The sequence below is a fragment of the Micromonospora sp. NPDC048835 genome, assembly GCF_040649995.1.
Taxonomy (GTDB): Bacteria; Actinomycetota; Actinomycetes; order Mycobacteriales; family Micromonosporaceae; genus Micromonospora.
The window spans coordinates 168,539-280,553 of the sequence record NZ_JBEZGM010000006.1 but is presented as its reverse complement, the minus strand read 5'-3'; the positions used below and the strand labels follow the sequence as shown (position 1 = coordinate 280,553).

At 73.3% G+C, this 112,015-nt stretch carries 101 protein-coding genes, 1 pseudogene and 1 riboswitch (1 of these 103 only partly in view); of the genes and pseudogenes, 55 read left to right on the top strand and 47 right to left on the bottom strand.

Annotation, left to right across the window (positions count from 1 at the left end):
• The first annotated feature begins 441 nt into the window (after nucleotides 1-441).
• The gene (locus tag AB0C15_RS10575) at nucleotides 442-2,667 is read left to right on the top strand and encodes a discoidin domain-containing protein (protein WP_357350828.1); all 2,226 of its coding nucleotides are present in this window, start codon (nucleotides 442-444) and stop codon (nucleotides 2,665-2,667) included.
• Between the two features lie 112 nt (nucleotides 2,668-2,779).
• On the opposite strand, the gene AB0C15_RS10570 is transcribed toward AB0C15_RS10575, so the two are convergent.
• Entirely contained in the window at nucleotides 2,780-4,102 is a 1,323-nt protein-coding gene (locus AB0C15_RS10570) for an FAD-dependent oxidoreductase (protein ID WP_357350826.1), read from the bottom strand.
• Between the two features lie 221 nt (nucleotides 4,103-4,323).
• Between AB0C15_RS10570 and AB0C15_RS10565 the strand changes: the two genes are divergently transcribed.
• The 3 genes from AB0C15_RS10565 (at nucleotide 4,324) to AB0C15_RS10555 (ending at nucleotide 7,093) form a co-directional block, all read left to right on the top strand.
• Nucleotides 4,324-4,680, top strand: a complete 357-nt coding sequence (locus AB0C15_RS10565; protein ID WP_357350824.1) for a YciI family protein — start codon at nucleotides 4,324-4,326, stop codon at nucleotides 4,678-4,680.
• A gap of 2 nt (nucleotides 4,681-4,682) precedes the next feature.
• Nucleotides 4,683-5,891 (top strand): RNA polymerase sigma factor, encoded by a 1,209-nt coding sequence (locus AB0C15_RS10560; RefSeq protein WP_357350822.1) that lies wholly within the window; start codon nucleotides 4,683-4,685, stop codon nucleotides 5,889-5,891.
• 68 nt (nucleotides 5,892-5,959) lie between these two features.
• Nucleotides 5,960-7,093: a glutamate--cysteine ligase gene (locus AB0C15_RS10555; RefSeq protein ID WP_357350820.1), complete on the top strand. Its 1,134-nt coding sequence runs from the start codon at nucleotides 5,960-5,962 to the stop codon at nucleotides 7,091-7,093.
• A 29-nt stretch (nucleotides 7,094-7,122) separates the two neighbouring features.
• On the opposite strand, the gene AB0C15_RS10550 is transcribed toward AB0C15_RS10555, so the two are convergent.
• Entirely contained in the window at nucleotides 7,123-8,907 is a 1,785-nt protein-coding gene (locus AB0C15_RS10550) for an N-acetylglutaminylglutamine amidotransferase (protein ID WP_357350818.1), read from the bottom strand.
• Nucleotides 8,908-9,037: 130 nt separating this feature from the next.
• A complete protein-coding gene (locus AB0C15_RS10545; protein WP_357350816.1) occupies nucleotides 9,038-9,469 on the bottom strand; it encodes a MarR family winged helix-turn-helix transcriptional regulator in 432 nt (143 codons plus the stop codon).
• Between the two features lie 96 nt (nucleotides 9,470-9,565).
• On the opposite strand from AB0C15_RS10545, the gene AB0C15_RS10540 reads away from it, so the two are divergent.
• The gene (locus tag AB0C15_RS10540; protein WP_357350815.1) at nucleotides 9,566-11,344 is read left to right on the top strand and encodes an ABC transporter ATP-binding protein; all 1,779 of its coding nucleotides are present in this window, start codon (nucleotides 9,566-9,568) and stop codon (nucleotides 11,342-11,344) included.
• A gap of 45 nt (nucleotides 11,345-11,389) precedes the next feature.
• Here AB0C15_RS10540 and AB0C15_RS10535 read toward each other — a convergent pair whose 3' ends face one another.
• Complete coding sequence (locus AB0C15_RS10535; protein WP_357350813.1) at nucleotides 11,390-12,391, bottom strand: TetR family transcriptional regulator; 1,002 nt, start codon at nucleotides 12,389-12,391, stop codon at nucleotides 11,390-11,392.
• A gap of 109 nt (nucleotides 12,392-12,500) precedes the next feature.
• Between AB0C15_RS10535 and AB0C15_RS10530 the strand changes: the two are divergent.
• From AB0C15_RS10530 to AB0C15_RS10515, 4 genes and pseudogenes are all read left to right on the top strand, one after another.
• A pseudogene (locus AB0C15_RS10530) lies at nucleotides 12,501-13,370 on the top strand (ABC transporter ATP-binding protein); the annotation flags it as partial.
• Nucleotides 13,371-13,582: 212 nt separating this feature from the next.
• Nucleotides 13,583-15,208 carry an anibiotic ABC transporter gene (locus AB0C15_RS10525; RefSeq protein ID WP_357350811.1) on the top strand — a complete coding sequence of 542 codons (1,626 nt, stop codon included), beginning with the start codon at nucleotides 13,583-13,585 and terminating at the stop codon, nucleotides 15,206-15,208.
• Nucleotides 15,209-15,409: 201 nt separating this feature from the next.
• The gene (locus tag AB0C15_RS10520) at nucleotides 15,410-16,351 is read left to right on the top strand and encodes a DUF559 domain-containing protein (RefSeq protein ID WP_357350809.1); all 942 of its coding nucleotides are present in this window, start codon (nucleotides 15,410-15,412) and stop codon (nucleotides 16,349-16,351) included.
• 291 nt (nucleotides 16,352-16,642) lie between these two features.
• Entirely contained in the window at nucleotides 16,643-17,374 is a 732-nt protein-coding gene (locus AB0C15_RS10515; protein ID WP_357350807.1) for a restriction endonuclease, read from the top strand.
• A gap of 50 nt (nucleotides 17,375-17,424) precedes the next feature.
• Here the strand turns inward: AB0C15_RS10515 and AB0C15_RS10510 are convergent, their stop codons facing one another.
• Entirely contained in the window at nucleotides 17,425-18,228 is an 804-nt protein-coding gene (locus AB0C15_RS10510) for a hypothetical protein (RefSeq protein WP_357350805.1), read from the bottom strand.
• Between the two features lie 211 nt (nucleotides 18,229-18,439).
• Between AB0C15_RS10510 and AB0C15_RS10505 the strand changes: the two genes are divergently transcribed.
• From AB0C15_RS10505 to AB0C15_RS10425, 17 genes are all read left to right on the top strand, one after another.
• Nucleotides 18,440-18,889, top strand: coding sequence for a ribonuclease domain-containing protein (locus AB0C15_RS10505; protein WP_357350803.1), 450 nt, complete (start codon nucleotides 18,440-18,442; stop codon nucleotides 18,887-18,889).
• A gap of 97 nt (nucleotides 18,890-18,986) precedes the next feature.
• Nucleotides 18,987-19,352 (top strand): barstar family protein, encoded by a 366-nt coding sequence (locus AB0C15_RS10500; RefSeq protein ID WP_357350801.1) that lies wholly within the window; start codon nucleotides 18,987-18,989, stop codon nucleotides 19,350-19,352.
• Between the two features lie 226 nt (nucleotides 19,353-19,578).
• The gene (locus AB0C15_RS10495) at nucleotides 19,579-20,520 is read left to right on the top strand and encodes a hypothetical protein (protein WP_357350799.1); all 942 of its coding nucleotides are present in this window, start codon (nucleotides 19,579-19,581) and stop codon (nucleotides 20,518-20,520) included.
• A 113-nt stretch (nucleotides 20,521-20,633) separates the two neighbouring features.
• Nucleotides 20,634-21,803, top strand: coding sequence for a hypothetical protein (locus AB0C15_RS10490; RefSeq protein ID WP_357350797.1), 1,170 nt, complete (start codon nucleotides 20,634-20,636; stop codon nucleotides 21,801-21,803).
• Between the two features lie 17 nt (nucleotides 21,804-21,820).
• A complete protein-coding gene (locus tag AB0C15_RS10485; RefSeq protein ID WP_357350795.1) occupies nucleotides 21,821-22,249 on the top strand; it encodes a hypothetical protein in 429 nt (142 codons plus the stop codon).
• Between the two features lie 60 nt (nucleotides 22,250-22,309).
• Nucleotides 22,310-22,564 carry a hypothetical protein gene (locus tag AB0C15_RS10480; RefSeq protein ID WP_354994239.1) on the top strand — a complete coding sequence of 85 codons (255 nt, stop codon included), beginning with the start codon at nucleotides 22,310-22,312 and terminating at the stop codon, nucleotides 22,562-22,564.
• 2 nt (nucleotides 22,565-22,566) lie between these two features.
• On the top strand, nucleotides 22,567-25,821 hold the full coding sequence (locus AB0C15_RS10475) for a hypothetical protein (RefSeq protein ID WP_357350793.1): 3,255 nt from the start codon (nucleotides 22,567-22,569) through the stop codon (nucleotides 25,819-25,821).
• The gene (locus tag AB0C15_RS10470; RefSeq protein WP_357350791.1) at nucleotides 25,818-27,296 is read left to right on the top strand and encodes a hypothetical protein; all 1,479 of its coding nucleotides are present in this window, start codon (nucleotides 25,818-25,820) and stop codon (nucleotides 27,294-27,296) included. The genes AB0C15_RS10475 and AB0C15_RS10470 overlap by 4 nt, the downstream gene beginning before the upstream one ends.
• Before the next feature lie 2 nt (nucleotides 27,297-27,298).
• Nucleotides 27,299-27,799, top strand: coding sequence for a hypothetical protein (locus AB0C15_RS10465; protein ID WP_053659787.1), 501 nt, complete (start codon nucleotides 27,299-27,301; stop codon nucleotides 27,797-27,799).
• Nucleotides 27,799-28,446 carry a hypothetical protein gene (locus AB0C15_RS10460; protein WP_357350790.1) on the top strand — a complete coding sequence of 216 codons (648 nt, stop codon included), beginning with the start codon at nucleotides 27,799-27,801 and terminating at the stop codon, nucleotides 28,444-28,446. The genes AB0C15_RS10465 and AB0C15_RS10460 overlap by 1 nt, the downstream gene beginning before the upstream one ends.
• Complete coding sequence (locus tag AB0C15_RS10455; protein ID WP_357350788.1) at nucleotides 28,443-30,470, top strand: hypothetical protein; 2,028 nt, start codon at nucleotides 28,443-28,445, stop codon at nucleotides 30,468-30,470. Before AB0C15_RS10460 ends, AB0C15_RS10455 begins: the two co-directional genes overlap by 4 nt.
• 10 nt (nucleotides 30,471-30,480) lie before the next feature.
• Complete coding sequence (locus AB0C15_RS10450) at nucleotides 30,481-30,804, top strand: hypothetical protein (protein WP_357350786.1); 324 nt, start codon at nucleotides 30,481-30,483, stop codon at nucleotides 30,802-30,804.
• 1 nt (nucleotide 30,805) lies between these two features.
• Nucleotides 30,806-31,309 carry a hypothetical protein gene (locus tag AB0C15_RS10445; protein WP_357350785.1) on the top strand — a complete coding sequence of 168 codons (504 nt, stop codon included), beginning with the start codon at nucleotides 30,806-30,808 and terminating at the stop codon, nucleotides 31,307-31,309.
• Nucleotides 31,302-32,738 (top strand): baseplate J/gp47 family protein, encoded by a 1,437-nt coding sequence (locus AB0C15_RS10440; RefSeq protein ID WP_357350783.1) that lies wholly within the window; start codon nucleotides 31,302-31,304, stop codon nucleotides 32,736-32,738. Before AB0C15_RS10445 ends, AB0C15_RS10440 begins: the two co-directional genes overlap by 8 nt.
• An 11-nt stretch (nucleotides 32,739-32,749) precedes the next feature.
• Complete coding sequence (locus tag AB0C15_RS10435) at nucleotides 32,750-35,095, top strand: hypothetical protein (protein ID WP_357350781.1); 2,346 nt, start codon at nucleotides 32,750-32,752, stop codon at nucleotides 35,093-35,095.
• Between the two features lie 13 nt (nucleotides 35,096-35,108).
• A complete protein-coding gene (locus tag AB0C15_RS10430) occupies nucleotides 35,109-36,236 on the top strand; it encodes a hypothetical protein (RefSeq protein ID WP_357350779.1) in 1,128 nt (375 codons plus the stop codon).
• Nucleotides 36,237-36,373: 137 nt separating this feature from the next.
• Complete coding sequence (locus AB0C15_RS10425) at nucleotides 36,374-37,153, top strand: BTAD domain-containing putative transcriptional regulator (protein ID WP_357350777.1); 780 nt, start codon at nucleotides 36,374-36,376, stop codon at nucleotides 37,151-37,153.
• 270 nt (nucleotides 37,154-37,423) lie between these two features.
• Here the strand turns inward: AB0C15_RS10425 and AB0C15_RS10420 are convergent, their stop codons facing one another.
• The 7 genes from AB0C15_RS10420 to AB0C15_RS10390 form a co-directional block, all read right to left on the bottom strand.
• Nucleotides 37,424-38,146 (bottom strand): HD domain-containing protein, encoded by a 723-nt coding sequence (locus AB0C15_RS10420; protein ID WP_357350776.1) that lies wholly within the window; start codon nucleotides 38,144-38,146, stop codon nucleotides 37,424-37,426.
• A gap of 82 nt (nucleotides 38,147-38,228) precedes the next feature.
• The gene (locus AB0C15_RS10415) at nucleotides 38,229-39,581 is read right to left on the bottom strand and encodes a polysaccharide lyase family 1 protein (RefSeq protein WP_357350774.1); all 1,353 of its coding nucleotides are present in this window, start codon (nucleotides 39,579-39,581) and stop codon (nucleotides 38,229-38,231) included.
• A 43-nt stretch (nucleotides 39,582-39,624) separates the two neighbouring features.
• The gene (locus tag AB0C15_RS10410; protein ID WP_357350773.1) at nucleotides 39,625-40,839 is read right to left on the bottom strand and encodes a Gfo/Idh/MocA family oxidoreductase; all 1,215 of its coding nucleotides are present in this window, start codon (nucleotides 40,837-40,839) and stop codon (nucleotides 39,625-39,627) included.
• The gene (locus tag AB0C15_RS10405) at nucleotides 40,829-42,322 is read right to left on the bottom strand and encodes a mannitol dehydrogenase family protein (RefSeq protein ID WP_357350771.1); all 1,494 of its coding nucleotides are present in this window, start codon (nucleotides 42,320-42,322) and stop codon (nucleotides 40,829-40,831) included. The genes AB0C15_RS10410 and AB0C15_RS10405 overlap by 11 nt, the downstream gene beginning before the upstream one ends.
• Entirely contained in the window at nucleotides 42,313-43,617 is a 1,305-nt protein-coding gene (locus AB0C15_RS10400; protein WP_357350769.1) for an enolase C-terminal domain-like protein, read from the bottom strand. Before AB0C15_RS10400 ends, AB0C15_RS10405 begins: the two co-directional genes overlap by 10 nt.
• Complete coding sequence (uxaC, locus tag AB0C15_RS10395; protein ID WP_357350767.1) at nucleotides 43,614-45,050, bottom strand: glucuronate isomerase; 1,437 nt, start codon at nucleotides 45,048-45,050, stop codon at nucleotides 43,614-43,616. Before uxaC ends, AB0C15_RS10400 begins: the two co-directional genes overlap by 4 nt.
• A 25-nt stretch (nucleotides 45,051-45,075) precedes the next feature.
• Entirely contained in the window at nucleotides 45,076-46,404 is a 1,329-nt protein-coding gene (locus tag AB0C15_RS10390; protein WP_357350765.1) for a Gfo/Idh/MocA family oxidoreductase, read from the bottom strand.
• Nucleotides 46,405-46,639: 235 nt separating this feature from the next.
• Between AB0C15_RS10390 and AB0C15_RS10385 the strand changes: the two genes are divergently transcribed.
• From AB0C15_RS10385 to AB0C15_RS10360, 6 genes are read left to right on the top strand one after another with little or no spacing between them, the layout of a single operon-like run.
• Nucleotides 46,640-47,770 carry a LacI family DNA-binding transcriptional regulator gene (locus AB0C15_RS10385; protein ID WP_357350763.1) on the top strand — a complete coding sequence of 377 codons (1,131 nt, stop codon included), beginning with the start codon at nucleotides 46,640-46,642 and terminating at the stop codon, nucleotides 47,768-47,770.
• 19 nt (nucleotides 47,771-47,789) lie between these two features.
• Nucleotides 47,790-49,136: an extracellular solute-binding protein gene (locus tag AB0C15_RS10380; RefSeq protein WP_357350761.1), complete on the top strand. Its 1,347-nt coding sequence runs from the start codon at nucleotides 47,790-47,792 to the stop codon at nucleotides 49,134-49,136.
• A gap of 31 nt (nucleotides 49,137-49,167) precedes the next feature.
• Nucleotides 49,168-50,151 carry a sugar ABC transporter permease gene (locus tag AB0C15_RS10375; RefSeq protein WP_357350759.1) on the top strand — a complete coding sequence of 328 codons (984 nt, stop codon included), beginning with the start codon at nucleotides 49,168-49,170 and terminating at the stop codon, nucleotides 50,149-50,151.
• Complete coding sequence (locus tag AB0C15_RS10370) at nucleotides 50,151-51,050, top strand: carbohydrate ABC transporter permease (RefSeq protein ID WP_357350757.1); 900 nt, start codon at nucleotides 50,151-50,153, stop codon at nucleotides 51,048-51,050. The genes AB0C15_RS10375 and AB0C15_RS10370 overlap by 1 nt, the downstream gene beginning before the upstream one ends.
• Complete coding sequence (locus tag AB0C15_RS10365; RefSeq protein ID WP_357350755.1) at nucleotides 51,034-51,753, top strand: hypothetical protein; 720 nt, start codon at nucleotides 51,034-51,036, stop codon at nucleotides 51,751-51,753. The genes AB0C15_RS10370 and AB0C15_RS10365 overlap by 17 nt, the downstream gene beginning before the upstream one ends.
• Complete coding sequence (locus AB0C15_RS10360; RefSeq protein WP_357350753.1) at nucleotides 51,750-52,601, top strand: PmoA family protein; 852 nt, start codon at nucleotides 51,750-51,752, stop codon at nucleotides 52,599-52,601. The genes AB0C15_RS10365 and AB0C15_RS10360 overlap by 4 nt, the downstream gene beginning before the upstream one ends.
• A 20-nt stretch (nucleotides 52,602-52,621) precedes the next feature.
• Here AB0C15_RS10360 and AB0C15_RS10355 read toward each other — a convergent pair whose 3' ends face one another.
• From AB0C15_RS10355 to AB0C15_RS10275, 17 genes are all read right to left on the bottom strand, one after another.
• Complete coding sequence (locus tag AB0C15_RS10355; RefSeq protein WP_357350751.1) at nucleotides 52,622-53,098, bottom strand: hypothetical protein; 477 nt, start codon at nucleotides 53,096-53,098, stop codon at nucleotides 52,622-52,624.
• Nucleotides 53,099-53,191: 93 nt separating this feature from the next.
• Nucleotides 53,192-53,947 carry a hypothetical protein gene (locus tag AB0C15_RS10350; RefSeq protein ID WP_357350749.1) on the bottom strand — a complete coding sequence of 252 codons (756 nt, stop codon included), beginning with the start codon at nucleotides 53,945-53,947 and terminating at the stop codon, nucleotides 53,192-53,194.
• Nucleotides 53,948-53,977: 30 nt separating this feature from the next.
• Entirely contained in the window at nucleotides 53,978-54,439 is a 462-nt protein-coding gene (locus AB0C15_RS10345; protein ID WP_357350748.1) for a hypothetical protein, read from the bottom strand.
• Nucleotides 54,436-55,365, bottom strand: coding sequence for a hypothetical protein (locus AB0C15_RS10340; RefSeq protein ID WP_357350746.1), 930 nt, complete (start codon nucleotides 55,363-55,365; stop codon nucleotides 54,436-54,438). Before AB0C15_RS10340 ends, AB0C15_RS10345 begins: the two co-directional genes overlap by 4 nt.
• Nucleotides 55,362-55,877: a phage tail protein gene (locus AB0C15_RS10335; protein ID WP_357350744.1), complete on the bottom strand. Its 516-nt coding sequence runs from the start codon at nucleotides 55,875-55,877 to the stop codon at nucleotides 55,362-55,364. The genes AB0C15_RS10340 and AB0C15_RS10335 overlap by 4 nt, the downstream gene beginning before the upstream one ends.
• Nucleotides 55,858-58,545 (bottom strand): putative baseplate assembly protein, encoded by a 2,688-nt coding sequence (locus AB0C15_RS10330; protein WP_357350742.1) that lies wholly within the window; start codon nucleotides 58,543-58,545, stop codon nucleotides 55,858-55,860. The genes AB0C15_RS10335 and AB0C15_RS10330 overlap by 20 nt, the downstream gene beginning before the upstream one ends.
• Nucleotides 58,542-58,976: a GPW/gp25 family protein gene (locus AB0C15_RS10325; RefSeq protein ID WP_357350740.1), complete on the bottom strand. Its 435-nt coding sequence runs from the start codon at nucleotides 58,974-58,976 to the stop codon at nucleotides 58,542-58,544. Before AB0C15_RS10325 ends, AB0C15_RS10330 begins: the two co-directional genes overlap by 4 nt.
• Nucleotides 58,973-59,311: a hypothetical protein gene (locus AB0C15_RS10320; protein WP_357350738.1), complete on the bottom strand. Its 339-nt coding sequence runs from the start codon at nucleotides 59,309-59,311 to the stop codon at nucleotides 58,973-58,975. The genes AB0C15_RS10325 and AB0C15_RS10320 overlap by 4 nt, the downstream gene beginning before the upstream one ends.
• Nucleotides 59,311-60,903, bottom strand: a complete 1,593-nt coding sequence (locus AB0C15_RS10315; RefSeq protein WP_357350736.1) for a contractile injection system protein, VgrG/Pvc8 family — start codon at nucleotides 60,901-60,903, stop codon at nucleotides 59,311-59,313. The genes AB0C15_RS10320 and AB0C15_RS10315 overlap by 1 nt, the downstream gene beginning before the upstream one ends.
• Nucleotides 60,900-61,775: a hypothetical protein gene (locus AB0C15_RS10310; protein WP_357350734.1), complete on the bottom strand. Its 876-nt coding sequence runs from the start codon at nucleotides 61,773-61,775 to the stop codon at nucleotides 60,900-60,902. The genes AB0C15_RS10315 and AB0C15_RS10310 overlap by 4 nt, the downstream gene beginning before the upstream one ends.
• Nucleotides 61,775-63,220, bottom strand: a complete 1,446-nt coding sequence (locus AB0C15_RS10305; protein ID WP_357350732.1) for a hypothetical protein — start codon at nucleotides 63,218-63,220, stop codon at nucleotides 61,775-61,777. The genes AB0C15_RS10310 and AB0C15_RS10305 overlap by 1 nt, the downstream gene beginning before the upstream one ends.
• A complete protein-coding gene (locus tag AB0C15_RS10300; protein WP_357350730.1) occupies nucleotides 63,195-63,677 on the bottom strand; it encodes a phage tail protein in 483 nt (160 codons plus the stop codon). The genes AB0C15_RS10305 and AB0C15_RS10300 overlap by 26 nt, the downstream gene beginning before the upstream one ends.
• A gap of 1 nt (nucleotide 63,678) precedes the next feature.
• Complete coding sequence (locus AB0C15_RS10295; RefSeq protein ID WP_357350728.1) at nucleotides 63,679-64,941, bottom strand: phage tail sheath subtilisin-like domain-containing protein; 1,263 nt, start codon at nucleotides 64,939-64,941, stop codon at nucleotides 63,679-63,681.
• A 22-nt stretch (nucleotides 64,942-64,963) separates the two neighbouring features.
• Nucleotides 64,964-65,662 carry a carboxypeptidase-like regulatory domain-containing protein gene (locus AB0C15_RS10290; protein WP_357350726.1) on the bottom strand — a complete coding sequence of 233 codons (699 nt, stop codon included), beginning with the start codon at nucleotides 65,660-65,662 and terminating at the stop codon, nucleotides 64,964-64,966.
• Nucleotides 65,659-66,267 carry a glycine zipper family protein gene (locus tag AB0C15_RS10285; RefSeq protein WP_357350724.1) on the bottom strand — a complete coding sequence of 203 codons (609 nt, stop codon included), beginning with the start codon at nucleotides 66,265-66,267 and terminating at the stop codon, nucleotides 65,659-65,661. Before AB0C15_RS10285 ends, AB0C15_RS10290 begins: the two co-directional genes overlap by 4 nt.
• An 11-nt stretch (nucleotides 66,268-66,278) precedes the next feature.
• Nucleotides 66,279-66,623: a hypothetical protein gene (locus tag AB0C15_RS10280; RefSeq protein ID WP_357350722.1), complete on the bottom strand. Its 345-nt coding sequence runs from the start codon at nucleotides 66,621-66,623 to the stop codon at nucleotides 66,279-66,281.
• Nucleotides 66,624-66,766: 143 nt separating this feature from the next.
• Complete coding sequence (locus tag AB0C15_RS10275) at nucleotides 66,767-67,549, bottom strand: DUF3153 domain-containing protein (protein ID WP_357188164.1); 783 nt, start codon at nucleotides 67,547-67,549, stop codon at nucleotides 66,767-66,769.
• Nucleotides 67,550-67,719: 170 nt separating this feature from the next.
• On the opposite strand from AB0C15_RS10275, the gene AB0C15_RS10270 reads away from it, so the two are divergent.
• Nucleotides 67,720-68,184, top strand: a complete 465-nt coding sequence (locus tag AB0C15_RS10270; protein WP_357350720.1) for an NUDIX domain-containing protein — start codon at nucleotides 67,720-67,722, stop codon at nucleotides 68,182-68,184.
• Here the strand turns inward: AB0C15_RS10270 and AB0C15_RS10265 are convergent.
• Nucleotides 68,154-69,317: an FAD-dependent oxidoreductase gene (locus AB0C15_RS10265; protein ID WP_357350718.1), complete on the bottom strand. Its 1,164-nt coding sequence runs from the start codon at nucleotides 69,315-69,317 to the stop codon at nucleotides 68,154-68,156. The genes AB0C15_RS10270 and AB0C15_RS10265 overlap by 31 nt on opposite strands.
• Nucleotides 69,318-69,383: 66 nt before the next feature.
• Between AB0C15_RS10265 and AB0C15_RS10260 the strand changes: the two genes are divergently transcribed.
• Nucleotides 69,384-70,013 (top strand): TetR family transcriptional regulator, encoded by a 630-nt coding sequence (locus AB0C15_RS10260; RefSeq protein WP_357350716.1) that lies wholly within the window; start codon nucleotides 69,384-69,386, stop codon nucleotides 70,011-70,013.
• A gap of 31 nt (nucleotides 70,014-70,044) precedes the next feature.
• Nucleotides 70,045-71,169, top strand: coding sequence for an FUSC family protein (locus tag AB0C15_RS10255; protein ID WP_357350714.1), 1,125 nt, complete (start codon nucleotides 70,045-70,047; stop codon nucleotides 71,167-71,169).
• 157 nt (nucleotides 71,170-71,326) lie between these two features.
• Here AB0C15_RS10255 and AB0C15_RS10250 read toward each other — a convergent pair whose 3' ends face one another.
• Together AB0C15_RS10250 and AB0C15_RS10245 are read right to left on the bottom strand one after the other, a co-directional pair.
• A complete protein-coding gene (locus AB0C15_RS10250) occupies nucleotides 71,327-72,028 on the bottom strand; it encodes a phospholipase (protein WP_357350713.1) in 702 nt (233 codons plus the stop codon).
• A 91-nt stretch (nucleotides 72,029-72,119) separates the two neighbouring features.
• Nucleotides 72,120-73,109 (bottom strand): LacI family DNA-binding transcriptional regulator, encoded by a 990-nt coding sequence (locus AB0C15_RS10245; RefSeq protein ID WP_357350711.1) that lies wholly within the window; start codon nucleotides 73,107-73,109, stop codon nucleotides 72,120-72,122.
• A 160-nt stretch (nucleotides 73,110-73,269) separates the two neighbouring features.
• On the opposite strand from AB0C15_RS10245, the gene AB0C15_RS10240 reads away from it, so the two are divergent.
• Both AB0C15_RS10240 and AB0C15_RS10235 read left to right on the top strand, forming a co-directional pair.
• Nucleotides 73,270-74,523 carry an MFS transporter gene (locus tag AB0C15_RS10240; protein ID WP_357350709.1) on the top strand — a complete coding sequence of 418 codons (1,254 nt, stop codon included), beginning with the start codon at nucleotides 73,270-73,272 and terminating at the stop codon, nucleotides 74,521-74,523.
• Nucleotides 74,524-74,596: 73 nt separating this feature from the next.
• The gene (locus AB0C15_RS10235) at nucleotides 74,597-75,499 is read left to right on the top strand and encodes an aldo/keto reductase (RefSeq protein WP_357350707.1); all 903 of its coding nucleotides are present in this window, start codon (nucleotides 74,597-74,599) and stop codon (nucleotides 75,497-75,499) included.
• On the opposite strand, the gene ileS is transcribed toward AB0C15_RS10235, so the two are convergent.
• The 5 genes from ileS to AB0C15_RS10210 all read right to left on the bottom strand — a co-directional run bounded on the left by ileS (nucleotide 75,496) and on the right by AB0C15_RS10210 (nucleotide 81,468).
• A complete protein-coding gene (ileS, locus tag AB0C15_RS10230; RefSeq protein ID WP_357350705.1) occupies nucleotides 75,496-78,642 on the bottom strand; it encodes an isoleucine--tRNA ligase in 3,147 nt (1,048 codons plus the stop codon). The genes AB0C15_RS10235 and ileS overlap by 4 nt on opposite strands.
• A 278-nt stretch (nucleotides 78,643-78,920) precedes the next feature.
• The gene (locus AB0C15_RS10225; protein ID WP_357350703.1) at nucleotides 78,921-79,589 is read right to left on the bottom strand and encodes a hypothetical protein; all 669 of its coding nucleotides are present in this window, start codon (nucleotides 79,587-79,589) and stop codon (nucleotides 78,921-78,923) included.
• A 26-nt stretch (nucleotides 79,590-79,615) separates the two neighbouring features.
• A complete protein-coding gene (locus AB0C15_RS10220; protein ID WP_357350701.1) occupies nucleotides 79,616-80,119 on the bottom strand; it encodes a hypothetical protein in 504 nt (167 codons plus the stop codon).
• 64 nt (nucleotides 80,120-80,183) lie between these two features.
• Nucleotides 80,184-80,894 (bottom strand): hypothetical protein, encoded by a 711-nt coding sequence (locus AB0C15_RS10215; RefSeq protein ID WP_357350699.1) that lies wholly within the window; start codon nucleotides 80,892-80,894, stop codon nucleotides 80,184-80,186.
• Nucleotides 80,887-81,468, bottom strand: a complete 582-nt coding sequence (locus tag AB0C15_RS10210; RefSeq protein ID WP_357350697.1) for an RNA polymerase sigma factor — start codon at nucleotides 81,466-81,468, stop codon at nucleotides 80,887-80,889. The genes AB0C15_RS10215 and AB0C15_RS10210 overlap by 8 nt, the downstream gene beginning before the upstream one ends.
• A 120-nt stretch (nucleotides 81,469-81,588) precedes the next feature.
• On the opposite strand from AB0C15_RS10210, the gene AB0C15_RS10205 reads away from it, so the two are divergent.
• Nucleotides 81,589-81,924 (top strand): hypothetical protein, encoded by a 336-nt coding sequence (locus AB0C15_RS10205; RefSeq protein ID WP_357350695.1) that lies wholly within the window; start codon nucleotides 81,589-81,591, stop codon nucleotides 81,922-81,924.
• 11 nt (nucleotides 81,925-81,935) lie between these two features.
• On the opposite strand, the gene AB0C15_RS10200 is transcribed toward AB0C15_RS10205, so the two are convergent.
• Nucleotides 81,936-82,652 (bottom strand): MBL fold metallo-hydrolase, encoded by a 717-nt coding sequence (locus tag AB0C15_RS10200; protein ID WP_357350693.1) that lies wholly within the window; start codon nucleotides 82,650-82,652, stop codon nucleotides 81,936-81,938.
• Nucleotides 82,653-82,993: 341 nt separating this feature from the next.
• Nucleotides 82,994-83,123: riboswitch (cobalamin riboswitch) on the top strand.
• Between the two features lie 54 nt (nucleotides 83,124-83,177).
• Here AB0C15_RS10200 and AB0C15_RS10195 point away from each other — a divergent pair.
• From AB0C15_RS10195 to cobA, 13 genes are all read left to right on the top strand, one after another.
• A complete protein-coding gene (locus AB0C15_RS10195; RefSeq protein ID WP_357350691.1) occupies nucleotides 83,178-83,363 on the top strand; it encodes a hypothetical protein in 186 nt (61 codons plus the stop codon).
• A 95-nt stretch (nucleotides 83,364-83,458) separates the two neighbouring features.
• On the top strand, nucleotides 83,459-87,127 hold the full coding sequence (gene cobN, locus AB0C15_RS10190; RefSeq protein ID WP_357350689.1) for a cobaltochelatase subunit CobN: 3,669 nt from the start codon (nucleotides 83,459-83,461) through the stop codon (nucleotides 87,125-87,127).
• Nucleotides 87,124-89,271 (top strand): putative cobaltochelatase, encoded by a 2,148-nt coding sequence (locus tag AB0C15_RS10185; RefSeq protein WP_357350687.1) that lies wholly within the window; start codon nucleotides 87,124-87,126, stop codon nucleotides 89,269-89,271. The genes cobN and AB0C15_RS10185 overlap by 4 nt, the downstream gene beginning before the upstream one ends.
• Before the next feature lie 90 nt (nucleotides 89,272-89,361).
• Complete coding sequence (gene cobO / locus AB0C15_RS10180) at nucleotides 89,362-89,973, top strand: cob(I)yrinic acid a,c-diamide adenosyltransferase (protein WP_357350685.1); 612 nt, start codon at nucleotides 89,362-89,364, stop codon at nucleotides 89,971-89,973.
• Nucleotides 89,967-91,322 (top strand): cobyrinate a,c-diamide synthase, encoded by a 1,356-nt coding sequence (locus tag AB0C15_RS10175; protein ID WP_357350683.1) that lies wholly within the window; start codon nucleotides 89,967-89,969, stop codon nucleotides 91,320-91,322. Before cobO ends, AB0C15_RS10175 begins: the two co-directional genes overlap by 7 nt.
• Nucleotides 91,319-92,098, top strand: coding sequence for a precorrin-2 C(20)-methyltransferase (gene cobI / locus AB0C15_RS10170; protein WP_357350681.1), 780 nt, complete (start codon nucleotides 91,319-91,321; stop codon nucleotides 92,096-92,098). Before AB0C15_RS10175 ends, cobI begins: the two co-directional genes overlap by 4 nt.
• Nucleotides 92,095-92,940, top strand: coding sequence for a precorrin-4 C(11)-methyltransferase (cobM, locus tag AB0C15_RS10165; protein WP_357350679.1), 846 nt, complete (start codon nucleotides 92,095-92,097; stop codon nucleotides 92,938-92,940). Before cobI ends, cobM begins: the two co-directional genes overlap by 4 nt.
• Nucleotides 92,937-94,088, top strand: a complete 1,152-nt coding sequence (locus AB0C15_RS10160) for a cobalt-precorrin-5B (C(1))-methyltransferase (RefSeq protein ID WP_357350677.1) — start codon at nucleotides 92,937-92,939, stop codon at nucleotides 94,086-94,088. Before cobM ends, AB0C15_RS10160 begins: the two co-directional genes overlap by 4 nt.
• Nucleotides 94,085-95,377 (top strand): precorrin-6y C5,15-methyltransferase (decarboxylating) subunit CbiE, encoded by a 1,293-nt coding sequence (gene cbiE, locus AB0C15_RS10155; protein ID WP_357350675.1) that lies wholly within the window; start codon nucleotides 94,085-94,087, stop codon nucleotides 95,375-95,377. Before AB0C15_RS10160 ends, cbiE begins: the two co-directional genes overlap by 4 nt.
• Complete coding sequence (gene cobJ, locus AB0C15_RS10150) at nucleotides 95,374-97,101, top strand: precorrin-3B C(17)-methyltransferase (RefSeq protein WP_357350673.1); 1,728 nt, start codon at nucleotides 95,374-95,376, stop codon at nucleotides 97,099-97,101. Before cbiE ends, cobJ begins: the two co-directional genes overlap by 4 nt.
• Nucleotides 97,089-97,286 carry a 4Fe-4S binding protein gene (locus tag AB0C15_RS10145; protein WP_357350671.1) on the top strand — a complete coding sequence of 66 codons (198 nt, stop codon included), beginning with the start codon at nucleotides 97,089-97,091 and terminating at the stop codon, nucleotides 97,284-97,286. Before cobJ ends, AB0C15_RS10145 begins: the two co-directional genes overlap by 13 nt.
• A complete protein-coding gene (locus AB0C15_RS10140; RefSeq protein WP_357350669.1) occupies nucleotides 97,283-97,879 on the top strand; it encodes a precorrin-8X methylmutase in 597 nt (198 codons plus the stop codon). The genes AB0C15_RS10145 and AB0C15_RS10140 overlap by 4 nt, the downstream gene beginning before the upstream one ends.
• Nucleotides 97,876-99,576, top strand: coding sequence for a uroporphyrinogen-III C-methyltransferase (gene cobA, locus AB0C15_RS10135; protein WP_357350667.1), 1,701 nt, complete (start codon nucleotides 97,876-97,878; stop codon nucleotides 99,574-99,576). Before AB0C15_RS10140 ends, cobA begins: the two co-directional genes overlap by 4 nt.
• A 3-nt stretch (nucleotides 99,577-99,579) precedes the next feature.
• Here cobA and AB0C15_RS10130 read toward each other — a convergent pair whose 3' ends face one another.
• From AB0C15_RS10130 to AB0C15_RS10100, 7 genes are all read right to left on the bottom strand, one after another.
• A complete protein-coding gene (locus tag AB0C15_RS10130; protein ID WP_357350665.1) occupies nucleotides 99,580-101,733 on the bottom strand; it encodes an FtsX-like permease family protein in 2,154 nt (717 codons plus the stop codon).
• Nucleotides 101,730-102,410: an ABC transporter ATP-binding protein gene (locus AB0C15_RS10125; RefSeq protein ID WP_357350663.1), complete on the bottom strand. Its 681-nt coding sequence runs from the start codon at nucleotides 102,408-102,410 to the stop codon at nucleotides 101,730-101,732. Before AB0C15_RS10125 ends, AB0C15_RS10130 begins: the two co-directional genes overlap by 4 nt.
• A complete protein-coding gene (locus tag AB0C15_RS10120; RefSeq protein WP_124853978.1) occupies nucleotides 102,407-102,931 on the bottom strand; it encodes a PadR family transcriptional regulator in 525 nt (174 codons plus the stop codon). Before AB0C15_RS10120 ends, AB0C15_RS10125 begins: the two co-directional genes overlap by 4 nt.
• 167 nt (nucleotides 102,932-103,098) lie before the next feature.
• Entirely contained in the window at nucleotides 103,099-103,461 is a 363-nt protein-coding gene (gene crcB / locus AB0C15_RS10115) for a fluoride efflux transporter CrcB (protein ID WP_357350661.1), read from the bottom strand.
• On the bottom strand, nucleotides 103,458-103,931 hold the full coding sequence (locus AB0C15_RS10110; RefSeq protein ID WP_357350659.1) for a CrcB family protein: 474 nt from the start codon (nucleotides 103,929-103,931) through the stop codon (nucleotides 103,458-103,460). Before AB0C15_RS10110 ends, crcB begins: the two co-directional genes overlap by 4 nt.
• 123 nt (nucleotides 103,932-104,054) lie before the next feature.
• The gene (locus AB0C15_RS10105) at nucleotides 104,055-104,813 is read right to left on the bottom strand and encodes a class I SAM-dependent methyltransferase (protein ID WP_357350657.1); all 759 of its coding nucleotides are present in this window, start codon (nucleotides 104,811-104,813) and stop codon (nucleotides 104,055-104,057) included.
• A 141-nt stretch (nucleotides 104,814-104,954) separates the two neighbouring features.
• A complete protein-coding gene (locus tag AB0C15_RS10100; RefSeq protein ID WP_357350655.1) occupies nucleotides 104,955-106,175 on the bottom strand; it encodes an MFS transporter in 1,221 nt (406 codons plus the stop codon).
• Between the two features lie 137 nt (nucleotides 106,176-106,312).
• Between AB0C15_RS10100 and AB0C15_RS10095 the strand changes: the two genes are divergently transcribed.
• The 4 genes from AB0C15_RS10095 to AB0C15_RS10080 all read left to right on the top strand — a co-directional run bounded on the left by AB0C15_RS10095 (nucleotide 106,313) and on the right by AB0C15_RS10080 (nucleotide 109,597).
• Nucleotides 106,313-106,762, top strand: a complete 450-nt coding sequence (locus AB0C15_RS10095) for a MarR family transcriptional regulator (RefSeq protein WP_357350653.1) — start codon at nucleotides 106,313-106,315, stop codon at nucleotides 106,760-106,762.
• A 77-nt stretch (nucleotides 106,763-106,839) separates the two neighbouring features.
• On the top strand, nucleotides 106,840-108,147 hold the full coding sequence (gene paaK, locus AB0C15_RS10090) for a phenylacetate--CoA ligase PaaK (protein ID WP_357350651.1): 1,308 nt from the start codon (nucleotides 106,840-106,842) through the stop codon (nucleotides 108,145-108,147).
• A 194-nt stretch (nucleotides 108,148-108,341) separates the two neighbouring features.
• Nucleotides 108,342-108,908 (top strand): dienelactone hydrolase family protein, encoded by a 567-nt coding sequence (locus tag AB0C15_RS10085; protein WP_357350649.1) that lies wholly within the window; start codon nucleotides 108,342-108,344, stop codon nucleotides 108,906-108,908.
• 80 nt (nucleotides 108,909-108,988) lie between these two features.
• On the top strand, nucleotides 108,989-109,597 hold the full coding sequence (locus AB0C15_RS10080) for a hypothetical protein (RefSeq protein WP_357350647.1): 609 nt from the start codon (nucleotides 108,989-108,991) through the stop codon (nucleotides 109,595-109,597).
• 148 nt (nucleotides 109,598-109,745) lie between these two features.
• On the opposite strand, the gene AB0C15_RS10075 is transcribed toward AB0C15_RS10080, so the two are convergent.
• On the bottom strand, nucleotides 109,746-110,414 hold the full coding sequence (locus AB0C15_RS10075) for a hemerythrin domain-containing protein (protein WP_357350645.1): 669 nt from the start codon (nucleotides 110,412-110,414) through the stop codon (nucleotides 109,746-109,748).
• Between the two features lie 114 nt (nucleotides 110,415-110,528).
• Nucleotides 110,529-112,015: the end of a BTAD domain-containing putative transcriptional regulator gene (locus AB0C15_RS10070; RefSeq protein ID WP_357350643.1), read on the bottom strand. It continues 1,786 nt past the right edge of the window; the window shows 1,487 of its 3,273 coding nt (coding positions 1,787-3,273); the start codon falls outside the window, past its right edge; it ends in the stop codon at nucleotides 110,529-110,531.

Here is a 112,015-nt window from a genome sequence, read left to right as displayed (position 1 = left end):
GAACTCAACGCACGGCCACGCCAAACCCTCGACTGGCAGAATCCAGCCGAGGTACTCCACAAACACCTGGTTGCAACCGCCGCTTGAAACCGCCCGGGTTGAGGCAGCAACATCACCGAAACTGTGTCGATCTTGGGGTGATCGACCCGGTTCCGGATTGGCGGACGGGAGGGGTCGGCCCCGCGGGAGGTCGACTGGCGCTTGGTCGGGGCGGCGGGGTGACCGGCGTGGAGGATCGGGAATTACACAAAACCCGGCTCTCGGGATAAATAACGAAGTTATAGATCGATGTCTTGACGCCGCCGCAATCTCGCCGCAACACTCCTACGAGAGCGCTCTCCTCCCCGCGGCGTCGCCTCGGCGGCACCATCCACGGCGCTACGGGCGAGCCGATCCCCCATCCGTGCGGCAACCCGTAACCCCCTATCGACAGGCGATGTCATGACATCTCGTGCTAGATCCGTACGCCCGCGTCCCCGGGCCGTGCGGCACCTGCTCGTCGGGCTCACCATGGCCCTGGTCGCGGTGCTCACCCCGGCCGGAGCCACCGCACCCGCGCAGGCCGCCCCCGTCCTGCTGTCCCAGGGTCGTACGGCCACCGCTTCATCCACCGAGAACGGCGGAACCCCCGCCGCCGCCGCTGTCGACGGCAACACCGGCACCCGCTGGTCCAGCGCGTTCAGCGACCCGCAGTGGCTCCAGGTCGACCTCGGCGCACGCGCCACCATCAGCCAGGTCAACCTGCTCTGGGAGGGCGCCTACGGCAGGTCCTTCCAGCTCCAGACGTCCGACAACGGGTCCACCTGGACCACGATCTACTCCACCACCACCGGCACCGGCGGCACCCAGAACCTCACCGTCTCCGGCGCCGGCCGCTACGTCCGCATGTACGGCACCGCCCGGGGCACCGGCTACGGCTACTCGCTCTGGGAGTTCCAGGTCTACGGCGAGACCGGCGGCGGCACCAACGAACCCCCGGTGACGCCCACCGACCCGTACAACCCCAACCTCGGGTCGAACACGTTCGTCTTCGACCCGAGCACGCCGACGTCGACCATCCAGAGTCGACTCAACACCCTCTTCACCCAGCAGGAGACCAACCAGTTCGGCCCGCAGCGCTACGCGGTGCTGTTCAAGCCCGGCAGCTACACCGCCGACGTCAACCTCGGCTTCTTCACCCAGGTCGCCGGCCTCGGCATGAGCCCGGACGACGTCAACCTCAACGGCCACGTCCGCGCCGAGGCGTTCTGGATGGGCGGCAACGCCACCCAGAACTTCTGGCGGGCCGCCGAGAACCTCTCCGTCACCCTGCCCGCCGGGCAGACCGTGGAACGCTGGGCGGTGTCCCAGGCCGCGCCGTACCGGCGGATGCACCTGCGCGGCGCGCAGAACCAGATCCAGCTCTGGAACGGCGGCGACGGTTGGTCCAGCGGCGGCCTGCTGGCCGACACCCGCATCGACGGCCTGGTCGTCTCCGGCTCGCAGCAGCAGTGGTACTCCCGCAACAGCGAGTTCGGCAACGGCTGGACCGGCTCGGTGTGGAACATGGTCTTCCAGGGCGTCAACGGCGCTCCCGCGCCGAGCTTCCCCAACCCGTCGCACACGGTCATCCCGCAGACCCCGCAGGTCCGGGAGAAGCCGTTCCTGTACGTGACCGGCAGCGGTGAGTACCGGGTGTTCGTGCCCGCGCTGCGCACCAACTCCACCGGCACCAGCTGGTACAACAAGACCCCGGCCGGCTCGTCCATCTCGCTGTCGCAGTTCTTCGTGGTCCAACCCGGCACCAGCGCCGCCACCATCAACGCGGCCCTCGCCCAGGGGCGGCACCTGCTGTTCACCCCGGGCGTGCACCACGTCACCGAGCCGATCCAGGTCAACCGGGCCGACACGGTCATCCTCGGTCTCGGCCTGGCCACCATCCAGGCCGACAACGGCGCGGTGGGGATGCGGGTGGCTGATGTGGACGGCGTCAAGGTGGCCGGCCTCATGTTCGAGGCCGGCACGACGAACTCGCCAGTGCTGATGGAGGTCGGGCCGTCCGGCTCGTCCGCCAGCCACGCCAGCAACCCGACCTCGCTGCACGACGTGTTCTTCCGCATCGGCGGGCCGCACGTCGGCAGGGCCACCAACACGTTGACCGTCAACAGCGACAACGTGATCGGTGACCACATGTGGCTGTGGCGTGCCGACCACGCCGCCAGCGGCGTACCGACTGGATGGACGCTGAACACCGCCGACACCGGGCTCACCGTCAACGGCGACAACGTCACCATGTACGGCCTCTTCGTCGAGCACTACCAGAAGTACCAGACCATCTGGAACGGCAACGGTGGGCGGACGTACTTCTACCAGAACGAGCTGCCGTACGACGTCCCGAACCAGGCGGCCTGGATGAACGGGTCGACCCGGGGCTACGCCGCGTACAAGGTGGCCGACTCGGTGACCAGCCACCAGGCGTTCGGGCTGGGCAGCTACAGCTACTTCAACGTCAACCCCTCGGTCGTCGAGGAGCGCTCCTTCGAGGTGCCCGTCAACTCGAACGTGCGCTTCACCAACATGGTCACCGTCTCGCTCGGTGGCGTCGGCACCATCAACCGGGTGATCAACAACGCCGGTGGCACCGCGAACGCGGCCAACCAGACGGTGTACCTGACCACCTACCCCTGACCGGGGTACCCGCGTCGGCCCGGTCGTCTCATCGGACCGGGCCGGCCGGGTAGCACCCAGGGCCGAGGCCGGCCCGGTCCCGCCGAGACCGGGCCGGCCACGGTCGTGCCGCTCAACCGGCAAGGACCTCGGCCGCGGCGCGCTCACCGGCGCGCACCGCGCCCTCCAGATAGCCACTCCACCGGGTGGCCGTCTCGGTGCCCGCCCAGTGCACCCGCCCCACCGGCGCCCGCAGGTACGGCCCGTACGTCCGCCACGCGCCCGGGGTCAGCGCACCGGAGAAGCAACCCCGGGTCCACTCCTGGGCCGACCAGTCGTACTCGATGAAGTCCACCGGGTCCTCGGCGCGCGGCCCGACCACGCCGGCGAACGCCTCCAGCAGACATTGCCGACGTCGTGCGGGGGACATGCCGCGCAGCGTGGCCGCGTCGGTGGAGTAGCTGAACCCGGTCAGCACCCCGAGCGGCGAGGTGGGGGTGGAGTTGTCGACCGTCTCGGTGAGCGGCCCGGCGTTGCTGGTGGACACCCCGGAACGCCCGTCGGCACACCAGAACGGCTCCGGGTAGACGGCGTGCACCTTCAGCGCCGAACCCATCGGCATCCGTTGGGTCAACCCGTCCCGTAGCGAAGGCAGCGGCGGGTCGTACCGGATCCGGCCGGCCAGCGCCGGGGCCAGCGCGACCACCACGGCATCGCCGTCGACGCGCCCGGTGTCGGTCCACGCGGTCGCGCCGTCGACGCCCTGTTCGATGGCCCGTACCGGCGCGACAAGCGTCAGCGCGCCCGGTGGCAGGGCGGTGGCCATCCGCTCGGCCAGCGCCGACGGCCCACCCACGATCCGGTCCTGCTGCGCGCCGCCCGCCATCCCCAACAGCGGCCCGGTCCCGCCGGCGCTGCGCAAATAGAACAGCAGGTGCAACAGGGACAACTCGTCCGCGCCGGTGGCCAGCAGCCCACCGGCGAGCAGCCGCCCCAGGTAGGCGGCGGTGTCGTCGTCCCCGGCCGTGGTGGCGAGCCAACCGCCGAGGGTCGTCCGGTCCCACCGTCCGGCCTCCGGCGCGGCCCAGGGCGCTGCCGGGTCCAGCCGTGCGGCGTACTCGTCGAGCAGGCCGAGCACCCGGCCGACCTGCGCCGGCGGCTCGGTGCGGCGCTCAGCGGCCCAGAGCAGGGTGGGCGCGCCGACCGACGCCGAGGCGAAGGTGGCCAGCCCGTGCTCGGCGAGCAGCGCGTACATCCGGTCCTGGGTCGGGCCGATCCACTGCGCCCCCAGGTCGAGCTGCGTGAGCTCGGGCAGCCACCGGGTCAGCACCCGACCGCCCACCCGGTCGCGGGCCTCCAGCACCCGCACCTGGGCGCCGGCGCGGTTGAGCGCCAGCGCCGCCGCGAGACCGGAGAAGCCGGCACCCACCACGACCACCCGCAAGCCGTCGACCACACCGGGGTCTACCCACAACCGTCGCCGGCATGACAACCGGCGTCGACCGCGACGGTGGTAGCTGCTGCGGCGGTGACTGGCGGTGGTGGCGGTGGTAGCGACACCACCGGGGGCTGGGTCGACCGCCGAGAAACACTCTGCCGACCTGTCGATCGGGGCGGTGGCCGATCGTGTGGAGGATGAGAGGTCGGTGAAGGACCGACCGCGCGCGAGGAGGAACCATGACGTTGTACCTGCTCAGCCTCCACCAACCACAGGGTGAGCTGCCACCGGAGCCGGAGTTCCTGGCCGGGGTGATGCGCCAGATCGGCGAGCTGCGCGCCGAGTTGGCGTCCACCGGGTCGTGGGTCTTCGGGCAGGGCCTGCATGGGCCGGAGACCGCCACCGTGCTGCGCGCCCGGGACGGCGAGGTGCTGATCACCGACGGGCCGTTCGTCGAGGGGAAGGAGTATCTGGGCGGTATCACCATCATCGACGTGCCGGACCTGGACGCCGCCCTGGACTGGGGTCGCCGCTACGCGGTGGCGACCACCCTGCCGATCGAGGTGCGCCCCTTCCAGGGCGGGGCCGGCGACTGACCGTGTCCGACGTGGAGGCGGTGTTCCGCGCGGAGTACGGCCGAGCGGTCGCCGTCCTGGTCCGCCTCCTCGGCGACATCGAGCTTGCCGAGGAGGCCGTCCAGGAGGCCTTCGCCGTCGCTGTGGCGCGGTGGCCGACCACCGGCCCGCCGCCCAGTCCGGCCGGTTGGATCATCACCACCGCCCGGCACCGGGCCATCGACCGCCTGCGGCGCGAGGCGTCCCGGCCCGGTCGGCAGGCCCAGGCGGCGCTGCTGTTCGCCGCCGCCGAACCCGTCGAGGAGGGACCGGTGCGCGACGACCGGCTACGGCTGATCTTCACCTGCTGCCATCCGGCGCTCGCCCCGGCCGCCCGGGTCGCCCTCACCCTGCGGCTGCTCGGCGGCCTGAGCACCGCCGAGATCGCCCGAGCGTTCCTGGTGCCGGAGCCGACGATGGCGCAGCGCCTGGTCCGGGCCAAGTCGAAGATCCGCAACGCGGGGATCCCGTACCGGGTGCCCCGCGACGCCGACCTGCCCGACCGGCTGCACGGTGTCCTGGCGGTGCTCTACCTGATCTTCAACGAGGGGTACACGGCGAGCGCCGGCCCGCACCTGGTCCGCACCGAGCTGTGCGTCGAGGCGATCCGGTTGACCCGTCTGCTGGTGGACCTGATGCCGGACGAGCCGGAGGCCGTCGGCCTGCTCGCGCTGATGCTGCTCACCGAGTCCCGTCGTGCCGCGCGGACCACCGCCGACGGCACCCTCGTTCCGTTGCCGGAACAGGACCGAGGCCGCTGGGACGCCGAGCTGATCACCGAGGGGCAGGCGCTGGTCCGCCGCTGCCTGCGCCGCGACCGGCCCGGCCCGTACCAGATCCAGGCCGCGATCGCCGCCGTGCACAGCGTCGCGCGGCGCACCGCCGACACCGACTGGGCGCAGATCCTTGCGCTGTACGACCAGCTGACGGTGGTCGCCCCCAGCCCGGTGGTGGCACTGAACCGGGCGGTCGCGCTCGCCGAGGTGTCCGGTGCGGCCGTGGCGCTGACCGAGGTGGACCGCCTCGACCTGGGCGCCTTCCACGTCCACCACGTGGTCCGGGCCGACCTGCTGGCCCGGCTCGGCCGGCGGGTGGAGGCCGTCGAGGCGTACCGGACGGCCGTCGCCCTGACGGACAACGCGGCCGAACGGGCCTTCCTCACCGCGCGCGCGACGGCCCTCGCGACGCCCTGAACCCGCGTTTGCCGCAGGGGCGGTCGGGAACCCGAGGCACCGCCGCCGCAGGGGATGGGGGAGGGGCCATGGCGTACCGTCCGACCGCTGTCGACACCGCGCCCGACCTCTCCGTTCTCACGCTCGGGGTGGAGGAGGAGTACCTGCTGCTCGACCCGGACAGCGGCCGGAACCTGCCGGTCGCCGACCAGGTGCTCGCCGCGCTGCGCGGTTCGGCCCGGGACCAAAGCCGCCAGGAGTTCCGGCACAGCATGGTCGAGATGGTCACCCCGGTCTGCGGCGACCTCACCGAACTGCGCGCACACCTGGTGTCGCTGCGTCGCTCCGCCGCCGAGGCCGCCACGGCGGCCGGGGCCCGACTGGTGGCGGTCGGCGCCACCCCGGTGGCCGAACCGCACCGGACGGTTCCGGACGAGCCGCGCTACCACGCCATGTCCCGCAGGTACGGGCCGGTGGCGCACGACCCGGCGGTGTGCGGCTGCCACGTGCACGTCGGACTGCCCGACCGGGAGTTGGCGGTGCAGGTCTGCAACCACCTGCGGGTGTGGCTGCCGGTGGTGCAGGCGATCACCACCAACTCGCCGCTGCACGACGGGTACGACACCGGGCACGCCAGTTGGCGGTCCATGCAGTTGGAGCGTTGGCCGAGCATCGGACCGACGCCGTACTTCGAGTCCGCCGCCGACTACGACCGCACCGTCGACGAGCTGATCGCCGCCGGCATCATGCTCGACGCGGCGATGGTCTACTGGTACGCCCGGCCGTCGTCGGCGTACCCGACGGTGGAGGTGCGGGTCGGTGACGTCTGCACCGAGGTGGACGACGCGGTGCTCGTCGCCGCGCTGGTCCGGTCCCTGGTGGCCACCCTCGCCGACGACGTACGCGCCGGGGTGACCGCCCCGCACGTCCGGGACTGCCTGGTCGCGGCGGCGCACTGGCGGGCCGCCCACGACGGTCTCGACGGCGAGCTGATCGACCTGCGGGCCGGTGGCACCCGGCCCGCCTGGGCGCTGGTCGACGAGCTGATGGCGGTGATCGCGCCGGCCCTGCTGCGCCACGGCGACCTCGGGTACGTGTTGGCGCAGCTCGCCCGGCTGCGCCGCGACGGCACCGGCGCGACCCGGCAGCGGCGGGTGCTGGAGCACGCCGGTGACCTGGGCGCGGTCCTCGACGACCTGATCGCCCGTACGGCGGCGGTCTGACCGGGCATGCCGCACTGACCGGGCGCGCTTCAGCGCACGTCGTGGGTCTGCAGCCACAACTCCAGCAGGCCGAGCTGCCACAGCTTGTTGCTGCCGGCCGCCGCCTCCGCCCGGTCCGGCTCGGCGAGCAGGTGAGCCACGTACTCCGGGCGGAACAGCCCCCGCTCGCGCGCGGCCGGCGCCTGCAACGCCTCGGCGACCAGCTCGCGCACCGGGCCGTCCACGTTGCGCAGCGCCGGCACCGGGAAGTAGCCCTTGGGCCGGTCGATCACCTCGGCGGGCAGCACCTCCCGGGCGACCTCCTTGAGGACGCCCTTGCCGCCATGGGCGACCTTGTGTTCCGGCGGACAGTGCGCGGCCAGGGTGACCAGGTCCTGGTCGAGGAAGGGCGTGCGCACCTCCAGACCCCACGCCATGCTCATGCTGTCCACCCGCTTGACCGGGTCGTCGGGGAGCATCAGGTGGGTGTCCAGACGCAGCACGGCGTCGAGCGCGGTCTGCGCCCCGGGCGCGGCGAGGTGCCCGGCGAGCAGGTCCCGGCTGGCGTCGTGCTCCAACGCGTACGCCGGGCCGACGATGCGGCGCAGCTCGTCGTGGTCACGGTCGAAGAACGCGGCGGCGAACGTCTCGGCGGCGCCGTGCCGGGGCGCCTCGACGAGCGGCTGGTGGTAGCCGTAGCCGGCGAACACCTCGTCCGCGCCCTGCCCCGACTGCGCCACCTTCACATGCTGTGCCACCTGCTGGGAGAGCAGGTGGAAGGCGACCACGTCGTGGCTGCCCATCGGCTCGGTCATCGCCAGTACGGCCTGCCGGACGGCGGGCACCAGGTCGTCGTCGGCCAGCCGGATCCGCTGGTGGTCGGTGTCGTACGCCCGGGCCACCAGGTCGGAGTAGCGGAACTCGTCGCCGGCCTCGCCACCACGGCTGTCGAAGCCGATGCTGAACGTCCGCAGATGGTCCTGGCCCGCCTCGGCGAGCAGCGCCACGATGAGGCTGGAGTCCAGCCCACCGGAGAGCAGCACCCCCACCGGCACGTCCGCGACCAGCCGTCGGCGTACCGCGGCACGCAGCGCGTCACCGATCGCGGCCCGCCAGTCGGCGGCGTCCATCCCCGCGTCGGTGGGCTCCCGCACGTAGTCGGGCCGCCAGTAGACCTCCTCGCGGCTGCGCCCGTCCGCCTCGATCACCCGCAGGGTGGCCGGCGGCAGCTTGCGTACGCCCCGCAGCACGGTGCGTGGCGCGGGCACGATGGAGTGCCAGGACAGGTAGTGGTGCAGCGCCACCGGGTCGATGCCGGTGTCCACGTCCCCGGCGGCCAGCAGCGCGGGCAGGGTGGAGGCGAACCGGAGCCGCCCCGGCGTCTCGGCGAGGTAGAGCGGTTTGATGCCGAGCCGGTCGCGGGCCAGGACCAGCCGCCGCCGGGCCCGGTCGACGAGCCCGATCGCGAACATGCCGACGAGGTGGTCGACGAACCGCTCACCCCAGTGGGCGTACGCCACCAGGATCACCTCGGTGTCGCTTGAGGAGTGGAAGTCGTACCCGGCGCGGCGCAGCTCCTCGCGCAGCTCCGGATAGTTGTAGATGCAGCCGTTGAAGACCAGGGCCAGGCCCAGGTCGTCGCGGACCATCGGTTGCCCACCCGCGTCGGACAGGTCGATGATGGTCAGCCGGCGGTGCCCGAGGGTCACCCAGCCGTCGGCGAACAGGCCCTCGTCGTCCGGGCCGCGTGAGCGCATCGCCTCGGTCATCCGGGTGACCGCCGCCGCGTCGGGCGAGCGGCCGTCGAATCGCGCCTCCCCGCTGATTCCGCACATCAGCCGGGGCGGAGCTGGTCCAGGGCAGGCATGGCCCCTCCTGTCAGGTCTCCCCGACTGGTGGTGGCGGGGCCCGCGGTGAAACGGGGCCGCTGGCTACCCGGGCGCGGCGCGGGCAAACCCGCAGGTCTCAGGTACGCAGAGTGCGCAGGATGCGGGCCAGTTCGGCGCGGTCGGTGTCGTCGAGGTGGCCGAAGAAGCGGTCCGCCTCGGCCCGGCGCGCGGCCCGGATGGCGGTGCTGACACGGTCGCCTTCCTCGGTGAGCGCGACCAGGGTCGCCCGCCGGTCCGCCGGGTCGGGTCGGCGCTCGACCAACCCTCGGGTCTGCAGGTCGTCGATCACCTCGGTCGCCGAGCGGGGGGCGATGTGCAGGTGCTCGGCGAGGGTGCCGGGGCGTACCTCGCCGTGCCGGGCCAGCACGCCGAGGGCGCGGGACTGGCTGGGGGTGACGTCCCAGGGCACCAGCGAGTCCCTGCTCTGCCGGCGCAGCCGGGACGCCACTGCCCAGAACGTCTCCGCCAGGCTCTCGTCGTCGGTGTTCTCGACGGTGTGCTCGGTCACCGGAATACGGTAGCAGGAGATGTGGTTGTTCCCTCATGATGAGGTAACCTCAGCAATGTCGCCGACGAGAGGCAGTCCCCCTTGGAACCCACCCCGATGGGCCGCGACCGCGGCCACCGCACCCTCAGCGCCGAAGAGAAGACGCAGGCCCGCGAGGTGTCTCTGCGTCGCATCGGCCGCCTGTTCACCCCGCACCGGCCCGCGCTGGCCGCCGTCACCGCGATCATCGTGGTCTCCTCGGTCATCGCGATGGCCAGTCCGTTCCTGCTGCGCGCCGTGATCGACCGGGCCCTGCCCCAGGGCGACGTGCCGCTGCTGGTCTGGCTGGTCCTCGGCATGGTCGCCGTCGCGGCGGTGACCTCCGCGCTCGGCGTCGTGCAGACCTGGATCTCCACCCAGGTCGGCCAGCGGGTCATGCACCGGCTGCGCACCGACGTCTTCAGCCACCTCCAGCGCCAGTCGCTGGGCTTCTTCACCCGCACCCGCACCGGCGAGGTGCAGTCCCGGATCACCAACGACATCGGCGGCATGCAGTCGGTGGTCACCTCCACCGCCACCGCCGTCGCGGCCAACCTCACCACCGTGATCGCCACGGCGGTCGCCATGGTCGCGCTCTCCTGGCAGCTCTCCCTCGTCTCGCTCGTGGTGCTGCCGCCGGCCATCTGGCTGACCCGTCGGGTCGCCCGGATGCGCCGCGAGATCACCGCCCAGCGGCAACGCGAACTCGCCGACCTCAACGTCACCGTCGAGGAAGGGCTTTCGATCAGCGGCGTCCAGTTGGCCAAGACCCTCGGCACCGGCCCCGCGCTGATCGAACGGTTCAGCGCCTCCTCGGCCCGCCTGGTCGACCTGGAGCTGCGCAGCGAGCTGGCCGGCCGCTGGCGGATGGCCTCGATGAGCATCATCTTCGCCGCCGTACCGGCGGTCATCTACCTCGCCGCCGGGCTGCCCGGCACCGCCGGCACCCTGAGCATCGGCACCCTGGTCGCCTTCACCGCCCTGCAGGGCGGCCTGTTCCGGCCCCTGATGGGGCTGCTCAACGTGGGTGTCTCCCTCACCGCGTCGCTGGCGCTCTTCGCCCGGATCTTCGAATACCTCGACCTACCCGTCGACGTGGCCGACCCCGCCGAACCGGTCCACCTCGACCCCGCCCGGGTCCGTGGTCACCTGCGCCTGGAGGACGTCACCTTCGGCTACCCGGGCAGCGACACCGCCGCCCTCGCCGGGATCACCCTCGACGTGCCCGCCGGCACCAGCCTCGCCCTGGTCGGCGAGACCGGCTCCGGCAAGAGCACCCTCGCCGGCCTGGTCAGCCGGCTGCACGACCCGAGCGCCGGCCGGATCACCGTCGACGGCGTCGACCTGCGTGACCTGCGCCTGGCCGACCTGGCCGCGATCGTCGGCGTGGTCAGCCAGGAGACGTACCTGCTGCACACCACAGTGCGGGAGAACCTGCGCTACGCCCGCCCGGACGCCACCGACGCCGAGATCGAGGACGCCGCGCGCGCCGCCCAGATCCACGACCTGATCGCCGGGTTGCCCGACGGGTACGACACCATGGTCGGCTCGCGCGGCCACCGGTTCTCCGGCGGCGAGAAGCAGCGCCTGGCCATCGCCCGCACGCTGCTGCGCGACCCGCGCGTCCTGGTCCTCGACGAGGCCACCAGCGCACTGGACACCGAGACCGAACGCGCCGTACAGCGGGCCTTCGACGTGCTCGCCAAGGGGCGTACCACGATCACCATCGCGCACCGGCTCTCCACCGTGCGCGACGCCGACCAGATCGCGGTGCTCGACCACGGCCGGATCGTCGAGGCCGGCACCCACGACAGCCTGCTGGACCGCAACGGCCGCTACGCCACGCTGGCGGCCTGAGCCGTCGGCTCACTTCTGTCTCAAAACAATATGAGAACTGTCTCGTTATGGAGCCGTCAGGTACCGGTAGACGGTGGCCCGCGAGACCCCCAGCGCGGCGGCGATGGCGTCCACCGAGTGGGTGCCCGCCGCGTACATCCGTCGGGCCGCCTCGACCTGCTCGCGGCTCAACGCGGGCGGCCGTCCCGGCCGTCGCCGCCGGCTGGCTACCTCCGTGCTGCCGGCTACCCCCGCGCTGCTGTTCACCCCCGCGCTGCTGGTCACCCCCGTGCTGCTGGTCACCCCCGTGCCGTTGGCCGCGCCCGTGCCGTTGACTACGCCCGATGGCGTCGCTGGGCTCCCGCTCGGCGGGCCGGCGCCCGTCGCGCCCGTCGCGGTCGCGCCCGTCGCGGTCGCGCCCGTCGCGGTCGCGTGCGTCGGGGTTGCGTGGGTCGGGGCTGCGCGACTGGGGGTCTGGTGCGTCGACGGCAGGGTCGTCGGTAGCGCGGCCGTGGGGTCCGTGGGCAGCGGGGCCAGCAGTCGGCGTACGCCGTCGAGCATGTCGGCGCGCAGCACCTCGTCGGACACGTCGGTGAAGAAGACGATCGGGTCGCTGCACGCGCCCAACGCCTGCACCGCGTAGACGCGCTCGCGCCGGCCCGCGTTCGGCCCGGCGATGAGGTCGTTGGCCCGCATCGCGACCTCCATGAGCCGGTGGTACGTGTCGCCCCGGCCGATCAGCGCGATGTCGTGGAAGAGCATGCCCAGCGGGCGGCGATGGGCGAGCATGATGTCCACCCAGCCCTCCACGACCGTCCACCGGGCCTGCTCGGTGGGCTGGTTCTGAGCCGAGTCGAGCAGTGCCTCCAGATCTGCGACCAACGGCTCGACCAGGGCGGTGAGCAGGTGCTCCTTGGCCGGGAAGTGGTACAGGACGGCGGTCTTGGTGACCCGCAGCCGCTCGCCGATCTGACGCAGCGAGGTGCGCTGGTAGCCGTGTTCGGCGAACAGGTCGAGCGCGGCGCGCAGGATCCGGGTGCGGGTGTCGTCCGCGGGATCGGCGGTCATGACGGCCAGCCTAGTGGCGTCCTGACCAGTGGGCACGGTCACGGTTGATTCGCCTGACCGATGGTCAGTACAGTGGTGGTTGTCGACGCATTCAACCGCAGGAGGGGCGATGCCCGTCATCTCGATCGGCAACCTGGTCAAGTCGTTCGGAGCCGTCCGGGCCCTCGACGGGCTGGACCTGCGCGTCGAGCAGGGGGAAGTGCACGGCTTCCTCGGGCCCAACGGCTCCGGAAAGTCCACCACCATCCGCATCCTGCTCGGGCTGCTCCGCCGCGACTCCGGTGACGCCGAGGTGCTCGGCGGCGACCCGTGGCGCGACGCGGTACGCCTGCACCGGCGACTCGCGTACGTGCCGGGCGACGTCAACCTCTGGCCCAACCTCACCGGTGGGGAAGCGATCGACCTGCTCGGTCGGCTACGCGGCGGCCTCGACCGACACCGCCGCGACGAACTGCTGCACCGCTTCGACCTGGACCCGACCCGCCGCTGCCGCACGTACTCCAAGGGCAACCGGCAGAAGGTCGCCATCGTCGCCGCCTTCGCCAGCGCGGTGGAGCTGTACGTGCTCGACGAGCCGACCTCCGGCCTCGACCCCCTGATGGAGGCGGTGTTCCAGGACGAGGTCCGGCGGATCAAGCAGGCCGGCGCCACGGTGCTGCTCTCCAGCCACGTGCTCGCCGAGGTCGAGGCGCTCTGCGACCGGGTCAGCATCATCCGCGAGGGCCGTACCGTCGAGTCCGGCACCCTCGCCGAGCTGCGGCACCTCACCCGCACGGCGGTGACCGTCGAGACGGCCCGCCCGCTCACCGGCCTGGCCGCGCTGCCCGGCGTGCACGACGTGCACGAGGTCGACGGCCGCACCCACCTCGAGGTCGAACCGGCGCACCTCGACGAGCTGCTCGGCCAGCTCATCCGCTCCGGCGTCCGCGCGCTGACCAGCACACCACCCACCCTGGAGCAGCTCTTCCTGCGCCACTACGGCGACGACCCCGCCGTGGGTGCCGGGCCGGCCGATGGCGCTGCCGTCCGTGTCGGGTCGGCTGGTGCTCCTGCCGCTGGTGCGGCGTCGGACGATGGTCCTGCGGTCCGTGTCGGGTCGGCTGGTGCTCCTGGCACGGGTGCTGGGTCGGCCGATGGCGCTGCTCAGGCCGCCAAGGGCTCGGACGCCGACGTACCGCAGGCGGGTGCCCGATGAGCGCCCTCACCGGCACCGCACTGCTGGCCCGGCTCGTGCTGCGCCGCGACCGGATCCGCCTCGCGATCTGGGTCCTCGGCACGCCCCTGCTCGGCTATGCCCTCGCCGGCAGCGTCACCGGCATCTACCCGGACCAGGAGACCCGGCTGGGCTACGCCACCACCTCCGCGTCCAGCCTGGTGGCCCGCGCCTTCAACGGCCCCATCCACGGCACCGACCTCGGAGCCGTGGTGGTCGCCGAGACGTACGTGACGCTGGCCCTGATCGTCGCCCTGCTGAGCACCTTCGCGGTGACCCGGCACACCCGCCAGAACGAAGAGACCGGCCGGGCCGAACTGCTCGGCGCCAACGTGGTCGGCAGGTACGCGCCGCTCACCGCCGCGCTGCTCGTCGTCGTCGCGGCGAACACCCTGGCCGCCGCGCTGCTCGCGGTCGCGCTGCTCGGCGCCGGCCTACCGCTCGCCGGCTCCGTCGCGGCAGCCGGAGCGATCGGCGGCGTCGGGGTCGCCTTCACCGCGATCGCCGCGGTCACCGCCCAGCTCTCCGTCACCGCGCGCGGCGCCAACGCGCTCGCCGCCGCCACCGTCGGGCTGTCCTTCGTGCTGCGCGCCGCCGGAGACGTGCTCGGTGAACAGAGCGCCGACGGCACCCGGGTCCGGAGCGCCTGGCCGTCCTGGATCTCCCCGCTCGGCTGGGGCAACCAGGTGCGGGCCTTCGACGGCGAACGCTGGTTGGTGCTCGCCCTGCCCGTCGCACTGCTGCTCGCCGGGGTGGCACTGGCGTACGCCCTCGCCGAACGACGCGACCAGGGCGCCGGGTTGATCGCCCCCCGACGCGGCCCGGCCACCGGTGCGCCACGGCTGCTCAGCCCCGCCGGCCTGGCCTGGCGGATGCAGCGCGGCACGCTGCTCGGCTGGTCGGTCGGGGTGGCCGTGCTCGGCCTCTCCATGGGCGTCGCCGCCGACGAGTTCAACGACATGATCGACGCGAACCCGGCCGCCGCCGAGGCCATCAACGCGATGGGCGGCGGAGCCGACCTGATCGACGCGTACCTGGCCGCGATGCTCGCCCTCTTCGCCCTGACCCTCGGCGCGTACGTCGTGCAGGCCCTGCTCCGGATACGCGGTGACGAAGCCGACGGAGTGCTGGAGGCCGCCCTCGCCACCTCGGTCAGCCGCACCCGCTGGCTCGGCACCCAGGTGCTCGCCGCGACGCTCGGCGCGGTTGCCCTGCTGCTGCTCGCCGGCGTGACCACCGGCCTCGGCTACGGCATCGTCAGCGGCGACCCGCTCGGCCAGGCCGTCGAGCTGGGCGGCGCCGCACTGCTGCGCCTGCCCGCCCTGCTGGTGGTGGCCGGGGTGGTGACCGCGCTCTTTGGGCTGCTGCCCCGCCTGTCGGTGGTGCTGTCCTGGACGGTGCTCCTGGTCTTCCTGCTCCTCGGGCAGCTCGGCGCGGTGCTGAAGCTGCCACAGGCCGCGCTCGACGTTTCGCCGTACACCCATCTGCCGGCCGTGCCCGCGGCCGACCCGGCGGTGCTTCCCCTGGTGGTGCTGGCGGCGGTGGCCGCGGCCCTGATCGCCGTCGGTGTGGCCGCCTTCCGCCACCGCGACGTCCCGTCCTGAGCCGCGTCATTCGATCGTTTCGGTGATCGTTGGCAGTGGAGCGATTCGACACGCCGAGGTGAGCCCTGCTGAGCTGCCACCGATCACCTGGCTTAGCACACCTGGTTCGGTGATTGGACGTCGTACACATGTCGGCGGTTGTCCACAGAGGGCCCGCCGGTGTGGTTGCTGCGGGCTGGGTGGGGCTTCACGGTTTTACGCGTGAACTCGGTGCTTCGGGAACTGGTGGAGCTTGGCGGTGGGCTGGTGACGCTCGGGGTGGCCGGGCAGGTGGTGCCGTCGTGGACGCTTCAGCAGGCGTGCCGTAACGGCGAGTTGGTGCGGGTGCTGCCCGAGGTGTTCGTGGCGGCGCACCTCGTCGATAAGCGACCAGGCGCTCCGGTTCTCAGCCGACTCGACCCTGCCATAAGTCAGCGGGCGGCCCTGGCCTGGGCCGGCGGCTACGGCGCGCTCAGTCATCTCAGCGCGCTCGCCGTGTGGGGGGTGCGCCCCGAGGTGGCGGGTGACCTCGTGCACCTGAGCGCGCCGGCGAGCGTGAGCCTTCGCACCCGGCCAGGGGTGATCGTGCACCGACGCCGTGGCCTGAGCATCGAGCCACCACAGGTGGTGGTCCGGCGAGGGCTGACGGTCACCCGCCTCGAACAGGCCCTCGTCGACTCGTGGCCGGCGCTGCCGCCCGCCGGCCGGCGCGCGCCGGTGATCCGAGCGGTCAACGACTGGCTGACCACACCCGAACGCCTGTCGGAAGCCCTCGAGCGGGCGCCCAAGCTGAACGATCGGGCGGCGTTCCGGCTTCTGTTGACGAAGCTTGCCGACGGCTGCCGTAGCCCGCTGGAGATCTGGGGACACGAGCACGTCTTCACGGGGCCCGGGATGCCGGCGTTCCGCCGCCAGGTGCCGGTTCGCGTCGGGCGGCACGTGGTGTACCTCGACATGTTTGCCGAGCGGGAACGGGTCAACATCGAACTCGACGGGGCCACCACCCACGGCAGCCCAGGCCAGCGTGAGATCGACCTGCGCCGTGATGCCCTCCTGGCGGCCGCCGGGATCCTGGTGGTGCGCTTCGCCCGCCGTCGCCTCGTCCAGAACATCGACGAGGTGCGCCGGGAAACCCTCGCCATCCTGGCGACCCGCCGAACCTGAGCCGCTGCGGTGATCGTTGGCAGCGGAGCGATTCGACACGCCGACGCCAACCCTGCTGAGCTGCCACCGATCACCTGAACCGGAAACGGGTTGCCCGGGGCTGGCAGCCTCGACCGCGTGCGCGGTGGGTCGGTGGAGCAGTCCGCGACGCTGCGGCAGGCACTTGTCGACAGGTCCACCGCGACGCCGTAGGCGCGGCGGGCTGACGGTTACCCGACACCGTCGGCGGGCGCGCAGACGGATTGTTGAATGCTGCCGCCACACTGGAGCCTCCCTACCGGGAGGTGCCTCGTGCCGTATGTCAGGTCACACACCAGGAAGGGCGGCGCGCGGGTACGGGCGCACTACCGGAGACGACGCACCGGCAGCGTTCGGCGCAGGTCGACGGTACGCCGTCTGACCGGTGGCGGCAGATCGGCAGACGGCTGGGTTCTGGTGCTGGGTGCCGTCGTCGGCTTCGTTCTCCTCCGCATGGTCGTCGATTTCGTGCAACGGCATCCCTACTGGTCCGCCCTCGTCGTGAGCGTTGTCGTCGCGGTGGCGACGGCGCTGCTTCTCGGCGTGTCCCGGCAGCGGGCCCGCGAGCGGGTCGAGCAGGCCCAACGGGACAGGCTGGTCGCGGTGACCGACGCGATGAGCGGGGCCGAGTTCGAGCAGTGGTTCGCCCGGATCCTGGTCGCGTCCGGCTTTCGGAACGTGACGGTGTGCGGCGGCCCCGGCGACCGGGGAGCGGACGTCCTGGCGATCGCCCCCGACGGCCGGCGCGTCGTGGTGCAGTGCAAGCGGCAGAGCCCCAGCAACCGGGTGGGCAGCGCCGCCATCCAGCGCTTCGCCGGCACCTGCCGGGACATCCACGGTGGCGAGATCTGCCTGCTCGTCACGAACGGCTTCTTCACCGCGGGCGACGGCATCCAGCTGGCCCGGCAGCTCGACATCACGCTCGTCGACCGGAGCGCACTGGAGATGTGGGCGTGGACGGGACGACCTGTGGCGGGGTCCATCGAGGGAGGCGGTTCGTGCTGACGCGGAAGGGCGACTCTCACCATCCTCGCCAACCGCCGCGGTCCTCTTGGTCAGACGGGTGGGGTGGGGGTGGGCGGGGGTGGTTCGGGTGCGGGATTGGCGTGGCGGTGCAGGAGTTCGGCGATCCATCTCGCGGCCTCCCTGTTCGCCGTGAGCATGTGGTCGCGGGCGTCGGCCAGGTCCGCGTCCTCGTCGGCGTGGACGCTAAGGATCGTCGCCCACTGGCGACTCAACTGTTCGGCGTAGCGAGCCCTTCGCATCTGCTCCTCGAACTGGTACTCCAGCTTGACCAGCCGGTCGACGTGCGGCTGGAGCGCCGGCATGATCCGTTCGTCGAGTCGTACGGCGGCGTCGGGGCGGCAGGTGAGCGTGATGTCGCCCCGCTGGTAGTGCCACAGGGGATCCTCGGCCAGCGCCCTCTGCAACGCCACCTCCAGGTCGCCGGCCCGGTGCGGGGGCAGGTCACGGGCGGCGTCGGCGGCGAGCCGGGTCAGCCGCTGGATCGCGTTGGCCTGGAAGTACTGCACGTACCAGCTGAGCACCTCGGAGCGCAGGCTCGCCGGTGACGACCAGGCGAACGTGGCGCGGACGTAGAACGAGTACACGTAGCCGCGGGCCGGGACCGCGATGAGCCGGGGTGCGTCGCGTTGTTCGACGAGCGGACCGGGCGGCGACGGCGCGGCGGCGGAACCGACGGGCGCCTCGTCCTGGAGCGCGGCGACCAGTCGGTCCCAGTTGCGTGCCCACCACCGCCAGCCGCGTACGCCGGCGTCGCGGGCGATGGCCACCCCTCGTACGCCGCGGTGACGCCACTGCTGCGCGGGCCTCGGTCTCCCGTCGGGGGCGTCCGTCATGGCACCCCTCCACGGTCACGGATCAGCGTTTCACGCTAACAACGAGTGCCCGATATGCCCGTAGCCACGCCGTTGTGGGAGGCGGGCGGATCACCCGGGGTTCACCGAGCATTGAGGTGCCGAGGGGTGTCGGTGCCGGCCGCCAGGGGCGAGACTGGGCCCGATCCGACAATCACGCGGATCGATGCACTGGATGGTCTGGAGGCAGCCTGTGTCCACCCCCGTGTCCCCGCTGGCCACGCTCGGCGCGATCCGTCGGCGTACCACCACTCTCGCCCTGCTCCTCGCCATGGTCGCCGCCGCGCTGGTCGGCCCGTCCGTGGTGTCCCCCCGGTTGACCGACTCCGCCTCGGCGGCGGTCTACAGCTCCTGCACCATGAGCCGCTGCGCCGACGCCCGCACCGCCCGCTCGGGCTGGTCCGCCAAGGGCTTCCCGACCAGCCGCGGCTGGTACTCCTGGAGCGGTGGGAAGTCCAACTTCGCCGGAGGTCAGTTCTACAACTACGAGGGTCAACTGCCCACGAACGCCACCTACCACGAGTACGACGTCTACCCGCGCACCCAGGGCGCCGCCCGGGACGCGTACCGCATCGTGGTGAACCGCAGCACCGGCGTGACCTGGTTCTCGCCCAACCACTACACCGACTTCTACCGGCTCTGACCGCCCTCGGGGCCGGCCGCTCGGGTTCGGCCGGCCCCGCTGCGGCGTCGTCGTCCCGCCGGTCGGATGTCGGCCGGCACAGATCAGGAGGTACGTGATGGTCGACGAGGACGCGGGCCGGACGCCCGACTGGCTGATCGTCCGCCACGACGGTGCCCCCGACGCGCCCGACGCGGTGGTGTTGGCCGGCGCGACGACCCGGACCAGGGGCGGGTTGTTCGCGGCGCTCGCGGCTGCGCTCGCCCTTCCGGCGTATCTGGGGGACACCTGGGACGCCCTCTCCGACGTGCTCCGCGACCGGCTCGACAGCGGCCCGCTCACCCTGCTGATCACCGACGCCGGGCAGTTGCTCGCCGACGAGCCGGACGATCAGTACGGTCTGCTGCTCACCGTGCTCGGTGACCTCGCCACCAGCGCTGCGCACCCGCTACGCGTCGTCTTCACCGAGGCCCCGCCCGTCTGAGCGGCGATGGGGCCGCCGTCGACGCCGGTGCGGACGGAATCGCACCGTGGGCATCGGGCATTCGACCGGGGGTCGGCCGTGGGCTGGGTGGGTGCTCGGTTCCCGACAGTCCGGCCTGCGTGCGGGCACGGTGACGGTGGTGGTGACGCTCGGGTGACGGGTCTTTCGCGATCCTCGTGCCGAGCCGGGCAGGGTGCACCGGCGCGGGCAGCGGGGAGGCCGTGCGGTGGACTTCGTCGACGGGGTGCTGGTGCGGTTGGCCGATCCGGGCACCCGCGCCGCGCTCTTCGATGACGCGTCGCTGGCGCACCTGGTCGAGGCCGCGTACGACACGGAGGCGATGCCTGTCGCGCCGCCGTACGCGGCGGTCTTCGACGAGCTGACCCTCGGCTTCGCGGCCGCGCCCGTCACGGTGGCCGAGGGGGAGTGGCTGGGCTCCGGCGGCACCGCCCGCACCGAACTGCGCGTACGCCTGCACGGCCTGGGCGGTTCGGCGCTGCGCATCGACGCCCTGTGGCGGGGCAGCCTGGTGGTGCGGACCAGCACCGCCCGGGACCGGGTCGAGGACCTCGACGTGGCGGTACCCGCCTTCGACGTCGACCCGCAGATCGTGGCGGACCTGGGCGCGTTGCCGGCCGACCCGGCCCAACTGGAGGCCGAACGGCGCAATCGGCTGGTGACCCGGCTGCGGGCCGGGCTGCACCAGCCGGCCGCGTTCACGGACGCCCACCTGGATCGGCTGCTCGCCGGTGTCGGCGCCGCGAACGCCGGCGATCTGGTGACCCGGATGCGCGGGCAGGCCGCCGGGGCCACCGTGAAGCTGCGCTACGCCGAGCCGTCGGCGGCCCCGCCGACCCCACGCCCGCTCCCGTTCGCCGCCGCCGTGCTGATCCGCGACAAGGGTTTCTCCCTGGCCGACCTGCTGGTCGAGACCCGCCTGGTGCGGGCCCGCGCGGAGGAACTCGGTCTGGACGTGCCCGCCCCGGACGACGTACGACGGCGGCACCGGGTGGTCGCCGTCTGGGTGGTCCCCATCGAGACGTTCGACGACGACGGTTGGCCCGGCGGTGAGACCGGCACCGATGCGCAGAAGCGGGCCGCCCGGTTCGCCCGCGCCGGCCAGTGGCTCGCCCGCAGCGGCATCGGGTTGGCCGCCCTGCCGACCTGAGCCGCCCCAACGACCGCAGCCGCCAACGACCGCAGCGGCCGGCAGCCGCCCAACGACCGCAGCGGCTGAGCGCCGCACAACGACCGCAGCAGCATCTTCGTCCGGGAGGATCCGTGGCACCGACAGCAGCATTCCCGTACATCGAGGTCCGGATCGTGCCGCCACCGGCGCCGCTGGCCCAGCGCTCGCCGGGTGTCATCGCGGTCGTGGGCAAGGCGCCGTCCACCGCCGACGGTGGTTCCGCGCCGGCGAACACGCCGGTGCGGATCGAGACCCTCGACGACGCGGTCACCAACTTCGCCCGCCGGCAGAGCGGGAACGTGGTCCGCAACGCCCTCTACAACTCGTTGGAGTTGGCGTTCCTGCAGGACCCGCGCCCGGCGAAGGTGTACGGGGTGAAGGTCGCCGGCGACGACTACGCCGCCGCGCTGAGCGGCCTGGAGGCGGCCGACGACGTGACGATGGTGTCGCTGGCCAACGAGTCGAGCGTCGGCAACCCGGCCGGGGCGAGCCCGCCCACCGGGCTGCACGCGCTCAAGGCGCACGTCGAGACGATGTCCGCGGCCGGTCAGCGGCGGATCGGCTTCGCCATGGTCAACCCGGCCACCGAGAAGGGCCCCAGCTACGTCGGGGACATCACCACCGCCGCGAACCCGCTCAAGAGCAGCACCAGCCGGATGGTGATGATCGCCGCTCGGGGCGCGGACGGTGACGCGGCCACCGCCGCGATGGCCGCCGTGGCCGGGCTGCCGGTGCACCACAGCATCGTGCTGAAGAAGATCCGCGGCGTCGCCATCCCGGTGGCCAAGCAGTACAGCCCGGCCGAGATCAAGGGCCTCTCCGAGGCCAACCTGACGCCGATCATCGACCCGACGCTGATCACCGGGGAGAGCCTGCATTTCGCCGACGGGCGGCTGTTCACCTCCGACGCCAGCCTGCTGCACGTCGACCTGGTGCGCACCCTCGACCAGATCGAGTTCATGCTGCGCGCCGGCCTGATCGGCCTGGTCGGCGACGCACGGATCACCAAGCCGGGCATGACGCTGCTCAAGACCCAGGTGGACGGCATCCTCGGCCCGCTCAAGCGGCAGGCGGTGATCGATGACTACCGCGTCGAGATCCCGGTGCTGGACATCCTCGCCATCCCCGAGGTCGCGCGTACCGCCACCGACACCTCGATCGTCACCGCCGCCCGGGCCGACCGCACCGTCGACCTGGTCGTCACCGTCACCTACGGCCCGGCCGTGAGCCGCCTGCTGGTCACGCTCGTGGCCAAGTTCTGACCCGGAGGAACCAGACCATGGAGTGGAAGACCCGCCTCGCGGTGCAGTACACCAAGGGCACCGAGACGGTGTTGATCAGCCCGATCGACTCGTTCAGCCCGTCCTTCTCGCTCAACATCGAGGCGCTGCACTCGTGCGAGGTGACCCACCTGGGCGCCATCCACGCGCCGGTCTCGATGAACTTCACCATGACCGTCAAGGCGATCGGGGACGTCGCCGGCCGGCTCACCAAGCTGGCTCTGGACGGCGAGCTGTTCGACATCGCGTTGCTGGAGCACACCGGCGACGACTGGTCGTTCTCGTCGTTCGTGCTGCGGGACTGCCTGATCACCAGCGCCACGCCGACCACCGCCACCATCTCCGGTGCGCCGGCGGCGACGTTCAGTGGCTTCAGTCTGGCCGCCTCGGTCGACCCGAAGACCGGCGACGCGTCCGCGCTGCCCTGACCGGCCGCCGACGAGCACACCGACGACAACCCGCCGACGACGACTGACCGGAGGTAGCAGATGGCGACCGGTGCTGGCCGTGCCGCCCGGGTCACCCGTACCGGGCTGGCCCTGGTGCACGCGGGTGAGCTGGTGCTGCCGGCGGCCGGCAGCGAGGCCGAGGCCGAGCAGGTGGCCGAGGACGACCGGGCGGTCATCGCGTACCACTTCCCGGTGGAGATCGAGGTGGTCGCGGCCGGCGGTGCGGTGGACGCCGACGCGCTCGCCGACCTCGCGCTGGCCCGTCTCGCCGAGCACCTGGACGGGCGGTTCTGACGGTGGCCATCTCGGTGCACGTTCCGGTGCGGATCCGGGTGGACGCCCGGTCGCTTGTCGAGCGCCCGGAGGCGGTGGCCGACGCCCTCGGCGCGGCGGTGGGCCGCGCCCTGGAACGCTCTCGCCGCGAGGTGGTCGCGCCCCGTGGCGGCTACCTGGAGGTACGCCCCGAAGCGCCGACGTTCCGGTGGACCGGCGCGGACGGCGAACGGGTGCACCCGGACGACCGGCGGGCGTTCGAGGCCCGGCTGCGCCGGCGCGTCGACGAGGTGGTGACCGCCGCGCGGCTGGACCCGGGGCTGCCACCCGGGGTGGTCGTGCCGTTGAGCGAGCCGGCGGAGGAGCTGTTCGACCCGCAGCGGATGCGTCACCTCCTGGCGGTGTACCGGGTGCCGTCCTACGACGACGGTGGGGACGCCGCCGAGGTGCCGGTGGACGGCGACGGACCGCCCCCGGTCACCCACCAGTGGCTGTTGCGGCCGGTCACGTACCTCGTCGGGCACTTCGCCGAGCTGGCCCGCGAGGCGGTACGCCAGCACGGTGGCCTGCCGTCGGGCACCCCGCAGGGCGTCATCGCCCGGGTGATCGACCCCAGCGGCCGGCAGGTGTGGTTGGTCATGGTGACCACCACGCCGTTGTCGTATCTGACCTTCGACTCGTTCGGTGAGACGGTGTTCAAGGCCACCCCCCAGCCGCACTTCGAGGTGGAGGCGCGGGTGCCCAGCGCGCAGCCCGGCACGGTGGAACGTCGGCCGGTCACCGACCGGGCCGGGCTGGTGGCCATGGTGGACGACGAGATCGGCGGCGACATCCGGCAGCGGCTGCGGATCGCCCAACCACGCGGCGAGACGACAAGCGTCGAGGAGTACCGGGCGCAGGTTGAGCGGGCCGTCGACGTGGAGGTGACCCGGCGGGTGAACGCGATCCTCGCGTCGGTGGGTGGGGCGCTGCCGACGAGCCTGGTGGTGGTTCGCGTCGGCGGGATGTCGCTGCTGCTGGTGGGCACCGAGGAGACCGACGCCACGCTGCACTGGACGGGTGTGGCGAACCTGCTGCCGATCAGCGTCGAGCAGCGTCCGGCGACCCCACCGGACCCGAACGCGCCGGCCGGCGGCAGCATCGGCGACGGGACAGGCACCGGCCCGGCCGGCGGTTCCGGCCCTGGCGGCGGGGCAGGCGGCGGCACCGGACCAGGCGGCAGCGGCACCGGACCGGGCGGCACGGGCACCGGGCCGGGCGGCACCGGCACGGGTGGTCTTGGCACCGGGCCCGGTGGGGGCGCCGGAGGTAGCGGGGACGGAACCGGCAGGCCCCGGCGGGGCGGCTTCGTCTTCGACCCGAGCAGCCCCAGCGCCCCACCCGGCACCGACGGTCGACGGTTTCCCGCCGTCACCGGTGCGCACGCCGAACCGCGGGCCTGCGCACCCTTCAACGGCGAGCCGGAGTTGGCCGCGCTCGGCCCGGACGGCGACGAGCTGCGCCGGCTGATGGACGACATCGCGTTCCGCCTGCAGATGGGCGACCCGTGCCGCTACCCGGCGAACTTCTGCCTCCAGGCCGCCGCCATGCTGCGCGGGCGGTCCGCGGCGATCAGTGTGCTTGTCGGCTCGACCGAGCGGGAGGCGTTCACCCGACCCGTGCCGGAGGGCAGCGGCCGACTCGGCCCGCTGGACTTCCGGCCGGTCGCCTCACCGGCCGTGCAGTTCCTGCGTCACCTGGCCGGGGTGGTGCCCCGACTGGACCGGCTCGCCCAACTGGTGATGGGCTGCTACAGCCAGCCCGAGCACTTCGCCCGGATCCAGGGCGGCTGGATCGACACGTCGGCGTCCTGGAACCTGCACTTCGTCCAGGCGTTCAGCACGGCCGTCAAGGGCGCCGTCGGGCAGCTCTTCGTCGTCGGCAGCCAGGCCATGCTCGTGCAGTTGCTGCTCAGTTCGCGTACCGGCATCGACGCCCGGATCACCAACTTCGACAGGTACGCGCCGATCTTCGAGCGGTTGATCGTCTCCCAGCTCACCGACTACGCCGAACTGCAGGGGCTGCGCGAACGGCTGCGCCGGCACGAGGCAGCCCGGTGGACGCAGGCGCACACCGACCTGGGTGGCGGCACCGTCGCCGCGCTGAGCATGGCCAACCCGTCCACCGCCTGGTACGGGGCCGCCCGCGCCATCTCCAGCGCCTTCCTCGTCACCGAGGCCGCCCTGAGCAGCCCCGGCGCGGCCGGTGAGATCGTCGACACCGACGGCACCACCCGGATCCGTGACTCACACGCGGTGCTCTGGACCCTCGCCGAGATCGAACAGGCGCTGGTCATCCAACGCGGTGAGGCCGAGGGCGTCGACCCGCTGGTCAAGCAGATCACCGATCTGCCCGACGTGCTGGCCCGCTTCGCCGGCAACCGCGCCGCGATCCGCGACGAGCTGTGGCGGGTGCTGCAGGACATGCGGCGCAACAACACCGAGATGCTCGGACGCGCCCGCGCCGACGCCCGCTTCGCCTTCCGGTCCAGCCGGATCAGTGAGCACATCCCGTCCGCCACCATCCCCGGTGGACGCTTCGCGCTGCAGGGCATCCACCTCGCCACCCACCAGCAGATCGGCGAGTTCTTCGGCGGCAACCTCTACTACGCCACAGGCGTCGACGACCTGTTCGGCACCGAGCTTGGCCGCGAGGCGCTGAGCGCGTTCGCCACCATGGTGGGGATCATCGCGCTGTCGCTGCTCTGCCCGCCGCTGGGCTTCGTCGTCGGGGTCGCCGTCGCCGCCGTCGACGTGGCACACGCACACCGTCGGGAGCGCCTCTACGGCTCCCTGCTCGACCCGGAGCTGGTGCTCACCCGCACCGAGGTCGAGGTCGAGCTGTTCGCCGCGTACCTCGGCCTGGCGATGTCGTTGATCCCCGAGGCCGGCACCATCGGCGGCGCGGCCGTGCGCGGCGGCCGGGTCGCCCTGCGCTTCGGCGTCCGCGCCGGGCTGCGCGCCGCCCGGGGGTACGTGGTGCGCCGGGTCACCCGGCAGATCGTCGAGGCCGCGTCCCGTGACCTGCTCCAGGGGTTCCTCACCGAGATCCTGCTCAACGAGGTGCTGGAACGGGTCGTGCAGAAGCTGATGGAGCCGATCCTCGCGTACGTGGAACGGGAGGCGATGCTCAGCGGCGCGGTCGGCGGCCCGGAGGGCGCCCGGTTCATCCTCATGGTGCTCGACTCGCCGCCCGGCGGTGCCGCCGCCGGCCCGCGCGTGCCGGTGGTGCGGCCGTGACCGGGCCGCGCCGGTTCCGCGCCGGCCGGTTCCTCGACGCCGCGGCCGTGCACGCCGCCGCCGACGCCAACCCGCGGCTGCGCCAGTTCATGCGAACCGTCGCCGCGCACAGCGAGGCCGGCGAGGTCCGCTCGCGGCGGCTGCTGGAGCACCTCATCCGCCGCATCGTCGACGACGTCGGTGACCTGCACCTGGGCAACGCGCTCAACCGGCTGGAACGCATCGCCGTGCTGCGCGACAACATCGCCGCGATCCTCGACCACGTGCTGGAGGGCGGCACCCTGCCCGAGGGGGTGCGGGTGGCCACCCTCGGTGAGTACTTCGACCAGCTCAGCACCGAGATGCGCGAACTGAGCCGACCCCGCGACGGCATCGTCGGGGACGCGCCGCTGCGGCTGGCCGACGACTCCGCCGCGTACGCCGACTCGCTGTTGCGGGAGTTCGACGCCGGCGGCGGCGCGGCCGGCCGGCACGTCGAGCCGGCCGCGATGGTCGGCGACGCGTTCCGGGCCATGCCGGCGGACCGGCAGGCCGCGCTGCGCCGCGCCGCCGAGCTGGAACCGGCCGGGCTGTGGCGCGCGGTGGCTGCCGAGAGCGAGAGCGGCAAGCGGGCCGCCGTCGCCGACCTCCAGGCCCGCCTCGGCGGCCGACTCAGCCCCGACGAGCTGACCCGGCTGCGTGCCGCCGTCGACGACCTCGGTCGGGCCCGCTCCCGCGGTCTGCAGATGAGCGACGCCCGGCTCGCCGATGCCCTCGCCCGGATCGGTGACCCGGACCTGCGGGCCGTGGTGGCCGGCGGCGACGTGTGGCTCACCCAGCAGCTCGCCGTGCACAACCCGGAGGCGCTGACCACCCTGTGGCGGCGCTTCCGGGACCGGGGCGGACGCGCCGACGACGGCCCCGGCTTCCGCGCCTACCTGCGCCACGACATGGTCACGTACGGCCGCGGCGTGCTCGGCGAGTACAGCGCCGCGTTCTCGCTGAGCAGCATCGAGCTGTTCCTGAAGGGGCCGGACGCCAACGTCAAGGTCGCCGGCACCGACCTCGTCGGCATCGGCCACGACGGGTGGGTGTGGCTTGTCGACGACAAGTCGCACCGGGCCACGAGCGTCGGCGGGGTCAGCGCGCTCACCGACAACCTGGTGACCAACCTGCGCCGCGACGCGGCCGACTTCCGCGACGCCATCGCCCGGCTGAGCCGCGACGACCCCGGCTTCACCCCCGATCCGCGCATCCTCGACGCGATCTCCCGGATGGAGGACGCCGCCGCCGAGATCGACCGGATCAACCGGCGCGGCTCCGCGTCCACCCGCCCGGCGCGGATCAGCGCCGCGCTGGAGGCCCGCCGCCTACGGCTGCGGGTGACAAGCGCCGCCGGCGAGGTCCGCGAGATCACCCAGGCGCTGCGCGACCTGGGCCTGGCCGTCGAACCCACCGGCACGTCGGTGCCGCTGCCACCCACCGGAGGGCGCTGAGCATGGCCATCACCAGCAGCTTCATGCGGTACGGCACGGTGCCGTCCGCGATCATCAGCGACGGGGTGCTGCCCATCCCACTCTGGGCGGTCACCGCCATCTCCCTGGCCCAGACATACCACCTGCCGCCGATCGGCTCCACCGCGCACAAGGCCATCGTGGCCACCCACGACGACACCATCACCCTGACCGGAGTGCTCGTCGGCGCGGAACGCTACGCCTGGAAGTTCGCCCTGGAGACGATGGCCGAGGCGAGCAAACGCGGCACCGCGCTCGCCGCGTACTCCGGGGGGAAGTTCGGCGGGCTGATCCTGGTCACCTCGATGACCATCCGCACCGACATGCAGGTGCAGTCGCTGACCTTCAACGCCTCGGCCGCCCGCCGCGACGTCCTGGACACCACCATCACCCTCGTCCACGTGCCCCGTCCCAGCCTGCTCGGCAAGCTGCTCGACGTGGCGAGCATCGGCGTCGGCGCCCTCGCCGACGGGTTGGGAAACTGATGCCACCGTTCCCGATCGACCGCTACCTGCTGCCGGAGACGCCCGTCGAGGTGCCCGACGGGTTCACCGAGGTACGGCAGAACCTCACCGCCGGCCTCCCGCACCGCGTGGAGCTTGGCGACGGCGTGCACGCGGTGCTGATCCTGCCCACCGGCCTGGCCCGGCAGTGGCTGGCCACCGACCCGCTCGCCGTGGTCAGCACCTCCGCCGACGACCTGACACCCCGGCCCGCGCCGCCGGCCGCAGCCCCGCCCCCGGCGCTTGTCGGCCGGGTGCCGCTGCGCCTCGTCGTGCGCCACGGCACCCGGATCCTCGGCTCGGTGCCCCTCGCCGCCGGTCTGCGCCGGGTCTGCCCCGACGCCGGCGCACCGACCACCACCACCGCGCCGCCGATCGCCGTGGAGGTGCTCGTGCTGACCTGGCTGCTGCACGCCGGGACGGTCCGCGGCTCCGGTGACTACGGCTCGTCCATCGCGGTGGCCTGGCGGCGCGCCGACCGCGCGGTGGACCAGTTCGGGCCGCCGCCGATCAACGAGTTCGTCTGGCGTCGCCGCCCACCCGCGCAGCGCGTCGAGTCCGAGCTGGGCCCCGCCCGGCTGCGCTACCGCTACCTGCTCGACAAGAAGCTGCGGAGGGTGCTGCGATGACGCTCACACCGTTCCAGACCGGCCAGGTCCGCCAGGGCGCGGTCGGCAACGACGCCGGCTGGACCCTGACCTTCCACCGGGAGACACCGACCGGCCTCAGCCCCGACGCGGCGCTCACCCTGTCCAGCGCCGACTACTACGCCTCCATCGACGCCGCGCTGCCCGACGGGCTCGGCCCCGGCGCGTACACCATCACCGTGCAGGGGCTGATCGACGAGCACTTCGCCGCGCTGCGCACCGCCGAGGGACAACCGCCACTGGTGGCGAAACTGCACCTGTACTGGCGCGACGCGAACACCTCCGTCGGCGCGTTCTTCACCAACCTGGTCGGCGTCAACGCCGGCCCCACCCCGGCCGAGCTGACCCAGGCGCTCGTCGCCGTCCTGCGGGTGACGAAGGTGCGCCGGCTCACCGGTGAACGCACTTACGACACCGAGCTGACCCTCGTCGAGCAGGCGTACGCCCGGCTCGGTCAGCGGGTCGCCGAACGGTTCGAGGCGGCCACCTTCAGCGCCGCGATCCAGGCCGTCGCCGAACGGACCAGGGTGGACATCACCACCTGGGGCGCCAACCCGGACGGCACGATGACCACCGGCGCCACCGAGGCGGCCGGCGACGAGCGGGTGGCCTTCGGCGCCGGACTGCTCTACCGCGCCGCGGTGGAGCGCATCGGCGGAGCGGTGCAGCAGTCGCTCAACGCGTACGGGCGGGGGATGCTGCTGATCCGCGACGGCACCGTGCACGTCGGCAAGCGGCCCATCCCGTATCCGGAGGGCGAGCCGAAGCCGCTGACCCTCGCCACCGGCCTGCTGGCGTGCACCGAGAACGGCAGCCAGGACACCGATCCGTACGCGGCCACCGAGGCCGGTGGCACCGCGGCACCGCGCCGTCGGGCGTGGACGTTGACCCTCAAGGGCCGCCCCGACCTGAAACCCGGTGACGTGGTGCTCTTCGACCCGCCGGCGGTGGACGAGGCCACCACGCTCGGCAGCGTCGGCGCTGCGCTGCTCGGCTCGTTCGCGGCGCCGTTCGCCCCGTCGACCGGTGAGCTGGGCGCGGGGGCCAAGCTGCTCTACCTCAGCGCCGCCCGGCACACCCTGTCGCGTACCGCCGGTTTCGTCACCGTGGTGCAGGGCGTCGAGGTCGCCTCGGGCGCCCAGGCGTGGGACAGCTGGAGCGACGCCTCCGGCGTGGGAGCCGCCGAGCCGGCCGGCCCGGCGTCGTCGCCCGGGGTGGCCGCCGCGGAGGCGGTGCGTCGGGCCGCCCGCGCCGCCCGGGGTGATACGCGGGGCCTGGAGATCGGCGAGGTACGCGCGGCGGCCACCAACGCCGGCGGCGCTGTCGAACCGCCGGCGCAGACCGAGACGGTGTGGGAGGGGCTAATCCGACCGGACGGCCGTCCCAACGGGGCCCGCCGCCTGCCGGTACGCCGGGAACAGCCGGTGCCGCTGCCCGGGGTGACCTACCTGACCCCGTTCGCCTGGGGCGGTTGCGGGCTCATCCTGCCCCGGTACCCGGGCACCCGGGTGGCCCTCGCGTACCGCAACGGCGCACCTGACGACCCGGTGGAGGTGGGCGCGCTCTGGCCCACCGGGCACGCCCCGGTCTCCCAACCGGGGGACTGGTGGTTGTCGCTGCCCGTCGGGGTGGCCAGCAGCAGCCGCTCGTCGATCGGCGACACCGTGGTGCCCGCCGACCACGACGGCAAGGTGGCGCACGACCTCACCGACGGCGACGGCAACCGGGTCATCGAGCTGGGTGAGCTGACCGTGCGGGTGGGCCGGGCCCAGTTGAAGGGTCGCGGTCAACGCCCGGCCCGCGCGCAGGAGGCCGACAGCATCACCATCGAGCACGCCGCCGGTGGGTCGTCGATCGTGATGAAGCAGGACGGCTCGATCACCATCACCGCCACCCAGATCGACCTGGACGCGGGCAACGGCGCGGTGAACATCAGCGGCGGCACCGTGAACATCGCCGCCGACGACGTCGACGTCCAGGTCGACAACGCGATGAACGTCCACTGAGGAGGTCGGAATGGCTTTCGTGCTCACCACGTCGAGCGACGTGCACTGCCCCAGCCAGGGGACCGTCACCCCGGCCGGGCAGTCGAAGCTGGTCGTGGCCGGCGCCCAGGTGGTCCGCCTCGACGGCATCACCGGCAAGTCGGTGGCCGGCTGCACCATCGCCACCAGCAACTCCACCAAGCAGTGCAGCACGGTGGTCTCGGCGACCGGCGCGGCCGGCAAGCTCACGGTCGGGGGTGTCGGGGTGGCCCTGGGCTCACTCAGTGGCGCCACCGACGGCAGCACCTCCGGCCTGTCCGCAAGCGCCGGGCAGAGCAAGCTGAAGGCGGTCTGAGGTGGACCGGACCGAGCGGGAACGGCAGGCCGCCCAGCGCCGCTACCTCGGCTGGGGCCTCGCCTTCGAACCCACCATGCCCGGCGTGGACCTGGCCCGCGACGTCGTCTTCGACGACGGCCCGAACGGTCGGGTGCTCGCCCTCGTGGCCGGCACCGAGAACGTCGCCCAGAGCCTCGCGGTGGCGCTGACCACCCTGCGCGGGTCGAACGTCTTCGACGCCACCTTCGGCTTCGACGGTCTCAACGCCCTCGCCGAGCAGATCGAGCCGAACCTGATCCGCGAACAGGTCCGCATCGGCATCATCACCCTGCTCGACCGCGATCCGCGCGTCCGCAAGATCGTCGACGTGAACCTCGACGACGGTCGGCTCGGCGCGGGGACTCCCGACGAAGCGGCGCGGGCCGCGCTGCGCTCGTCGCGCACCCTCCAGGTGCAGGTCCAGTTCGAAACCATCACCGACGACCGGCTCTCGGTGCATCTCGGGGAGCTGCCACGTGTCTGACCCGACCCTGCCGGCCGAGCTGGCCGACGTCCTGGCCGTCGACGCCGCCGCGCTGCGCGCCACCGGCTCGACCGGCTTCGGCATCGTCGAGACCGGCTTCGTGCCGAAGTCCTTCGCCCGACTGCTCGCCGAGAAGCTGGCCACCGCCCGGCTGCTCTTCGGCGACGACATCGACCTGACCAGCGGTGCCGTGCTGCGCAAGGTCCTCGAACTGGCCGCGCTCGAGGACGCCCGACTGTGGGCGGCGCTCGGCGCGGTCTACGACAACTCGTACGTGGTGTCGGCGACCGCCGACGCGTTGACCCGCCTCGGCGAGGAACTCGGCATCCCCCGGCCCCACCTGCCGGCCCGGGGCACGGTGAAGCTGAAGCTGAAAGCCGCGCTGCCCACCGGCCGCACCCAGCTCACGCTTCCCCGGGGCGCCCGGCTCTCCACCCCGGGTGGGCACCACGTGGCCCTGGACGAGACGGTGGTGCTCTCCGCCGCCGTCGGCGAACGGGTGCCGGCCGTCGCCGCCTTCTACCCCGGCCCCGCGCACAACCTCGACCCCACCCAGCCCAGCCAGAAGATCGACAGGTGGAACCGGGCCGACACCCTGCTGGCCGACCTTGACGACGCCGAGCAGGCCGCCGGGAAGGAGCTGGTGGAGATCACCCACACCGTCGCGCTGACCGGGGGTGAACAGCAGGTCTCCGACGCCCGCTACCGGCAACTGCTGCTGGCCGCGCCCCGCTCGATCTGGACGGCCGAGGCGATCGGCCTGGCCGTGGCCACCGTGCCCGGCGTACGACAGGTGCAGGTCTTCGACGGTCGCGGCGGGCTGGACCTCAACCAGTCCATCTTCGGCAACTTCACCTTCATCGAGCGGGTCTTCAGCACTGAACGGGACCTGGGCAACCCGTACTACGTCACGGTCCTCGTCGCCCCCACCGCCGCCGCGATCTGGGACGGCCCGGACGGGTTGCACGCCGCCGTCGAGTCGGTCATCGAGGACCTACGCCCGGTGGGCATCTTCGCCTCCGTGGACCGGGCCGACGAGGTGGGCATCGGCGTCGAGGCCGACCTGGTGATCCGGGGCCTGCCGTTGCCCACCGGCTCGAAGGAGACCGTGAACGCCTCGACCGCCGCCACCGAGCTGCGGGCCCGGCTGCACGCCCGGCTGCGCCGCTACGTCGACGAACTGCCCTTCGGTGAGCCGGTCCGCGCCGCCGAGGTGATCTGGACGTTGATGAACGAGCCGGGCGTCGCGGACGTCCGTGACCTGCGGCTGGTGCGCTTCCCGGCCGACTCGGCGGTGGTGGTGACCGGCAGCGCGCCCACCGGCGACGGGGTGCAGCGGCTGCCGGTCGGCGACAACGCGGTGCTCGCCGCGAACCAGGTGCCCGTCTACGTGGACCGGGACGACCCCCGGCCGTTCCGGATCGTCTGAGCGGGGGCGCGATGACCGACATCCGGGTGCCGGTGGACGGTGCCGACCCGTCCGTCGAACGGAACCTCGTCGACCAGTTGGAGGGCCCGTACCCGGGCACCGTCCGGCGGGTGGTGGTGCCCGTCGCCGCCAGCGGCGCGGCGGCGGTGGACTGGACCAGCCGGCACCCGCTGCTCACCGTGGTGCTGCGCCGGGACCTGGCCGAGGAGACCGTCCGGGTGACGGTCACCGTCGACCCGGGCGGGACCGGCGAGCGGGTGCTGCCGCCGGTGGTCTTCGCACCCTGGTCGGCGGCCGGAGCGTCGGTTCCCGCGTACGTGCCGGACACCGCCGACGAGCCGCTCGTCGCGTCGTTCCCGGTCGCCGTGACGGTCGAGCGGTCCGTCGACGGGGGAGCCGCCACGGCCGTCACCGGGGCGGCGCTCACCGGCCTGGTCGAGCTGGCCGTGGTCGAGGGCAACCTGGGCCGGCTGCTCTACCTCGTGTCGTACGAGAAGCACCGGCTGCGCCGCGCGGCCCGGGAGGTGCACGCGTACCGGACCCTCGCGCACGCCCGACGCGACGCGCTGGACCGGATCGGCGCGGACGTCGGGGTGGCCCGCTTCGTCGACGAACTGGTGCACGAACCGACAAGGGGCGAGGTGTACGCCCGCCGCCTGCCCCCGCCGGCCCGCGAGCCGGACGCCGCGTACGCCCACCGGCTCGGGCTCTACCGGCGGTTCCTGCTGCCCACCCCGGGCGCAGTACGACGACTGCTCAACGGCCCCGGCGCGGACACCGACCCGAACGCCGGTCTCTTCGCCGACCTGCCCGGCGGGGCACGGTTCACGCTACGCGAGGACGACGACCGGTTCGCCGTGGCGATCCGACTGGTCGCCGTCGGCGATCCGCAGCACCGCACGAACTTCCTCGCCCAACTGCGCCGTGACCGCATCGTGCTGCCCGCCAACACCCCACCGAACAACACCGTGCACGCCGGCCGGGCGCTGCCGGCCAGTCGGTTGGCCGAGGTCACCGCGCTGCGGGCCAGCCTGCGCCAGTCGTACACCTTCGACAGCACGCACGGCGTCGCGCCGCCGCTGGCCGCCGCCCTGGACCGCGCCGGGCGGGTCTGCCGGGCGCTCGGCTCGGCGATAACGTGGCAGGTGTCCCGGGCCCAGGACGACGCCGGCGGCAGCCGCTACGAGCTGGGCCTCGGCGTGGACGTGAGCTGGCCGACCCCCGCGCAGGCCACCGACCTGCGTAACCGGGTGCTGGACACCGGGCGCGCGATCACCGCCGACCGGACCGCCGAGGCGCTGATCGCCGCCGCCCGCGCCGCCGGTGTGCCCACCGCGTCAGCCGACGGCGAGGTGGCGTGGCTGTGGCGGGTCTGCGGCCTGCCGACCACCCACCGGATCAGCACCACCCGGATGTACCTGTCGCACCTGCCCACCCGAGGGTTGGCGGTGACCGCCCCGCTGAGCGCGGCGGTCGGTACGGACACGGCGGTCGAGGCGCAGTTCCACGCACCCGGTGATCCCGGCGGCAACGCGTTGCTGCTGGCCGGGCTGAGCGCCGCCAGGACGGCCTGGACCAGCGCCGGTGAGTCGGCCTGGAACCCGTTGACCGACGCGGTGGCGCGCACCCGGTGGGCGGCGGTGCCGACCCGACCGGCCGGGCAGCCGGTCGACCAGGTGCTGGCCGCCGCCGGTCTGCCCGCGGTACGGGACCCGGCGCCGGTGGTGGCCGCGCTCAACCGCCTCCCCGACGAGCTGGTGGAGACGATCGAACTGCCGGCGGCACTGGCCTCCGCGTTGATCGCCGGCCAGCCGGCGGCCGGCGATCGGCTGGCCCGCCTGGTCGGGTTGCTGCGCGACCAGCACCTCGCGGCGGCGCTGCCCCTGGTCGAGACGGGCAACCGGGTCCTGCTGGTGTGCAGCGTGATCGGTCTGCCGCAGGCCGGGCTGAACCTGGCCGAGCGTCGGGCCACCGGGTTCCGCTGGTACACCGTCGGGCTCGGCGGCGGCACCGCGGAGATCAAGGCGGTCGGCGCGCGGACCACGCTGCGCCCCACCCACACCGGGCTGGTCGCCGTGGTGGCGCTCTCCTACGTGCGCTCCGGCCGGACCGACCCGTACGAGTTCCGGGTGGAGCTGCCCGACGGGGTGACCTTGACCCTGGCGCAGTACGAGCGGCTGATGAACGCCCTGACGAGGGTCTGCCCGCTCGGGGTGGAGATCAACACGTTCGGCATCCGGCGCGACCACGTCGACCTCGACGACGACGGCACGGCCGAGCCGCTGCGCCCGGCGGTGGCGCGCACCTTCCGCACCTTCCAGCAGCGCCGGCACCGCGGCGTGTACGACCAGCTCTGAGAGGGACACCACCATGGCCAGCGAGATCAACTACGACGGGGTGACCGTCACCGAGCTGTACGAGGCGTTCACCAAGCACGGCATTCCGGCCTCGGACGCCAGCGTGCTGGTCTCGTCCTGGATCTACGAGAACGTGGGCACCGCGAAGCGGGTGTTCAGCTACGCCGAGTCGTTCCCCGCCGTGGAGCCGGGCTGCGCGCCGCCACCGTTCGCGCGCACCTTCGCGCACACCGACTGGGTCGACGGCGAGGACGTGGTCCAGGCCGGGCAGACCCCCGGGGAGCAGGGCTTCAACGAGCGGTTCCACCGCATCGAGCACGACCTGGACCACCTCGGCACCGACCTGGCCAAGGCGTTCTCCTGCATGGCGGCGATGCGGGTCAGCCTGCGCCGGCTGCTCGACGAGATCCGCGCGGAGATCAACCGGCTGCACTCCACGGTGCACGAGAACAAGGTCGTGCCCGGCCCGTACACCTTCGAGCAGATCCCCAACTACATCGGCGCGCTGGACTTCGGTAAGTACATGGGCACCACGATGTTCATGGACAAGAAGGTCAGCATCTGGCAGACCAAGGCCGGCACCATCGTGCTGCCCGCCGTGGAGACCCTCGGCGTGGACGTGGTGGTCGGCCCGAAGGTCCGCGGCGCAGCCCAACTCGCCAGGTACGCCGCCGAGAACGGTGACGTCCGGCAGCGCTTCCCGCGCGAGGTGAAGCTCGAGGAGTTCATCCGTACCTTCGGCGAGGACGAGGTGGCCGACGGCCGGAGCATCCGCGACGTGCTTAAGGTGCTGCCGGCGGACACCGCCTATCCGAGTGTGGACGCGATGTTCGCCGAGGTCAGCGAACGGGAAGCCGTGATCGTCCGGACCACTGTCGGCGCCCAGTCGGCGGTCGCCGCAGCCCTCGGCATCGAGGCCGAGTTGGAGAACGTCGGCGACGCCGACATCGCGATGCTCGCCGGGGTGCCGACCAAGGCCCGCGCCGCGCTGGCCAGAGCTGGGATCAGCACCCTCGGCAAGCTGGCCGACGCCCCCGCCGAGCGGGTGCTCGGCATCATGAAGGAAGCCGGGGTACGCGCCGACGTCGGCGACGCCGCCGAATGGACCGGGTACGCCCAGACGCTGAGCAAGCTGCGCTGAACGGCCGGACCCGAATCCGGCGAACGGATGATCTCCACCGTTCGCCGGGTCGGTGAGACGACACTGCGCTGGCGCTGCGACCGTCCACACCCGAGCGTGGAACTGCCACGGGGCGATCGGGTGCGAGAGGCGCAAGCATGGCTGTGCACGAGGTAACACAGGACCTTCGCACCCGGGCAACCGAGACCGACGCGGGGCAGCCCGCCCGGTACGAGTTGCGCCTGCTCGGCGGGTTCGGCCTGGAACGCGACGGCCGGGCGGTGGCCGTGCCGCAGGGTGCCCGCCGGCTGCTGGCCTTCCTCGGCGTACGCCAGCGCTGTGGCCGGTCCGAGGCCGCCGGCACGCTCTGGCCCGGCTCCCACGAGGAGCGGGCCCGCGCCAACCTGCGCACCATGCTCTGGCGACTGCACCGGGTCACCCCCGAGCCGCTTGTGGAGGAGGACGACCGGCTGGCCCTGGCAGCCTGGGTGACAAGCGACGTGGCCACCCTGGGCGGGGCGGCCACCGCGCTGCTGTCCGGTGGTGCGTCGGTCGCCGTCGGCCCCGGCGTACCGGTGTTCGCCACCGGCGAGCTGCTGCCCGGTTGGTACGACGACTGGGTGCTAGCCGAGCGGGAACGGCTGCGCCAGACCCGCCTGTACGCGCTGGAGACGCTCGCCGAGTGGCTCACCACGCAGCGCCGGTTCGGCGAGGCGGTGCAGGTGGCGTTGACAGCGGTGCAGTTGGAGCCGCTGCGGGAGAGCGCCACCCGCACGTTGATCGCCGTGCACCTGGCCGAGCGCAACATCAACGAGGCGGTACGACGGTTCGAGCTGTTCCGCGCCGACCTGGGCCGGGAGTTGGGGGTGGCCCCGACGCCCTGGTTGGAGCGCCTGGTGCAGGCCGGGATGACCGGCGCGACCGTCCCGTACCAGTGATCGTAAGCGGCGCTATCTCCCTTCCGGCCCGCCGGTCTTCCGTCGGCTGACGCCGCTCACGCGGTCCGGCAGCCGACCGACATCCGCCCCACATTCGCCCTTTGCTCTGCACCCGCGGAGGCGACAGTCACGGTCGGTAGCTGGCGCTTCCGCGGGTGCAGAGCAAAGGGCACGGTAGGCGCGCGAGGGGGGTGGGGCGGTGAGGCGCGTGACGTGCCTTCCGCGGCACCGGCTGGCCCCGTGTCGGTGGGCGGCGGGGCGCGGCGACGGTCAGGTGGCGGCGGGCTGGTCCAGGATGGCGCTGAAGCGCTCCTCGGCGAGGTCGAGCTGACCGAAGATGTGCCGCTTCACGGCCGGTGACAACGGGGTGTCCGGGCGGCCGATCAGGTCCCGGAAGAGCGGTACCAGCGGCCGGTACTTCCGGGCCGACGAGACCACCTTCGGCCCGACCGTGTGGATCACGCCCACGCCGTTGTCGGTGAAGTCCGACACCTTGATCACCCGAGCCCAGGGCTCCCGGTCCAGGCTGACCGCCAGGTGCTGCCGGTACTGCTCGTTGCGGTCCCGGTCGGGGTCGTACACCGGGTTGGTGACCGCCGCGACCAGGGTGGCGACGCGCGGCCCGAACCGGGCGGCCAGCACGGCGAGTGCCGCGGCGGTGGCATCGCCGTCGGCGGCACCGGCCAACTCGGACGGGTGGTCCTCGACCGCGTCGTGCAGCAGGCCGGCGACGATCACATCCACGTCCCGCACCTGGTAGTGGTGCATCAACCGGATCGCCACCCGCAACAGGTGGTTGAGGTACGGCTCCCGAACCCGCCGGTCGTCGCGGTGCAGCTCGGCGGCGAGGTCGAGCGCGGCGGTCAACCGCGTTCGGGCGGTCTCGTCGAACTGCTGGACCTCCAGCCGGAAGCGCTCCAGCAGGCCCGGTTCGCCGTGGATCTCGGTGATCGCGTGCATCGGCATGCTGCCCAGGTGTGGCGGGAAGTCCATGCGTCACTTATAGCCGATCTTCTCCACATCGATGAGCCTGTACGTCGCCGACCCGACCGCGAGTTCCGCGCCGACCGGGCCGTCAGAGCGGCAGCCGGTCGGCCCCGGCGAGCGGGTCCACCAGGACGGGCACCAGCGGCGCCGGCAGGACCGGGTCGCGGCGCAGGGTGGGCGTCCAGCCCGCGTCGGCGGCCAGGTCGGGGTCGTGCGTCGCGTTGTACGCCGCCAGCAGGTCGACAGGTCGGGCCGCGCCGCCGCCCCGGCGCACCCAGGAGCCGCGCTCGGTCAACGCGGTGCCGCCCCAGTCGTAGAGCAGGTCCGCCGGGTCGACCGCCGCGTCCAGGGTGAAGAAGTTGTCCTGCGCGTAGATCGCCGACTGGACACCCACGCCGAGCGCGTACTGGAAGCCGTCCCCACCGAGCCGGTAGTGGTTGTTGTAGACGTCGACCTGACCGAAACGCACCCTCGGCAACCGTTGCAGGACGCCGTCGAACAGGTTGTGGTGCAGGGTGACCCTCAACCGCCCCACGTCCGGGCCGACGGTGTTCGACGAGCCGATCAGCAGCAGCTTGTCCCGCTTGGTGAAGCGGTTCCAGGAGGCGGTGACCAGGCTGGCGGTGTGCGTGACGTCAAGCGACCCGTCGTGCACCTGGTACGGCCGACCGAAGTACACCGGCTGGGCGCTGTCCGGGTTGTCGCCGTCGGTGAAGGTGTTGTGGTCGACCCAGACGTTCTCGCTGCGGCGAACCGAGATCTGGTCGTACTGGCTGTTCCAGTTGCCAGCCTCGCCGTCGGTCGGCGACCAGGCCGGGAAGCAGTCCCGGGCGTCGACGAGGGTGAGGTTACGGACGATCACGTTCGACGCCCGGTCGATCATGAGGGTGAGCCCGGTCAACCGGGCACCGCGCAGCCCGACGATCGTGGTGTTCGGACCGACGTTGATCTGGGTCTGCCGGGTCTGGTTGGCCACCGAGCGCACCCGAGCCTCCTCCAGCGGGCCGCTCGGTGCCACCCGTCCCCACACCGCCGGGTCGTACGCGGCCAGGTACGCGTCCAACCGGTACCCCGGGTCGGCCAGGTCGGCGCAGCTCAGCGCGGTGCCGTCCGGGCCGTCGAAGCCGTCGATGACACCGTCGACGTAGATGAGCTTCGGCGTGGCGTCGGCGGCGTTGCCGGCGTTGTCGCCGCCGAGCGCGGCGACCAGCTCCGCCCGGTCGTGCACCACCCGGGTCCGCTCGGGCGTGGCCGCCGAGCCGCCGGTGGTGCCGGGGCCGTCGGCCGCCCAGCCGTCCCGCTCGGGCAGCGCCTGCCGGCCGAGGTGACGAGCCAACCAGGAGAGCCGGTCGGCGGACGGTACGCCCGGGTGTGCGGCGGCCGCCGGGGCGGCGCCGAGGAGGAGGGCGACCACTGTGACGCCGCCGAGGATTCTGCGCATCGGCTCTCTCCGTTCGCTGTGGTGGGGCCGGTCGGTTGTTCGTCTATCCCGCCAGCTCGGCGCGGTACGCGGCGGACGCCCACGGCACCGCCAACTCGCTCGGCAGCGCCACCCGGTCGGCCGCCCGGCGCAGCACGTCGACGACACCGCGCAGGTGGCGGACCTGCTCGCCACCCTGGCCGATGGTGGTCACCAGGTCGCCGTCGAGCAGCCGGGGCTCCGGCGCGGGCCGCAGCGCGTCCAACAGCGCGGTGAACGGGGCGGTACGGGCCAGCGGCGCGATCAGCGGCACATCCGCCGGATCGACCCGGTGGGCGAGCAGGTTCTCCAGCAGCCCCAGCCGCCCCGGCACCCGACGGGTCACCACGTCCCCGGGTAGGCGCAACCGGTCCGTCGCGTACTCCAGGACCGCCTGCCCCGCCGTGCCGGTCACCACCACCTCGCCCGCCACGAACTCCTCGGCGGCGAGCGTCACCGCCACCAGCACCGGCGGGCCGGCCCGGAACCGGACCCGCAGCACGGCGGTGTCCTCCACCTCGATCGGCCGGACCCGGTAGCGTTCCACCTCGATCGCGAACGGCCAGGGCGTCGCCCCGGCGAGGGCCTCGGCGATCGCCAGGCACTGCATCACGGCGTGCGCGAGCGGGTTGACGAGCGCGCCGTCGAGCACCGGCCGGCCGTCCAGACTCCGTCGACCGGCCCAGGGGGAGCGGGTGTAGTAGGCGTCCGGCCGTTGCCAGGCGGCGATGGTGGAGATGCCGGTGACCGTGCCCAGCCGGCCGGCGGCGAGCGCGTCGGTGAGCGCGGTGAGGGCCGCCGAGCCGAGCGCCTGGAAGCCGACCTGGGCCACCCGGCCGGCGGCGGTGAGTGCCCAGGTCAGCTCCTCGTGCTCGGCCAGTGACAACACCGGCGGCTTCTCCAGGAGCAGGTCGGCACCGGTGGCCAGGGCGTCGCGGGCGATCGCCAGGTGGGTGTGCGGCGGCGTGCAGATCACCACCACGTCCGGTCGGGTGGCGGCGAGCATGGCCCGGTGGTCGGTGAACACCGCCACCCCGGGTGGCACCGGGGCGGCCCGGTCGTCCTCCACCGGTCGGACGTCGACAAGGGCGACCAGGCGCAGCCGACCGGCGGCGTGCAGGGGCGCGATCGCCCGCCGGTGCCACCGGCCGTGCCCGTTCGCCCCGATCACCGCCACCCGGGGCGGCGAGGTGGCCGCACTCACCGCCGACCGGCCCGGGTCGACCCGGTCACCGGGCACCGGCCAGGGTGGCCTCGACGCCGTGTCGTTCCAACGCGGTCAGCCAGGCGATCACGTCGGCGCGGACCTCGTCGTCCTCGGCCACCTCCACCGGAATGACCTCCCGGAGTGCGAAGACCGCGTCGACCGCGCCCGCCGGGCTCTGCGACCCGTTGTCGAGCGCGGCCCGGATCGGCCCAGCGAGGGGGTCCTGGAACGGCAACGGGCGGCCGTCGTCGGCGTACCCCAGCGCGAAGCGCAACCAGGACGCCACGACCAGCGCGCCCCAGCGTGCGGACCGCCCGGCCGCGCGCAGGTCGGCGATGGTGTGCAGGACGCGCTGCGGCAGCTTCTGGGAGCCGTCGATCGCCACCTGGAGGGTGCGGTGGTGGATTGCCGGGTTGCCGAACCGGGCGAGGGCCTGCTCGCCGTAGTCGACCACCTGGACCCCGTCGGGCGGGGTGAAGCTGGCCGCCACGTCCTCGGCGATCAGCCGGCGCAGCACGTCGCGCAGGTGGGGGATCTCCAGCGCGTCGGCGATCGTCTCCCGACCCGCGAGGGCTCCGAGGTAGGCGATGGCCGAGTGCACGCCGTTGAGGGTGCGCAGCTTCAGTCGCTCCCACGGGCCGGCGTCGTCGGTGAGCACCGCCCCGGCGTGCTCCCAGCCCGGCCGTCCGCCGGGGAAGTCGTCCTCGATCACCCACTGCGCGTAGGGCTCGGCGGCCACCGCGGCCAGGTCGGTCACGCCCAGCGCCCGGCGGGCGGCCTCGATCGTCTCCGGGGTGCTGGCCGGCACGATCCGGTCCACCATGGTGCCGGGGCAGGTGACGTTCGCGGTCACCCAGTCGACCAGGCCGCTGGGTACCTCGCCGGCCCGGCCGACCGCCTGGTCCAGCATGCCGCGCAGTCGCCGGCCGTTGGATGGCAGGTTGTCGCAGCTGACCAGGGCCACCGGCCCGGCGTCCGCGGCGGCCCGCGCGGCCAGCCCGCGCAGCAGCAGCCCGGGTACGGTGCTCGGCGGCCGACCGCCGGCCAGGTCCGCGGCGAGGGCCGCGTCCGGGCTGAGCTGACCGGTGACCGGGTCGAGCTGGTACGCCTTCTCGGTGACGGTCAGGGTCACCACCCGGACCGCCGGGTCGGCGAGCAGCGCCACCACGGCGTCCGGGTCACTGGGGGCGTGGCGGACGCCGCTCAGCGCGCCCACCACCTGGGTGGTGCTGCCGGCGGCGGAGAGGGTGCTGACGCTGAACAGGTTGTCCTGCGCGGCGAGCGCCTCGACCAGGGCGGTGCTGCGCGGGGCGACGGCCACGATGCCCCAGTCGCCGCCGGCCGCGCCGACCGCCGCCTCGGTGAAGACGGCCTGGTGCGCCCGGTGGAAAGCCCCCAACCCCAGGTGTACGACGCCGGTCGGCACGGTGCCCGGCCGGATCAGCGGTCGGGCCTCGGCGGGTAGCCGGCGCAGCATGCCCAGGCCGAGCCGGGAGGCGCCGACGGTCACCGCCATGCCGGACCGTCCGGGAAGCGGAACTCGGCGATCGACGCCGGTTTCATCGTCGCGCTGTAGCCGGGGCGCTCGGGCAGCAGGTAGCGGCCGCCGCGGGTCCGCACCGGGTCGACGAAGTGTTCGTGCAGGTGGTCGACGTACTCGATCATCCGACCGTCCAGGTTGGTGCCCACCCGCAGGTAGTCGAAGATCGCCAGGTGCTGGACGTACTCGCAGAGGCCCACGCCGCCGGCGTGCGGGCAGACCGGCACGCCGAACTTCGCCGCCAGCAGCAGCTCGGCCAGGACCTCGTCGACGCCGCCGACGCGGCACGCGTCGACCTGCATGACGCCGATCGCCTCGGCCTGGAGTAGCTGTTTGAAGATCACCCGGTTGGCGGCCACCTCACCGGTGGCGACCCGGCAGCGCCCGCCGGTGAGCTGGGTCACCGCTCGGGCGATCCGGGCGTGCCCGAGGATGTCGTCGGCGTGGGTGGGCTCCTCGATCCAGTACGGGTCCACCTCGGCCAGCGCCGTCATCGCGGTGATCGCCTCGTCGACGTCCCAGACCTGGTTGGCGTCCATCATGAGCAGCGCGTCCGGGCCGATCTCCGCGCGGATGATCCGGGCCCGCCGCAGGTCGTCGGCGAGCGGACCGCCCACCTTCATCTTCATCGCCCGCCAGCCGTCGGCGTACGCCTGCCGGGTCAACGCCCGCACCTTGTCGTCGGGGTAGCCGAGCCACCCGACCGAAGTGGTGTACGACGGGAAACCGTCCCGTTCGAGGGTCGCCAACCGGTCGGCCAGCCCGTCGCGCCCCTTGTCCAGGATGGCCGTCGCCTCGTCCGGGGTGAGCGCGTCGCGGATGTGTCGGAAGTCGACGCTCGCGACGAGGTCCTCGGTGGGCAGTTCGGCGAGGAAGCGCCACATCGGCTTGCCGGCCAGGGTGGCCCGCAGGTCCCACACCGCGTTGACCAGCGCGCCGGTCGCCATGTGGATGACGCCCTTCTCCGGGCCCAGCCAGCGCAACTGCACGTCCGCGCTGAGTGAGCGCCAGAACGCGACCGGCTCGGCGGTGATCTCCTCGATGGTCCGTCCCCGCACGTGGTGGGCCAGGGCGCGCACCGCCGCGCAGGTGATCTCGTTGCCCCGACCGTTGGTGAAGGTGAACCCGGCACCGGTCGGGCCGGCGTCGGTGCCCAGCTCCACGTACGTCGCCGAGTAGTCACCCCGGTTGATCGCGTCGGAGCCGTCGCCCCGGGCGGCGGTCGGGAACCGCACGTCGTGCACCTCGACGGAGGTGATAGTCACCGTCACAGTTGCTCGCCCTTCCCAAAGTTGAAGACCCGCTTGGGCAGCCGGTACGCCAGGTCGACGATGGTCTCGGCGGCCTCGTCCAGCGGCAGCCGGTGTTCGGCGACGAGCCGGGCCAGGAAGCCGGCGTCCACCCGGCGGGCCACGTCGTGGCGGACCGGGATGGAGCAGAACGCCCGGGTGTCGTCGACGAACCCGGCGGTGTTGTAGAAGCCGGCGCTCTCGGTGACTGCCTCCCGGAACCGGCGCAGCACCTCCGGGGAGTCCAGGAACCACCAGGGCGCGCCGAGGAGCAGCGCGGCGTACCCGCCCGCGAGGGGCGCCAGCTCGCGGGTGAAGGTGTCCTCGTCGAGGGTGTAGAGCACCACCGTCAGTCGCGGGTCGTTGCCGTAGCGCTCGAGCAGCGGGGCGAGCGCGTGCACGTACTCGGTGGCCTGCGGGATGTCGCCGCCCACGTCGCGGCCGTGCCGGGCGTGCAGCCAGCGGTTGTGGTTGCGTACCGCGCCGGGGTGCAGTTGCAGGACCAGGCCGTCGTCGAGCGACATCCGGGCGAACTCCACGAGCATGTGCGCCCGGAACGCCTCCGCGTCGGCGGCATCGGCCGCACCGCGCCGACCCCGGTCGTAGAGCCGCGCGGCCTCGGCCGGGGTCAGGTCGAGGGTACGGGCGGTGGGGTGGCCGTGGTCGGAGGAGGTCGCGCCGGCGGCGATGAACGCGGCCCGGCGGGCCCGCAGCGCGGCCAGGTAGCCGGCGTACGTGGTGGTGTCCTCGCCGGCCCGATCGCCGAGCCGGTCCAGGTTCGACGACCAACCCTCGTACTCCATGTCCACCACGTCGTCCGGGCGGAACGTGGTGACCACCCGGCCGCCCGGCCCGCCCCAGCCGTCGGCGGCGAGCTTGGCGTGCGCGGCGAGGTCGTCCAGCGGCGACTCGGTGGTCGCCAGGACCTCGATGCCGAACCGCTCGAACAGTGCCCGGGGCCGGAACTCCGGCTCGGCGAGCCGGGCCGCGATCTCGTCGTACACGGCGTCGGCGGCGCTCGGGCCGAACGGGGTGTGCACCCCGAACACGGTGCGGAAGGTCTGCTCCAGCCAGAGTCGCGACGGGGTGCCCCGGAACAGGTGCCAGTGCGCGGCGAAGCGTCGCCAGATCACCCGCCCGTCGGTCTGCACCGGGCTGCCGTCGCGGGTGGGCACCCCCAGGTCCGCCGGGGGTACGCCCTGACTGAGCAGCATCCGGGTGAGGTAGTGGTCGGGCACGATGAGCAGCTGTGCCGGGTCCGGGAAGGGACGGTCCTCGGCGAGCAGGGCCGGGTCGACGTGCCCGTGTGGCGAGATGATCGGTTGCTCCGCCGCCAGGGCGTACAGCTCCCGGGCCAGCGCGCGCTGGCCCGGTTCGGGCGGCAGGAGCAGGTCGGTGTGGTCGAACGTGGGCACGGGGTGCGGCTCCTCGTCTCCTGTGTCAGCGGGGGGTGAGCAGGTCGGCGACGCGGACGGGTTCGCCGGTCTCGAAGGACCGGTTGGCGGCCAGGCCGGTGAGCAGGGCCAACGCGCCGTCGTCGGCGGTCGCGGCGCGGCCCAACGGGTCGGGTTGACCCCCCAGGAGAACGCCGGTCATCCGGGCGTCCGCGCCGCCGTGCCCGTGCCGACTGCGACCCTCCACCGGGATCTGCCGGGGTGGGGCCCAGAACGGGCGCAGGGTCAGCGTCGCACCACCGCCCTCGGCCGGCGCGTCGGTGCCGTGCAGGGCGGCCCCCTTGACCGCGCCGGCGGTGCCCCGGTCGACGAAGTCGTTCTCGGCCACGTCCAGCTCCAGTCGGCCCCGGCTGCCGTTGACCATCACCCGGTAACCCTCCCAGGGCGCGTACGCGGTGAGGTGGTACGTCATGGTGGCGCCGGTGGAGTAGCGGGCCAGCACCGCCATGTCGTCCTCGATGCTCACCCCGGGGGCGAAGACGTTGCGGTCGCGCTGGTAGCCGTCCTCGGCCTCGGCGTCGAGGTACAGCTCACGCAGCCGGGGGTGGGCGTCGAGGCGCAGCGCGAACGGGTCGTCGGCGGCGGCGGGGGAGCCGTGCGCCCGGTCGTAGTCGCGGGCGTAGCCGTGCCGGCGACCGTCCTGGCCGTAGAAGAACAGCCGACCGGCCGCGTACACCTCGACCGGGGTGGCGGCCAGCCACCAGTTGACCAGGTCGAAGTGGTGGCTGGCCTTGTGCACCATCAGCCCGCCGGAGGTGGCCTTGTCGCGGTGCCAGCGACGGAAGTAGTCGGCGCCGTGCCGGACGTCGAGCAGCCACTCGAAGTGCACCGAACCGATCTCACCGACCGCGCCCTCGGCGAGCAGCCGGCGGACCTGTTCGTGCAGCGGGTTGTAGCGGTAGTTGAAGGCGACGGTGACCCGGCCGCCGGTCTCGGTCACCGCGTCCAGGATGCGCCGGCAGCGGGCCGCGTCCACGGTCATCGGTTTCTCGGTGACGACCTCCCGGCCGGCGTGCAGCGCGGCCACCACGTACTCGTCGTGGGTGACGTCCACGCTGGTGACCAGGACGACGTCGACGCGTTCCTTCTCCAGCATGGCCGCGAAGTCCGCAGCCGGGTACGTGGGCACCGGGCGGTGACCCAGCTCGCCCAGCCAGCGGTTGTGCGCGTCCATCCGGGCCTGGTTGGTGTCGGCGAAGGCGACCAGCTCGGTGGTGTCGGCGTGGTCGAGCACCAACGCCCGGACGAACATCTCGGCCCGCGCGCCGGTGCCCACGACGGCGTAGCGGGCCCGTCCGGCGGCTCTCGGTGACATGCGGTCGCCTCCCGTGGGGCTGCAAAGGTTTGCAATGAAGTAATCACGATCGATCCGATCGCGTCAACGACGGCACCGGGATCAGCGTCATTTGTCGGTGTTTGCGGGGCAGCAGGTCACCAAGGGGAGTGTGGGCGCAACGAAGCCGTAACCATTGACCGTTGACACTGGCGCAACCGTTTGCATTAATGGGCCACACCCAGTGACCGCCACCACATCGGACGAAGGGGTCGCCGTGCCAGTCACCATTCGGGACGTCGCCCGGGCGTCAGGCGTGCACATCTCCACCGTGTCCCGCACCTTCTCCGCCCCCCACCTGGTCAACCCGGAGACCCGGGTCCGGGTGCTGGCCTGCGCGGAGGACCTCGGCTACCGGCCGAACCGCGCCGCCCGCGCCCTGATCACCGGGCGGACGCACAACATCGGGCTGATCATCGCGGACATCGCGAACCCGTTCTTCCCGCCGTTGATCAAGGCGGCGGAGAGTCAGGCCCGGCACCGCGATTACCACGTCTTCGTGGCCGACACCAACGAGGACCCGACCGCCGAGGAAGAGCTGGTCCACGCGCTGGCCAAACAGGTCGACGGCGTGCTGCTGTGCAGCCCTCGGATGAGCAACAGCCTGATCGAGCAGCTCAGCCGCGAGGTGCCACTGGTCGTGGTGAACCGCCAGGTGACCGGGCTGCCCTGTGTGTTGATGGACGTCGGGCAGGGCGCCCGCGCGGCGATCGAGCACCTGGTCGGCCTGGGGCACCGGCGCATCGCGCTGCTCGGTGGCCCGCGCAGCTCGTGGACCAACCGGGAGATGCGCCGGGCAGCCGGCGCGGCGGCCCGCGCCGGTGGCGCGGAGCTGACCGTGCTCGGCCCCAACGCGCCCACCGAGGTCGGCGGCTCCGCGGTCGCCGAGCAGGTGCGGCGCAGCGACGTGTCGGCGGTGCTCGCCTACAACGACCTGATGGCGATCGGCCTGATCGAAGGGCTCGACGCGCTCGGGGTCCGGGTGCCGCAGGAGGTGAGCGTCGTCGGGGTCGACGACATCACCCTGAGCCGGCTGACCCGCCCCAAACTGACGACGGTGGCCACACCCACCGCGGCTGCCGGCCGGACGGCCGTCGACATGCTGCTGCAACAGGACATCGAGTCACCGCGCGGCGCGCGGGGGCCCGGTGCCGGCACGGCGCTCGGCGTCCGTCGTACCACCGCACAGGTAATGCTCCAGACCGACCTGGTCATCCGCGACTCGACCGGCCCGGGCCCGTACGCCCGACCGGCACGTCCCCTGGCCGCACCGCGTGGCCCGGACCCGCATTGCCCTGCGGGCCCGGGCATCCCGACTGCGGCCACCGGTGACGCCGTCGCCTCCTAATGCCGAGGAGTGAGCGCACATGCACCCCGCAACGCCCCCCACCACTGACGCGCCCGCCGGGCGCGCCCACCGTACCCCGCTGCCCCGGCGGCACCTGCTGCGTGGCCTGCTCGCCGTGACGGTTGCCGCACCGCTGATGTTCGGTGCCGCCGCCTGCGGGGACGACGGCGGCGCCGCCGACCCGAACGCGCCGGTCAAGCTGTCCATCTTCTGGTGGGGCGGCGACGCCCGGGCCAAGCTGACCGAGGACGCGCTGGCCCTCTACACCAGGAAGCACCCGAACGTGACCTTCGAGAAGACCTGGCAGGCCAACCAGGGCTACTTCGACAAGTTGGCCACCCTCACCGCCGGCGGCAACCCGCCCGACCTGTTCCAGATCGACGACAACTACCTCGCCGAGTACGCGGCCCGCAACACCACGCTCGACCTGACGCCGTACCAGGAGTCCGGAAAGCTGGACACCTCCAAGTTCCCCAAGAGCCTCTGGCAGTACGGCGTGGTCGACGGCAAGCTCGCCGGCCTGGCCGCCGGGGAGAACACCCAGGGCCTGGTCTACAACAAGACGCTGCTGACCACGCACAACCTGCCCGAGCCGACCACGGGGATGAGCTGGGAGCAGCACATCGCCTGGGCCGAGCAGGTCACCGCCAAGACCAAGGTGCCCGGCACCCAGGACCCGAGCGCCGACTACAAGGCGCTCTGGGTCTGGCTGCGCCAACAGGGCAAGGACCTCTACAAGGGCAACGAGCTGGGGTTCACCGCCGAGGACGTGACCGCGTGGTTCGACCTGTGGAAGGGCGCCCGGGACCGCAAGGCCACCCCGACCGCCGACGTCATCCACGAGGGCAACTCCAGCGACGTCACCAAGCAGTTGGTGGTCACCGGCAAGTCCGCGACCTCCTGGGTCTGGGCCAACCAGATGCCGGACCTGAAGAAGAACACCAAGGACGAGCTGGGTGTGATCGCGTACCCCGGTGACCCCAGCGCGCAGTGGGCGCGGGCCTCGATGTACTGGTCGGTGTTCAAGGGCAGCAAGCACCGGGACGTCGCCGTCGACGTGATCAACTTCCTGAACAACGACCTGGAGGTGGTCAAGCTGCTCGGCACCGACCGCGGCCTGCCCTCCAACCTGGACCTGCGCCGGGTGGTCAGCGACGACACCACCGACCCGGCCATGAAGCAGTCCATCGCCGTCGAGGCGGAGCTGACCCAGAAGTTCGGCGAGTCGCCGCAGGTGCCGATCAAGGGGCACAGCAAGGTGAAGTCCGAGCTGGTCAAGGCCGCCGAGAACGCGCAGTACGGCCGGGCCACCCCCGCCGAGGCCGCCGCCCAGTTCGTCGAGGCGTGCAAGTCCGCAATCGCCTGACCGCCCCGCGAGGCGAGGAGAGGAGCTGTTCGTGGCGTTGACCACGGCGCCCGACCCGACCCGACGCGGCCGCGGAGCAGCCCGGGCCCACACCGAAAGGCGTGGGCCCGGACGCTTCCGGCACAGCGAGGGTCTGGCGGGGTACGTCTTCCTGTCGCCGTGGCTCATCGGCCTGATGGGTGTCACGGCGATCCCCATGCTGCTGTCGCTCTACCTGAGCTTCACCGACTACGACATCCTCACCCCCTTCTCCGAGGTGCGGTGGGTGGGGCTGGCCAACTACGAGCGGATGTTCACCGCCGACCCGTCGTACTGGCACGCGGTGCGGGTGACACTGACCTTCGCGCTCGTCGCCGTACCCCTGAAGCTGGCCGCGGCGCTCGGCGTGGCGCTGCTGCTCAACCGCGCCTGGCGCGGCGTCGGGCTGTTCCGCGGCCTGTTCTACCTGCCGTCCCTGCTCGGCGGCAGCGTGGCGCTCGCCATCGTCTGGGTCAACATGTTCAACCGTGACGGCGCGTTCAACTCGCTGCTGAGCGTCTTCGGCATCACCGGCAAACCGTGGGTCAACGACCCCGACTGGGCCCTGGAAACCCTGATGGTGCTTGCCATCTGGCAGTTCGGCGCACCGATGGTGATCTTCCTGGCCGGGCTCAAGCAGGTGCCCACCGAGTTGTACGAGGCCGCCTCGGTCGACGGGGCCGGCCGGTTCAGTCAGTTCCGCAACGTCACCCTGCCGATGCTCTCCCCGGTCATCTTCTTCAACCTGGTGCTGGAGACCATCAACGGCTTCCAGGGCTTCACCGCCGCGTTCGTGCTCAGCAACGGCACCGGCGGCCCGGTCGACTCCACCCTGATGTACACGCTGAACCTCTACATCACCGGCTTCACCGACCTCAACATGGGCTACGCCTCGGCGATGGCCTGGGTGTTCCTGCTCGCCATCGCGGTCATCACCGCGATCTTCTTCAGCACCGGGCGGTTCTGGGTGCACTACTCCGACGGGGAGGACCGGTGATGGTGACGGCGACCCCGACGGCCGACGCGCCGACCGCAGCGCCGCCGACCGCGCGTCGCCGGCCCGGCGGACGACCCGTGCTGCGACTGCTGATCCTGGTGGCGATCGTCGCCGTGGTGCTCTACCCGCTGATCTGGATGGTGGGCACCTCGCTGAAGTCCCAGGAGGAGATCGTCAACAACGTCGGGCTGCTGCCCGAGCGGTTCACCCCGGGCAACTACACCGCCGGTTGGTCCAACTTCGACGTCAGCTTCGGTCGGTTCTTCCTCAACAGCGTCATGGTCAGCCTGCTCACCGTCGTCGGCAACGGGCTCTCCTGCCTGCTGGCCGCGTACGCCTTCGCCCGGCTGCGGTTCCGACTGCGCGGCATGTGGTTCGCCGTCATGATCGGCACGCTGCTGCTGCCCCAGCACGTGCTGATCGTGCCGCAGTACATCCTCTTCCGGACGCTCGGGCTGGTCGGCGGCGACTGGCCGTACCTGCCGTTGCTCATTCCGCAGTTCCTGGCCACCGAGGCGTTCTTCGTCTTCCTCATGGTGCAGTTCATGCGCGGGGTTCCCCGGGAACTGGACGAGGCGGCCCGCATCGACGGGGCCGGCCCGTTCGGCATCTTCCGGCACATCATCCTGCCGCTGAGCCGCCCGGCGCTCGTCACCACGGCGATCTTCTCGTTCATCTGGACCTGGAACGACTTCTTCCGCCAACTGGTCTTCCTGTCCCAACTGGAGGACTACACCGTGCCCGTGGCACTGACCCTGTTCATCGACTCGACGAGTCAGAGCGCGGTCGGCCCGATGTTCGCCATGTCGGTGCTGTCCCTGCTGCCGGTCTTCCTGTTCTTCGTCGCGTTCCAGCGGATGCTCGTCGAGGGGATCAACACCAGTGGCATCAAGGGCTGAACCGACATCGCGGGCCGAACCCGCCGAACCCGACGACACCGGCGGGCGACGGGACTGGCGCGACGTCGCCCGCGACGCCGCCGACCTGGCGCTGCTCGGCATCCTGCTGACCCTCGCGGCGGCCCCCCTGCTCAGCGCCGCCGCGGCGGTCGGCACGGCCAGTGCGGCGCTGCACGACTGGACGCGCACCGGCAGTTGGCCGTCGGCGGGCACGACCGTGCGCCGGTTCGGGCGCTCGCTGCTGCCAGGTCTGCCGGTGAGCCTGCTCGCGCTCACCGTGACCGGGCTGCTCGCCGCCGACCTGGCCGCGCTGGCCACCGGCCGGGTGCCGGGCGGCACGGTGGCGCTGCTGGCGACGGCGTTGATCGCGGCCAGCCTGGTCGGGTACGCCGGGCTTGTCGTCGTCGAGGTGGGCGGCAACGGGGGCGGGCGGTGGCGGGCCTGCGCCCGGTCCGCCGCCCGCGCCTGCCTCGACGCGCCCATCCGCTGGGCCGCGCTCACCGGGGTCGTCGCGCTGGCCGGGCTGCTCGCCGCCCTGGTCACCCCGGTCGCGGTGCCGATCCTCGCCGGCTACACCATGGCCGCCCTGCACGCCGTCACCGTCCGCCGGCCGGTCTCGGCCCACCCCACCACCGGCCAGCGGGGGCCCGCCGACCCGACCGTCCGCCGACCGGCCCCGGCCGTCGTCGGGGAGCTGCCGTGACCGGGGCGGGGGAGCCGGTGCGGCTGACCGTCGGGGCCACCGAGGTGGCCGAGTACGTGCTCGACCCGGCGCTCGACGCGCGGCACGGGCCGCGACCGTACCTGCATCCGGTACGCACCCTCGGCGGAACGGTGGTCACCGACGCGCTCCCCGCCGACCACGTGTGGCACCTCGGCGCCTCGCTCGCGGTGCAGGACGTCAACGGCAGCAACCTCTGGGGTGGCCGCACCTACGTGCGCGACGTCGGCTACACCTGGCGCGACGACCACGGCGTCATCGCCCACACCGGCGAGGTCGAGCGGTCCCCGGGCCGGTACGCGCATGATCTCCAGTGGCGCGACCGGGCCGGTCAGGTCCTGCTGACCGAGCGCAGGTGGCTCGCCGCGTCGGTGCTCGCACCGGACGTCTGGCGGCTCGACCTGGAGTCCGTCCTCGTCGCCCCGGACGACCGGGAGGTGTACCTGGGTAGCCCGGCCACCAACGGTCGCCCGGGTGGGGCCGGCTACGGCGGGTTCTTCTGGCGGGCCGTCGCCGACGGCGAGCCGGAGGTGTTCACCGCCGACGCGGCCGGGGAGGAGACGGTCAACGGCAGCGCGGCGCCGTGGCTCGCGCTGACCGGCGTCGGGTCGGGCGGCGGGGCGTACACCCTGGTCTTCGCGGGTCTTGGCCACGGGGACAGGTGGTTCGTGCGGACCGGGATGTATCCGGGGGTCTGTGTGGCGTTCGCGTTCGACCGTCCGGCGGTGCTGCCGGTCGGCGGGAGCCGGCACGGCCGCTACCGGGTGTGGGTGGTCGACGGAACCCTCGACCGGGACGCGGTGGCGGCCCTGGTCGCGGCGGTGCCGTGACCTCCGCACCGGTCCTGCGGTCAGCCGGATCGGTCGGTCAGCTCGTGGATCGCCGCCTGGTACACGGCCTGGGTGTGGTGCGGCCAGTGCCCTTCGATCGGCGGCGGCACGGTGTCCGCCGGGTCGATGGTCAGGCTGCGGGGGTCACGCAGTCGGACGTCGACGTCGACGCCCGGCGGTGCTCCGTCCGGGCCCGGAGGGAACACCGGCCGACCGATCGGGTCGGTGTCGCGCCACAGGTTGCGCCACCGCCACCCGATCCGCCCGCCCAGGTCGTGCAGCACCTGCGGCCCGAGGTACGCCGGGTAGAGCCGTGCGTAGGTGCGCCGCAGCGGTGAGCCGTAGGTCAACAGCGAGACGCGGGGGCGGAAGAAGCCCGCGTGCGTGTCCCCGGCGACCCGGACCACGACCGGGTGGTCGAGAATCCGTTCGGCGGTGACGCCGGAGATGCCGTGTACGCGCAGCTCCACGGCGTCACGCCCCGGCGTCTCGTCCACGCCGTCAGGGTCACGGACAATCCACCCGACCGCTGCCGATACCGCAAACGTCATGGTCCCCCCACCCGGGGGTGGGGCAGGGGCGACCGGGGGTCAGCGGGACGGGAGGGCGGCGGTTACTCGGATGGCCTTGACGATCGCGGGGATGGAGCCGATCAGCAGCACCAGCCCCCAGATGATCGCGATGATGGCGAAGACCAGCGCCGCCACGTCGTCGACGATGCTGACCAGGATCACCGGCACCAGGTTGTGCAGGAACTCCAGCACCACCGTGCACAGCAGGGTGGTGAGGATCAGCAGGACGAGGCCCTTGTTCTGTAGGAACCGCGGCTGGGCCAGCACCAGCATTCCGGCCCAGACCAGCTTGAGCAGCAGCACCAGCCCGAGCAGCACCGCCGCCTCGCCGACCGGGAAGAACCCCCACAGGGCCAGGTACGCGAGCGTTCCGAACGGGACGGCCAGGAAGAGCGACACCATGATCATCAGCTCGACGAACGCGATGACCAACGCGACGAGCCCGACGATGATCAGGATTATCGAGAAGATCAGGCTGGCCACACCCTGCACCCGACCCTGGACACGCTCGGGCAGCAGCAGGCCCAGGCAGAACAGCCCGGTGCTCCAGACCGCCACCGCGTCGATCAACGCCAGGTAGCCGGTGCCCCGACCGGACGGTTCGCTGACCCCGGACACGTCGTCGATCTCCACGTCGAGCGAGCCGGCGCTGTCCGCGAGCGCCGCGCCGGCGTCGGCGCCGCCGAGCAGCAGCCCGGCGCCCAGCTCCACCCCGATCGCCAGGACGATGGCGAGCATGGCCATCAGCAGGAACGGCTTGCGCAGGTCACCCACGGCGGCCCCTTCCTCTCGATCCCTGTCGGTTCAGGACGTGGCCACGACGACCGTGCAGCCGCCCAGGCCAGGGCAGGTGAGGCCGACCTCGGCGGCCTGGTCCACGGCGACCTTCGCCACCGCGCCGGTGCCGTCCTCGGCCGGCTCGACCTCGTCGCGGATGGTGAGGTCGGCGTCGCCGGGCGCCGGGGCGACGACGGTGAACCGTGCCGCGCTGCGCAGTACCAGGGTGCGCAGCCCACCGGGGTCCGCGACCCGCACCACGCAGGTGCCGCTGAACTCCAGCCGGCCCGTCTCGTCGGCGCAGTCCGCGCTGACCGTCGCCGGATCCACCGCGGAGCGTTCGCCGCCGAGCGCGCCCAACCTGTCGACGAACCCGTGCCGGGCCCCCGGGTCACCCCGGTCGTCGCGGCCCGCGCTGACCGCGACCACGAAGAGCCCCACCAGCAGGACGGCGAGGAGCCCCAGCAGCGCCTTCTGCCGACCACTCATCGCGCCACGGCCTGCGCCACGATCTCGGTGAACCGGATCTCGTCGACACCCGCGAAGTAGCGGTTCGTGCCCTGCGTCTTGCCGACCACGAGCAACGCCACCTGGTGCGGGCCCTTGCTGAGCTGGACCGTGCCGACGTCCAGGAACTCGGTCTTGCGCACCGTCGGCGTGAAGCCGAGGAACGTCCCGCCGACCTGTTGACCATCGATGGTGAAGACGGTGTTGGCGTAGTCGAGGGAGGTGGTGCGTACCGTCGCGAAACGCCAGGTGCCGTCGGCCGGGATCTGCACCGTCACGGTGACCCTGTCGCCGATCGCCAACCCCTGGAAGAACAGCTGCTTGTCGCCGGACCAGGTCACCTCACAGCAGTTGGGTTGCTCCTCCACCTTTGCCCCGCTCTTCTTCGGAGACTCCACCACCGCGCTCGGCACCAGACTCTCCGCCTCGACGGTGACCACCCGCGGCTCGCCGGGGACCGGGTCGCCGTCGCGGGTCAGCAACACCACCCCGACGGCGACCACCACGAGCACCAACGCCGCCGCGGCGGCGATCCACAACCACGGGGTACGCCGTGGCGGCGCCACCGCCCGCACCTCGTAGGTGACCCGGCCGCTGGAGCGCGAACTCTCCTCCGGCGCCGTGTTGGCCGAGTACGCGAACCCGGTCATGTCATAGCGCCGGGGCGGGGTTCCGGCCGGTACGGCGAGCTTGACCAGGAACGACACCGAGCCCTGGCCGGGTACCACCCGTTGCGGCTCGGCCACGGTGAACCACGCCCGCTGGGAGCCGTCACCGGGCGCCACGTCGAACACCACCGTGTCCGGCGCGTTGCCCGGGTTGGAGACGGTGAAGGTCAACTCGCCGCTGTTGCGCGGGTCGAGGGTGAACTGTTCGGCGGCGGCGACGACCGCCCACTCGGTGGTCATGACGGCTCCTCTGTCAGGACGATCTCGACGGTGGCCGAGGCGGGTTTCTCCGCCTCGACGATGCGGGTGATCACGGCGAGCTGACCGGCGGCGGCGGCCGGCACCCGTACCACGACGTGGAAAGGCTGCTCGGCGGGTTCGTCGATGGTGAAGCCCGACATCCCGGTGGCCAGCTCCAGGGCCCGGCGGAGCCCGTACGGGGTGCCGCGCCAGCGGGCCAGCAGGGCGGCGTTGGCCACCAGGTCGCGCAGCCGACCCACCGGCAGCGGCAGCGGGGCGTCCGGCCGCGGCGAGGCCACCACGTGGTCCATCGCCACCCAGCGGGTCAACCGCACCACGAGCGCGTCCGGTGCCCGGTACGGGTCGAACAGGGCGTCCACCTCGGCGAGGATCGCCTCGTCCGGGGCGTGCAGCCCCTCCATCACGTCGAGCAGCGCCCAGAGCACGCTGCCCGGCACGCAGGCCCGCTGGTAGGCGGCGGGCAGCAGCCGTTCAATCGCCGAGCGTCGCATCCTGGCGCACCACCTCGATGTCGTGCTCGCCGGAGCAGAGCAGCCAGGTATCCGGAACGGTCACCACGTCGGCGGTGGCCTGGTTGGCGCTTGGCGTCCAGGTGACGGCGTCGGCGCTGCGGTGTACGCCGCGTTCGCCGCTGGCCAGGATCAGCCGCTCCGTCGCGCCGGTGCCTCCGCCCGTGCCGCCGGTGCCTCCGGTCGGCGCGCCGCCGCCCGTCGGGCCGCTCACCGCGATGGCGTCGACAGGCACGAACCGGGTCCGGTCCCGCAGCGGCAACCCGCAGTTGACCGACACCGCCAGCCACTGCGGCTGGGCGGCCAGGGTGTCCAGCCGCAGCACCCCGCCGCTCTGCGTGGCCGCCACCGCCTGCTGGCCGGCGAACGCGAGGTCCCGGCAGGTGCCGCCGATCCACCCGGACTGCATCGACTGCCACTTCACGTCGGACTCGAACAGCCGGGTGCGGTGGCAGCCCTGGCCGGGCTTCTTCGGGTCCGGCTCGCCCGCGCCGCTCCACAGCAGGGTGGCCGGGCCGTCGTACTGCACGGCGAGGACCCGGTTGTCCACGTTGGCCAAACCGACGTGGCTGAAGCTGCCGGGTCGGCCGCCGCTGGTCGACAGGTACACCCCGAAGCTCGCCTGCGCCGCCACCGCCACCCCCGGTGCGCCCCGTTCGGAGACGAACGTGCGGACCGCGTAGAAGCCCCGGTCGGCGTCGGACGGGTCCACCAGGATCTGCAACGGCACCGCCCCGGGCAGCAGCGACACCTCGTACAGGCCGGCGTCGGTGGCCACCAGCAGCGCGCCCGCGCCGTCGCGGTCCAGCCAGGCCACGTCGGAGATCCGTGCGTCCAGGTCGGTGAGGAGCGACCACGTCTCACCCAGGTCGGTGCTCAGGTGCACCCGGGAGCCGCCCGAGGCGCGCAGCGTCACCACCGCCACCGAGCCGGCACGCGCGACGATGCCCGGCCGCACCGGCGCGGGCGCGGGCGCCACCCGCACCACCGTCTCGTCGTCGAAGCGTCCGGCCGGCTCCCAACCGGCGCCGCCGTTGCTGGAGCGGAACAGCACCGGGCCCCGCCCGGCGTACCAGGTGCGCGGCTGGTACTGGTCCGTGGCGAGGGCGCGGACGTTCGCGTCGGGCGCCTCGTCGACAACGAACCGCACCGACTCGACGTAGCGCACGCCCGGCTCGGCGTGCTCCAGCAGCCGGTACACGTTCGACGCCCGCAGCGGCTCGCCGAACGGCCAGCCGGTCGGGTTGAGCGCGGTGGGCAGTGGGCTCAACGTCTGGTGCAGCCGGTCGTGGATGCGGCGGCGGACGGCGTCCACGTCCTCCTCGCGGCGCACCACCACCCGGGCGCGTACCGACACCGCCTTGAACCGTGCCCAGGTGGCCCGGGAGCGGATGCCGACCATCCGGCGTTCCTCCAGGTCCGCCTCGACCCGGTGGCGGGCCTCGGGCACCTCGTGCTCGCGCAGCACCGCCACCGGCAGCCGGCCGCCCGGACGGGCCGCCTCCGGCACGTACGGCACCAGCACCACCTCCACCTCGCCCGGCCGGGCGAAGCTGTACACCGCCGCGCGGGTGAACGCCCGCGCCCGCGCCACCGCGCCGGAACTGGTCGCGAGGATCTCGAAGTCGCGGGCGGTGACCGCGCGCTGCTGGGCGAAGAACTCGTAGGGGCCGCGCAGCAGCACCGACTCCAGCGTCTCCATGTCCCGGCCGCCGGCCGCCGGGGCGGGGTTGTCGACGCGTACCCCGGGTAGTGGGTCGCGCAGGTTGGTCAGCGTGCCCGTCGCCACGTTGCCGGTGGGCCCGCCACCGGCGCGGTACCAGAGTCGGACCTGCCGTCCGGCCGGCGGCACGGCCGCGACGGTCACCGGTGGTGCGGCCGGTGGGTCGGTGTCGGCCGGGACCTCGTCGTGCCGGGTCGCCCCGGCGGCGGGGCGCAGGTCGAGGGCCGGGGCGAAGGTGACGGTGCCCGAGCAGCGGTCGACCAGGTACGCCTTGGCCTGCGGGCCGAGCCCGGCGAAGCTCTCCACCGGCTGCCAGATCTCGAACGTGCGGCCGTCGTGCTCGCGGGCCGCCGCGCCCAGCTCGACGGTGCCGGTCGGCACCTCCACCCCGAGCAGCAGGTCCAGTGCCTCGGCGGTGTGCGTCAGCGGCGCGTGCGCGGCGCGCAGCACCTGCCCCGGCTGGCCGGTGCCCACCCCGAGCAGCTCCGCCTCGACGGGTTCGCACTGGTGCATCCGTACCGTCACCGACGTCTCGTCGGCGGGCAGCAGCGCCGGCTCGGTGGTGACGAACACGACCGGCCGGGGGTCCGCGCCCCGGGCCGCGGCGACCCGCAGCCCGGCCGGGATACGCACCGCACCGCGGTCGGTGCCGGTGCGGGTGAAGCGCACGTCCGCCCAGGCCGCGGTCGGCGCGTGCCGGGTGACCCCGAGCAGGTTCAGGAACGAGACGTAGGCCTTCTCCGGCAACTGGTTCAACCGGTAGATCATCACCTCGGTGAGGTGGGCGAACGTCTCGACAAGCGCCATCCCGGGGTCGTGCGCCGACAGGTCGGTCCACGCCGGGCAGGACTGCCGGATCCGTTCCCGGGCCTCGGTGACCAGGTCGAGGAAGCCGCGATCGTCCAGGTGCGGCACGGGCAGCGTCATGACGCTCCTCCCTGAGCGGGCTCGTCGATGGGGAGCAGGTCCACGGAGAAGACCAGTTGCCCGGGGGTCAGACTGGCCCGCACTCGGTAGTCCAACCGGATCACCAACCGCCACGCGTCGTCCGGGTCCGGCCCGGCGTCCACGTCGATCACCTCGACCCGGGGCTCCCACCTGGCGATGGCCTGCCGGACGTAGTGGATGGCCAGACCAGCGGTGGTGTCGTCGTTGGGCGCGAAGACCAACCGGTGCAGCCGGGAGCCGTACCCGGGTCGCATCAGCCGCTCGCCAGGCGTGGTCGACAACAGCAGGAACAGCGCCTGGCGTACGCTCTCGTCGCCCTCGGTCATCGCCAGGCCACCGGCGGCGGTGACCGCCAACCCGCCGGTCCGGCCGGCGTCGAAGCCGGCGCCGACGAAGCGGAAGGCCCTCACCGGTCCGCCCCCAGGAACTGCTGGCGGGGGTCGCGCACGGTGTGCTTGACCAGCCCCGGCGGTGTGCCGTTGGTGAACCCCTCCAGGTGCGACAACACCACCCGGTGCCCGTCGACGCGGACCCAGTCGCTGTAGCCGACCCGGACGGTGAGCGTCTTCGTGCACGGCTTGATGGTCGGGCCGTAGTTCGGGCAGGCGACGATCTTTCGTCCCTCCGGGTCGTCGTCGACGAGCACGGGGACGCCGGTGACGGTCACCCACTGCCGCGATGGTTGGTTCTCGACCCGGCCGTCGTGGTCGCAGGTGATCACGGAGTCACGGTGGATCCAGCGCATCAGCCGCCTCCTTGGTGGTGGGCGCGGGCGAGCGTTCGGGCCTGCTCCGCCGCGGTGGTCGGGTCCTCGGTCGAGTCGGCGTGCAGGAAGTCCACGCTGCGGGCGCGCACCACCATGGCCCGGCCGGGTGCGGAGATCACCAGGTCGGAGGCCGCGTGCAGGGTGGCCAGGTCGGGGGTCAACTCCAGGAAGCTGCCGTCCTCGGTGGCCAGCCGCAGGCTGCGCCGCACGTCGTCGACGACTATCGACTGCCCGCCGGAGGTGCGCATCGTCCAGCGGCGGGCCCTTCCGTCGTCGATGCCCGCGTCGTACGGCTCGACGGCGCCGAACAGCGAACCGAGCACGATCCCCGACGCCGGCTCGCCACCGGGCAGCACCACCAGCACGGTGTCGTCCGGGTCGGGGAGCGCCACCAGACCCTTGCCCGGCCCGGCCCCGGGGCAGAGCACGGCGAGCCAGCCCGCGTCCAGGTCCCCGTACGCCGGCAGGGCCAACCGGACCCGACCGAGCCCGTCCGGGTCGGCGACGTCGGTGACGGTGCCGAGGGTGACCACCGCGCCGCCGGTCGGGGGCGTGGAGTTGACCGGCGGCACCGTGGAGAAGCGGGTCAGGTGTCCGTTGCCGTCCACCGTGTGCACCACCTCGGTCAGCACGTACGCCCCGCGCACCGGGTCAGGCACCCCGCCGAGGTCGATGCGGCGGCCCGGCCGCAGCGCCGGATCGCCCTCGGCGACCCCCTCGGCCGTGACCAGCGTGGCCGCCCTGGTGTCCAGCCGGGCCTGGGCCAGCGCCGCCAACTCGTCGTCGCTGCGGCCGGGCTGGTCCACGGCGGTACGCACATTGTCGGCCCCCACGTCGGCCGGGTCCGGGCGGTCGTCGGCGGGTCGGCCGCAGCGCGCCTCGTCGGCCTGCTGGCTGATCACCTCGGCCCGCTGCGGGTGCCAGCCCAGCGCCGCGCTGGCACCACTTGCCTGGTCGGTGTTCGTGGACAGCCGCAGGGAGTGCACCTCCCTGCCGAGCGTCAGCGTCACCGGCTCCCCGTAACCGGCCAGGGTGACCAGCCGCACGGCGTCACCGTCGGCGGCCAGGTGCAGCCCGGCCCGGCCGGCCACCTCACGCAGCAGCTCCAGGTCGCTGTGCCGGTGCTGGAGCAACCGCTCCAACCGGGGGCCGTCGACCTCGGCGGTCACCGCAAGCCCCACCGCGCCGCACAGCTCACTGGCCAGCTCGACAGCGGTCACCGACGTGAAGACCCGCAACCCCTGCCGCTTGCGCAGCCGGTGCAGCGGGTCGTACGCCCGCAGCCGCAGCACCGCAGCCCCGTCGGCGGCGTACTCCACCTCCACACAGGTGACCTCCCCGGTGAACAGGGCGTCCGCGTGGTCGGCGAGCCGGACGTCGAGTGTCGTGCCGGGGCGCACCGCCGGGTCGAACGCGGCGGTCCCGGCGCCTGTGGCGAGCACCAGTTCGGCCTGGGTGGGCTGGTCGAGGCGGGCCGCCACCCGCAGCGAGCGGACCCGCTCGCGTGCCGCGCCGACCAGTTCGGCGCCGTCGAGCAGGATTGTCAACGCCCGGGGCGCGATGCTCGTCACGGCGTACCTCCACTGTCGCCGGACCCGGGCGGACCCGAGCTTGTCGTGGCCCACGCCGGGCCGCCGACCGAGGAGCCCGCGTATGCCGGCCCCACCGCACCGGCCACCGCCTGCGCCAACCCGGTCACCGCGCCGCCGACTGTCGCGCCGACCCCGGTGCCGGCGGCCGGTGGAACGGCGAGGGTGGTGCCGGCCGGAACCGCGAGGGGGTCGGTGATCCGGTTGTGCTCGGCCAGCAGCCGCCAGCGCAGCGGCGAGCCGAGCGCGTCGTTGGCCAGCAGGTCGAAACGCACACCGGAGCGGCCCGGCTCGGCCGCGCCGTCACCGGCGGCGATCACCGCGCTGCCCGGCGCGGCGGTCGGGGTGCTGGCGGCGGCCAGCTCCTCGGCGAAGCCGGCCTCGGCCTGATCGGCCGTCTCGGCGGCGCGGACCAGCTTCAGCCGCAGCCAGGACCGCCGCGGCGACCCGGTGCCGGTGAACGCGTCGAAGCGTTCCGCCACCGCGATGATCACCCCGGGTACGTTCCAGGTCTTGCCCCAGACCAGCCGGACCAGTGGCGGTCGCAGCCAGCCGTGCTCGACTGCGGAGTTCTCCGCGAGCATCCACAGCGGACGGGTGAGCACCCGGACGTCGGTCGGCCGCACCTGCGCCTCCACGAAGTCGACGTCGAAGAGCAGGTCGAGCACCAGCTCGGTCCGGCCGCCACCGGTGAAGACGAGCGGGTCGTCGGCCAGGCCGGACCCGGTGAGCTGCCCACCACCGGCACCCCGTTGGCGTACGCCGGCCAGCCGGGTCACCTGCACGGTCTCCGGGTTGAGCAGGCAGTCCACCCGGACGCCTGACGAGTCGATGAGGAAGGCGACGCGCTCCATCAGCCGCCCGCCTGTTCCTGGTCCAGTCGGGTCGACTGGGCGGTGTCCAGTGCGGCCCCGGCGACCGACCACAGCACGCTGTCGTCGGGCAGCGCCGGCCACGGGTCGACGCCCCTCGACGGCACGACCGGCCGCGGTGCGTCGGTGCCCGCCGCCCGTCCGCCGTCGGTCACCGTCGTCCTGGTGCCGTGTGACGCGCCGGGGAGTCGTGCCGGCTCACCGGGGAGGGCCAGCCAGGGCCCACCGTCCACGACGCGCCCGGAGGCCGCCGTGTCCTCGGCCCGCACCGCGCTCCAGCCGGTCCAGGGATCCGCGCGCCTGCCCGGGTTCGACCGGGCCGCGCGTCCGTGCGATGCCGGACCCGTCGCCGCGTCCGCTCGCGACCACAGGTCCCCGCTCGGCGCACTGTCGCGCCGGTCGCGCCGGTCCCCTGCGAGTCGGGACGGACCGTCGGAGTCGCCCCGGAATCCGTCGCGGCCAGCGGAGCGGCGGTCAGCGGCCGGTCCTGCGGGGGACGGGTCCGTGGCCCGCCGCACGCCGTGGTCGACGTCGCCGGAGCGCTGTGGACCGAGCGGCGGGCGCGGGCTGGGTCCGGCCTCCGGCCGACGAGGTTGGCCGGTCGCCGGGCCGGGTGACCCGAAGACCATCGAGCGGATCGGTGGCGGGGAGCCACCGGGCCGGCCGAGCCTGCTCGCGTCGGCACTGGTGTCGGCGGCTGCGGTGTGGCCGGCTGTGCCGTGGGCAGGGGCGGCCGGCCGTACCCCGGGCACCGCCGCGCCCGGTCCCGCCGGCGAGGTCGTCCCGGCCGACCGGGTCGCCGCCGCCGGCCCGGCCGCCGGGGGCACCCGCTCTCGGGTGGACCCCCGGGCGCTGCCACCGGAAGGGTCACCGACCTCGCCGCCACGGGAAGGGTCACCGACCTCGCCGCCACCGGGCGGGTCACCGACCTGCGACGGACGGCCCGACCGGCTGCGGACAGGTGACCTGGTCGGCGCGTCGTACCCGCTCACAACCGCTCCCCGCCCGGCGGTCCCGCGAGCGCCGCCGGTGTCCGGAGCGCGCCCGGGTGCCCCGCCCGTGCCGCTCGGGTCGGCGGGAACGCCGAAGCTGCCACCGCTGCCGAACCTCCCGTCCACGGTGGGGTCCGTGCCAACGGCGTCGACCCGACCCGGCAGCCCGCCCCGGGCCCGGTCCTCGGCGTTGTCGGCCGGGGACGGGTCGAGGGCGAGGTCGTGCAGGAGACCGGGAGCGTGGGCGGCGACCAGGTCCAACCAGTGCTGCGGAGGTTCCCCGAACCGGCGTGGTGTGGCCACCGGCGTCGCCGACGGTGGCTGCTGCGGAAGGTGCCCGGCGGGCTCGACCCGCCCGGCGAGGCGCTGTACCGCGCCGGCCGCCGAACGCAACCGGCCGGCCAGCCAGCTACGCGGGTGCTGGCGCGGTGGCACCACCGGCCTCCAACTCCAGGCGTTCGTAGCGCAGGGTCAACGAGGCGATCGCGATCTCGTGGCTGAGGGTGTTGAGGTGCGCGCCGCGCCACTGGGTCGGCCACGCCTCGATCAGGTTCCAGCGCAGCACCTCGGCCGTCCCGACCGAGTCGAGCAGCACCACCGACACGTTGCGCCGGTTGAGGGTGCCCTGGGCGGTGGCGTTCACCCAGTCCCACAGCTCGCGCGAGGCGGTGAGGCCGAAGTGCAACGTCACCGGCTCGTACTCGGCCTGGCCGGGCACCATCCGCATCCGACCCAGGCCGTGCTCCCGGTACGGCTGACCGGGAATGTTCACCTCCAACCCGGTCATCTCGGTGAAGTGGCCGTTGGTGACGCCGTTGATGAGCAGTCGGAAGTTGTACGCCCGGTACGGGTCGGCCGGGGCCCCGGGCTGCGGGGTGGCGGTGGTGGGCATGTCAGCCTCCGATCGTCTCGGTCTCGGTGCCGCCGGCCCACTGGCTCAGCTTGAACACCACGAACTCGGCCGGCTTGACGACAGCGATGCCGATGTGGGCGATCACCATGCCCGCGTCGCGGACGTCCGGCGGGTTGGTCTCCTCGTCGCACTTGACGAAGAACGCCTCCTCGGGGCTGCGCCCCAGCAGCGCGCCGTCGCGCCACACGCGGGTGAGGAAAGCCCCGATGTCACGCCGGATCGAACGCCACAGGGTGAAGTCGTTGGGTTCGAACACCATCCACCGGGTGCCGTTGGCGATGGCCTGCTCGATGGAGATGCTGAGGCGTCGCACGTTGAGGTAGCGCCACTCGCTGGCCTCGGCGGCGAGCGTCCGCGCCCCCCACACCCGGATGCCCTCCCCGGCGAAGTAGCGAATCACGTTGACGCCCTTGGGGTTGAGTACGTCGTGTTCCGGTCGGGTGACCAGGTAGCCCAGGTCGACGGCGCCGCGTACGGGCTCGTTGGCCGGGGCCTTGTGCACCCCGCGCAGGGCGTCGGTGCGGGCCCAGATGCCGGCCAGGTGCCCGCTCGGCGGGGTGAGTTCCAACTCGCCGCTGATCGGGTCGCGTACTCGTAGCCAGGGGTAGTAGAACGCGCCGAACTCGGACTGCCGGGGCCGGTAGGCGGGCCCGTCGTGGCCGCCGGAGCCGCCCGGCTGGGCCGAGCCGCCGCCGGAACCGCCGGCCGCGCCGCCGCCCGTACCCTCGGCGGGTTTGGGGGGTTTGCCGGAGGACGGCGTGGCGACCCGGGTCAACGCGGAGATGTCGTCGATGTCCGGCGCCGGGTCGCAGATCGCGACCATGGTGCGGGTGCGCTCGGCCATGCTGAGCAGCGCCTCGTGGGACACCGGGTCGTGGAAGCCGGGTGCGGCGACGATGGAGATCTCGTCGACGGCCTCCAGCAGTTGCAGACCTCCGCGCCGCTGCCCGGTGCCGGTGATCGCGCCACCCTCGCCGACGTTGACCACCCAGCAGCGGGCGCCCCCGTTGTCCAGGAAGCCGAAGACCGCCCGGGCCAGCGGGGTGCTCTCCACCCGCTCCCCGCCGGCGAAGAGCCGCAGGAACTCCGTCCAGTTGTTGACCGGCACCGCCTTGCCCAGGTGGGCGGAGCGGTCCGGGGCGACGCCGACGAAGGCGGCGATGCTGGTGCTCGCCGGCCCGATCGGTCGGGCGCCGCTGGGGACCTCCTCGACGTAGATGCCGGGGGAGAAGTAGCTGGGCATCGGTCCTCCTGTGCGGTGGGTGTCAGTGGGTCGGTGGCGCGCAGACGATGACGATGTCGTCCTCGGCCGCGTCCACGTCGGCGGTGAGGACGAGCCCCCGCCCGGTCAGGCGCAACCGGACCGGACTCGGGTGCTCGGGGTCGTGCGGGACGCCACCGATCAGGAACCGGCCATCGGTGTCGGTGCGGGTGGCGGACCCGGTGCCGGGCAGCTCGACCCGCATCGCGGCCAGTGGCTGGTCCTGGGGGCCGACCACCCGCCCGCTGAGGCTGCGGACCTCCAGCTGTCGGAGCCGCAGTGGCTGCAGCACCGGCGGCGCGGCCGGCGTCGGATGCTCCACCTGCGCCGCCACGTCGATCAGCAGCGCCGGTCGGGGCGCCGTGCCGAACACCGTCCACAGTGGTGCGTCACCGGCCTCCAGCACGACCGGGTACCTGCCGTCGCCGGTCGCGGCGGTGAGCACCCGGTCCAGTCGGGGCAGCCCGGCCGGCCCGCTGACGCAGAGCAGGTGCCGGACCGTGAACCGGTACGGTTCGCGGACCGCGCCGCTGGAGCGGGTCTGCCGGGCCGGGCGCAGTTCGAGCGGCCAGAGGGTGAGCCCGTCGGCGTCGTCGCACGCACGGGGCGGGCCGACCGTCACGGGTTCCCCCGCCGAGCTGGTCACCCAGGCGACCAGCTCGGCGGTGGCGGTTTCGATCGGACCGCGCCCGTGGGTGGTCATCGCGGCGGCGTCCCCTGGATCCGGTACGCGATGGCCTCGTTCCAGACGTGCGGGTAGACGCCGATCTCGAAGTACCTGGTGAAGCGGTTGATCGGCGCGTTGGTGTGGTCGTGGTAGAGCAGCCACACCGGGGCGATGGTGAACAGCACGTAGTTCGCCAGGACGAGGGGGATGTAGAGCGGCCCGAGCAGGCGACCCTGGAAGATGTGCACGTCCTCGTGCCGTTGGATGCCCGAGCTGGCGCCGGCGCAGACGGTGCCGATGGTGGTGGCGTAGCGGGGCGACACCCCCTCCACCACGCAGACCCGGCCGCTGCCCAGCGACGTGGGCCGGTCCAGCGAGTGCCCGAAGATCAGGTGCACGGTCAGGTAGATGGCGCCGACGACCGTGTTGAGCAGACTCCAGGTGTGGTCGACGACGAAGAGGAAGATGCCGCGGGCGTCCGCGGCGTACACCCCGGCGGAGGCCACCGACCAGCCGAAGACCGCGCCGACCACCAGGCCCACGACCGCGCCGATCAGCAGCCCGATCGGGCCGCCGGCGAGGAAACCGAGCAGGGCGCCGAAGCCGACCTGGATGGCTGCGCTGAGAATTCCGAAGACCATGACGACACCCCTCAGACCCAGGAGCGGAAGACGCGGGGTTCACGACCCTGTGCGACCTGGGTCGGCGACGGCTGGGTCGCCTGCCGGTTGCCGGGCGGGAACTGGTTGACGCCGAGCGCGGCGGAGAAGATGACGAGCGCGTTGAAGAACGCGATGATCCACTTCTCGCCGCCGGCGTCGTCGGCGAACGCCGCCGTCAGGTAGGACAGCAGCAGCGCGATGACGATGGCGATCCACTTGCGGAGCTTGTCGCCGCTCGGGCCGATCAGCCCGCCGATGACGTTGGTGGCCAGCAGGGTGGCGGCGCTCGCGCCGGCGATGGTCCCCAGGGCTGCCCAGGTGAAGAGATCGTTCATGACGATCCCCCTTCTGCGATGGTGCGACCGGGATGTGGTGGTGGTGAGGTCCGGTGCCCCTTCGGGGAGCACCGGGGCCGGTCGCCGTCGTTTCGGGGGCGGCCGGGGCCGGGCGTGGCCGGCTGAGCCGGCCACCGGATGGATCAGCCGGGCCCCGGGGCGCCGGCGGGCGGGCCCGGCGGCGGGGTCGGACCGGGCGCAGCCGGCGCCGCGGGGTGACGGCGGCGAACCAGGAGTACGCCCACAGCGGCGAGCAGCAGCAGGAGGAGGACACCGCCGACGACCAGCAGCCAGGGGAATCCGCCGTCGTCCTCCTCGCCGGCGGCAACCGGCGAGGTGGACGGTCGCGGTGGCGCCTCGGCCACGGCCCGCAGCTCGGCTGGCTTCTCCTGGTTGGGATCGACCTTCCAACTGACCGAGCGGCCGTTGACGGTGCCATTGCTGTCGATCACCCGGCCGGGAAATGTCACCGAGATCTCGAACGACATGAGCTTGAGGAACGCCTGTTGGTTTTGCGGATTCTGCTCCGCAACCTTTCCGCCATATTTTTTGGGATCGAGCGGCAGCGTGAAGCGGTAGAGATCACCGTCCCTGACCAGTTTCACGCTCTCGGTGTCGAACCCGGCCAGCGGCGCCTTGCGGTAACTGATCTGGGAGCCGTAGAAAGTGTCGTCCTGGTAAAGGGTCTCCTCGCCCGCCGGTAGGGCGGGGATGTTCTGCCGCAACTCCGCGAAGGCGACCGGGAGGTTCTTGTTACGGCCGCTCAGCACGGACTTCTGGGCCGTCAGCAGGAGCTGCCCGTCGACAGTGTCGTCGGCGTTGACGGTCAACCCCATGTTGAGTTGCATGCAGCCGCTCAGCGCGGCGAGGAGAAGGAGGCACACCGCGACGCGGAGTGCCCTACCGCGGTTTACTCTCCTGTTCATGGGGTCAGTGTGTGTGATCGCTTTCACCATCAGCAGTCAGCGATCGGTCACAACGAAGTCGCCGATTGTACCGGCGCACTGTCGCCTTTGATTAGTCCCGACAGCGACCCGAATAGCTATCCTGGAGCTTTGGGGCCACGACGGTTCCCGGTCGGCCGTAGGCTGGTCGGATGAAAATTGTCGCGTGCGTCCTGCTGGTGGATCCCGACGGGCAGCTGCTGTTGCAACTGCGCGACGCCCACGCGACGCACCACCCGAACGTGTGGGGGCTGCCCGGCGGCCACGGTGAGCCGGGGGAGACGCCGGAGCAGACCGCCGAGCGGGAGTTGTTGGAGGAGACCGGCCTGCGGGCCGACGGGCCACTGCACCCGGTCGCCGTGCAGTCGCTGCCCGAGCTGGAGCGGGTGAAGCACTACTTCCTCGGCAGCACCACGGCCCGGCAGGAGGACGTGGTGCTCGGCGAGGGCGCGGCGATGCTCTTCGTCCCCGGTGCCGAGGTGCTCGACGGTCGTCAGTGGACGCCGGGCACCGTCGAGGTGCTGACCGAGTTCCTCGCCTCGACGGAGTACGCCGCCCTGGCCACCGGCCGGATCACTGGCACGGCTCAGCCCGCCGGTGGTCGCCAGTCCGCGTAGCGGGCCATGCTGCGCAGCGCCACCCTGCCCGGGATGAGCCGCAACGCGACGGTCCGCATCCCGAAGGCAATCGGGTTGTGCAGCTGCTGTCCGAACCGCCCGGCGACGTAGGAGGCGCGGGCAACGGACTGGCTGCGTGGTCGACGCTGCTCGTCGTACGCGGCCAGGGCGGCCGGCACCTCCCCGGCGCCGCCGGCGCAGACCGCGCCGAGCACCACCGCGTCCTCGATCGCCTGCCCGGCGCCCTGCCCGAGGTTGGGTGTCATGGGATGGGCGGCGTCGCCGAGCAGCGCCACCCGGCCCCGCACGTACGAGGGCAAGGGCTCGGCCAGGTAGTGGATGTCGTTGCGCAGCACGACGTCGGGTGGGGTTGCCGCGAGCAGCGCCGGGATGGGGTCGTGCCAGTCGCCGAAGCGCTCCCGCACTGCCGCCAGCTCGTCGGGGGCGTGGCCGCCGGGCGGGGCGTTCAGCGCGCCGTACCAGTAGAGCTGGCCGTCACCGATCGGCACCATGCCGAACTCGGCTCCCGGCCCCCAGGTGATGGCGGCCGGGATCGGATCGGGAAACGCGATGGCAGCCCGCCACGTCGTCGATCCGGCGTACACCGGGTCCGGGTGTTGCGGCCAGAGCTGGGCGCGGACCCGGCTGCGCAGGCCGTCGGCGCCGACCACCAGGTCGGCGGTGAGGGTGTGCGCCCCGTCGGGCCCCCGATAGCGCACCTCGGCGTGGTCCGGGCCGGACTCGACGTGTTCCACGGCGGCGTTGGTGTGCAGGGACGACGCCGGCAGGGCCTCGCGCAGGGTGCGGTGCAGCGTGGCCCGGTGCACGCCGAGCGCCGTGGTGCCCAGCTGCCTGATCATCTCCGAGGCGTCGATCCGGGACAACCACCGCCCGTGGCGGTTGCGGATCCCGCCGGGCGCCTCACCGTGTCCACCCCGGCGCAGGGCCGGCCCGAGGCCGAGGGAGTCCACCGCGCGCACGGCGTTGGCCATCAGGCTCAGGCCCGCGCCGACCTCGCGCATCTCGGGGGCGCGCTCCAGCACCGTGACCCTCCAGCCGCGCCGGTGCAGGGCGAGCGCCGCGCTCAACCCGCCGATGCCCGCGCCCACCACCACCGCGTGTGAGTCGTCCATGTCGATCCTCCTTCTACACCTGTAGAAGGAGGATACTACCTGCGGACCCAGGGAAGGGGGACTGCCATGACGGCGCGGGCGAACCGGATCGCGACGCTGACCGACGCGGCCATCGAGTTGATCGCCGACGGTGGCATGCGAGCCCTGACCCACCGGGCCGTCGACGGCCGCGCCGGAGTGCCGCCCGGCACCACGTCCGCGTACCTGCGGACCCGGCAGGCGCTGATCGAGGCCGTGGTGGGACGGCTCGCCGAGCGGGACCGGGCCGACCTGGCCGCGTATGACCTGCCGACCGACCCGCCACCCCCGACCCCTGCCCCCCGGCTCGACAGTGGCGACCTCGACGCGCTCGCCGCCGGTGTCGCCGAGGTGCTCGACCGCTGGTTGAGCATTGGACGCAGCCGGAGCCTCGCCCGCTACGCGTGCCTGCTTGAGGCGGTGCACCGGCCCGAGCTGCGCGGCATCCTGCAACACGGCACCGGCCTGCGGGTGCAGGCCCGGGATCTGCTGACCCGGGCCGGGGCCACCGACCCCGACCGGCAGGGCGACCAGTTCGTGGCGTTCGTCGACGGGCTGCTCTTCGACCGGCTGGCCGGCGCGGGCGCGCTCAGCGCCCCGCAGTCCGGCACCGTGGCCAGCCGGGCCGACCTGAGCGCCGCCGTCCGTACGCTGCTGCACGCCCTCACCGGAAGCTGACCCAATCGTCGTGGTGGGGAGAGGTTGGACGATGGTGCGGTTCAACGGCCTGCGGACGGCCGGCGGGCGGCTGCGGCACGGCTGGCGGCCGGTGCTGGAGGCGACCGTCGCGGCGACCGTGGCCTGGCTGTTGGCCACCCGGTTGCTCGGGCACCCGCAGCCCTTCTTCGCGCCAGCCGCCGCGCTGATCGTCCTCGGTCAGGCCCGGGGGCAGCGCATCCGCCGGGCCGTCGAGGTCATCCTCGGGGTCGCCGCCGGGGTGCTCGTCGCCGACCTGGTGGTGCAGGCGCTCGGCCCGGGCAGCACCTGGACGGTGTTCACAGTCATCCTGCTCACCGTCCTCCTGGCGGTGGCCTTCGGCGCCACCGGCGTGACGCTGGTGCAGGCGGCGGTGTCCGCGCTCTACCTGGTGGTGGTCGCGCCACCGGACGGCTCGCTGGTGCCGTTCCGCTTCGTCGACGCGCTGGTCGGCGGCGCTGTCGCCCTCGCAGCCAGCCTGTTGGTCGACGCCCGGCACCCCCTCGCGCCGCTGGTCGCGGAGGTGCGGCGGACCTTCGACGAGTTGGCCGGGCTGCTCGGTGGCATCGCCGACGCGCTGGACCATCGCGACGAGCCGGCGGCGGTCGCCGCGCTGCGGCAGGCGCGGGGGATGGACGCCCGGGTGGACGGGCTGCGCGACGGTGTGCTGGCCGCCGGTGAGGCGCTGCGGCTCAACGTCCGCCGACGCCGGCACATCGGTCGGCTGCGCTCGGTGGACGAGTCGATCCGGCAGATCGACTACGCGGTCCGTAACGTCCGGGTGCTTGCTCGGGCGGGCGTGACCCTCAGCCGGCTGCACACCCCGGCCCCGCCCGAGCTGGGCGCCGCCCTGCGCTCACTGGCCGAGGCGGTCCGTCAGGCCGGTGCCGCCCTCGCCGCCGACCTGGACGGGCAGGAGGAGACCGCCGACCGCCACGCCGCCCGGGCCGACGAGTCGGCGTTGGCCGCGGTGCACGCCGCCGGGCAGCTCTTCGGCTCCACGCAGACCCTTCCCCTAGCGATGATCATCGGCCAGGTCCGGGCCACGGCCATCGACCTGCTCCGGGGCGTCAACCCGGAAGACGACGCCGCCGTCCTCGCCCGCGTCGACGACGCCCTCGGCCTCCCCCCGGTCTGAGCCCGCGCCGCGCCGCCCCGCCCCCCGCCCGGGTCGATCAAGGACTTGTGGTGCCTCGCATAGGCCATTTTTCGTCGTCAATCGCCCACCACAACTCCATGATCGACCGGGGCGTGGGGCGGGGCCGGGGCAGGGGCAGGGGCGGGGCGGGGGTGGGTTATGTGGTGAGCCAGGTGGTGGCGGAGTCGCGGATCGGGGCGGGGATGTCGTGGCCGCCGGGGAACTCCTGGTAGGTCACGTCGTAGCCGAGGTCGTGCAGGTGCGGGACGAGGCGGCGACTGCACACGTCGATGGGCAGCACCCGGTCGTCGACGCCGTGCGAGATGAAGATCCGTGGCCGGCCTTCGGTGACCGGTGGCGCGGCGAAACCGGGCGAGAAGGCCAGCACCGCGTCGACCAGATCCCCGTTCGCCAGGCCCAGCGACAGCGCGTACGAGGCGCCGTCGGAGAAGCCGCCGACAGCCACGTCGGACACCGGGTAGGTGTCGAAGACGGTGGCCAACAGCCCGTCGATGCGTCCCACGTCCGCCCCGAAGCCGCCGGCGATCAGGTCCCAACTGGCCGCCGACGAGTCCGGGGCGACCAGCAGCAGGTGCTGCGCGTCCGCGACGGGCAACAGCAGGTCCAGCCCCTGTCGCGCCGAGCCGCCGGCACCGTGCAGGAGCAGCACCAACCGGTACGCCGAACCGTCGGTCGCGGGCTCCGGGGCGTACCGCAGGGCCAGTCGGTCACCGTCGGGGCCGGTCATCGGCGCGAGCCCGGTGCCTCCCTGCGTCCCCGGCGGGTGCCGGCGGGCGGTCAACCGGCCGTCCCGAGGGCTCGGGGCCGGGTCCCAGTGCGACGGCGCGGAGTCGGACACGGGTCGGCGCTCCTCGCGGTGGACGAAAGGTCCGACGCGGTTACCCGACCCGTGCGGGGCTAACCGTCGGCGTGCGCGACCGAGCGTCGACTCAGGCGCTGGCCCGCGCGACGAGGGCGGACGGGAAGAGGGTCACCGGAGCCGCCCGGCGTCCGTCCAGCAGAGCGGTGGCCGCGGCGACGGCGATCCGGCCCACCGGATGACTCGCCGTGGTCAGCGCCGGGGCGGTCATCCCGGCCAACGGGATGTCGTCGAAGCCGGCCACCGCCACGTCGCCGGGCACCCGCGCACCGGCGTCCCGCAGACCCGCGATCACCCCGAGCGCGGTGTCGTCGCTGATCGCGTAGATGGCGTCGATGTCCGGCCAGCGGCGCAGCGCCTCACCGGCCGCCGTCCGGCCACGTGCCGCCCTGAAGTCCCCGGGAAGTATCCGCTCCGGGAAGCCGGCCTCGGCCATGAGCCGGCGGTACGTCTGCACGGGGCGTTCCGCGCAGGGCAGCCACCGGGGGCCGGTCACCATGGCGATCCGGCGACGACCCGAGGCGTACAGGTGGCGGAGCACCGCCTCGGACCCGGCGGCGTTGTCCACGTCGAACGACGGCACGGTCGCCGAGCCGACGCCGATCGAGACCACCCGACCCCGCAGCGACCGGGGTAACGCCGCCAGCAACTCCTCGGTGGTGTTGACCAGGATCACCCCGCACACGCTGCGATCCACGTCGAGTTGGTCGAGGCTGCGCGGGTCGCCGAACGGCAGCCAGTGCAGTGCCACCCCGACGCCGGCGGCCGTGCACACCCGGGCGGCCGCGCCGACCACCTGGTGCACGTACGGGTCGTCGAGCACCGCCGCGCTGGTGCCCTGGACGGCCACGACCAGGCGTACGCCACCACCGCGGACCAGCGCCCGGGCGGCCGGGTTGGGCACGTAACCGAGCTGGTCGACCGCAGCGGTGACCTGCTGCCGGGCGGCCGGCGAGGCGAACCCCGTGCCGGCGATCACCCGCGACGCCGTGGACCGGGACACCCCGGCGACCCGGGCCACGTCCTCGAGCGTGGCCGGTCGGTGTGCCGCTGTCGTCATCGTCGCCTCCTGCGGCGGCCCGTCCGGTCGGACCAACGCCTGCTCACATCATGCCCCGGCCGGACAACCAGCGGTAAGGGGCGGTTCCCGGTTGTGGTGGTAGCGCTCTCAGGTGTGCGATCGTGCCAGCAGATCACCCCGAGAAAGAGGACCAACCCTCGTGAGCGCCCCCACCAGTCGACCGGTAGCCCCGGACATCGCATCGCCGACCCTGCGGACGGTGCGGCTCGCCCGCAACGGCGTCGCTGTCACCTTCACCCTCAACGGGCTCGCCGTCGGCAGTTGGTTCTCCCGCGTCCCGGCGGTCCGCGAGGCGTTGGACCTCTCCGCCGGCCGACTCGGGCTGCTGCTGCTGGCGATGAGTATCGGCGCGCTGCTCGCCATGCCCACCTCCGGCCTGCTCGCCCAGCGATTCGGCGCGGCCCGCACCGTCACGATGGCCACCGTGCTGGTCGCGATCGGCCTGACAGTGGCGGGGCTGGGCGCCACGATGACCGGCTCGTTCGCCATCGTCGCCCTGGGGCTGATGGCCTTCGGCTACGGCTCCGGCGCCTGCGACGTGGCGATGAACGTCGAGGGCGCGGCGGTGGAACGGCGGCTGAGCCGTACGATCATGCCCCGTTTCCACGCGGGGTGGAGCCTCGGTTCGGTGGCGGGAGCGGCGCTCGGCGCCGGGGCGGCCCGGTTCGGCGTGCCGGTCGGCGCGCATCTCGTCGCGGTGGCGGTGGTCGTGTTCATCGGCACCGCGCTCGCCGCCCGGACGTTCCTGCCCGCGGGCAGCGATCACACCGGCGACCCGGCGGACGCCACCCCGGCCGCCCGTCGCCGGGCGCAACTCGCCGCCTGGCGGGAGCCGCGCACCCTGCTGGTCGGGCTGTTCGTGCTGGTGGCGGCGTTCACCGAGGGCGCCGCCAACGACTGGCTGGCCGTTGCGTTCATCGACGGACGGGACCTGAGCGAGGCCGCCGGCGCGGCGGTCTTCGCTGTCTTCGTGGTGGGCATGACCGTCGGGCGCACCGCCGGCACCATCGCGCTGGACCGGTGGGGTCGGGTGCCCGTGCTCAGCGGCACCATCGGGCTCGCCGTGGTCGGCGCCGGCCTGGCCGTACTGGCGGGCTCGGGGCCGGTGGCCATCGTCGGCGTCGCGCTGTGGGGTCTCGGCGCGTCGCTGGGCTTCCCGGTCGGGATGAGCGCGGCGGCTGACGAGGAGGCGCACGCGGCGGTGCGGGTGAGCGTGGTCGCGGTCATCGGTTACACCGCGTTCCTCGGTGGCCCGCCGTTGCTGGGGCTGATCGGCGACGAGGTCGGCACCCTGCGGGCCCTGCTGGTGGTGCCGTTGCTGCTGCTGCCGACCCTGCTGCTGGTGCCGGTGCTGCGCCCGCCGCACACTGCTTCGTCCGCAGGTAAAAACTAACCCACCGCACCGTCGAGCGGTATCGGGTGCGTGGCCGACTGCGCCGCGTACCCGTGCTGGCTACCGTCGTCCGATGCCAACTGACGAGATCACCGCCGCCGCGGCGGGCACCTGGACCCTGGGCGACCGCACCGTACGCCGGATGGGTTTCGGCTCCATGCGGATCACCGCGGACCCCGACCCGGACCGGGCCGTCGCCCTGCTGCGCCGCGCCGTGGAGCTGGGCGTCAACCACATCGACACGGCCGCGTTCTACGTCTCGCCCGGCGGCACCCTGCGCGTGGGCACCGGCCCGGCCCGCTACGCCACCGAGCTGATCCGCGCGGCGCTCGCCCCGTACCCGGACGACCTGGTGATCGCCACCAAGGTCGGCTTCGGGTACGACCCGGAGGCGGGCTTAACCGAGGCGCTCACCCCGGCACAGTTGCGGGCCCAGGTGGAGGAGAACCTTCGCCGGCTCGGCCGTGACCAGCTCGACGTTGTCAACCTGCGCCTCGGCCGAGGGCCCGGCGAGGTGCCGCTGACCGACCGGTTCGGCGCGCTCGCCGACCTGCGGTCCGCCGGGCTGATCCGGCACCTCGGGCTCTCCAACGTCCGACCCGAGCAGGTGGACGAGGTGGCGGGCATCGCCCCGGTGGTCTGCGTACAGAACAACTACGGGGTGGACGCCTACCGCGAGCAGGACGCGTTCGTCCGGCTCTGCGGGGAGCGGGGCATCGCCTACGTGCCGTTCTTCGCGCTGGCCGGCACCGGGCGGGAAGCGGGCGCGAGCGCCGCGCAGGGCGAGGCCGTCGAGGCCGTCGCCCGCGCGCACGGCGTCACCGGGCACCAGGTACGCCTGGCGTGGACCCTGCACCAGGGCCCACACGTGCTGGCCATCCCCGGCACCGCGGACCCACACCACCTGGAACAGAACATCGCCGCCGGAGCCCTACGCCTGACCCCCGAAGACCTGACCCGTCTTGACACGCCCTAGGCCCGCACGACGTGCACGACGATCTCCTGACCGTCGCCCACGGTGCCGGCGAAGCCCTCCGACAAAGCGTCCGCGACCGTCAGCTTGACCGCGAGGGTCTCGTGCGCGATGAGCTTGCGATGCGCGGAGATCGCCGCCGCGACATCAGCGGGCGCGGCGATCGACACCGTGATCCGGTCGGAGACCTCGAAACCAGCCTCGCGGCGGGCCTGCTGGACGATGCGCACGACGTCACGTGCGACGCCCTCGGCTGCCAACTCCGGGGTGATCGCGGTGTCCAGCGCGATGGTCACTCCGCGCTGGGACTCCACCACCCAGCCGGTGCGCGGCACCTCCGTGATCAGGATGTCGTCCAGACCCACCTCGACCTGCTCGCCGTCGACCGACAGCGGGAACGTCCCGTTCGCCCGGACACCGTCGACCAGTTCCCGCGCGGACACGCCGGCGACGGCCTTCGCGACCTGCTGGGTGCGGTTGCCGAACCGGCGACCCAGTGTCCGGAAGTTCGCCTTGACCTGCACGTCGATGACTCCGCTCTGGGAGTCGAGCGGCTGGAGGACCTTGACGTTCAACTCGTCGCCGATGTCGTCCAGCAACGCCTGCGGGAGCACGGTGCCGGCCGGTAGTCCCACGAGCGCCCGGCTCAACGGCTGACGGATCCGCAGGCTGCTCGTCTTACGGGCGGACCGGCCCGCCTCGGCCAGCGCCCGCGCCGTGGCGACCTGCGCTGACAACTCCGTGCTGATCACCGTGGTGTCGGGCGTGGGCCAGGTCGCCAGGTGCACCGACTCCGGTGCCGACGCGGCGCCGCGCCGGATGACCTGCTGCCACACCTCCTCCGTGATGAAGGGAACGAACGGCGCGAGAAGCCGCGTGAGGATGTCGAGGCACTCGTACAGGGTGGTGAGGGCGTCGGGGTCGCCCTCCCAGAAACGCTGCCGCGAGCGCCGGACGTACCAGTTCGACAGGTCGTCGATGAAGTCGGCGAGCAGCCGGCCGGCGCGCGCCGTGTCGTAGTTCTGCATCCGTTCGTCGACGGCGGCCGCGAGGGCGTGGACCTCGCCGACGATCCACCGGTCCAGCACCGGTCGTCGGGCGACAGGCTGCGCCAGCCGCGGCGCCCACGTCGCGTTCGCCGCGTAGAGGGAGAAGAACGCAGCGGTGTTCCAGTAGGTCATCAACACCTTGCGGACGATCTCGTCGAGCGGACCGGGACCGATCCGGCGCGGCGACCACGGTGAGCCGGAGCACGCCATGAACCAGCGCACCGCGTCCGCGCCGTGGGTGTCCATCAACGGGATCGGCAGCAGGATGTTGCCCAGGTGTTTGCTCATCTTGCGGCCGTCCTCGGCCAGGATGTGCCCGAGGCAGACGACGTTCTCGTACGGGGACCGGTCGAAGACCAGGGTGCCCACCGCCATCAACGTGTAGAACCACCCCCGCGTCTGGTCGATCGCCTCGCAGATGTACTGGGCCGGGTAACTGCGCTCGAAGATCTCCCTGCTACCCGGCACGTGGGGGTAGCCCAACGACGCGAACGGCATCGCCCCGGAGTCGTACCAGGCATCGATCACCTCGGGGACCCGGGTGGCGGTCCGGCCACAGTCCGGGCACGCGAAGGTGATCTCGTCGACGTACGGGCGGTGCGGATCAAGCTCGGACAGGTCGGCGCCGCCCAGCTCACCGAGCTCCGCACGGGAACCGACAGCTGTCACATGGCCGTCCGGGCACCGCCACAGCGGCAGCGGTGTGCCCCAGTAGCGGGAGCGGGACACCGCCCAGTCGATGTTGTTCTTCAGCCAGTCGCCGTACCGGCCGTGTTTGATGTGCTCCGGGAACCAGTTCGTGTTCTCGTTCTCCCGGGTCAGCTGGTCGCGTACCTCGGTGGTCCGGATGTACCAGGACGGCTGCGCGTAGTACATCAGCGGGGTGTGGCACCGCCAGCAGTGCGGGTAGGGGTGCTCGAACGGCTCGTGCCGGAACAACCGACCGGACTCCCTGAGCCGGTCGATGAGCAACGCGTCGGCGTCCTTGAAGAACACCCCGCCGACCAGGTCGATGTCGTCGGTGAACCGCCCGTTCGGGGCGACCGGGTTCACCAGCGGCAACCCGTAGGCGCGGCAGACGGCGAGGTCGTCCGCCCCGAAGGCTGGTGCCTGGTGCACCAGACCGGTGCCGTCCTCGGTCGTGACGTAGTCCGCGAGGACCACACGGTGCGCGTCCGGGATCTCCACCAGGTCGAACGGCCGCTCGTACCGCAACCCCTCCAGGGCCGATCCCGGCACTGTCGCCAGGATCTCCGCCTCCTCACCGAGGACCCGCCGGACCAACGGCTCGGCGACGACGAACGTGCCCCGCTCGGTGCGGGCGATGGCGTACGGCACAGTGGGGTGGACGGCGACGGCGGTGTTGGACACGAGGGTCCACGGCGTGGTGGTCCAGATCAGCAGCTCGACACCGCTGTGTCCGGCTACTTCCCCGCGCAACGGGAACCGTACGTACACGGACGGGTCGGTGACCGTCTCGTACCCCTGCGCCACCTCGTGGTCGGACAGGGTCGTGCCGTCCCGGGTGCAGTACGGCGCCACCCGGAAGTCCTCCACCAGACGCCCGCCGTCGTGGATCCGCTTCAGTGACCACCAGACACTGTCCACGTACTCCGGGGACATCGTCTGGTATGGGTGCTCCAGGTCGATCCAATAACCCATGCGTTGGCTGAGCTCGACGAACTCGTCCACGTGCCGCAGCACCGAGGTGCGGCAGAGGGCGTTGAACTCCGCGACGCCCATCTTCTCGATGTCGGGCTTGCCGCTCAGCCCCAGTTCCTTCTCCACCGCGAGCTCGACCGGCAGGCCGTGGCAGTCCCACCCGGCGCGGCGTGGCACCGAGAAGCCGCGCATCGTCCGGTACCGGGGAAAGAGGTCCTTGAACACCCTCGCCTCGATGTGATGGGTGCCCGGCGTGCCGTTGGCGGTCGGCGGCCCCTCGTAGAACACCCACGGCGGACCGTCGGCCGTCTGCTCCAAGCTCCGGTTGAACACGTCGTTGGCCTGCCACCACCCGATGACCGCACGGTCCATCCCACCAAGGTCGATCCTGGTGGGCAGTGGCACGAATGGCGACTTCGATGGACCGTCCGGCACCGACGTTCTCCCTACACTCCACGTCCGCTCACGCGGGCATCAGCTCACTGCCCACGCGGGGACGAAGCGTCAGGCGTATGGCCAGGACTCCGCGGTACCACCCCGCTTGCGCCCCGGTGGTGCGGGCGCCGCTCGATTTCGCGACGTGACGTGCCGCGACGTCCGGTTCTACTGGGGCGTTGACGTGCCCGTTCTTCCGGAGGCTCCCCGGTGATGGCCGGATCGGTGCCGATGCCGTCGAGCATAGCTGTCCGTGCGCAGCGCCAGTGGCCGGAGTGCTAGGCGTGCAGCCAGACGCGGAGGGAGCCGGTGGTGGTGAAGCCGGTGGAGAGCGCCAGCGTCAGGTCCGGGGTGGTTTCGTAGCCGACCAGCGGTGCTCCGGGCACGGTGGCGCACACCGCCTGCCAGATCGCCCGAGGATCGTCGCTCTGCGCGAACAGGTTGGAGACGCCGTAGGTGCCTCCCTCGCCGCTGAGCACCGCACCGCCGGTGATCACACCCCGGTCGTCGTGGCGGGCGTGCACCCGTACCCGTGGGTCGGTCAGGAGCGCGGGGCGGAACACGTCCCCACCGCCGTGGGCGGCGGCCCAGGCCGCCAACTGGTCGGGTGTGGTGACCGGGACCAGCGGTGTGTCGACAGGTGGTGCCAACGGTGGCCGGTGGATCCACTGCGCGTCGAAGAGCACCCGGAAGCCGTACCCGGACAGGTCGAGGTCGGCGAAGCTGTCCTTCACCGACGCGCCGGGCCCCACGTCGATCCGGGCGAGCAGGGCCTCGGCGTCGATGCCCGGCCGCAGGGTGACCGCGTCCGGGTACCAGGGTGGCGAACGGCGGGGGACCGACCAGGCGTCGGCGTCGGTACGGCCGGTCAGCCCGTGACTGCCGCAGACGATGTCGCACCACTCGGCGTTGTCGTGGGCCGCCGCCGCCCGTGGGTCCTTCAGCACGCCCGGCAGCCTAGGCGGCCGTGCGCTCACGGCGCGTAGACCAGGTCCATCGTGTCGGTGTGCCCGGACCAGCGCAGGTCCAGACGCCAGCAACCGGCCTGGGGCACGTCGATGATCGACGGACCTGGCCCGCCGGCGACCTCCCGGGTGACAGTGGTGTCGGTGCCGTTTAGCGTCGCGGTGATCACCAGAGTGGCCGGTGCCGTCGGGTCGGCCGAGGTCGTGGCGGCCTGGGCGACCCACAGGATCTTGTTGTTCGACCCGTCCTTGCGGTGCTGCCGCAGCGGGTGGGCGAACAGCACCGCCACGATGTCGCCCTTCGCGCCGAACACGTGCGGGACCCGCGCGTCGCCGCTGAAACCGGCGTCCGCCCAGTCGGGCAGAGGTGCCGTCTCGACCCGCGCCGCGCAGGCGCTCGCCGTGGTGGCGGCGGCGCTCGTCGGCGCCGCCGACCCGCCGTCGCTCGTCGCCGTGCAGCCCGCCAGCAGCACCACGGACATCGCCAGCGTCAATCGTCCCCGTGAACCCATCTCACCCCTCCAGTGCGCGTCGACTCGTCGCACAGTCAGGACACCGGTCGGGCCGATCAGGTTCCTAGCGCAGCGACCTGGCGATCTCGATCGCCTCGGCCTTGCTGAGGGAACCTTCGAGCCGGTAGCTCACGTCGGCGTCCTGCCAGATCAGTGTCGAGGCGGCCAGTCGGGCGGTCTCCTCGCGGACCTCGCCCGCCCGGTCCACGTACGACAACACGTGTGGTCGGTTGACCCAGACGCCGAAGTCACCGTCGACCTGCGTCCACTCCGCCCCCGGCGGGGTGACCTCCTTGTGGAAGGCCAGGTTGAGGCGACCGTCGAACGCGTCGATGCGCAGCGCGCCCCCGTCGTAGAGCAGCGTCGCCACCCGGCAGACACCCGAAGGGTCGGGGTCGGCGACCAGCACCCGCTCGGGCGGACCCAACGACGCTGGTAGGCGGATCGGGAACCGCACCGCCCGCTGCGCCTCGTCCAGGGCGGCGGTCCGCTGCGCGGGCAACGGCGACGGGGTGCCGGCGGGCGGCGTCGGGGCGGACGAGGTGGCGATGCTGACACCGGCGAACCGCAGCAGCCCGGCAACGGCGTCCGCGACGGCGGCCCGCGTCGGCGGCACCAACGCGACCAGGAGGGCGACCAGCGCCGCAGCGGCGAGCGGACGCCACCGGCGCACGGGCCTGTCGAGTCGTACGCGGACACGGGCGGTCACGTCGGGCGGCTCGGGTGTCTCCAGCCAGGCGGACAGGTCGCGCAACTCCCGTTCGAGGTCACCCATGCCGGACCTCCTCCCGGTCGAGCAGGCCGCGTAGTTTCGCAAGCGCCCGGGAGGTGCGCGACTTCACCGTGCCCCGGGGCCACCCCAGGGCCGCCACCGTCTCCTCCTCGCTGAGGTCGAGGAGGAACCGGCAGACGAGCACCTCTCGGTCCCGGACCGGCAGTTGGCGCAGGGCGTTGACAAGCGTCTCCCGGCGCTCCCCGGCGAGGACCGCGCCCACCGCCCCGTCCTCGGCGATCTCGGACGTCGGGTCGGCCGCCGCGGCCCGCAGGACGAGCCCGTCGCGCCGGCCCCGGGACCGGTGCAGGTTGCGGGTCTCGTTGGCGACGATCGCGAGCAGCCAGGATCGGAAGGACGACTCGCCCCGGTATCGGGACAGCTTGCGGTACGCCTTGACGAACGCCTCCTGCGTGACGTCCTCGGAGTCCGAACCCGCACCGAGCAGCACCGCCGTCCGGTACGCGGACGCGGTGTGCCGGGCGACCAGGAGGTCGTACGCCTCCAGGTCACCGGCCCGAGCGCGGGTGACGAGGGTGTCGTCGTCCAGGGGAGCCTCCGTTCGGATCACACTCATGACACCGCCCACGCGTCGCCGGTTCCACCCGGCGCGGGTCAGGTTGCTCCCACCCGGCGTGCAGCGTATTGCCAGGATGTGGTGGTGCACTGGGGGAGGTGTCGAGGAGAGGGGCTGGTCATGAGCTGGTTCAGTCGCCGGTCACGGGGTGCCGAGGCGACCCCGACGAAGCTGGACCGGGAGGCGACCCGCGAGGACCTCGCGGCGCTGGAGGCGTTCGTCGCCAGCCGGCGGGGCGTGGAGTTCTACCTGGAGCCGGAGACCACCGCGACGGACACCACCGTGGTGGCGATCGCCCACGACGGTGAGTGGATCCGCCGGCGTACCGGAACGCCCCGCGCCGCCGGGGCCATCGCACGCAAGCACGCGGTGCCGCTGTACGAGGCGGGCCGCACCGGCTACCCGGAGCGGATGCGGGTGTGGAACCGGGCCCACCCGGAACGTCACGCCCGCTGAGACTCGCCTGCTCAGGTGTCCTCGACGGCTGACCGGGCCTGTTCGGCGGACATCGGCTCGGCGTGGCTGGAGACGTACCAGTGGTAGTCGTCGTCGAGCAGTCGTCGGACCAGGCCCAGGTCGAGGCCGTCCTCGGGTCGGCGCAGATGGGCCGGCGGCGGGTAGAAACAGTCGCCCAACACCATGACTCCCGAGTCGGGCACCAGGACGACAGTCGAATCCGGTGCGTGCCCACCCCCGACGTGCCGTAGCGCCACGCCGACCGGCAACGTGTCGGATCCGGTGAAGGTCCGGGTCGGTGGTAGGACCACGAAGTCCTCCCAGGATTCTACCGCCCGTGCCCGCGCCCGGAAGCTCGGGCCGAGGCGGGGGTTGGCGCGTACCTGCTCGTCCAGGTAGTGGTGGCTCCATGGCCGGGCGGCCTCGGCGCGTAGCAGCGGCACGGCCGCCTCGTGCGCGACGATTTCGACGCCGGGCCAGGCGCAGGCTCCCCAGACGTGGTCCCAGTGGTGGTGGGTGTAGACGAGCCAGCGTGGCTGCGGTAGCCCGGCGGCGGTGAGCGCGACCTGGATCTCGCGGGCGTGCGCGGGGCTCTGCCCGGCGTCGATCATCACACTGCCGCGCTCGTCGACCACGACGGCGACGCCGGCCTGGACGGCCTCCGGGTCGGGATCGCCCGGACAGATCCAGACGCGGCCAGCCAGGTGGTGGAACTGCGGGGCGACCATGGTGATCGACCTCCGGAATTGATCGCTGACGTTGCTGCGGCGTGCGCCGAGCGTAGGTGACGGTGCCGCCTGGCACCGTCCCGCCGAACGATCGGCGCAGGCCAGAGCAGGTCCAACCGTCCTTTGCTCTGCTGCCCTGTGTGCGCCGGTGACCCTCCGTGCCTGGTGCACATAGGGCAGCAGAGCAAAGGACGGCGGGCATTGATCTGGGGCCTGCCTCCGGGCACGAGCAAACCCCACACCGATCGTCGAGTTTCGATGGATGGAGTCCGCCTGCCAGGCCGGACCGGCGTTGACCGGCAGCGTAGGGGTGTGGCAGCATTCGCGGCCTGACGGCAGTGAAGGAAGTCGGTGCGATTCCGACGCGGTCCCGCCACTGTCACCGGGGAGCGATCCCCCCTCGTGAGTCACGGCCGTGTGTCTGCGGTTGGAAGGCCGGGGGAGAGCGTCGATCCGGAAGCCAGGATACTTCGGCCGTCGGGACGTACCCCAGGGCGTGGACACCCGAGGAGGACCCGATGACGCATGGCGTCTCTGTCACCGACGATCACCGTCGTGAGCCGCGCGGCGGGCACCCCGCCGCGCCCCGACCCGGCCGCGCTGCCGCCCCCCGACCCGGCCGCACCGACGCGCCGGCATCCGCACGCTCCCGCGCCGTTCACCGCTGAGTTCCACACCGCGCCACCCGTCGCCGCCGGCCCCCGTCGGTGAGCCGCCCGGGTCGCGGTGCCCGCTGAACCCCGCGCCCATCCCACGTCGCCGGTTCGCTCCCGCGAACGCGTCGACGTCACTCCCCGGAGCCTGCCGTGCGCATCCTGTTGCTCTCCACCGCCGACACCGACCTGCTCGCCGCCCGTGCCAGCGGCGCCGACTACCGGTTGGCCAACCCCGCCCGGGTCACCACCGACGAGGTCCCCGCCCTGCTCGACGGGGTCGCCCTCGTCGTCGTACGCCTGCTCGGCGGTCGGCAGGCGTGGCCGGACGGCCTCGCCGCGGTGCTCGCCACCGGCGTACCGACGGTCGTGCTCGGCGGCGAGGCACTACCCGACGCGGAGCTGATGGCCATCTCCACGGTGCCGTCCGGGGTCGTCACCCAGGCGCTCGCGTACCTGGTCGAGGGTGGTCCGGACAACCTCGGGCAGCTGGCCCGGTTCCTCTCCGACACGGTGCTGCTCACCGGCGAGGGGTTCGCCCCGCCCGCGCCCACCCCGGCGTACGGCGTGCACGGTGACCACCCCGCCGACCCGGACCGGCCCACCGTGGGAATCGTCTTCTACCGGGCGCACGCGCTCGCCGGCAACACCGGTTTCGTCGACGTGCTCGCGGACGCGGTCCGCCAGGCCGGCGGCAACCCGCTGCCGATCTTCTGCGGCTCACTGCGCGGGCTGACCGCGGGCGCCGGCCCGCTCGGGCTCTTCGCCCGCTGCGACGCGCTGCTGGTCACCGTGCTCGCCGCCGGCGGCGCGGTCGCCGCCGACGCCTCCGGCGGCGGCGATGAGGACGCCTGGGACGTCGGCGCCCTGGCCGCCCTGGACGTGCCGGTCATCCAGGCGCTCTGCCTCACCAGCACCCGCGCGCAGTGGGCCGACAGCGACGCCGGACTCTCCCCGTTGGACGCCGCCATGCAGGTGGCCATCCCCGAGTTCGACGGCCGGATCGTCACCGTGCCGTTCTCGTTCAAGCAGATCGACGCCGACGGCCTCTCGGTCTACGCGGCCGACTCCGAGCGGGCCGCCCGGGTCGCCGGGATCGCGGTGCGCCACGCCCGGCTGCGGTACGTGCCGCACGCCGACAAGCGGGTCGCCCTGGTGCTCAGCTCGTACCCCACCAAGCACTCCCGGGTCGGCAACGCCGTCGGGTTGGACACCCCGGCGTCGGCGGTCCGGCTGTTCGCCGCGTTGGCCGAGGCCGGCTACGACCTGGGTGACGCGCCGCCGCCCGCCGACGGCGACGCGCTGATCCACGCGTTGATCGCCGCCGGTGGTCACGACGTGGAGTGGCTCACCCCGGAGCAGTTGGCCGCCGCCGAGGCCCGGATACCGGGGCCGACGTACCAGCGGTGGTTCGACCAGGTGCCGGCCGAGCTGCGCGAGCGGATGCGGGAGCACTGGGGTGAGCCGCCGGGCGAGCTGTACACCGAGGGCGGCGACATCGTGCTCGCCGGACTGCGCTTCGGCAACGTGGTGCTGCTGATCCAGCCGCCGCGCGGCTTCGGGGAGAACCCGATCGCCATCTACCACGACCCGGACCTGCCGCCGAGTCACCACTACCTGGCCGCGTACCGCTGGCTGACCGCGCCGGTCGCGGACGGCGGCTTCGGCGCGGACGCGGTGGTGCACCTGGGCAAACACGGCACCCTGGAGTGGCTGCCCGGCAAGGGCCTCGGCCTGGCCGCCGACTGCGCGCCCGACGCGGTCCTCGGCGACCTGCCGCTGGTGTACCCGTTCATCGTCAACGACCCCGGCGAGGGCACCCAGGCCAAGCGGCGGGCGCACGCCGTGGTCGTCGACCACCTGGTGCCGCCGATGGCCCGCGCCGAAACCTACGGCGACCTGGCCAAACTGGAGCAACTGCTCGACGAGTACGCGACCGTGCAGGCCCTCGACCCGGCCAAGGTGCCCACCGTACGGGCGCAGATCTGGGACCTGGTGCGCGCCGCCGAGCTGCACCACGACCTGCACGCCGAGGCGATGCCCGACGCGGACGACTTCGACGACTTCGTGCTGCACCTCGACGGGTACCTCTGCGAGGTCAAGGACGTGCAGATCCGCGACGGGCTGCACATCCTCGCCGACGCGCCCACCGGTGAGCCGCGGGTCAACCTGGTCCTCGCGGTGCTGCGCGCCCCGCAGATCTGGGGCGGCGCCCAGGCCCTGCCCGGGCTGCGCCAGGCCCTCGCCGCCGCGTACTCCCTCGACGAGCAGGAACTGCTCGCGGCCCCCGGACAACGACTGGCGCTGCCCTCGGCGCTTACCGACGTGGCGGACGGCCCGGCCGGCACCGCCGCCGACGCGATCGACCTCATCGAGTCCCTCGCGCGTCGGCTGGTCCTCGGCATGGAGACGCTCGGCTGGGACGCCGACAGCGTCGACGCGGTGGTCGAGGAGGTCACCGGGCAGCCGATCCCGGACGTCGCCGCGGTGCTGCGCTTCGCCGCCACCGAGCTGGTGCCCCGACTGGACCGGACCACCGACGAGCTGACCAATACCCTCGGGGCGCTGGACGGCAGGTTCGTGCCGCCCGGCCCGTCCGGCTCACCGACCCGGGGCCTGGTCAACGTGCTGCCCACCGGCCGCAACTTCTACTCCGTCGACCCGAAGGCCATCCCCAGCCGCAACGCCTGGGATGTCGGGGTGGCCCTCGCCGACTCGCTGCTGGCCCGGCACCTCGCCGACACCGGCGCGTACCCCCGCTCGGTGGGGTTGACCGTGTGGGGCACCAGCGCCATGCGCACCCAGGGCGACGACATCGCCGAGGTGCTCGCGCTGCTGGGCTGCCGGCCGGTCTGGGACGACAGGTCCCGGCGGGTCACCGGCGTCGAGGTGGTGCCGACCGCCGAGCTGGGTCGGCCGCGCGTCGACGTCACGGTGCGTATCTCCGGCTTCTTCCGTGACGCGTTCCCGCACGTCGTGGCGTTGCTCGACGACGCCGTCCGGCGGGTCGCCGCCCTGGACGAGCCGGACCAGGAGAACTACCTGCGGGCGCACGTGCGGGCCGACCTCGCCGAGCACGGCGACGAGCGGCGGGCCACCGCCCGGATCTTCGGTTCCAAGCCCGGGGCGTACGGCGCCGGTCTGCTGCCCCTGATCGACGCCCGTACCTGGCGCAGCGACGCCGACCTGGCCGAGGTGTACGCGGTGTGGGGCGGCTACGCCTACGGCCGGGGCCTGGACGGTCGGGAGGCACGCGCCGACATGGAGCGTTCGTTCGCCCGGATCGCGGTGGCGGTGAAGAACCAGGACACCCGCGAGCACGACATCGTCGACTCCGACGACTACTTCCAGTACCACGGCGGGATGGTGGCGATGGTCCGTCACCTCACCGGCACGTCACCGGCGGCGTACGTGGGTGACTCGGCGATGCCGCACGACGTGCGTACCCGCACCCTGGGTGAGGAGACCCGGCGGGTGTTCCGGGCCCGGGTGGTCAACCCGAAGTGGATCGCCGCGATGCGCCGGCACGGCTACAAGGGCGCGTTCGAGCTGGCGGCGACGGTGGACTACCTGTTCGGCTACGACGCCACCGCCGGTGTGGTCGACGACTGGATGTACGAGCACCTGGCTGCCGCGTACCTCTTCGACGACACCACCCGGGAGTTCCTGGAGCAGTCCAACCCGTGGGCGCTGCGCGGCATCACCGAGCGGCTGTTGGAGGCCGCCGACCGGGGCCTGTGGGCCAAGCCCGAGCCGGCCACCCTGGACCGGCTCCGCGACACGTACCTGGCCAGCGAGGGCGACCTGGAGGACCGGGCATGACCACCACCGCGACGACGACCTATCCGTTCAGTGCGGTCCTCGGCATGGATGACATGCGGTTGGCGTTGCTGCTCAACGCGGTCTCCCCGGCGATCGGCGGGGTCCTCGTCCGCGGCGAGAAGGGGACCGCCAAGTCCACCGCCGTCCGGGCCCTCGCCGCGCTGCTGCCCCCGGTGCGCCGGGTCGCCGGCTGCCGGTTCGGCTGCGACCCGGACGAGCCCGACCCGGCCTGCCCGGACGGTCCGCACCCGGCCGACGCCGATGCCGAGACCCGGCCGGCGCGCCTCGTCGAGCTGCCGGTCGGCGCCGCCGAGGACCGGGTGGTCGGTGCGCTGGACCTGGAGAAGGCGATCGGTGAGGGGGTACGCGCCTTCGAGCCGGGCCTGCTCGCCGCCGCGCACCGGGGCGTGCTCTACGTCGACGAGGTGAATCTGCTGCACGACCACCTCGTCGACCTGCTGCTCGACGCGGCGGCGATGGGTCGTAGCCACGTCGAGCGGGAGGGCGTCTCGGTCAGCCACGCGGCCCGGTTCCTGCTTGTCGGCACGATGAACCCGGAGGAGGGGGAGCTGCGCCCGCAGTTGCTCGACCGGTTCGGGCTCACTGTCGAGGTGAACGCCAGCCGGGACCCGGAGATCCGGGTCGAGGTGGTCCGTCGCCGGCTGGCCGCCGACGCCGACCCGGTCGGCTTCGCCGCCCGCTGGGCCGACGCCGACGCCCAGATCGCCGCCCAGGTGGCCGCCGCCCGGCACCGGCTCCCCGGGGTACGACTACCGGACGCCGCGTTGCGGCAGATCGCCGAGGTGTGCGCGGCGTTCGACGTGGACGGGATGCGCGCCGACATCGTCACCGCCCGCACCGCCCTCGCCCACGCCGCCTGGCACGGTCGGGACCGGGTCACGATCGACGATGTCCGGGTGGCTGCCCGGCTGGCCCTGCCGCACCGCCGCCGCCGTGACCCGTTCGACACCCCGGGGCTTGACGAGAAGCGCCTCGACGAGGCGTTGCAGCGCGCCCAGGACGCCCACCCCGACGACCCGGATGACAGTGGCCCCGACGGTGGTGGCCCCAACGACAGTGGTCCCGACGGCGGTGGCCCGCAGGGAGGCGGCCCGGCCGGCCCGGACGGCGCGGCTGGCGGCAGCGGTTTCCCCGGCGGTGACGACGCCGCCCAGGGTGCGCCCGAGCCGACCGGAGCGCCGTCGGCGCGGGACGGCGCCGGCCCGGACGGTCGCACCGACGGCCCGGACGCCCGTCGGGGTGGTGCCCCGGAGTCGACGGCCGGTACCGACCCGGCCCGGGGCGGGGAGTCCCAGCCGGTGGCCGTACCCCGGGGTGGGTTGAAGGCGCGGGTGCTCACCGCGCCCGGCCTGGGTGACGGGGTGCCGGGCCGGCGGTCGCGGGCCCGCACCGGGCGGGGCCGCACCACCGGTGCCCGGGTGCCGGCGGGTCGGGTCGGTGCGCTGCACCTGCCGGCCACGATCCGTGCCGCCGCGCCGCACCAGGCGGCCCGGGGCCGGCTCACCGGTCCACTGCTCCTGCGCCGCGACGACCTGCGCGAGGCGGTTCGCGAGGGGCGCGAGGGCAACCTGGTGCTCTTCGTGGTGGACGCGAGCGGTTCGATGGGTGCCCGGCAGCGGATGGTCACGGTGAAGGACGCGGTGCTCGCCCTGCTCACCGATGCCTACCAGCGGCGGGACAAGGTCGCGGTGGTCGCGTTCCGGGGCGCCGGCGCCCGGACCCTGCTGCCGGCGACGTCGTCGGTGTTGGCCGCCTCCACCCGGCTGGCCGAGTTGCCGACCGGTGGGCGCACGCCGCTGGCCGAGGGGCTGCTCGCCGCCGCGGACCTGTTGCGGGTGGAGCGCCTGCGTGACCCGAAGCGCCGCCCCCTGGTCCTCGTCGTCACCGACGGAAGGGCGACGGCGGGCACCCGCCCGCTCGACCGGGCGGCGGCAGCGGCGGCGGTCCTGGCGGCCACCGGCGCCGCGTGCGTCGTCGTCGACTGCGAAACCGGCCCGGTCCGCCTCAACCTGGCCGCCCGCCTGGCCACCCAACTCAACGCCCCGAAAACCCCCCTGGAATCCCTCACCCACCCCCACCCTCACTCTCACCCCCGCGATCTTGCAGTTCCTGTCGCGGCATAAGGAACGAAGCACGCATATGACCAACAGAAACTGCAAGATCGCGGAAGCGGCGGGCGCGGAAGCGGCGGGCGCGGGACGGGGGACGGGCTGATGCCGCAGGGACGACCGAGTTCGGTGCCCGCTGACGGGTTGACGACCCGGCAGCGGCGGCACCGGCCGCTGTTGATGGTCCACACCGGACAGATGAAGGGGAAGTCGACGGCGGCCTTCGGGCTGGCGTTGCGGGCCTGGACGGCCGGTCTGCCGGTCGGGGTGTTCCAGTTCGTCAAGAGCGCCAAGTGGCGGGTGGGCGAGGAGAACGCCTTCCGGGCGCTCGGCGAGGTGCACGAGCGCACCGGGCAGGGCGCGCCGGTGGCCTGGCACAAAATGGGCGAGGGCTGGTCCTGGATCCAGCGCGGCGGCGACGCCGACCATGCCGCCGACGCCCTGGAGGGCTGGCGGCAGATCCAGCGTGACCTGGCCGCCGAGCGCTACGGGATGTACGTGCTGGACGAGTTCACCTACCCGATGAAGTGGGGCTGGGTGGACGTCGACGAGGTGGTCGCCACGCTGGCCGACCGCCCCGGCTTCCAACACGTCGTGATCACCGGTCGGGACGCCGACCCGCGCCTGGTCGCCGCCGCCGACCTGGTGGCCGAGCTGACCAAGGTCAAGCACCCGATGGACGCCGGCCAGAAGGGCCAGAAGGGCATCGAGTGGTGAGCGCGCACCTGGCGCTGCCCCGGGTGGTGGTCGCCGCACCGGCGAGTGGCCACGGCAAGACGACGGTGGCCACCGGGCTGCTCGCCGCGCTGCGCCGACGGGGCCTGACGGTCAGCCCGCACAAGGTCGGCCCGGACTACATCGACCCCGGCTACCACGCCCTCGCCGCCGGGCGACCCGGGCGCAACCTCGACCCGTTCCTGGTCGGTGCCGACCGGATCGCCCCCCTGCTGCGGCACGGGGCGAGCGTCCCCACGCCCGCCGACATCGCGGTGGTCGAGGGCGTCATGGGCCTGCACGACGGCGCGGTGGGCCGCCGCGACTTCGCCTCCACCGCGCACGTCGCCCGGCTGATCGAGGCGCCGGTGCTGCTGGTGCTGGACACCACCGCGCAGGGCCGCTCGGCCGCCGCGCTCACCCTCGGCATGGCCGCGTTCGACCCGGCGGTAGGCATCGGCGGGGTGATCCTCAACCGGGTCGGCTCGCCCCGGCACGAGACGCTGCTGCGCGACGCCCTCGCCGAGGTGGGCGTACCGGTGCTCGGGGCGGTCACCCGCGCCGCCGAGGTCGCCGCGCCGGCCCGACACCTCGGGCTGGTCCCGGTCGCCGAGCGGGCACCCGAATCCGTCGCCATCGTCACCGCGCTGGCCGAACTGGTCGAGGCCACCGTGGACCTCGACGCGGTGCTCGACCTGGCCCGGACCGCCCCGCCGCTGACCGCCCCGGCGTGGGACCCGGTCGCCGCCGTCGGCGGTCCGGCCGGCGTCGAGCGACCACGGGTCGCGCTCGCCGGTGGTCCGGCCTTCACCTTCTCGTACGCGGAGACCGCCGAACTGCTCACCGCTGCCGGCGCGGACGTCGTCACCGTCGACCCGCTGCGCGACCCGGCACTGCCCGCCGGCACCCGCGCGGTGGTGATCGGCGGCGGCTTCCCCGAGGCGTACGCCCAGGCGCTCGCCGACAACACCACGCTCCGCGCCGAGCTGGCCGACTTCGACGGGCCGATGGTGGCCGAGTGCGCGGGGCTGCTCTACCTCGGGCGGGCCCTGGACGGCGTGCCGATGTGCGGTCGACTGGACCTGACCGCCCGGATGACCGACCGGCTCACCCTCGGCTACCGGGAGGCCCTGGCCGTCACCGACTCCCCGGTGGCCCGTGCCGGCGAGCCGGTACGCGGCCACGAGTTCCACCGCACCACCACCGACCCGGGGCACGGCGACGCGCCGGCGTGGCGCTGGAACGACACCGCGCACGGCTTCGTCGCCGGCCGGGTGCACGCGTCCTACCTGCACACCCACTGGGCCGGTCACCCGGGCGCGGCCCGCCGGCTGGTCGAGGCGTGCCGGTGAGCGCCGACGCCACGCTCACCGGGGTCGGCGTCGGCCCGGGCGACCCGGAACTGCTCACCGTCAAGGCGGTGCGTGTCCTGCGCGAGGCCGACGTGGTCTTCGTACCCGTGATGGCGGACCGGGACGATCCCACGGCGACCGCCGGTCGGACGCCGCCGGGTGCGGACGCCGGGCGGGCCGAGGCGACGGTACGCGAGCACGTCGCGGTGGACCGGCTGCGCCGGCTGCCGTTCGCGCTCGACGACCGGGGTGGGGTGACCGCGCGCCGGGCGGCGGCCTGGGACGACGCCGCCCGGGTGGTGGTCGAGGCGATCGAGGCGGGCGCGCGGTCGCTCGCGTTCGCGACGATCGGCGACCCCAACGTCTACTCCACCTTCGGCTACCTGGCGCAGAGCGTTCGCGCGCTACGCCCGGCGGTACGGGTGACCACAGTGCCCGGCATCACCGCCATGCAGGAGCTGGCGGCCCGCAGCGGCACCCCGCTCTGTGAGGGACGCGAGCCGTTGACCCTGCTGCCGGCCACCGCTGGCCTGGCGCTCTTCGCCGACGCGCTCGCCGGGCCGGGCACCGTGGTCGTCTACAAGGGCTGGCGGCGGCACCCGGAGCTGCTCGCCGAGCTGCGCCGGCAGGGCCGGCTCACCGACGCGGTCCTCGGACGCGGCCTCGGGCTGCCCGGCGAACGCGTCGGGCCGGTCGACGACACCACTGACGACCTGCCGTACCTGTCGACGCTGCTGGTCCCGGCCCGCCGCGCGCACCGAGGAGGAAAACTGTGACAAGCGACGGCACGGTGTGGTTCGTCGGCGCCGGCCCGGGGGCGGCGGACCTGCTGACCCTGCGGGCCGCCCGGGTCATCGCCGAGGCGGACATCGTGATCTGGGCGGCCAGCCTGGTGCACGCCGACGTGCTCGACCACGCCCGTCCCGACGCGGAGATCATCGACTCGTCGCAGTTGCCCATCGAGGGTGTGCTGCCGCTCTACCAGCGCGCCGCCGAGCAGGGCCTGACCGTGGCCCGGATCCACTCCGGGGACCCGGCGCTGTGGGGCGCCGTGCAGGAGCAGCTGGACCTGTGCCGGGCGCTCGGCCTGGCCGTCGAGATCGTGCCCGGGGTGTCGTCGTTCACCGCCGTCGCGGCGATCATCGGGCGGGAGCTGACCGTGCCCGAGGTGGCCCAGTCGGTGATCCTCACCCGCCTCGAAGGCGGCAAGACCCCGATGCCGCCCGGCGAGCGGGTCCGCGACTTCGCCCGGCACGGCACCACCATGGCGCTGTTCCTCTCCGCCGCCCGCTCCGGGCAGGTGCAGGCCGAGCTGCTGGCCGGCGGCTACACCGAGGACACCCCGGCCGTGGTGGCCTACCAGGCGACCTGGCCCGACGAGCTGGTGGTGCGCTGCACCGTCGGCACGCTGGAGGCGACGGTCAAGCAGCACAAGCTGTGGAAGCACACCCTCTTCCTGGTCGGCCCGGCCCTGGCCGCCGAGGGCACCCGCTCGCACCTCTACCACCCCGGGCACTTCCACACCTTCCGCCGGGCCGAGCCGGCCGCCCGCGCCGAGCTGCGCCGCCAGGCCAGCACCCGCACCGGGGGGACCGCCACACCGGGGCACACACCATGACGTACGCCGAGCCGCCGCTGCGCGAGCCGGACCTGCCGCGTACCGCGAAGGTCCGGCCCACCGCGTTGCGGACCGGCTGGACCACCGGCGCGTGCGCGACGGCGGCGGCCAAGGCCGCGGTCACCGCCCTGGTCACCGGGGTCTCCCAGCAGGAGGTGGAGATCGGCCTGCCCGCCGGGCAGCGGGTGCGGTTCCCGGTCGAACGCTGCGAGGTGGCCGGCAGCCCACCGGCCCGCGCCGAGGCGGTGGTGGTCAAGGACGCCGGGGACGACCCGGACGTCACCCACGGCGCGGAGCTGACCGCCACCGTGAACTGGACCGACGCCCCGGGCCTGCGGCTCGCCGGCGGTGCGGGCGTCGGCACGGTCACCAAACCCGGGCTCGGGCTCGCGGTCGGCGGCCCGGCCATCAACGACACCCCCCGCCGGATGATCGGCGAGGCGGTGGCCGAGGTGGTCGACCTCAGCGAGGTCGGTGTCCGGGTGGTGATCAGTGTGCCCCGGGGCGAGATCATGGCCCGCAAGACCACCAACCGTCGGCTCGGCATCCTCGGCGGCATCTCGATCCTCGGCACCACCGGGATCGTCCGGCCCTTCTCCACCGCGTCGTGGCGGGCAAGCGTCGTGCAGGCGGTGCACGTGATGGCCGCCCAGGGCGAGCGGACCGTGGTGCTCTGCACCGGCGGGCGTACCGAGCGGGCCGCCCGCGCGCTCCTGCCCGACCTGCCCGAGGTCTGCTTCGTCGAGGTCGGCGACTTCACCGGGGCGGCCGTTACCGCCGCCGTGGGTGACGGGATGACAGGTGTCGTCTTCGTCGGCATGGCCGGCAAGCTCGCCAAACTCGCCGCCGGCATCCTGATGACGCACTACACCCGCTCCAAGGTGGACCTCTCCCTGCTCGGGGAGGTGACCGCCGGGGCCGGCGGAGACCCGTCGCTCGTCGCCGCCGTGACCGAGGCGAACACCGGCCGGCACGCGTACGAGCTGTGGGAGGCCGCCGGCCTGCTCGCCCCGGCCGGCGACCTGCTCTGCGAGCGGGTCCAGTCGGTGCTGCGGCGCTTCGCCGGGCCCACGGTCACCGTGGACGTGGCGATGGTCGACTTCGCCGGCGCACACGTGGTCGCCTCGTCCGGCCGGTGGTCCCGGTGACCCGGGCCGAGCCGGTGCCCCCGGCGACCCGGGCCGAGCCGGTGACCCCGGTCGGCGTGACCGTGGTGGGCCTGGACGCGGCCGGCGCGCCGCCGCACCCCGCGCTCGCCCCGGTGCTCGCCGCCGCCGGGCTGGTGGTCGGGGCCGCCCGGCACCTGGCCGCGGTGCCCGTACCGGCCGGCGCGGACACCATCACCCTCGGGCCGCTCGCCCCCGCCCTGCGCCGCCTCGCCGAGGCTGTCGACGCCGGAGTGCCGACCGTGGTGCTGGCCAGCGGCGACCCCGGCCTGTTCGGCATCGTCCGGCGGCTGCGCGCGGCCGGCCTGCCGGTGCGGGTGGTGCCGGCGGTGTCGAGTGTGGCCGCCGCGTTCGCCCGCGCCGGGCTGCCCTGGGACGGCGCGGCGGTGGTCAGCGCGCACGGGCGCGACCCCCGAGCCGCGGTGAACGCCTGTCGGGCGCTGCCGCTCGTCGCCGTGCTCACCGCGCCCGGTGCCGGCGCGGCCGAGCTGGGTGCCGCCCTGGTCGGCTGGTCCCGCCGCCTGCTGGTCGCCGAGCACCTGGGCACCGCCGCCGAACGGGTCCGCGCGGTGACGCCCGAGCAGGCCGCCGCCGGGACCTGGGCCGACCCGCACGTCCTGCTCAGCCTCGCCTACGCGCCCGCCGACGCCGCGCCCGCCTCGCCTGATCGGGGCACGGCCGGTGGGATGCGCGTCGACAACCAGCCCGCCGCCGCGCCGGCCGGCGGGTGGGCTCTGCCGGAGACCCGGTACGCCCACCGCGACTCCATGATCACGAAGTCGGAGGTGCGCGCCCTCGTCGTCGCCCGGCTGCGCCCCCGCCTGGGTCGTCTGGTCTGGGACGTCGGGGCGGGCAGCGGGTCGGTGGGCATCGAGTGCGCGCTGCTCGGCGCGGCCGTGCTCGCCGTCGAACAGGACCCCGGGGCCGCCGCGACCATCCGGGCCAACGCCACCGCGCACGCGGTCACCGTCCGGCTCGTCGTCGGGCGGGCACCACACGCGCTGACCGACCTCCCCGACCCCGACGCGGTCTTCGTCGGCGGTGGCGGTGTCGACGTCCTCGCCGCCGTGGTGGCCCGCCAACCCGGACGGGTGGTGCTCACCCTGGCCGCCCTGGACCGGGTCGCACCTGCCGTGGCCCTCCTGCGTGCCGCCGGATACACGGTCGAGGGCAGCCAACTCTCCGCCGCCCGCCTCGCCGACCTGCCCGGTGGGTCGATCCGCCTCGCGGCCACCAACCCGGTGGTCGTCCTCACCGGGGAGCGCCCGTGACACACCAGAACCCGCCCGCCCGGATCGGCCTGGTGGCGGCCACCGCCGCCGGCCGCCGGCACGCCGACACCCTGGCCGCCGCGTGGCCGCACGCCCGGCTGGTCGAGGGGGAGACCGTCGCCGACGCGCTGCGGGTCGCCTGGGCCGGGTGTGACGCGGTGATCGCGTTCCTGGCCACCGGGGCGGTGGTGCGGATCGTCGCGCCGCTGCTCGACGACAAACGCACCGACCCGGCCGTGGTGGTCGTCGACGAGGCAGCCCGGCACGCCGTGGCACTCCTGGGTGGACACGCCGGCGGGGCCAACGCCCTCGCCGAGCAGGTCGCCGCCCTGCTGGACGCCCGGCCGGTGATCACCACCGCCACCGACGCGGTCGACCTGCCGGGCCTGGACACCCTCGGCTGGCCCGTCCAGGGCGCGGTCGCCGCGGTGTCCCGGGCCATTCTGGACGGCGAGCCGGTCCAGCTCGTCGCCGACGCCGGCTGGCCGCTGCCCGCCCTGCCCCCGAACGTCCGCGCCGCCGACGAGGCCACCACCGACGACGGGTACCAACTGCTCGTCACCGACCGGGTCGTGCCACTCGACGAGCGGACCGCCGTGCTGCGGCCGCCGTCGCTCGTCGCCGGGGTGGGCGGGAGTCGGGGCGTACCCGCCGCCGAGGTGTCGGAGCTGCTGCACCGGGTGCTGGCCGAGGCCGGCCTCGACCCGGCGAGCCTGCGCTGCCTGGCCAGCGCCGACATCAAGGCCGACGAGGAGGGCATCCGCAGCACCGCCGACGCGCTCCGCGTACCCCTGGTGACCTGGCCGGCGACGCGGCTCGCGGCGGTCGACGTGCCGCACCCCAGCGAGGTGGTCCGCGCCGCGGTCGGCACGCCGAGCGTGGCGGAGGCCGCGGCGCTGCTCGGCCCGGACGGCCGGACCGGCGACGCGACGCTGCTGGTCGGCAAGACCGCGACGGCGATGGCCACCGTGGCGGTGGCCCGGCACGCGCCACGCGGTCGGCTCGCCGTCGTCGGCCTCGGGCCGGGCGCCGCCGACCTGCGCACCCCACGTGCGGTGGCCGAGCTGCGTCGCGCCGCCGTGGTGGTCGGCCTCGACCAGTACCTGGACCAGGTCCGCGACGTGCTCCGCCCGGGGACCCGGGTGCTCTCCAGCGGGCTGGGCGCGGAGGAGGCGCGGGCGCGCGCCGCCGTCGCCGAGGCCACCGCCGGCCGGGCGGTCGCCCTGATCGGCTCCGGCGACGCCGGGGTGTACGCGATGGCCAGCCCCGCCCTGGAGTACGCCGACGAGCGGATCGACGTGGTGGGCGTGCCAGGCGTCACCGCCGCCCTCGCGGCCGGGGCGCTGCTCGGCGCTCCGCTCGGCCACGACCACGCCTACGTGAGCCTGTCCGACCTGCACACCCCGTGGGAGGTCATCGAGCGGCGGGTGACCGCCGCCGCCGAGGGTGACTTCGTGGCGCTGTTCTACAACCCGCGCAGCCGGGCCCGCGACTGGCAGCTCGGCAAGGCGCTCGGCATCCTCGCCGGGCACCGCCCACCGGACACCCCGGTGGGCGTGGTGCGCAACGCCAGCCGCCCCGGCGAGCGGGTCCACCTCGCCACCCTGGCCACGCTCGACCCGGCCATCGTCGACATGTACAGCGTCGTGGTGGTCGGCAACAGCGACACCCGGCTGGTCGGCGGCCGGATGGTCACACCCCGGGGGTACCGGTGGCGTTCGTGACGATCGACGCCTGCCAGGGCTGCGGCGCCTGCCTGCTCACCTGCCCCACCCACGCGATCCGACCGGTCGCCGGTGGCCTCACGGTCCGCGCCGACCGCTGCACCGGCTGCCTGGAGTGCCTGGAGATCTGCCCGGTCGACGCGATCCGCGTCGTCGAGCCCGCCCCCTGTGAAGGAGCCCGATGAGCCGGGTGGTGCACCCCATCGAGGTCGAGTCGTACCGCATCCTGCGCGAGCGCGTCGACCTGTCGCACCTGCCGCCGCTGAGCCGAGCGGTGACCGAGCGGGTCGTGCACGCCAGCGCCGACCTCGCGTACGTCGACGAGCTGGTCTGCGACGAGACCGCCCTGGAGTCGGGGCTGGCCGCGCTGCGCGCCGGGGCGCCGGTGGTCACCGATGTGGCGATGGTCGCCGCCGGTATCACCCGGGCCGGCCTGGAACTGGTCTGCCCGGTCGCCGAACCCGCCGCGGCCGAACTGGGCCGCTCGGCCGGCATCACCCGTTCGGCGGCGGCCGTGCGGATCGCCCTGACCCGGGTCGGTCCCGGTGCGGTCTGGGTGGTCGGCTGCGCGCCCACCGCGCTCGTCGAACTGCTCACGGTGGACGCCGCACCGGCGCTCGTCGTCGGCCTGCCGGTCGGCTTCGTGGGTGCCGCCGAGTCGAAGGCGGCGCTGCGGGCCAGCGGCCTGCCCGCCGTGTCAAACGTGGGGGAGAAGGGTGGCTCGGCCGTCGCCGCCGCCGCCCTCAACGCCCTGCTCTACGTCGAGGAGAAGTCATGACCGGGTTGGTCATCGTCGGGCACGGCACGCGCAGCGCGGCCGGGGTCGACCAGTTCGCCGCTCTCGTCGAGCGGGTCCGCCGTCGCGGTGACACCGGCGACGTCGAGGGCGGCTTCATCGAGCTGTCCCGTCCACCGCTCACCGACGCCGTCGGCGCGCTCGTCGGGCGTGGGCACCGGGCGCTCGTGGCGCTGCCGCTGGTGCTCACCGGCGCCGGCCACGGCAAGGGCGACATCCCCGCGGCGATGGCTCGGGAGCAGCAGCGCCACCCCGGGCTGATCTACCGCTACGGCCGCCCGCTCGGCCCGCACCCGCTGCTGCACACCGCCCTCGAGGAGCGCATCGACGCCGCCCTGGCCGGTGCCGACCGGGCCGGCACGGAGTCGGCGGGTGCCGACCACGGCGGCACGGAGTCGGCGGGTGCCGACCGGGCCGGCACGTGGGTGGCGTTGATCGGGCGGGGGTCCACCGACCCGGACGCCAACGCCGAGGTCGCCAAGGTCGCCCGACTGCTCTGGGAGGGGCGCGGCTACGCCGGCGTGGAGCCCGGGTTCATCTCCCTGGCGCAACCGTCGGTGCCGGCCGTGCTGGAGCGGCTGCGCCGCCTCGGCGCCCGGCGGATCGTCGTCGCGCCGTACTTCCTGTTCGCCGGCGTGCTGCCGGACCGGATCGTCGCCCAGTCGGCGGAGTTCGCCGCCGCCCACCCCGACCTGGACGTCCGCGTCGCCGAGGTGATCGGGGACTGCGACGCCCTCGCCGACCTCGTGCGCGAGCGGTACGCCGAGGCGCTCGGCGGCGACATCCGGATGAACTGCGACACCTGCGCGTACCGGGTGCTGATGCCCGGCTTCGCCGACAAGGTGGGTCGCCCGCAACGCCCGCACGACCACCCCGACGACCCGGTCGGCCACCACCACGGGCACGACCACCATCACGACCACGGGCACGCACACCACGACCACGGCTCGGTCGCGGTCGTCGGTGGAGGGCCGGGGCCCGACGACCTGATCACGGTACGCGCGAAGGCGCTCCTCGACGCGGCGGACGTGGTGGTCGTCGACCGGCTCGCCCCGCAGGGGCTGCTCGCCGGGCTGCGCCCGGAGGTGCTGGTGGTCGACGCCGCGAAGGTGCCCCGTGGCCCGTCGATGGCCCAGGAGGCGATCAACGCGGCTCTGGTGTCGCACGCGAAGGCCGGTCGCCGGGTGGTCCGGCTCAAGGGCGGCGACCCGTACGTCTTCGGGCGCGGCCACGAGGAGGTGCAGGCGTGTGTGGCGGCGGGGGTGCCGGTGACGGTGGTGCCCGGGGTGAGCAGTGCGCTCGCCGCACCGGCACTCGCCGGCGTGCCGGTCACCCACCGGGGGGTGGCGCACGACGTCACCGTCGTGTCCGGGCACCTGCCGCCCGGGCACCCGGACTCGCTCGTGGACTGGGCGGCGCTGGCGCGGGCCCGGGGCACCGTCGTGCTGCTGATGGCCGTCGACACCATCGCCAAGATCGCGACCGTGTTGATCGAGCACGGCCGGGCCCCGGAGAGTCAGGTGCTCGCCGTGCAGGACGCCGGGCTGCCCGACCAGCGAGCGGTGCCCGCCCGGCTGGACGAGATCGGTGCCGTGGCAGCCCGGGAGGGCGTCGGCCCGCCCGCCGTCTTCGTCCTCGGCCCGGTGGTCGCCCTCACCACCACCGGGCCGACGGGGTGACGGCTACTCGCTGCGGGCGGTCTCCGGCCCGGTGATGCGTTCCAGCAGCGGCAGGGTGGAGGCGATGACGCCGAGGCAGGCGGCCAACCCGACCACGACGATGACGTAGAAGCCCGGCTGCGGCGCGACGAGGGTGTAGTCCATCTGCGCCCGCAGGAACAGGTGGGCGGCGAGCAGGCCCATGCCGATGGCGACGGCGGCGACGGCGAGCATCGGTACGGCGCTCTCCAACGCCACCACCCGGCGCAGGACCCGCACCGGCGCGCCGCTGAGGCGCAGCAGGCTGAACGGGCGGCGGCGTTCGGTGAGACCGCCGATCACGCTGACCGCGAGGCTGCACCCGCCGAGCGCGAGGCTGGCGATGACGATGACGTTCGCCAGTTGCTCCCAGCCGCGCAGCGTGTCGGCGAAGTCCGCCTCGAAGTCACCGGGCACGTTCGGGCCCACCCAGAATGTCGGGAAGGCGACCTCCAGCAGGGTGCGGACGCGCTCGACGGCGGCGGCGGAGCCGTCGGTGCCGACGACCATCGCCAAGACGGGTAGCCGCTCAAGTTCGGCGAGGGTGAACGACGCGGCCGGCCAGACCGTCGCCGGCGACGCCGACTCCCGCCAGCGGCTGAGGCCGAGCGGCACCTCGATGACGCTCGCGCCGTCGGCGCACCGGCCGTACGCGCTGGGCAGGTCGGTGCACGCGATCACCCCGACCTCGCCGCCGTCCATGGGGTCAGGGTTCTCGCGGATGGCGGTCGCGGACCGCACCCCGTTGATCGCCCGCAGCTCGGCGAAGAGCGGGTCGGGCACCGACGGCACCTTCTCGTCGAAGACGGTGGTCACCGTGCCCGCGTCGGTCGAGCCGACCGGTGCCGGGCCGCGGTTGGCGACGATCGTGGTGATCACGCCGACGGCGACGCTCGTCACGAAGAGCGCCAGCATGATGCCGCTGATCGCCCGGAAGCCGGCTTTCGGGTTGTCGGCCAGGCGGCGCGCGGCGATGAGCGTGGCCGGGCGGTTGGCGTACCGGGCCATCACCCGGGCGCCGACCATCGTCAACCAGGGGCCGGCGAAGACCAGGCCGACCATGATGAGCAGCAGTCCGGGTAGGAACACCGCCGCCTGGCCGTCGGACGTTTCCGGTTTGAAGCCGATGGCGAAGAACAGCACGGCGACGCCGAGCAGGGCCGGGATCAACCGCCACGCGCGCGGTGCCCGTGGGGTGACCCGGCGGGTGACGCCAAGCGGTGAGATCCGTACCCGGCGCAGCGAGACCTGGGCCGCCAGCGCCGCGCCGGCCGGGACGCCGAGCGCCACCAGCAGGGCGTCCAGCACGCCCAGGGACATGTCGTCGGGGAAGAAGGGCATGCCGGTGAACGGGATGCCCGCGAGCGGGTCGCGCAGGGCGTAGAACAGGGCGAAGCCGACGGCGGTGCCGGCCACGGCGGCGGCGGCCGCCTCCACCGCGGCGACAGTCGAGATCTGCCGAGGTGTCGCGCCGACCAGACGCATCGCGGCGAAGCGCTGCTCGCGACGGGCGGCGCTGAGCCGGGTGGCGGTGCCGATGAAGATCAGCACCGGGAAGAGCAGCCCGCCGGCGACCACGCCCAGGATGAGGTTCACCGCGGTCTCCGGGAGGGCGGGGGTGTCGCCGACGCTGGTGACCTGCTTCGCGGCGGGCAGTTTGGCGACCTGGTCGGGGGCGCCGCCCGCGATGACGAGCAGGGTGTCCGGCGAGGTCAGCGCGGCCGGGCCGACGGTGCCGAGGCTCCGCCCCGGGTAGCGGGCACCCAGTTGGTCGGCCGGGTGGTCGGCCAGCAGGTCCCGCAACGCGGGCGAGGCGTAGTACTCACCCGGCCCCGGAACGGCCGGGACACCGACCGGGGTGGGCGCGCTCGGACCGGTCGCGGCGACGTCGATCCGGATGATCTGCCTGCCCTGGAAGTAGTCCTGCCGGGTCGACCACCAAAGCGGGTCGGCGTCGCCGGTCGAGGCGTTGGGATACATCGACGCGTACCGGGTGAGCTGCGCGTTCGTGGCGTTGACCCCGGCCAGGGTGGTCAGCAGCAGCCCGCTGCCGACCGCGACGGCGGCGGCGATGACGAGCAGGCGGGTGAGCGCCTCCCGGCCGCCGGCCACGGCGAGACGGAGCCCGAAGCGGATCATGAGGCGACCCGGTCCGGCGCGTTGACCCGCCCGTCGCGGACCATGACCTCGCGGTCGGCGTACGCGGCGATCCTGGGCTCGTGGGTGACCAGGATGACAGTGGTGCCCTGCTCCCGGGCGGCGCCGACGAGCAGGTCCATCACCTGCTCGCCGGTGAGCGAGTCGAGTGCGCCGGTCGGCTCGTCGGCGAAGAGCACCTGCGGCTCGGCGACCAGGCCGCGGGCCAGGGCCACGCGTTGCGCCTGCCCGCCGGAGAGCTCACCCGAGCGGCGCTGCTGCAGGCCGTCCAGGCCGAGCCGCGCGAACCAGCCGTGCGCCCTCGACAGCGCCTGCTTGCGGGGTACGCCGCTGAGCAGCAGCGGCAGCGCGACGTTCTCCACCGCGGTGAGTTCGGGGACGAGCTGACCGAACTGGAACACGAAACCGAACCGGTCCCGGCGCAGGCTGCTGCGCTCGGTCTCGGCCATGGCGTGCACCCGGGCCCCGTCGAAGAGGATCTCGCCGGAGTCGGGCACCAGGATGCCGGCCAGGCAGTGCAACAGGGTGGACTTGCCCGAGCCGCTGGGGCCCATGACGGCGAGGACCTCGCCCGCCTCCACGGCGACGCTGGCACCGCGCAGGGCGGGGGTCTGGCCGAAGGAGAACTCGACGTCACGCGCTTCGATCACGACACTCACGGCCGTACCTCTTTCCGCAGGGCGTCCAGTCGGGCGCCGGTCATCTCGATCCACCGGAGGTCCGCCTCCAGGTGGTAGAGGCCGTGGTCGGCGAGGAGCGCGTCGACCAGGCTGCCGGCGCGCTTGATCTCGGTCAGCTCCCGCATGCGGTGCAGGTGCGCGCTGCGCTGGGTGTCGAGGTACTCGGCGGCCGGACGGTCCAGCATCAGCGCGAGCACGACCTTGGCGAAGAGCACCGTCTGCAGGTGCGGCTCCGGGTCGACCGGCTGGGTCAGCCACTGCTCGACCTCGGTCGCCCCGACGTCGGTGATGACGTAGCGCTTGCGGTCCGGGCCGGAGCCGGGGGCGACGTCGCTGATCACCACCTTGCCGTCGCGGGCCAGTCGGCTGAGGGTGGAGTAGACCTGGCCGAACGGCAGTGGCTTGCCGCGGCCGAAGAAGGCGTCGTAGTCGCGCTTCAGGTCGTAACCGTGGCTGGGCTCTCGTTCGAGGAGGCCGAGAAGGGTCAGTGGCACGCTCATACCCGGCACACTACACCGAGGGTATACCTCGCGTATATACCCTCGGTGTGTTGACGGGTGTCGCCTGGTCCAGGCGTTGTCGTCGATGAAGTCGGTGCGGTGCTGCCGGCGCGGGCCAGCCGCGCAGGGCGCGGGCCAGGGTCAGCGGCGCAGGGCGCGGGCCAGCGTCAGCCGTTCAGGGCGCGGGCCAGGGCGTAACCGGCGGTTGCCGCGGCGAGCCCGGCGGCCACGCTGCCCAGCACGTTGGCCAGCGCGAGCAGCCGGTGGCCACCCTTGGCCAGCCGCAGCGTCTCGTAACTGAAGGTGGAGTAGGTGGTCAACGCGCCGCAGAACCCGGTGCCGAGCAACGCGCTGACCGCCGGGCCGGCCGGCCAGCCGACCAGGGCGCCGAGCAGCAGCGACCCGGCCACGTTGACGAGCAGCGTGCCCCAGGGGAAGGCCGAGCCGTGCCGGGACTGCACGGCCCGGTCGGTGAGGTAGCGCAGCGGTGCGCCGAGCGCCGCGCCCAGGGCGATGAGCAGGGCGGTCATCGGGTCACCCGGCGCAGCAGCCCGGCGGCGGCGGCGTCACCCACCCCGACCGCGACGAGCGCCCCGAGCAGCGTCGCGGCGAGGTACGCGACCGCGGTGCCAGGTGCGCCCACGACGAGCGCCTGTTGGATGTCGACGGCGTAGGTGGAGAAGGTGGTGAACCCGCCGAGCACCCCGACCCCGAGGAACGGGCGAGCCAGTGGGTGCCCGCCGTGCAGGTGCCCGAGCACCGCCATCAGCACGCCGATCAGCAGGCACCCGGACGTGTTGATGGTGAACGTGGCCCACGGAAAGCCGGCCGGTGGGTGCGGAACGGCGTGTTGCAGGCCGGCCCGGGCCAGCGCGCCGAGCACCCCGCCGGCCGCGATCGTCGCGAGGGTCGTCCCGGGACGGGTGGTCAGCTCGCGCCGGTCGGCGGGGACGCTCAGGTCGACGTCGGGGTCGGTACGCGGCTCGAACGGCTCTGGCACGGCTCCTCAGCGTAGTGCCGGCGACGGGAGTGTCCGCGCGGGCCGGACGGTGACGGCCTCCGGGGGCGCGCTGCCGGCGTCAACGGTTGATGCCGACAGTGGCGTCAGGCGCTGCCGCCGGCGTCAGCGCACTGCCGCGACGGCGGCGTCGGGGCCGCCTCGCCAGACCGTGCCGACCTCGCTGAAGCCGGCCGCGGTGAGTGCGGCCAGGTGCCAGGAGACCGGCGGGGTCCACTCGGGGCTGTGCCCGGTCGGGTAGATCGCCTGCCGCTGCGCCACCAGTGGGGCGAGCGTCGGGTCGGTGCCGGCCCGCTGCCACCAGTCCGACCAGGACAGCACCGAGCCGGCGGCGTACCGGGCGTTGCGCCGGTCCCGGGCCCGGTCCGCCAGCCGCTTGGTCAGCTCCGGCAGGGCGTCGTCGGGCATGCGGTCGGCGTTGACGAGGACGCCGCCGGGTCGCAGCACCTCGCGCAGCTCGGCGTAGAGCTGCCCGAGCCGGTCGGCCGGCAGCCAGTGCAGGGCGGTGGCGGTGAGCACGGCGTCGTACTCCTGGTGGGGGAGCGTGGCGCGCCACTCGGGGGTGCCGAGGTCGGCCGTGACGATGGTGGCCCGGTCGGGCAGCGAGGCGGCGGCGATGGCGAGCAGTGCCGGGTCCAGGTCGACAACTGTCATCTCGGCGGCGGGGAAGCGGGCGAGGGTCCGCAGCGAGATGGTGCCCGTGCCGCCGGCCAGGTCGAGCACGCGCGGTGGCCGCCCGTCGAGGACCGCGTCGACGGTGTCCAGCATGGCGGTGAACCGGTGTTCCCGGTCCGGCATGAACGCTTCCTGCTGGCGGTCCCAGCTCTCCTGCCAGGCCCAGGGATCCGCAATGTAAGGACTCATGACATGCAGGCTAGTTACGGCACACGCGCGTTGTCCAGAGCTTGTTGCACATCTTTTGCAATTGCGGGAAGATGGCAGGGCGATGATCGAAGCGACGCCGGGCCGGGCCTCCGCCCGTCCCGGCGTCGTCGTCGGAGCCGGTCAGGCCGCGGTCCCCGTCAAGGTCGCGTCGGCCCGCGCCGGCTCGTCGCGACGGGCCAGCCGCAGTGCACCGAGGAGTACGCCGAGGCCGGCGAGGGTGAGCGCGGCGCCGGCCCAGATCGGCGAGGTGTAGCCGAGCCCGGCGGCGATGGTCACCCCACCGATCCAGGCACCCAGCGCGTTGCCGAGGTTGAACGCCGCGATGTTCGCCCCGGACGCCAGGGTCGGCGCCTGGTGGGCGTACCGCATGATCCGCATCTGCAGTGGCGGCACGGTGGCGAACCCGAAGCCGCCCATCAGCACCAGCGCGACGATTGTCAGCACCGGGTTCGTGGCGGTCAGCGCGAACCCGACCAGCACCACGGTGAGCACCGCCAGGACGATGACAAGGGTGCGCGACAGTGACCGGTCGGCTGCCCGGCCGCCGAGCAGGTTGCCCGCGAAGAGCCCCACCCCGAAGAGGACGAGCAGCCACGGCACGGTGCCGCTGGCGAAGCCGCTGACCTCGGTGAGCGTGAAGGCGATGTAGGTGAACGCGCCGAACATCCCGCCGAAACCCAGGACGGTGATCACCAGGGAGAGCCAGACCTGCCTGTGGGTGAAGGCCCGCAACTCGCCGCGCAGCCCGCCGGCCGGGCGGTCGGCGTTGGCGGTGTCCCCCGCCGGGACGAGCAGGGCCAGCCCGACCAGTGCCACCACCCCGATGGCGGTGATCGCCCAGAACGTCGACCGCCAGCCGAAGTGCTGTCCGAGGAAGGTGCCGAAGGGTACGCCGAGCACGTTCGCGATGGTCAGGCCGGCGAACATCGTGGCGATGGCGCCCGCCCGGCGGGCCGGTGCGACCAGGCCGGCGGCGACCACGGCGCCGATGCCGAAGAACGCGCCGTGGCAGAGCGCGGCGACGATCCGGCCGGCCATCATCACGGCGTAGTCACCAGCGACGGCGGAGAGCAGGTTGCCGATGATGAAGAGCACCATGAGGCCGAGCAGCACCGGCTTGCGCGGTAGTCGGGTGACCGCCGCGGTGAGGAGCACCCCGCCGACGGCCACGCTGAGCGCGTAACCGGAGATCAACCAGCCGGCCACCGGCTCGGTGACCGCGAAGTCGGCGGCCACCTCAGGTAGCAGACCCATGATCACGAACTCGGTGAGCCCGATGCCGAAGGCGCCGATGGCCAGCGCGATCAGGCCGGGTGGCAGGGACGGGTGGCGTACGGACATGGTCTTCCCATCGGGGAGGGGGCAGATATGCGGCGCGTGCAACTACACGCGCCGGCAACGAAAATACTTGCACGCGCTTTATATCCGCGCAAGCGTGATAGTCTGGGGTCCGTTCAGATCACACCGAGGAGGCCGGCATGGGCATCGCCGACGACGCGGTCGAGATCCGCGCGCAGGGCTGGCGCACCCTCGCCGCGCTGCACGGCCTGATCGAGACCGCCCTGGAGCGCGCCCTGCAAGGGGGCCACGAGCTGTCCGTCGTCGAGTACACGGTGCTCGACGCGCTCTCCCGGCAGGACGGCTGGCACATGCGGATGAGTCAGCTCGCCCGCGCCGCCGCGCTCTCCGGCAGCGCCACCACCCGCCTGGTCACCCGTTTGGAGCAGCGCGGGCTGCTCACCCGGATCCTCTGCGCCGACGACCGGCGTGGCATCTACACCGAGCTGACCCCGTCCGGTTCCGAGCTGCTCGCCCAGGCCCGGCCCACCCACGACCGGGTGCTCACCGACGCACTCGCCCAGGCGGAGGCCACCCCCGAGCTGGCACCGCTCGTGGACGCCCTGCACCGGCTGCCGGCCACCCGCTGACCGCCCGTCCGGCCGGACGAACGCGGGCGTACGGTACCCGCAGCCCCACCGGGACCGCCGCGCCAAGGAGGCAGCCGATGCAGGACCGCACCCCTCGTCCGGAGGAGCTGGAGCCGATCGAGCGCGCCGGCATCGACGAGCTGCGCGCCCTGCAACGCGACCGACTGCGCTGGTCGTTGCGGCACGCGTACGACAACGTGCCGCACTACCGCCGGGCGTTCGACGCGGCCGGGGTGCACCCCGACGACTGCCGGGACCTCGCCGACCTGCCGCGCTTCCCGTTCACCGCGAAGGCGGAGCTGCGGGAGAACTACCCGTTCGGCATGTTCGCCGTACCCCGGGAGCGGGTCGCCCGCCTGCACGCCTCCTCCGGCACCACCGGTCGGCCGACCGTGGTCGGCTACACCCGCGACGACCTGCGCACCTGGGCGCGCCTGATGGCCCGGTCGATCCGCGCCTCCGGCGGCCGCCCCGGCGACCGGGTGCACGTCGCGTACGGCTACGGACTCTTCACCGGCGGCCTGGGCGCGCACTACGGCGCCGAGGAGCTGGGCTGCACCGTCATCCCGGTCTCCGGCGGCATGACCGAGCGTCAGGTCGTGCTGATCCGTGACCTCGAACCCGAGGTCATCATGGTCACGCCCAGCTACCTGCTGGCCATCGTCGACGAGATGCGCCGCCAGGGCATCGACCCGCGCGCCACGTCACTGCGGGTGGGCATCTTCGGCGCCGAGCCGTGGACCGAGGACATGCGCCAGGAGATCGAGCAGCAGCTCGACATCCACGCCGTCGACATCTACGGGCTCTCCGAGGTGATGGGGCCCGGCGTGGCGACCGAGTGCGTCGAGACCAAGGACGGCCTGCACCTCTGGGAGGACCACTTCTACCCGGAGATCATCGACCCGGCCAGCGGGGCGGTGCTGCCCGACGGCGAGCGGGGTGAGCTGGTGTTGACCTCCCTGAGCAAGGAGGCGATGCCGGTCGTGCGCTACCGCACCCGCGACCTGACCCGGCTGTTGCCGGGCACCGCCCGGCCGATGCGCCGGATCGAGAAGATCACCGGCCGGACCGACGACATGATGATCCTGCGGGGGGTGAACATCTTCCCCACCCAGATCGAGGAGCTGATCCTGCGCACCCCGCAGCTGTCGCCACACTTCCAGTGCGTCCTCGACCGGCACGGCCGGCTGGACACCCTCACGGTGCGGGTGGAACGGCGAGCCGGCGTCGAGACGGCCGCCGCCGAGCGGGCCGGCGACACGCTGGCGCAACTGGTGAAGAACACCATCGGTGTGAGCGTGGCGGTCGACGTCCTCGCCCCCGACACGGTGGAGCGGTCGATGGGCAAGATGCGCCGCATCGTCGACAAACGCCATGCCGGCTGACCGGCTGGCCGACCGCGATCGGTGGCAGCTCGGCAGGGTCGACCGCGGCGTGTCGAGTCGCTCAGCTGCCAACGATCACGAGCAGTCCCGGTCCGACGTCGTCGACACAGGTCCGCCACGGAAGGCGGCACTGGTCTGACTTCCCCTCCGCGTGGCCACGCCGGGCTGCCGGTCGGCTGCGGCAGGATGACCGGATGCCACACGTCGTGCTGTTCCACTCCGTGTACGGGTTGCGGCCCGCCGTCCGCGCCGCCGCCGACCGGTTGCGCGCCGCCGGGCACCAGGTCAGCACCCCCGACCTGTACGGCGTCGCGGCCACCGACACCGTCGAGGAGGGCTTCGCGCTGCTCGACAAGGTCGGCCACGACGTCGTGCTGGACCGGGCCCGGGCCGCGCTGCGGGACCTGCCTGCGGAGACGGTGCTCGCCGGCTTCTCGATGGGCGCCGGTGTGGCCGGGGCGCTGCTTGCCGAACGCCCCGAGGCCGCCGCCCTGCTCCTGCTGCACGGCACCGGCGGCGCCCCGGACGCGGTCCGACCCGGCCTGCCGGTGCAGCTGCACCTCGCCGACCCCGACCCGTACGACGCACCGGACGAGGTCGACGAGTGGCAGCAGGCCCTGACCGACGCCGGCGCCGACCTGACGGTCTTCCGCTATCCCGGTGTGGGCCACCTGTTCACCGACCCGGACGTCGCCGAGCACTCCCCGGACGCCAGCGCGGCGGCCTGGCCGCGCGTGCTGGCCTTCCTGGCCGCCCGCTGAGCACCCGGCCGGCGACGACAGGGTGGGGTTGTGACGTCACCGTAACGTGAGGACAGGCTCTCGTCGAAGGGTGTGCCGACGTGAACGAAACGGTCCTCAGCGTCATCGGTCTGATCCTGGTCGCGGTCTCGCTCTGCTTCTCCGCGCTGCAGACGCGGGAGGTCGCCAGACAGAGCCGCATCAACAACTGCATCGGCTCGGCGAACGCGATCCTCGAGATTAACAACGTCGGTCAGGCGTGGCACGGGCGGATACTTGACGATCCGGCACTGCGCCCGTACTTCTTCGAGGGCAGACCCTGCGCGACCGACGACCCGGCACGCCGCAGGGTGGTGACCCTGGCCGAAGGTCTCGCGGATCTCCTCGAGTGCAACCTCCAGATGGCCCCACTGCTGCCCGCCTTCACGTACGCCCACACCTGGCATCTCTGGCCGGCCCAGATGTTGCGGCAGAGCCCGGTGCTCGCCGAGGTGGTGGAGGGTAACCCCGGCTGGTGGCCAGGACTCGACAAGCTGCGCCAGCAGATCCGTGCCGACGCGCCGATGACCCATCCGCTGCTGCCCGCGCCTCGACCTCGCTGGCGGCCGTCCCGCTCCGATGTCAGGGACGGCGCACCTCGGCAGGGCGACGCCGACGCCGGACTGGCGACCCCGGCGGGTGGCGCGGCTGTCGCCCATCCGCAACGGTGACCCCCAGCCGTTGCCTCCGGGAACGCGACTACGCCGCCCCCTCGACGGCGTAGTCGAACTCGGAACGTCCAGCGCCCCACTGGACAACCGGGCACGACCCCGCCTGGTCGGGTGAGTCGCCGACGTCCTGCGAGGTCGGCGACCGGGCTCAGCGTGCGCTGGCGCCGATGCGCGGGGGCGTGGCGGTGCCGTGCACCCGCTTGGCGTGGCGGGCGAAGAGCCGGGGCGCGATGATCGGCATGAGCAGTCGGGCCGGCAGCGGGGCGTGCGCCAGCACCGCCCTGACCACCTCCGGGTCGCCCTCGTACATGGCCAGACCGAAGGCCAGCGGGAGCTGCTTCTTCGGGGACTTGCTCATACCGTGCTCGCCGAGCTGCATCCACTCCCGGGCGGTGACGTGCCGTTGCGCCAGGGGCAGGATCTCGTTCTCCTCCAGGGCCATGTGGTCGATGAGCGCGGTGCGCAGCTGCTCCAGGGCGTCGGTGAGCTGTTCACCGTCGCGTCCGGTGCTGCGCCACCGGGGGAGGAGGGCGATCACCGCCGCGTGGGCGTCCTCGATGGCGTGGTGCTGCGCCTCCATGGTGGGGACGATCGCCGCGGCCTCCGCGCCGCCGCGCTCCAACAGCCGGGGCCACAGCAGCAGATCCTCGCCCTCGTGGTGCACGTGCAGGATGTGGCAGAGCATCTCGGCGTGGGCGCCGACGACCTCCGCGCGCGCCGTGTCGCCCGGCGCGACGTCGCGGACGAGCTGCGGCAGCAGGCTGAACTCGCGGCGGAGCGCCGAGTGCGCCATGTACATGTCGCGCACGTCGGCCATGGCTTCGCGATGGTTCTGGTTCACGGTGACCTTTCCGAGGGATCAACTGGCACAGATATGTTGATCATGCTCGGTGCCACTTGGAGACGGCTTGGAATCCACCAACCGCAGCGGTCAGTCGGCCAGCGCCGCCGTCGCCGCGGCCAGCCAGTGCGGCGACCCCCACCGGCGGGCCACCCGGGCGGCGAGGGTGAAGTGCCTGCTCGCCTCCTCGTCGCGGCCCAGCAGCCGGAACAGCTCCCCGAGCGTCAACGCGACCGGCCGCACCACGGCCGCGGTGGTGGAGAAACCGGCCAGTTGGTCGCGTACCGGAAGCAGCGCGTCGATCACCGGCTGGGCCAGATCCCGCCGACCCAGCGCCACGATCACCATTGCGCGTACGGTGAGCAGCGCCGACGCGAAGTAGTCCGGGCGGTAGGTGTGCCGCCCGATCGGCATGGCCCGCGCCTCGTCCAGCCGTCCGCTCCCGATCAGCGCCAGGGCCAGCAGGTCGTCCACGATCGGGCCCAACGACCCCCGTATCCGCCGAGTGGCCTCCAGGTGCTCACCGAACCGCCCCTGGCTGATCAACAGGGTGCCGGTGGAGAAGTAGTGGAACGCCTCGGCGTGCAGCGAACCCTGCCGCCGCATCTGCACGGCGACCTCGTCGTAGTGCCGCCGCGCGGCGGCGAAGTCACCGGCGACGTGGGCGAGGGCGCCCAGCGAGCACAGGTTGATCGTCTGCGCCTCGTGAAGCTGGTACGTCTCGGCCAGCCACCCCTGCCGGGCGACGCGCAGGCGCAGCTCGTCCGGTTCGTTCAGCGCGGCAGCGCAGTGGCCCAGCGCCTGCTCGGCCACCGAACGGTAGGTCACCAGCCCGTGCTCGTCGGCGAGGTCGAGCAGCTCCCGGGCGAACTCCCGGCGGGCCGGCGCCTCCCGTTCGTAGCTCATCGTGCGCAACCGTGCGGCCAGCCCGAGGGCGCGCAGCTCGGGGTCGCCGAGCCGCCGCGAGAGGGCCAGCGCCTCCTGTCCGGCCGCCACGCCTCGCGGGTCGGACTCGCCGTCCAACTCGGTGGCGAGCGCCTCCGACAGCCGGCAGCGGGCGACCGGGTCCAGGTGGTCGGCGCGCAGCAGTCGGGTGAGCAACTCGACGACCTCGTGGTCCACCACCCCGTACTCGTGGGTCAGCCACGGGGTGGGGACGGTCCACGCGGTGAACGCCGCGACCAGCAGCTCGTCCCGGCCGGACGCCGCGGCGACGTCGATCGCCCGGGCCCGGGTCTGCCGGGCGGCGGCCACCGCGCCAGCCCGCGCCTGGGCGCGTAGCAACCGTCCGAGCAGGTCGACCCGCAGCGCGTCGCGGTCCCCGGCGACCGTGGCGGCGGCCTCGACGGCGTTGCCGAGCAGCTCGACAGCGGCGTCGTACGCGTACCGCCGCTCGGCCAGTTCGGCGGCGCGGATGGCGTAGTCGACGGCGAGCGGCGCGGTGTCGGCCGAGGCCGCACGGGCGTAGTGGTGGGCGAGCGCCGGGTAGTCGTCGGGTGTCAACCGGCGGGTGGCCTCGGCGATCCGGGCGTGCAGGCGGGTCCGGCGCAGCCGCGGCACGTCGGTGTAGATGGTGT

What these genes read in the sequence shown, in the direction of transcription:
- AB0C15_RS10245 (WP_357350711.1), bottom strand. Translation starts at nt 73,109, where the DNA reads ATGACGACAGCGGCACACCGACCGGCCACGCTCGAGGACGTGGCCCGG.
- AB0C15_RS10185 (WP_357350687.1), top strand. Translation starts at nt 87,124, where the DNA reads ATGACCACCACCGCGACGACGACCTATCCGTTCAGTGCGGTCCTCGGC.
- AB0C15_RS10420 (WP_357350776.1), bottom strand. Translation starts at nt 38,146, where the DNA reads ATGGACTTCCCGCCACACCTGGGCAGCATGCCGATGCACGCGATCACC.
- AB0C15_RS10390 (WP_357350765.1), bottom strand. Translation starts at nt 46,404, where the DNA reads ATGTCACCGAGAGCCGCCGGACGGGCCCGCTACGCCGTCGTGGGCACC.
- AB0C15_RS10260 (WP_357350716.1), top strand. Translation starts at nt 69,384, where the DNA reads ATGACGGCGCGGGCGAACCGGATCGCGACGCTGACCGACGCGGCCATC.
- AB0C15_RS10160 (WP_357350677.1), top strand. Translation starts at nt 92,937, where the DNA reads ATGACGTACGCCGAGCCGCCGCTGCGCGAGCCGGACCTGCCGCGTACC.
- AB0C15_RS10455 (WP_357350788.1), top strand. Translation starts at nt 28,443, where the DNA reads ATGACGCTCACACCGTTCCAGACCGGCCAGGTCCGCCAGGGCGCGGTC.
- crcB (WP_357350661.1), bottom strand. Translation starts at nt 103,461, where the DNA reads ATGACCGCCCTGCTCATCGCCCTGGGCGCGGCGCTCGGCGCACCGCTG.
- AB0C15_RS10555 (WP_357350820.1), top strand. Translation starts at nt 5,960, where the DNA reads ATGGCGTACCGTCCGACCGCTGTCGACACCGCGCCCGACCTCTCCGTT.
- AB0C15_RS10525 (WP_357350811.1), top strand. Translation starts at nt 13,583, where the DNA reads ATGAGCGCCCTCACCGGCACCGCACTGCTGGCCCGGCTCGTGCTGCGC.
- AB0C15_RS10205 (WP_357350695.1), top strand. Translation starts at nt 81,589, where the DNA reads ATGAGCTGGTTCAGTCGCCGGTCACGGGGTGCCGAGGCGACCCCGACG.
- AB0C15_RS10275 (WP_357188164.1), bottom strand. Translation starts at nt 67,549, where the DNA reads ATGAACAGGAGAGTAAACCGCGGTAGGGCACTCCGCGTCGCGGTGTGC.
- AB0C15_RS10220 (WP_357350701.1), bottom strand. Translation starts at nt 80,119, where the DNA reads ATGGGTTCACGGGGACGATTGACGCTGGCGATGTCCGTGGTGCTGCTG.
- AB0C15_RS10370 (WP_357350757.1), top strand. Translation starts at nt 50,151, where the DNA reads ATGGTGACGGCGACCCCGACGGCCGACGCGCCGACCGCAGCGCCGCCG.
- cobO (WP_357350685.1), top strand. Translation starts at nt 89,362, where the DNA reads ATGCCGCAGGGACGACCGAGTTCGGTGCCCGCTGACGGGTTGACGACC.
- AB0C15_RS10405 (WP_357350771.1), bottom strand. Translation starts at nt 42,322, where the DNA reads ATGGCGGTGACCGTCGGCGCCTCCCGGCTCGGCCTGGGCATGCTGCGC.
- AB0C15_RS10095 (WP_357350653.1), top strand. Translation starts at nt 106,313, where the DNA reads ATGGGCATCGCCGACGACGCGGTCGAGATCCGCGCGCAGGGCTGGCGC.
- AB0C15_RS10415 (WP_357350774.1), bottom strand. Translation starts at nt 39,581, where the DNA reads ATGCGCAGAATCCTCGGCGGCGTCACAGTGGTCGCCCTCCTCCTCGGC.
- AB0C15_RS10265 (WP_357350718.1), bottom strand. Translation starts at nt 69,317, where the DNA reads ATGGACGACTCACACGCGGTGGTGGTGGGCGCGGGCATCGGCGGGTTG.
- AB0C15_RS10435 (WP_357350781.1), top strand. Translation starts at nt 32,750, where the DNA reads ATGACCGACATCCGGGTGCCGGTGGACGGTGCCGACCCGTCCGTCGAA.
- AB0C15_RS10575 (WP_357350828.1), top strand. Translation starts at nt 442, where the DNA reads ATGACATCTCGTGCTAGATCCGTACGCCCGCGTCCCCGGGCCGTGCGG.
- AB0C15_RS10140 (WP_357350669.1), top strand. Translation starts at nt 97,283, where the DNA reads ATGAGCCGGGTGGTGCACCCCATCGAGGTCGAGTCGTACCGCATCCTG.
- AB0C15_RS10510 (WP_357350805.1), bottom strand. Translation starts at nt 18,228, where the DNA reads ATGACGGACGCCCCCGACGGGAGACCGAGGCCCGCGCAGCAGTGGCGT.
- AB0C15_RS10300 (WP_357350730.1), bottom strand. Translation starts at nt 63,677, where the DNA reads ATGCCCACCACCGCCACCCCGCAGCCCGGGGCCCCGGCCGACCCGTAC.
- AB0C15_RS10500 (WP_357350801.1), top strand. Translation starts at nt 18,987, where the DNA reads ATGGTCGACGAGGACGCGGGCCGGACGCCCGACTGGCTGATCGTCCGC.
- AB0C15_RS10340 (WP_357350746.1), bottom strand. Translation starts at nt 55,365, where the DNA reads ATGACCACCGAGTGGGCGGTCGTCGCCGCCGCCGAACAGTTCACCCTC.
- AB0C15_RS10430 (WP_357350779.1), top strand. Translation starts at nt 35,109, where the DNA reads ATGGCCAGCGAGATCAACTACGACGGGGTGACCGTCACCGAGCTGTAC.
- AB0C15_RS10335 (WP_357350744.1), bottom strand. Translation starts at nt 55,877, where the DNA reads ATGCGACGCTCGGCGATTGAACGGCTGCTGCCCGCCGCCTACCAGCGG.
- AB0C15_RS10565 (WP_357350824.1), top strand. Translation starts at nt 4,324, where the DNA reads ATGACGTTGTACCTGCTCAGCCTCCACCAACCACAGGGTGAGCTGCCA.
- cobA (WP_357350667.1), top strand. Translation starts at nt 97,876, where the DNA reads ATGACCGGGTTGGTCATCGTCGGGCACGGCACGCGCAGCGCGGCCGGG.
- AB0C15_RS10460 (WP_357350790.1), top strand. Translation starts at nt 27,799, where the DNA reads ATGCCACCGTTCCCGATCGACCGCTACCTGCTGCCGGAGACGCCCGTC.
- AB0C15_RS10130 (WP_357350665.1), bottom strand. Translation starts at nt 101,733, where the DNA reads ATGATCCGCTTCGGGCTCCGTCTCGCCGTGGCCGGCGGCCGGGAGGCG.
- AB0C15_RS10380 (WP_357350761.1), top strand. Translation starts at nt 47,790, where the DNA reads ATGCACCCCGCAACGCCCCCCACCACTGACGCGCCCGCCGGGCGCGCC.
- AB0C15_RS10215 (WP_357350699.1), bottom strand. Translation starts at nt 80,894, where the DNA reads ATGGGTGACCTCGAACGGGAGTTGCGCGACCTGTCCGCCTGGCTGGAG.
- AB0C15_RS10085 (WP_357350649.1), top strand. Translation starts at nt 108,342, where the DNA reads ATGCCACACGTCGTGCTGTTCCACTCCGTGTACGGGTTGCGGCCCGCC.
- paaK (WP_357350651.1), top strand. Translation starts at nt 106,840, where the DNA reads ATGCAGGACCGCACCCCTCGTCCGGAGGAGCTGGAGCCGATCGAGCGC.
- AB0C15_RS10425 (WP_357350777.1), top strand. Translation starts at nt 36,374, where the DNA reads ATGGCTGTGCACGAGGTAACACAGGACCTTCGCACCCGGGCAACCGAG.
- AB0C15_RS10310 (WP_357350734.1), bottom strand. Translation starts at nt 61,775, where the DNA reads ATGGAGCGCGTCGCCTTCCTCATCGACTCGTCAGGCGTCCGGGTGGAC.
- AB0C15_RS10075 (WP_357350645.1), bottom strand. Translation starts at nt 110,414, where the DNA reads ATGGCCGACGTGCGCGACATGTACATGGCGCACTCGGCGCTCCGCCGC.
- AB0C15_RS10280 (WP_357350722.1), bottom strand. Translation starts at nt 66,623, where the DNA reads ATGAACGATCTCTTCACCTGGGCAGCCCTGGGGACCATCGCCGGCGCG.
- AB0C15_RS10465 (WP_053659787.1), top strand. Translation starts at nt 27,299, where the DNA reads ATGGCCATCACCAGCAGCTTCATGCGGTACGGCACGGTGCCGTCCGCG.
- AB0C15_RS10120 (WP_124853978.1), bottom strand. Translation starts at nt 102,931, where the DNA reads ATGAGCGTGCCACTGACCCTTCTCGGCCTCCTCGAACGAGAGCCCAGC.
- AB0C15_RS10295 (WP_357350728.1), bottom strand. Translation starts at nt 64,941, where the DNA reads ATGCCCAGCTACTTCTCCCCCGGCATCTACGTCGAGGAGGTCCCCAGC.
- AB0C15_RS10345 (WP_357350748.1), bottom strand. Translation starts at nt 54,439, where the DNA reads ATGAGTGGTCGGCAGAAGGCGCTGCTGGGGCTCCTCGCCGTCCTGCTG.
- AB0C15_RS10550 (WP_357350818.1), bottom strand. Translation starts at nt 8,907, where the DNA reads ATGTGCGGAATCAGCGGGGAGGCGCGATTCGACGGCCGCTCGCCCGAC.
- AB0C15_RS10105 (WP_357350657.1), bottom strand. Translation starts at nt 104,813, where the DNA reads ATGAGTCCTTACATTGCGGATCCCTGGGCCTGGCAGGAGAGCTGGGAC.
- AB0C15_RS10540 (WP_357350815.1), top strand. Translation starts at nt 9,566, where the DNA reads ATGGGCCGCGACCGCGGCCACCGCACCCTCAGCGCCGAAGAGAAGACG.
- AB0C15_RS10210 (WP_357350697.1), bottom strand. Translation starts at nt 81,468, where the DNA reads ATGAGTGTGATCCGAACGGAGGCTCCCCTGGACGACGACACCCTCGTC.
- AB0C15_RS10195 (WP_357350691.1), top strand. Translation starts at nt 83,178, where the DNA reads ATGGCGTCTCTGTCACCGACGATCACCGTCGTGAGCCGCGCGGCGGGC.
- AB0C15_RS10320 (WP_357350738.1), bottom strand. Translation starts at nt 59,311, where the DNA reads ATGCGCTGGATCCACCGTGACTCCGTGATCACCTGCGACCACGACGGC.
- AB0C15_RS10285 (WP_357350724.1), bottom strand. Translation starts at nt 66,267, where the DNA reads ATGGTCTTCGGAATTCTCAGCGCAGCCATCCAGGTCGGCTTCGGCGCC.
- AB0C15_RS10255 (WP_357350714.1), top strand. Translation starts at nt 70,045, where the DNA reads ATGGTGCGGTTCAACGGCCTGCGGACGGCCGGCGGGCGGCTGCGGCAC.
- AB0C15_RS10270 (WP_357350720.1), top strand. Translation starts at nt 67,720, where the DNA reads ATGAAAATTGTCGCGTGCGTCCTGCTGGTGGATCCCGACGGGCAGCTG.
- AB0C15_RS10535 (WP_357350813.1), bottom strand. Translation starts at nt 12,391, where the DNA reads ATGACCGCCGATCCCGCGGACGACACCCGCACCCGGATCCTGCGCGCC.
- AB0C15_RS10290 (WP_357350726.1), bottom strand. Translation starts at nt 65,662, where the DNA reads ATGACCACCCACGGGCGCGGTCCGATCGAAACCGCCACCGCCGAGCTG.
- AB0C15_RS10235 (WP_357350707.1), top strand. Translation starts at nt 74,597, where the DNA reads ATGCCAACTGACGAGATCACCGCCGCCGCGGCGGGCACCTGGACCCTG.
- AB0C15_RS10330 (WP_357350742.1), bottom strand. Translation starts at nt 58,545, where the DNA reads ATGACGCTGCCCGTGCCGCACCTGGACGATCGCGGCTTCCTCGACCTG.
- AB0C15_RS10485 (WP_357350795.1), top strand. Translation starts at nt 21,821, where the DNA reads ATGGAGTGGAAGACCCGCCTCGCGGTGCAGTACACCAAGGGCACCGAG.
- AB0C15_RS10200 (WP_357350693.1), bottom strand. Translation starts at nt 82,652, where the DNA reads ATGGTCGCCCCGCAGTTCCACCACCTGGCTGGCCGCGTCTGGATCTGT.
- AB0C15_RS10480 (WP_354994239.1), top strand. Translation starts at nt 22,310, where the DNA reads ATGGCGACCGGTGCTGGCCGTGCCGCCCGGGTCACCCGTACCGGGCTG.
- AB0C15_RS10100 (WP_357350655.1), bottom strand. Translation starts at nt 106,175, where the DNA reads ATGTCCGTACGCCACCCGTCCCTGCCACCCGGCCTGATCGCGCTGGCC.
- AB0C15_RS10450 (WP_357350786.1), top strand. Translation starts at nt 30,481, where the DNA reads ATGGCTTTCGTGCTCACCACGTCGAGCGACGTGCACTGCCCCAGCCAG.